Source organism: Pseudomonas sp. TH43, assembly GCF_016650635.1.
Classification (GTDB): domain Bacteria; phylum Pseudomonadota; class Gammaproteobacteria; order Pseudomonadales; family Pseudomonadaceae; genus Aquipseudomonas.
The window spans coordinates 852,872-935,000 of record NZ_JAEKFI010000004.1 but is presented as its reverse complement, the minus strand read 5'-3'; the positions used below and the strand labels follow the sequence as shown (position 1 = coordinate 935,000).

At 57.6% G+C, this 82,129-nt stretch carries 89 protein-coding genes, 4 tRNA genes and 2 rRNA genes (2 of these 95 cut by a window edge); 72 read left to right on the top strand and 23 right to left on the bottom strand.

Annotated elements, in window-relative coordinates; genetic code table 11:
- The 51 genes from JFT81_RS20665 to bfr all read left to right on the top strand — a co-directional run.
- Positions 1 to 511 (top strand): 23S ribosomal RNA (locus tag JFT81_RS20665) (it extends 2,382 nt beyond the left edge of the window).
- 171 nt (positions 512 to 682) lie between these two features.
- Positions 683 to 798: ribosomal RNA gene (gene rrf / locus JFT81_RS20660) — 5S ribosomal RNA — on the top strand.
- A gap of 132 nt (positions 799 to 930) precedes the next feature.
- Positions 931 to 1,884, top strand: a complete 954-nt coding sequence (gene birA / locus JFT81_RS20655; protein ID WP_201230600.1) for a bifunctional biotin--[acetyl-CoA-carboxylase] ligase/biotin operon repressor BirA — start codon at positions 931 to 933, stop codon at positions 1,882 to 1,884.
- A 191-nt stretch (positions 1,885 to 2,075) separates the two neighbouring features.
- Complete coding sequence (locus JFT81_RS20650; RefSeq protein ID WP_201228701.1) at positions 2,076 to 2,513, top strand: hypothetical protein; 438 nt, start codon at positions 2,076 to 2,078, stop codon at positions 2,511 to 2,513.
- A gap of 143 nt (positions 2,514 to 2,656) precedes the next feature.
- A tRNA-Tyr gene (locus JFT81_RS20645) sits at positions 2,657 to 2,741 on the top strand.
- 25 nt (positions 2,742 to 2,766) lie between these two features.
- Positions 2,767 to 2,840 (top strand) — tRNA-Gly (locus JFT81_RS20640).
- 26 nt (positions 2,841 to 2,866) lie between these two features.
- Positions 2,867 to 2,942 (top strand) — tRNA-Thr (locus JFT81_RS20635).
- Positions 2,943 to 3,026: 84 nt separating this feature from the next.
- Positions 3,027 to 4,220, top strand: a complete 1,194-nt coding sequence (gene tuf / locus JFT81_RS20630; protein ID WP_053124324.1) for an elongation factor Tu — start codon at positions 3,027 to 3,029, stop codon at positions 4,218 to 4,220.
- A gap of 53 nt (positions 4,221 to 4,273) precedes the next feature.
- Positions 4,274 to 4,349: transfer RNA gene (locus JFT81_RS20625), tRNA-Trp, on the top strand.
- A gap of 45 nt (positions 4,350 to 4,394) precedes the next feature.
- A complete protein-coding gene (gene secE, locus JFT81_RS20620) occupies positions 4,395 to 4,763 on the top strand; it encodes a preprotein translocase subunit SecE (protein ID WP_007916493.1) in 369 nt (122 codons plus the stop codon).
- A gap of 9 nt (positions 4,764 to 4,772) precedes the next feature.
- Positions 4,773 to 5,306, top strand: a complete 534-nt coding sequence (nusG, locus tag JFT81_RS20615) for a transcription termination/antitermination protein NusG (protein ID WP_007916492.1) — start codon at positions 4,773 to 4,775, stop codon at positions 5,304 to 5,306.
- 117 nt (positions 5,307 to 5,423) lie between these two features.
- Positions 5,424 to 5,855, top strand: coding sequence for a 50S ribosomal protein L11 (rplK, locus tag JFT81_RS20610; protein WP_003228756.1), 432 nt, complete (start codon positions 5,424 to 5,426; stop codon positions 5,853 to 5,855).
- The gene (rplA, locus tag JFT81_RS20605; RefSeq protein WP_201147658.1) at positions 5,855 to 6,550 is read left to right on the top strand and encodes a 50S ribosomal protein L1; all 696 of its coding nucleotides are present in this window, start codon (positions 5,855 to 5,857) and stop codon (positions 6,548 to 6,550) included. Before rplK ends, rplA begins: the two co-directional genes overlap by 1 nt.
- A gap of 198 nt (positions 6,551 to 6,748) precedes the next feature.
- Positions 6,749 to 7,249 (top strand): 50S ribosomal protein L10, encoded by a 501-nt coding sequence (gene rplJ, locus JFT81_RS20600; RefSeq protein ID WP_201147657.1) that lies wholly within the window; start codon positions 6,749 to 6,751, stop codon positions 7,247 to 7,249.
- A gap of 78 nt (positions 7,250 to 7,327) precedes the next feature.
- Positions 7,328 to 7,693, top strand: a complete 366-nt coding sequence (rplL, locus tag JFT81_RS20595; protein ID WP_201147656.1) for a 50S ribosomal protein L7/L12 — start codon at positions 7,328 to 7,330, stop codon at positions 7,691 to 7,693.
- Positions 7,694 to 7,914: 221 nt separating this feature from the next.
- A complete protein-coding gene (gene rpoB, locus JFT81_RS20590) occupies positions 7,915 to 11,988 on the top strand; it encodes a DNA-directed RNA polymerase subunit beta (protein ID WP_008081909.1) in 4,074 nt (1,357 codons plus the stop codon).
- A gap of 64 nt (positions 11,989 to 12,052) precedes the next feature.
- Entirely contained in the window at positions 12,053 to 16,252 is a 4,200-nt protein-coding gene (gene rpoC / locus JFT81_RS20585; protein WP_007916472.1) for a DNA-directed RNA polymerase subunit beta', read from the top strand.
- 216 nt (positions 16,253 to 16,468) lie between these two features.
- The gene (gene rpsL / locus JFT81_RS20580) at positions 16,469 to 16,840 is read left to right on the top strand and encodes a 30S ribosomal protein S12 (protein WP_003186084.1); all 372 of its coding nucleotides are present in this window, start codon (positions 16,469 to 16,471) and stop codon (positions 16,838 to 16,840) included.
- Between the two features lie 107 nt (positions 16,841 to 16,947).
- Positions 16,948 to 17,421, top strand: coding sequence for a 30S ribosomal protein S7 (gene rpsG, locus JFT81_RS20575; RefSeq protein WP_201228700.1), 474 nt, complete (start codon positions 16,948 to 16,950; stop codon positions 17,419 to 17,421).
- Between the two features lie 30 nt (positions 17,422 to 17,451).
- Entirely contained in the window at positions 17,452 to 19,557 is a 2,106-nt protein-coding gene (gene fusA / locus JFT81_RS20570; RefSeq protein WP_201228699.1) for an elongation factor G, read from the top strand.
- Between the two features lie 31 nt (positions 19,558 to 19,588).
- Entirely contained in the window at positions 19,589 to 20,782 is a 1,194-nt protein-coding gene (gene tuf / locus JFT81_RS20565; RefSeq protein ID WP_007918472.1) for an elongation factor Tu, read from the top strand.
- A 158-nt stretch (positions 20,783 to 20,940) separates the two neighbouring features.
- Positions 20,941 to 21,252: a 30S ribosomal protein S10 gene (gene rpsJ, locus JFT81_RS20560; RefSeq protein WP_003186070.1), complete on the top strand. Its 312-nt coding sequence runs from the start codon at positions 20,941 to 20,943 to the stop codon at positions 21,250 to 21,252.
- A gap of 80 nt (positions 21,253 to 21,332) precedes the next feature.
- A complete protein-coding gene (gene rplC / locus JFT81_RS20555) occupies positions 21,333 to 21,968 on the top strand; it encodes a 50S ribosomal protein L3 (protein WP_003228738.1) in 636 nt (211 codons plus the stop codon).
- Positions 21,969 to 21,980: 12 nt separating this feature from the next.
- Complete coding sequence (gene rplD, locus JFT81_RS20550) at positions 21,981 to 22,583, top strand: 50S ribosomal protein L4 (protein ID WP_007918468.1); 603 nt, start codon at positions 21,981 to 21,983, stop codon at positions 22,581 to 22,583.
- Positions 22,580 to 22,879, top strand: coding sequence for a 50S ribosomal protein L23 (gene rplW / locus JFT81_RS20545; RefSeq protein WP_002555488.1), 300 nt, complete (start codon positions 22,580 to 22,582; stop codon positions 22,877 to 22,879). The genes rplD and rplW overlap by 4 nt, the downstream gene beginning before the upstream one ends.
- 14 nt (positions 22,880 to 22,893) lie before the next feature.
- Entirely contained in the window at positions 22,894 to 23,718 is an 825-nt protein-coding gene (rplB, locus tag JFT81_RS20540; protein ID WP_003228734.1) for a 50S ribosomal protein L2, read from the top strand.
- Between the two features lie 16 nt (positions 23,719 to 23,734).
- The gene (rpsS, locus tag JFT81_RS20535; RefSeq protein WP_003228731.1) at positions 23,735 to 24,010 is read left to right on the top strand and encodes a 30S ribosomal protein S19; all 276 of its coding nucleotides are present in this window, start codon (positions 23,735 to 23,737) and stop codon (positions 24,008 to 24,010) included.
- An 11-nt stretch (positions 24,011 to 24,021) separates the two neighbouring features.
- Entirely contained in the window at positions 24,022 to 24,354 is a 333-nt protein-coding gene (gene rplV, locus JFT81_RS20530; protein ID WP_003103908.1) for a 50S ribosomal protein L22, read from the top strand.
- Positions 24,355 to 24,367: 13 nt separating this feature from the next.
- Entirely contained in the window at positions 24,368 to 25,054 is a 687-nt protein-coding gene (rpsC, locus tag JFT81_RS20525; RefSeq protein WP_003176422.1) for a 30S ribosomal protein S3, read from the top strand.
- Positions 25,055 to 25,066: 12 nt separating this feature from the next.
- The gene (gene rplP / locus JFT81_RS20520) at positions 25,067 to 25,480 is read left to right on the top strand and encodes a 50S ribosomal protein L16 (RefSeq protein ID WP_007896757.1); all 414 of its coding nucleotides are present in this window, start codon (positions 25,067 to 25,069) and stop codon (positions 25,478 to 25,480) included.
- Positions 25,480 to 25,671 carry a 50S ribosomal protein L29 gene (gene rpmC / locus JFT81_RS20515; RefSeq protein ID WP_002555481.1) on the top strand — a complete coding sequence of 64 codons (192 nt, stop codon included), beginning with the start codon at positions 25,480 to 25,482 and terminating at the stop codon, positions 25,669 to 25,671. Before rplP ends, rpmC begins: the two co-directional genes overlap by 1 nt.
- Positions 25,672 to 25,673: 2 nt before the next feature.
- Positions 25,674 to 25,940, top strand: coding sequence for a 30S ribosomal protein S17 (rpsQ, locus tag JFT81_RS20510; protein ID WP_003176419.1), 267 nt, complete (start codon positions 25,674 to 25,676; stop codon positions 25,938 to 25,940).
- Positions 25,941 to 25,963: 23 nt separating this feature from the next.
- Positions 25,964 to 26,332 carry a 50S ribosomal protein L14 gene (gene rplN / locus JFT81_RS20505; protein ID WP_002555479.1) on the top strand — a complete coding sequence of 123 codons (369 nt, stop codon included), beginning with the start codon at positions 25,964 to 25,966 and terminating at the stop codon, positions 26,330 to 26,332.
- Positions 26,333 to 26,343: 11 nt separating this feature from the next.
- On the top strand, positions 26,344 to 26,658 hold the full coding sequence (gene rplX / locus JFT81_RS20500; RefSeq protein WP_008081905.1) for a 50S ribosomal protein L24: 315 nt from the start codon (positions 26,344 to 26,346) through the stop codon (positions 26,656 to 26,658).
- 20 nt (positions 26,659 to 26,678) lie between these two features.
- Complete coding sequence (gene rplE / locus JFT81_RS20495; protein ID WP_003176415.1) at positions 26,679 to 27,218, top strand: 50S ribosomal protein L5; 540 nt, start codon at positions 26,679 to 26,681, stop codon at positions 27,216 to 27,218.
- Positions 27,219 to 27,231: 13 nt separating this feature from the next.
- On the top strand, positions 27,232 to 27,537 hold the full coding sequence (gene rpsN / locus JFT81_RS20490) for a 30S ribosomal protein S14 (protein WP_003228726.1): 306 nt from the start codon (positions 27,232 to 27,234) through the stop codon (positions 27,535 to 27,537).
- A 209-nt stretch (positions 27,538 to 27,746) separates the two neighbouring features.
- Complete coding sequence (gene rpsH / locus JFT81_RS20485) at positions 27,747 to 28,139, top strand: 30S ribosomal protein S8 (protein WP_007918458.1); 393 nt, start codon at positions 27,747 to 27,749, stop codon at positions 28,137 to 28,139.
- A gap of 12 nt (positions 28,140 to 28,151) precedes the next feature.
- Positions 28,152 to 28,685 (top strand): 50S ribosomal protein L6, encoded by a 534-nt coding sequence (gene rplF, locus JFT81_RS20480; RefSeq protein ID WP_003176412.1) that lies wholly within the window; start codon positions 28,152 to 28,154, stop codon positions 28,683 to 28,685.
- A gap of 10 nt (positions 28,686 to 28,695) precedes the next feature.
- Positions 28,696 to 29,046, top strand: a complete 351-nt coding sequence (rplR, locus tag JFT81_RS20475; protein WP_003186037.1) for a 50S ribosomal protein L18 — start codon at positions 28,696 to 28,698, stop codon at positions 29,044 to 29,046.
- Between the two features lie 3 nt (positions 29,047 to 29,049).
- Entirely contained in the window at positions 29,050 to 29,550 is a 501-nt protein-coding gene (gene rpsE / locus JFT81_RS20470) for a 30S ribosomal protein S5 (RefSeq protein WP_003186035.1), read from the top strand.
- Between the two features lie 2 nt (positions 29,551 to 29,552).
- Positions 29,553 to 29,729 (top strand): 50S ribosomal protein L30, encoded by a 177-nt coding sequence (gene rpmD / locus JFT81_RS20465; RefSeq protein WP_003176408.1) that lies wholly within the window; start codon positions 29,553 to 29,555, stop codon positions 29,727 to 29,729.
- 3 nt (positions 29,730 to 29,732) lie between these two features.
- Complete coding sequence (rplO, locus tag JFT81_RS20460; protein ID WP_003228720.1) at positions 29,733 to 30,170, top strand: 50S ribosomal protein L15; 438 nt, start codon at positions 29,733 to 29,735, stop codon at positions 30,168 to 30,170.
- Positions 30,171 to 31,499 carry a preprotein translocase subunit SecY gene (gene secY / locus JFT81_RS20455; RefSeq protein ID WP_003228718.1) on the top strand — a complete coding sequence of 443 codons (1,329 nt, stop codon included), beginning with the start codon at positions 30,171 to 30,173 and terminating at the stop codon, positions 31,497 to 31,499.
- Between the two features lie 27 nt (positions 31,500 to 31,526).
- Entirely contained in the window at positions 31,527 to 31,643 is a 117-nt protein-coding gene (gene rpmJ, locus JFT81_RS20450) for a 50S ribosomal protein L36 (protein ID WP_002555468.1), read from the top strand.
- Positions 31,644 to 31,772: 129 nt separating this feature from the next.
- Positions 31,773 to 32,129, top strand: a complete 357-nt coding sequence (gene rpsM / locus JFT81_RS20445; RefSeq protein WP_003186020.1) for a 30S ribosomal protein S13 — start codon at positions 31,773 to 31,775, stop codon at positions 32,127 to 32,129.
- Positions 32,130 to 32,159: 30 nt separating this feature from the next.
- Entirely contained in the window at positions 32,160 to 32,549 is a 390-nt protein-coding gene (gene rpsK / locus JFT81_RS20440) for a 30S ribosomal protein S11 (RefSeq protein WP_002555466.1), read from the top strand.
- Between the two features lie 18 nt (positions 32,550 to 32,567).
- On the top strand, positions 32,568 to 33,188 hold the full coding sequence (gene rpsD / locus JFT81_RS20435; protein WP_003176404.1) for a 30S ribosomal protein S4: 621 nt from the start codon (positions 32,568 to 32,570) through the stop codon (positions 33,186 to 33,188).
- Between the two features lie 22 nt (positions 33,189 to 33,210).
- Entirely contained in the window at positions 33,211 to 34,212 is a 1,002-nt protein-coding gene (rpoA, locus tag JFT81_RS20430; RefSeq protein WP_003186012.1) for a DNA-directed RNA polymerase subunit alpha, read from the top strand.
- 42 nt (positions 34,213 to 34,254) lie between these two features.
- On the top strand, positions 34,255 to 34,641 hold the full coding sequence (rplQ, locus tag JFT81_RS20425) for a 50S ribosomal protein L17 (protein ID WP_003176402.1): 387 nt from the start codon (positions 34,255 to 34,257) through the stop codon (positions 34,639 to 34,641).
- A 240-nt stretch (positions 34,642 to 34,881) separates the two neighbouring features.
- Positions 34,882 to 36,327, top strand: coding sequence for a catalase (locus JFT81_RS20420; protein ID WP_201228698.1), 1,446 nt, complete (start codon positions 34,882 to 34,884; stop codon positions 36,325 to 36,327).
- 155 nt (positions 36,328 to 36,482) lie between these two features.
- Positions 36,483 to 36,950: a bacterioferritin gene (gene bfr / locus JFT81_RS20415; protein WP_007918444.1), complete on the top strand. Its 468-nt coding sequence runs from the start codon at positions 36,483 to 36,485 to the stop codon at positions 36,948 to 36,950.
- Positions 36,951 to 36,995: 45 nt separating this feature from the next.
- Here bfr and JFT81_RS20410 read toward each other — a convergent pair.
- Positions 36,996 to 38,218, bottom strand: a protein-coding gene (locus tag JFT81_RS20410) for an IS3 family transposase (protein ID WP_201226704.1) whose coding sequence is annotated in 2 segments (ribosomal slippage) — positions 36,996 to 37,867 and positions 37,867 to 38,218 — 1,224 coding nt in all. Because the reading frame shifts where the segments join, the coding sequence is not laid out codon by codon here.
- Between the two features lie 113 nt (positions 38,219 to 38,331).
- Positions 38,332 to 41,166 (bottom strand): excinuclease ABC subunit UvrA, encoded by a 2,835-nt coding sequence (gene uvrA, locus JFT81_RS20405; protein WP_201228697.1) that lies wholly within the window; start codon positions 41,164 to 41,166, stop codon positions 38,332 to 38,334.
- 191 nt (positions 41,167 to 41,357) lie between these two features.
- On the opposite strand from uvrA, the gene JFT81_RS20400 reads away from it, so the two are divergent.
- On the top strand, positions 41,358 to 42,755 hold the full coding sequence (locus JFT81_RS20400) for an MFS transporter (RefSeq protein ID WP_201228696.1): 1,398 nt from the start codon (positions 41,358 to 41,360) through the stop codon (positions 42,753 to 42,755).
- Positions 42,756 to 42,764: 9 nt separating this feature from the next.
- Entirely contained in the window at positions 42,765 to 43,289 is a 525-nt protein-coding gene (locus JFT81_RS20395) for a single-stranded DNA-binding protein (RefSeq protein ID WP_008081898.1), read from the top strand.
- Positions 43,290 to 43,464: 175 nt separating this feature from the next.
- Here JFT81_RS20395 and JFT81_RS20390 read toward each other — a convergent pair whose 3' ends face one another.
- From JFT81_RS20390 to JFT81_RS20360, 7 genes are all read right to left on the bottom strand, one after another.
- Entirely contained in the window at positions 43,465 to 44,622 is a 1,158-nt protein-coding gene (locus JFT81_RS20390) for a glutathionylspermidine synthase family protein (RefSeq protein WP_201228695.1), read from the bottom strand.
- 2 nt (positions 44,623 to 44,624) lie between these two features.
- Positions 44,625 to 45,314 carry a DUF1190 domain-containing protein gene (locus JFT81_RS20385; protein ID WP_201228694.1) on the bottom strand — a complete coding sequence of 230 codons (690 nt, stop codon included), beginning with the start codon at positions 45,312 to 45,314 and terminating at the stop codon, positions 44,625 to 44,627.
- Positions 45,315 to 45,331: 17 nt separating this feature from the next.
- Complete coding sequence (locus tag JFT81_RS20380; protein ID WP_201228693.1) at positions 45,332 to 45,757, bottom strand: DUF350 domain-containing protein; 426 nt, start codon at positions 45,755 to 45,757, stop codon at positions 45,332 to 45,334.
- A 14-nt stretch (positions 45,758 to 45,771) separates the two neighbouring features.
- Positions 45,772 to 46,410, bottom strand: a complete 639-nt coding sequence (locus JFT81_RS20375; protein WP_201228692.1) for a DUF2491 family protein — start codon at positions 46,408 to 46,410, stop codon at positions 45,772 to 45,774.
- A gap of 159 nt (positions 46,411 to 46,569) precedes the next feature.
- On the bottom strand, positions 46,570 to 47,268 hold the full coding sequence (locus tag JFT81_RS20370) for a PspA/IM30 family protein (protein WP_201228691.1): 699 nt from the start codon (positions 47,266 to 47,268) through the stop codon (positions 46,570 to 46,572).
- A gap of 17 nt (positions 47,269 to 47,285) precedes the next feature.
- Positions 47,286 to 47,867, bottom strand: a complete 582-nt coding sequence (locus JFT81_RS20365) for a YjfI family protein (protein WP_201228690.1) — start codon at positions 47,865 to 47,867, stop codon at positions 47,286 to 47,288.
- Positions 47,868 to 48,109: 242 nt separating this feature from the next.
- A complete protein-coding gene (locus JFT81_RS20360; protein ID WP_201228689.1) occupies positions 48,110 to 48,664 on the bottom strand; it encodes a cysteine hydrolase family protein in 555 nt (184 codons plus the stop codon).
- Between the two features lie 101 nt (positions 48,665 to 48,765).
- On the opposite strand from JFT81_RS20360, the gene JFT81_RS20355 reads away from it, so the two are divergent.
- The 3 genes from JFT81_RS20355 to JFT81_RS20345 all read left to right on the top strand — a co-directional run bounded on the left by JFT81_RS20355 (position 48,766) and on the right by JFT81_RS20345 (position 51,903).
- Positions 48,766 to 49,767 carry a GlxA family transcriptional regulator gene (locus tag JFT81_RS20355; RefSeq protein ID WP_201228688.1) on the top strand — a complete coding sequence of 334 codons (1,002 nt, stop codon included), beginning with the start codon at positions 48,766 to 48,768 and terminating at the stop codon, positions 49,765 to 49,767.
- Positions 49,768 to 50,048: 281 nt separating this feature from the next.
- The gene (locus tag JFT81_RS20350) at positions 50,049 to 51,158 is read left to right on the top strand and encodes a DUF3182 family protein (RefSeq protein ID WP_201228687.1); all 1,110 of its coding nucleotides are present in this window, start codon (positions 50,049 to 50,051) and stop codon (positions 51,156 to 51,158) included.
- Positions 51,148 to 51,903, top strand: coding sequence for an alpha/beta fold hydrolase (locus JFT81_RS20345; protein ID WP_201228686.1), 756 nt, complete (start codon positions 51,148 to 51,150; stop codon positions 51,901 to 51,903). Before JFT81_RS20350 ends, JFT81_RS20345 begins: the two co-directional genes overlap by 11 nt.
- Positions 51,904 to 51,990: 87 nt before the next feature.
- Here the strand turns inward: JFT81_RS20345 and JFT81_RS20340 are convergent, their stop codons facing one another.
- Genes JFT81_RS20340 through JFT81_RS20325 form a run of 4 tightly spaced genes read right to left on the bottom strand, consistent with a single transcriptional unit; the run spans position 51,991 to position 55,968 of the window.
- Entirely contained in the window at positions 51,991 to 52,980 is a 990-nt protein-coding gene (locus JFT81_RS20340; RefSeq protein ID WP_201228685.1) for a lysylphosphatidylglycerol synthase domain-containing protein, read from the bottom strand.
- The gene (gene clsB, locus JFT81_RS20335; RefSeq protein WP_201228684.1) at positions 52,977 to 54,251 is read right to left on the bottom strand and encodes a cardiolipin synthase ClsB; all 1,275 of its coding nucleotides are present in this window, start codon (positions 54,249 to 54,251) and stop codon (positions 52,977 to 52,979) included. The genes JFT81_RS20340 and clsB overlap by 4 nt, the downstream gene beginning before the upstream one ends.
- Positions 54,248 to 55,045: an endonuclease/exonuclease/phosphatase family protein gene (locus tag JFT81_RS20330; RefSeq protein WP_201228683.1), complete on the bottom strand. Its 798-nt coding sequence runs from the start codon at positions 55,043 to 55,045 to the stop codon at positions 54,248 to 54,250. Before JFT81_RS20330 ends, clsB begins: the two co-directional genes overlap by 4 nt.
- Positions 55,042 to 55,968: a DUF72 domain-containing protein gene (locus JFT81_RS20325; RefSeq protein ID WP_201228682.1), complete on the bottom strand. Its 927-nt coding sequence runs from the start codon at positions 55,966 to 55,968 to the stop codon at positions 55,042 to 55,044. Before JFT81_RS20325 ends, JFT81_RS20330 begins: the two co-directional genes overlap by 4 nt.
- Before the next feature lie 301 nt (positions 55,969 to 56,269).
- Here JFT81_RS20325 and JFT81_RS20320 point away from each other — a divergent pair, with 301 nt between their 5' ends.
- Entirely contained in the window at positions 56,270 to 58,363 is a 2,094-nt protein-coding gene (locus JFT81_RS20320; RefSeq protein WP_201228681.1) for a mechanosensitive ion channel domain-containing protein, read from the top strand.
- Positions 58,364 to 58,479: 116 nt separating this feature from the next.
- Here the strand turns inward: JFT81_RS20320 and JFT81_RS20315 are convergent, their stop codons facing one another.
- Positions 58,480 to 62,766, bottom strand: a complete 4,287-nt coding sequence (locus JFT81_RS20315; protein WP_201228680.1) for a DEAD/DEAH box helicase — start codon at positions 62,764 to 62,766, stop codon at positions 58,480 to 58,482.
- Between the two features lie 307 nt (positions 62,767 to 63,073).
- Here JFT81_RS20315 and JFT81_RS20310 point away from each other — a divergent pair, with 307 nt between their 5' ends.
- Together JFT81_RS20310 and JFT81_RS20305 are read left to right on the top strand one after the other, a co-directional pair.
- Positions 63,074 to 63,958, top strand: coding sequence for a sugar nucleotide-binding protein (locus tag JFT81_RS20310; protein ID WP_201228679.1), 885 nt, complete (start codon positions 63,074 to 63,076; stop codon positions 63,956 to 63,958).
- A complete protein-coding gene (locus JFT81_RS20305) occupies positions 63,951 to 64,883 on the top strand; it encodes an NAD-dependent epimerase/dehydratase family protein (RefSeq protein WP_201228678.1) in 933 nt (310 codons plus the stop codon). Before JFT81_RS20310 ends, JFT81_RS20305 begins: the two co-directional genes overlap by 8 nt.
- Before the next feature lie 194 nt (positions 64,884 to 65,077).
- Here the strand turns inward: JFT81_RS20305 and JFT81_RS20300 are convergent, their stop codons facing one another.
- The 5 genes from JFT81_RS20300 to JFT81_RS20280 form a co-directional block, all read right to left on the bottom strand.
- Entirely contained in the window at positions 65,078 to 65,776 is a 699-nt protein-coding gene (locus tag JFT81_RS20300) for an OmpW family outer membrane protein (protein ID WP_201228677.1), read from the bottom strand.
- Between the two features lie 248 nt (positions 65,777 to 66,024).
- Entirely contained in the window at positions 66,025 to 66,543 is a 519-nt protein-coding gene (locus JFT81_RS20295) for a DUF3299 domain-containing protein (protein WP_201228676.1), read from the bottom strand.
- Positions 66,544 to 66,554: 11 nt separating this feature from the next.
- Positions 66,555 to 67,820 (bottom strand): ABC transporter permease, encoded by a 1,266-nt coding sequence (locus tag JFT81_RS20290; protein ID WP_201228675.1) that lies wholly within the window; start codon positions 67,818 to 67,820, stop codon positions 66,555 to 66,557.
- A 1-nt stretch (position 67,821) separates the two neighbouring features.
- Positions 67,822 to 68,532 (bottom strand): ABC transporter ATP-binding protein, encoded by a 711-nt coding sequence (locus JFT81_RS20285; RefSeq protein WP_201228674.1) that lies wholly within the window; start codon positions 68,530 to 68,532, stop codon positions 67,822 to 67,824.
- A gap of 139 nt (positions 68,533 to 68,671) precedes the next feature.
- On the bottom strand, positions 68,672 to 69,265 hold the full coding sequence (locus JFT81_RS20280) for a DUF2796 domain-containing protein (RefSeq protein WP_201228673.1): 594 nt from the start codon (positions 69,263 to 69,265) through the stop codon (positions 68,672 to 68,674).
- A gap of 135 nt (positions 69,266 to 69,400) precedes the next feature.
- Between JFT81_RS20280 and JFT81_RS20275 the strand changes: the two genes are divergently transcribed.
- Positions 69,401 to 69,760: a hypothetical protein gene (locus JFT81_RS20275; RefSeq protein ID WP_201228672.1), complete on the top strand. Its 360-nt coding sequence runs from the start codon at positions 69,401 to 69,403 to the stop codon at positions 69,758 to 69,760.
- Between the two features lie 15 nt (positions 69,761 to 69,775).
- Here the strand turns inward: JFT81_RS20275 and trxA are convergent, their stop codons facing one another.
- The 3 genes from trxA to JFT81_RS20260 all read right to left on the bottom strand — a co-directional run bounded on the left by trxA (position 69,776) and on the right by JFT81_RS20260 (position 71,935).
- Positions 69,776 to 70,648, bottom strand: a complete 873-nt coding sequence (gene trxA / locus JFT81_RS20270; RefSeq protein ID WP_201228671.1) for a thioredoxin — start codon at positions 70,646 to 70,648, stop codon at positions 69,776 to 69,778.
- A gap of 172 nt (positions 70,649 to 70,820) precedes the next feature.
- Positions 70,821 to 71,474: a 50S ribosomal protein L11 methyltransferase gene (locus JFT81_RS20265; protein ID WP_201228670.1), complete on the bottom strand. Its 654-nt coding sequence runs from the start codon at positions 71,472 to 71,474 to the stop codon at positions 70,821 to 70,823.
- Complete coding sequence (locus JFT81_RS20260) at positions 71,471 to 71,935, bottom strand: YbaY family lipoprotein (RefSeq protein ID WP_201228669.1); 465 nt, start codon at positions 71,933 to 71,935, stop codon at positions 71,471 to 71,473. The genes JFT81_RS20265 and JFT81_RS20260 overlap by 4 nt, the downstream gene beginning before the upstream one ends.
- Positions 71,936 to 72,063: 128 nt before the next feature.
- Between JFT81_RS20260 and nrdR the strand changes: the two genes are divergently transcribed.
- From nrdR to JFT81_RS20200, 12 genes are all read left to right on the top strand, one after another.
- Positions 72,064 to 72,528, top strand: a complete 465-nt coding sequence (nrdR, locus tag JFT81_RS20255; protein ID WP_007910946.1) for a transcriptional regulator NrdR — start codon at positions 72,064 to 72,066, stop codon at positions 72,526 to 72,528.
- A complete protein-coding gene (gene ribD, locus JFT81_RS20250) occupies positions 72,525 to 73,658 on the top strand; it encodes a bifunctional diaminohydroxyphosphoribosylaminopyrimidine deaminase/5-amino-6-(5-phosphoribosylamino)uracil reductase RibD (RefSeq protein ID WP_201228668.1) in 1,134 nt (377 codons plus the stop codon). The genes nrdR and ribD overlap by 4 nt, the downstream gene beginning before the upstream one ends.
- 47 nt (positions 73,659 to 73,705) lie before the next feature.
- Positions 73,706 to 74,371: a riboflavin synthase gene (locus JFT81_RS20245; protein WP_201228667.1), complete on the top strand. Its 666-nt coding sequence runs from the start codon at positions 73,706 to 73,708 to the stop codon at positions 74,369 to 74,371.
- Positions 74,372 to 74,402: 31 nt separating this feature from the next.
- The gene (gene ribBA / locus JFT81_RS20240; protein WP_201228666.1) at positions 74,403 to 75,494 is read left to right on the top strand and encodes a bifunctional 3,4-dihydroxy-2-butanone-4-phosphate synthase/GTP cyclohydrolase II; all 1,092 of its coding nucleotides are present in this window, start codon (positions 74,403 to 74,405) and stop codon (positions 75,492 to 75,494) included.
- A gap of 234 nt (positions 75,495 to 75,728) precedes the next feature.
- Positions 75,729 to 76,205: a 6,7-dimethyl-8-ribityllumazine synthase gene (gene ribE, locus JFT81_RS20235; protein ID WP_003228649.1), complete on the top strand. Its 477-nt coding sequence runs from the start codon at positions 75,729 to 75,731 to the stop codon at positions 76,203 to 76,205.
- A complete protein-coding gene (gene nusB, locus JFT81_RS20230; RefSeq protein ID WP_008081844.1) occupies positions 76,202 to 76,702 on the top strand; it encodes a transcription antitermination factor NusB in 501 nt (166 codons plus the stop codon). The genes ribE and nusB overlap by 4 nt, the downstream gene beginning before the upstream one ends.
- An 18-nt stretch (positions 76,703 to 76,720) precedes the next feature.
- Positions 76,721 to 77,686 (top strand): thiamine-phosphate kinase, encoded by a 966-nt coding sequence (gene thiL, locus JFT81_RS20225; protein ID WP_201228665.1) that lies wholly within the window; start codon positions 76,721 to 76,723, stop codon positions 77,684 to 77,686.
- Positions 77,683 to 78,186 carry a phosphatidylglycerophosphatase A gene (locus tag JFT81_RS20220; protein WP_201228664.1) on the top strand — a complete coding sequence of 168 codons (504 nt, stop codon included), beginning with the start codon at positions 77,683 to 77,685 and terminating at the stop codon, positions 78,184 to 78,186. The genes thiL and JFT81_RS20220 overlap by 4 nt, the downstream gene beginning before the upstream one ends.
- Positions 78,187 to 78,223: 37 nt before the next feature.
- On the top strand, positions 78,224 to 78,961 hold the full coding sequence (locus JFT81_RS20215) for a transporter substrate-binding domain-containing protein (RefSeq protein ID WP_201228663.1): 738 nt from the start codon (positions 78,224 to 78,226) through the stop codon (positions 78,959 to 78,961).
- 245 nt (positions 78,962 to 79,206) lie between these two features.
- The gene (ribA, locus tag JFT81_RS20210) at positions 79,207 to 79,824 is read left to right on the top strand and encodes a GTP cyclohydrolase II (RefSeq protein WP_201228662.1); all 618 of its coding nucleotides are present in this window, start codon (positions 79,207 to 79,209) and stop codon (positions 79,822 to 79,824) included.
- Complete coding sequence (locus JFT81_RS20205; RefSeq protein WP_201228661.1) at positions 79,821 to 80,240, top strand: MFS transporter; 420 nt, start codon at positions 79,821 to 79,823, stop codon at positions 80,238 to 80,240. The genes ribA and JFT81_RS20205 overlap by 4 nt, the downstream gene beginning before the upstream one ends.
- Positions 80,240 to 81,040: a cobalamin-binding protein gene (locus tag JFT81_RS20200; RefSeq protein WP_201228660.1), complete on the top strand. Its 801-nt coding sequence runs from the start codon at positions 80,240 to 80,242 to the stop codon at positions 81,038 to 81,040. Before JFT81_RS20205 ends, JFT81_RS20200 begins: the two co-directional genes overlap by 1 nt.
- Before the next feature lie 151 nt (positions 81,041 to 81,191).
- On the opposite strand, the gene JFT81_RS20195 is transcribed toward JFT81_RS20200, so the two are convergent.
- On the bottom strand, positions 81,192 to 82,129 hold the final stretch of the coding sequence (locus JFT81_RS20195) for a TonB-dependent receptor (protein WP_201228659.1). 946 nt of this gene lie beyond the right edge of the window; 938 of the gene's 1,884 nt are visible here — the last part of the coding sequence; its start codon lies off the right edge, out of view; the stop codon is at positions 81,192 to 81,194.

Genomic DNA, 82,129 nt, shown 5'->3' with positions numbered 1-82,129 from the left:
CCGGTGGTTCTGTATGGAAGGGCCATCGCTCAACGGATAAAAGGTACTCCGGGGATAACAGGCTGATACCGCCCAAGAGTTCATATCGACGGCGGTGTTTGGCACCTCGATGTCGGCTCATCACATCCTGGGGCTGAAGCCGGTCCCAAGGGTATGGCTGTTCGCCATTTAAAGTGGTACGCGAGCTGGGTTTAGAACGTCGTGAGACAGTTCGGTCCCTATCTGCCGTGGACGTTTGAGATTTGAGAGGGGCTGCTCCTAGTACGAGAGGACCGGAGTGGACGAACCTCTGGTGTTCCGGTTGTCACGCCAGTGGCATTGCCGGGTAGCTATGTTCGGAAAAGATAACCGCTGAAAGCATCTAAGCGGGAAACTTGCCTCAAGATGAGATCTCACTGGAACCTTGAGTTCCCTGAAGGGCCGTCGAAGACTACGACGTTGATAGGTTGGGTGTGTAAGCGCTGTGAGGCGTTGAGCTAACCAATACTAATTGCCCGTGAGGCTTGACCATATAACACCCAAGCAATTTGACTACTCGAAAGAGCATCAGATTGCGGTGTGTGAAGACGAAACGAACCGAAAGTTCGACCGCCCCTAAAAAGGCAGCACAAAACACCGAAAACTATCCCATACCCAATTTGCTGAAGCGAGGCCATCTGGCCACGATTCGGTACCCGAATTTCTTGACGACCATAGAGCGTTGGAACCACCTGATCCCATCCCGAACTCAGCAGTGAAACGATGCATCGCCGATGGTAGTGTGGGGTTTCCCCATGTGAGAGTAGGTCATCGTCAAGATTAAATTCCGAAACCCCAATTGCGAAAGCAGTTGGGGTTTTGTTTTGCCCGCAGGAAATGTGCTCGCTTGATTCCTATGCAGCGGGCCGGGGCATGGATATTATTCAGGCCTCATTACGAGGCGAGATCTGCATGCTGACGTTGTTGAATCTTCTGAAGGATGGGCGCTTCCATTCTGGTCAGGCCCTGGGCGTAGCGCTCGGAATTAGTCGAAGCGCGGTATGGAAGCAGCTTCAGCACCTTGAGTCTGAGCTTGGGCTATCCATTCATAAGGTTCGAGGGCGTGGCTACCAGTTAGCGGCGCCATTGGTGTTGCTCGATCCTAGTAAAATGGCGGAAATGCTGTCGGAGTGGCCTGTTGCCGTTTTCGACACTATTGATTCAACAAATGCTGAGGCTCTGCGTGCAATCGGTCGCGGACAGTCGGCGCCATTTTTAGTCGTTGCTGAGCGGCAGACGTCCGGTCGCGGACGCAGGGGGCGAAAGTGGGTCAGTCCATTTGCCGAAAATCTTTATTACAGTCTTGTCCTGCGTATTGATGGTGGGATGCGCCAGCTCGAAGGGTTGAGTCTGGTCGTTGGGTTGGCCGTGATGCGGGCCCTGCGAAAATCTGGCGTTGATGGTGCGGGATTGAAGTGGCCTAACGATGTTCTTGTCGGTGACAAGAAAATTGCCGGCATTTTACTGGAGCTCGTCGGGGATCCTGCAGACGTTTGCCATGTGGTGTTAGGCATTGGCATCAACGTAAACATGCAGGTCGCAGAAGAAGTAGATCAAAAGTGGACGTCAATACGCCTGGAGTCAGGGAGGGCATGCGATCGTAATGTGCTTGTGGCTGACTTGAGTGAGCAATTACAGACTTATATAGAGCGTCACCAGGCTGGTGGTTTTTCGGTTCTGAAAGCGGAGTGGGAAGAGAATCATTTGTGGCATGGCCGATCGGTCTCATTGATCGCTGGCGTCAATCAAATAGATGGCGTGGTGCTGGGTATTGATAATCAAGGTGCCCTGCGGTTGGCAGTCGGTGGTGCTGAAAAGACTTTTAGTGGCGGTGAGCTCAGCCTGAGGCTGCGAGACGACTCCTGAGCTCGACTGCGGTAATAGCTTCATGGAATGGCGAGTGTTACCAATGAAGCGGCGGACTTGATTATCCGGGCGGTCGTTGAGTCGGATCAGATAATGAATGAGAGCCACCGTGCACTTGTTTCGGGCTCGTATCGCTTCTGATCTGGTTTTTGTGCTTTTGGCTATGGCGTGTCCTTTTACTTGAGGTTTGTATGCGTTGGATGTTCCTGCTGCTGTTGGTGCTCAATGTGTTTTATTACGTCTGGCATCAGCAGGAGGCCCCTTTGCGTGCGAAGGACGTCACTCCGCTCAACTTGTATCGAGGTTCGCAGCAGGACATTCGTTTGCTGAGCGAGGGCGGAGTTGCTTCGCGAGAAAGGGCGAGCGGTTCTCCGGCGGAGAATGAGTGCCTTTTCCTCGGAGGTTTCTCTCGCCAGGAACTGGTTGAAGCCCTTGAGCGGCGTTTGGCTGGTATGGGGATCAATGCACAACCTGTGTCGAAAGGTCTTCCCAGTGGGGAATATTGGTTGCGTATAGCCCCTGCGGGCGAGCGTTTGCTGGGGGATGTGCAATTGCAGAACCTTTCCAAGGAATTCAATGAGTTAAAACATAAAATAATGCTGTGCGAGGGGGTTGCACCTGTCGAATAGTTTGCATAGAATGGCGCCCGCTCCACAGCGAAGACCTGAAGAGGTTCTAGCAGTAGGGTGTTGTCAATGCAGCTAACCTCAGGTTTTTAAATGAGAAATTGCTTGACAGGGGTTTGGCATAGTATAGAATGCCGGCCTGATTAGGAGGGGTTCCCGAGCGGCCAAAGGGATCAGACTGTAAATCTGACGTCTACGACTTCGAAGGTTCGAATCCTTCTCCCTCCACCAGATTTAAGCGTGAGCTGCAGGCTCCGCGGGTATAGTTTAGTGGTAGAACCTCAGCCTTCCAAGCTGATGATGCGGGTTCGATTCCCGCTACCCGCTCCAAGTTTGCAGGTTGTGCAAAGTGTTTTGCTCTTGTAGCTCAGTTGGTAGAGCACACCCTTGGTAAGGGTGAGGTCAGCGGTTCAAATCCGCTCAAGAGCTCCATATAACAAGGCAGATATGAAAATATCTGCCTTTGTTTTAATGGCTTGTGTCGTTTGCTCAATTCTTCTGTTAAGGGTGATATCGATGGCTAAGGAAAAATTTGATCGTTCCCTGCCGCACGTCAACGTTGGGACCATTGGTCACGTTGACCACGGTAAAACCACTTTGACTGCTGCTCTGACTCGCGTTTGCTCCGAAGTTTTCGGCTCTGCAATCGTTGACTTCGACAAGATCGACAGCGCCCCGGAAGAAAAAGCACGCGGCATCACCATCAATACCGCTCACGTTGAGTACAACTCGAAGATCCGTCACTACGCTCACGTTGACTGCCCAGGTCACGCTGACTATGTGAAGAACATGATCACCGGTGCTGCTCAAATGGACGGCGCTATTCTGGTTTGCTCGGCCGCTGATGGTCCGATGCCGCAAACCCGTGAGCACATCCTGCTGTCCCGCCAGGTGGGCGTTCCGTACATCGTGGTTTTCCTGAACAAGGCTGACCTGGTAGACGATGCTGAGCTGCTGGAACTGGTTGAGATGGAAGTTCGCGACCTGCTGTCCACCTACGACTTCCCGGGCGATGACACTCCAATCATCATTGGTTCGGCTCGTATGGCGCTGGAAGGCAAAGACGACAACGAGATGGGCACCACTGCCGTCAAGAAACTGGTTGAGACTCTGGACAGCTACATCCCAGAACCAGTACGTGTTACCGACAAGCCGTTCCTGATGCCAATCGAAGACGTATTCTCGATCTCGGGTCGCGGTACTGTTGTGACTGGTCGTATCGAGCGCGGTATCGTTCGCGTTCAGGATCCGCTGGAAATCGTTGGTCTGCGTGACACCACCGTTACTACTTGCACCGGTGTTGAAATGTTCCGCAAGCTGCTCGACGAAGGTCGTGCGGGCGAGAACTGCGGCGTTCTGCTGCGTGGCACCAAGCGTGACGACGTTGAGCGTGGTCAGGTACTGGTTAAGCCGGGTTCGGTCAAGCCGCACACCAAGTTCACAGCAGAAGTTTACGTTCTGAGCAAGGAAGAAGGCGGTCGTCACACTCCGTTCTTCAAAGGTTATCGTCCACAGTTCTACTTCCGTACAACTGATGTGACTGGTAACTGCGAGCTGCCAGAAGGCGTTGAAATGGTAATGCCAGGTGACAACATTCAGATGACTGTTACCCTGATCAAAACCATCGCGATGGAAGATGGTCTGCGTTTCGCTATCCGTGAAGGCGGTCGTACCGTCGGCGCTGGTGTCGTAGCCAAAATCATCGAGTAAGTGGTTGTAATGTATTTTTCGGGCCGGCATAATGGTCGGCCTGATTTTGTTTTAGGTCAGTAGCTCAATTGGCAGAGCGACGGTCTCCAAAACCGTAGGTTGGGGGTTCGATTCCCTCCTGACCTGCCAGATTCACTTGGTGTGTCTGGCTTTCTTTTCACAGGATCTTCATAGATGACTCCTAAGGCTGAAGCTCAAGGCTCTCGCTTCGATCTGCTCAAGTGGCTTGTAGTTGTCGCTTTGGTGGTTGTTGGCGTTGTTGGCAATCAGTATTATTCTGCTTCGCCGATCCTGTACCGTGTACTCGCTTTGCTTGTCATCGCTGCTGTAGCTGCCTTTGTAGGCCTGCAGACTGCGAAGGGCAAGTCTTTCTTTGTACTGGTTAAGGAAGCTCGCACCGAGATTCGTAAAGTCGTGTGGCCAACTCGTCAAGAAACCACGCAGACCACCCTTATTGTGGTGGCTGTTGTCCTGGTTATGGCGTTGCTGTTGTGGGGGCTTGATTCCCTGCTCGGTTGGCTTGTTTCCTTGATTGTCGGCTAAGGGTGTCCCGTGGCTAAGCGTTGGTATGTTGTGCATGCTTACTCGGGTTACGAGAAGCATGTGATGCGCTCGCTGGTCGAGCGCGTAAAGCTGGCTGGCATGGAAGATGGCTTTGGCGAAATTCTGGTTCCCACTGAAGAAGTGGTTGAAATGCGTAATGGCCAGAAGCGCAAAAGCGAGCGTAAGTTCTTTCCAGGCTATGTGCTGGTTCAGATGGATATGAATGAGGGTACTTGGCACTTGGTCAAGGACACTCCTCGGGTGATGGGTTTTATCGGCGGTACTGCTGATAAGCCTGCGCCAATCACCGATAAAGAGGCAGAAGCGATTCTGCGTCGTGTTGCTGATGGTAGTGACAAGCCGAAGCCGAAGACTCTCTTCGAGCCAGGTGAAACGGTGCGAGTCAATGACGGTCCATTCGCTGATTTCAATGGCGTTGTTGAAGAAGTTAACTACGAAAAGAGCCGGATCCAAGTGGCAGTGCTCATTTTCGGTCGCTCTACTCCGGTAGAGTTGGAGTTCAGTCAGGTCGAAAAGGTCTAGCTGAAAAAGCATCCCAACCCCGCAGCCATAGGCTGTGGGGTTTTGTCGTCACTGGGATAAACGCGCAAGTAACCGGGGAGCCTTTCGAGGCGTTTGAACCCGTAATTGGAGTGCCTCATGGCCAAGAAGATTACCGCTTACATCAAGCTGCAAGTGAAGGCCGCTCAGGCTAACCCAAGCCCACCTGTTGGTCCTGCACTGGGTCAGCACGGCGTGAACATCATGGAATTCTGCAAGGCTTTCAACGCCCGTACTCAGGGTCTGGAAGCTGGTCTGCCGACTCCAGTGATCATCACTGTCTACAGCGACCGTAGCTTTACTTTCGAAACAAAATCCACCCCTGCTTCGGTTCTGCTGAAGAAAGCGGCTGGTCTGACCAGCGGTTCCGCTCGTCCGAACACCGTTAAGGTTGGCACTGTTACCCGTGCTCAGCTGGAAGAAATCGCGAAAACCAAAAACGCGGATCTGACTGCAGCTGATATGGATGCAGCCGTGCGTACTATCGCCGGTTCTGCTCGTAGCATGGGCCTTAACGTGGAGGGTGTGTAATGGCTAAGCTGACCAAGCGTCAAAAGGCTATCGCCGGCAAAATCGAAGCAGGCAAGGCCTACAACTTTGTAGATGCCGCCGCTCTGCTGGCTGAGCTGTCGACTGTCAAGTTCAGCGAGTCGTTCGACATTGCTGTGAACCTGGGTGTTGACCCGCGTAAATCTGACCAGGTTGTTCGTAGCGCTACTGTGCTGCCACACGGCACTGGCAAGACCGTTCGCGTTGCTGTGTTCACCCAGGGTCCTGCTGCTGAGGCCGCTCTGGCTGCCGGCGCTGACCGTGTAGGTATGGATGACCTGGCTGCCGAAATGAAAGGCGGCGACCTGAACTATGACGTAGTGATCGCATCCCCGGATGCAATGCGCGTTGTAGGTCAATTGGGTCAGATCCTCGGTCCACGTGGTCTGATGCCTAACCCTAAGGTTGGTACTGTAACTCCAGACGTAGCTACTGCGGTTAAGAACGCTAAAGCTGGTCAGGTTCGTTATCGCACCGACAAAAACGGCATTATTCACACCTCCGTTGGCAAGATGGGCTTCGACGCCGTCAAGCTGAAGGAAAACGTTGAAGCCCTGATCGCTGATCTGAAGCGTATCAAGCCAGCTTCCTCGAAAGGTATCTACGTCAAGCGCGTTACCCTGAGCACCACTATGGGCCCAGGTCTGGTTATCGACCAGAGCTCGCTGGACGCGTAAGACAAAAATTGGCGCGAATATTCGCGCTAATTGAAAGATTGGGGTCCCTGCCTGGCGGGGGCTATCCAAGACCGTAGGCGGCGCAAGTCTTAAACCATCAGCCTACGCAGATGGTGCTCCCGGTTCCTTACCGAATCAGACACCAAAACGACATTCGGTTTCGATCGAATGAAACGGTAACAAGCAGGAGTTAAACCCGTGGCAATTAATCTCGAAGACAAGAAGGCCATCGTCGCTGAAGTCAACGAGGCTGCCAAAGTCGCTCTGTCCGCTGTCGTGGTTGATGCACGTGGCGTAACAGTAGGCGCAATGACCGGACTCCGTAAAGAGGCTCGTGAAGCTGGCGTTTACGTACGTGTTGTACGTAACACCCTGCTCAAGCGCGCTGTTGCTGACACTGAATACAGTGTTCTCAACGACGTGTTCACCGGCCCGACCTTGATCGCATTCTCCAACGAACACCCGGGCGCTGCTGCTCGCCTGTTCAAAGAGTTCGCTAAAGGTCAGGAAAAGTTCGAGATCAAGGCAGCTGCGTTCGAGGGCAAGTTCCTCGCAGCTAATCAGATCGACGTTCTGGCAAGCCTGCCGACCCGTGACGAAGCAATTTCCCAGCTGATGAGCGTGATTCAAGGCGCTACCAGCAAATTGGCTCGTACTCTGGCGGCTCTTCGCGACCAGAAAGAAGCTGCTGCAGCCTGAGGCTGAGCGTTTCCTCTCTCGCGTATTTTTGTTTATTTCGATGGCCTGCAGGCTATCCCCCAATTCAGGAAATAAGTCATGTCTCTGACTAACGAACAAATCATCGACGCAATCGGCGAAAAATCGGTTCTGGAAATCGTTGAGCTGATCAAGGCAATGGAAGAGAAGTTCGGCGTATCCGCTGCCGCTGCTTCTGCTGGTCCAGCTGCTGCTGCCGCTGTTGTTGAAGAGCAAACCGAGTTCAACGTTGTTCTGCTGGAAGCTGGCGAGAAGAAGGTTAACGTGATCAAGGCAGTTCGTGAACTGACTGGTCTGGGCCTGAAAGAAGCCAAAGAGAAAGTAGACACCGCTCCTCAGGTTGTAGCTGAAGGCGTTTCGAAAGAAGCTGCTGAAGACGCCAAGAAGAAGCTGGAAGAAGCAGGCGCTAAAGTCGAGCTGAAGTAAGCATCGACTTTGCTCCTCCAGCCCGAGCGTCAAGCGACAGGCTGATGGCTGGTGGCTCTTGCCACCGGCCTTTTTCCGTTATTGGCAGCCGACTGGGTCGGTGCTGATAAAGGCGCTGTAACCACCCGATGCGGTGGCGCAAACCATGGGGTTTGCACGATTTTCTGGCTGCTCCCGTCGGGAGGGGCCAAACAAGCAGGTGACCAAGCTGGGGAACGCTGATGGCTTACTCATATACTGAGAAAAAACGTATCCGCAAGGACTTTAGCAAGTTGCCGGACGTCATGGATGTGCCTTACCTCCTGGCCATCCAGCTGGATTCGTATCGTGAATTCTTGCAAGCGGGAGCGACTAAAGATCAGTTCCGCGACGTGGGCCTGCATGCGGCCTTCAAATCCGTTTTCCCGATCATCAGCTACTCCGGCAATGCTGCGCTGGAGTACGTCGGTTATCGCCTGGGCGAACCGGCATTTGATGTCAAAGAATGCGTATTGCGCGGTGTAACTTTCGCCGTACCTTTGCGGGTAAAAGTGCGCCTGATCATTTTCGACAAAGAATCGTCGAACAAAGCGATCAAGGACATCAAAGAGCAAGAAGTCTACATGGGTGAAATTCCCCTGATGACTGAGAACGGTACCTTCGTAATCAACGGTACCGAGCGTGTAATCGTTTCCCAGCTGCACCGTTCCCCGGGCGTGTTCTTTGACCACGACCGCGGCAAGACGCATAGCTCCGGCAAACTGCTGTACTCCGCGCGCATCATTCCTTACCGCGGTTCGTGGTTGGACTTCGAGTTCGACCCGAAAGACTGCGTGTTCGTGCGTATCGACCGTCGTCGCAAGCTGCCGGCATCGGTACTGCTGCGTGCGCTCGGCTATACCACTGAAGAAGTGCTCGACGCTTTCTACACCACCAACGTTTTCCATCTGAGCGGCGAAACCCTCAGCCTGGAACTGATTGCTTCGCGTCTGCGTGGTGAAATTGCGGTTCTGGATATTCAGGACGAGAAGGGCAAGGTTATCGTTGAAGCGGGCCGCCGTATTACTGCGCGCCACATCAACCAGATCGAAAAAGCCGGCATCAAGACCCTGGAAGTGCCTCTGGACTACGTCCTCGGTCGCACTACCGCCAAGGTCATCGTGCACCCGGCTACTGGCGAAATCCTGGCAGAGTGCAACACCGAGCTGAACACCGAAGTCCTGGCGAAAATTGCCAAGTCCGGCGTTGTTCGCATCGAAACTCTGTACACCAACGACATCGACTGCGGTCCGTTCGTCTCCGACACATTGAAGATCGACTCCACCAGCAACCAATTGGAAGCGCTGGTCGAGATCTATCGCATGATGCGTCCAGGCGAGCCGCCAACCAAAGACGCTGCCGAAACTCTTTTCAACAACCTGTTCTTCAGCCCTGAGCGCTATGACCTGTCTGCGGTCGGCCGGATGAAGTTCAACCGTCGTATCGGTCGCACCGAGATCGAAGGTTCGGGCGTGTTGTGCAAGGAAGACATCGTCGCGGTACTGAAGACTCTGGTCGACATCCGTAACGGTAAAGGCATCGTCGATGACATCGACCACCTGGGTAACCGTCGTGTTCGCTGCGTAGGCGAAATGGCCGAGAACCAGTTCCGCGTTGGCCTGGTACGTGTTGAGCGTGCGGTCAAAGAGCGTCTGTCGATGGCTGAAAGCGAAGGCCTGATGCCGCAAGACCTGATCAACGCCAAGCCAGTGGCTGCGGCGGTGAAAGAGTTCTTCGGTTCCAGCCAGCTCTCGCAGTTCATGGACCAGAACAACCCGCTGTCCGAGATCACCCACAAGCGTCGTGTCTCTGCACTCGGCCCTGGCGGTCTGACTCGTGAGCGCGCAGGCTTTGAAGTCCGTGACGTACACCCGACTCACTACGGCCGTGTATGCCCGATTGAAACGCCGGAAGGTCCGAACATCGGTCTGATCAACTCCCTGGCTGCGTACGCTCGCACCAACCAGTACGGCTTCCTCGAAAGCCCGTACCGTGTGGTGAAAGAGGGTGTGGTCACCGACGAGATCGTGTTCCTGTCTGCCATTGAAGAAGCTGACCACGTGATCGCGCAGGCTTCGGCGACCATGAACGACCAGAAAGTCCTGATCGACGAACTGGTAGCCGTACGTCACCTGAACGAATTCACCGTCAAGGCGCCTGAAGAAGTCACCTTGATGGACGTTTCGCCGAAGCAGGTAGTTTCGGTTGCAGCGTCGCTGATCCCGTTCCTCGAGCACGACGACGCCAACCGTGCGTTGATGGGTTCGAACATGCAGCGTCAAGCTGTACCAACCCTGCGCGCTGACAAGCCGCTGGTAGGTACCGGCATGGAGCGTAACGTAGCCCGTGACTCCGGCGTTTGCGTCGTGGCTCGTCGTGGCGGCGTGATCGATTCCGTCGACGCCAGCCGTATCGTGGTTCGTGTTGCTGATGACGAAGTTGAAACCGGCGAAGCTGGTGTCGACATCTACAACCTGACCAAATACACCCGCTCGAACCAGAACACCTGCATCAACCAGCGTCCGCTGGTGCGTAAGGGTGATCGCGTTCAGCGTAGCGACATCATGGCCGACGGCCCGTCCACCGACATGGGTGAGCTGGCGCTGGGTCAGAACATGCGCATCGCGTTCATGGCATGGAACGGCTTCAACTTCGAAGACTCCATCTGCCTGTCCGAGCGTGTTGTTCAGGAAGACCGTTTCACCACGATCCACATTCAGGAACTGACCTGTGTGGCTCGTGACACCAAGCTTGGCCCAGAGGAAATCACTGCGGACATCCCTAACGTGGGTGAAGCTGCACTGAACAAGCTGGACGAAGCCGGTATCGTTTACGTAGGTGCTGAAGTAGGCGCAGGCGACATCCTGGTGGGTAAGGTCACTCCGAAAGGCGAGACCCAGCTGACTCCGGAAGAAAAACTGCTGCGTGCAATCTTCGGTGAAAAAGCCAGCGACGTTAAAGACACTTCCCTGCGTGTACCTACCGGTACCAAAGGTACTGTCATCGACGTACAGGTCTTCACCCGCGACGGCGTTGAGCGTGATGCTCGTGCACTGTCGATCGAGAAGACTCAGCTCGACGAGATCCGCAAGGATCTGAACGAAGAGTTCCGTATCGTTGAAGGCGCGACTTTCGAACGTCTGCGTTCCGCTCTGGTAGGCCACAAGGCTGAAGGCGGCGCAGGTCTGAAGAAAGGTCAGGACATCACCGACGAAGTACTCGACGGTCTTGAGCATGGTCAGTGGTTCAAACTGCGCATGGCTGAAGATGCTCTGAACGAGCAGCTCGAGAAGGCTCAGGCCTACATCGTTGATCGCCGCCGTCTGCTGGACGACAAGTTCGAAGACAAGAAGCGCAAACTGCAGCAAGGCGATGACCTGGCTCCAGGTGTGCTGAAAATCGTCAAGGTTTACCTGGCAATCCGTCGTCGCATCCAGCCGGGCGACAAGATGGCCGGTCGTCACGGTAACAAAGGTGTGGTCTCCGTGATCATGCCGGTTGAAGACATGCCGCACGATGCCAATGGCACCCCGGTCGACGTCGTCCTCAACCCGCTGGGCGTACCTTCGCGTATGAACGTTGGTCAGATCCTTGAAACCCACCTGGGCCTCGCGGCCAAAGGTCTGGGCGAGAAGATCAACCGGATGATCGAAGAGCAGCGTAAAGTCGCTGAACTGCGTACCTTCCTGGACGAGATCTACAACCAGATCGGCGGTCGTAACGAAGATCTGGACAGCTTCTCCGATCAGGAAATCCTGGATCTGGCGAAGAACCTGCGTGGCGGTGTTCCAATGGCCACTCCAGTGTTCGACGGCGCCAAGGAAAGCGAAATCAAGGCCATGCTGAAACTGGCTGATCTGCCAGAAAGCGGCCAGATGCAGCTGACCGACGGCCGTACCGGCAACAAGTTCGAGCGTCCAGTTACCGTTGGCTACATGTACATGCTGAAGCTGAACCACTTGGTAGACGACAAGATGCACGCGCGTTCTACCGGTTCGTACAGCCTGGTTACCCAGCAGCCGCTGGGTGGTAAGGCACAGTTCGGTGGTCAGCGTTTCGGGGAGATGGAGGTCTGGGCACTGGAAGCATACGGTGCTGCTTACACTCTGCAAGAAATGCTCACAGTGAAGTCGGACGATGTGAACGGCCGTACCAAGATGTACAAAAACATCGTGGATGGCGATCACCGTATGGAGCCGGGCATGCCCGAGTCCTTCAACGTGTTGATCAAGGAAATTCGTTCCCTCGGCATCGATATCGATCTGGAAACCGAATAACACGTGACGCGAATCGAGAGCGGGGCAGGATTGCCCGCTCTCTGCTCCGCCAGGAGGAAAGGCCTTGAAAGACCTACTGAATTTGCTGAAAAACCAGGGTCAAGTCGAAGAGTTCGACGCCATCCGTATCGGATTGGCCTCGCCTGAGATGATCCGCTCATGGTCGTTCGGTGAAGTTAAAAAGCCGGAAACCATCAACTACCGTACGTTCAAACCTGAGCGCGACGGTCTGTTCTGCGCCAAGATCTTTGGCCCGGTAAAGGATTACGAGTGCCTGTGCGGTAAGTACAAGCGCTTGAAGCATCGTGGTGTGATCTGCGAGAAGTGCGGCGTTGAAGTTGCACTGGCCAAGGTTCGTCGTGAGCGCATGGCGCACATCGAACTGGCTTCGCCGGTTGCCCACATCTGGTTCCTGAAATCGCTGCCGTCCCGTATCGGCCTGCTGATGGACATGACCCTGCGTGATATCGAACGCGTTCTCTACTTCGAGAGCTATGTCGTTATCGATCCAGGCATGACCACCCTTGAAAAAGGTCAGCTGCTGAACGACGAGCAGTACTTCGAAGCGCTGGAAGAGTTCGGTGACGACTTCGACGCCCGCATGGGTGCTGAAGCTGTCCGTGAGCTGCTGCACGCTATCGACCTGGAACACGAGATTGGCCGTCTGCGTGAAGAGATTCCGCAAACCAACTCCGAAACCAAGATCAAGAAGCTGTCCAAGCGTCTGAAGTTGATGGAAGCCTTCCAGGGTTCCGGCAACCTGCCAGAGTGGATGGTGCTGACCGTTCTGCCGGTTCTGCCGCCAGATCTGCGTCCACTGGTCCCGCTGGATGGCGGTCGTTTCGCGACTTCCGACCTCAACGACCTGTATCGTCGAGTGATCAACCGTAACAACCGTTTGAAGCGCCTGCTTGATCTGTCCGCTCCGGACATCATCGTGCGCAACGAAAAGCGTATGTTGCAGGAAGCTGTCGATGCTCTGCTCGACAACGGTCGTCGTGGCCGCGCTATCACCGGTTCGAACAAGCGTCCTCTGAAATCCCTGGCTGACATGATCAAGGGTAAGCAAGGTCGTTTCCGTCAGAACTTGCTCGGTAAGCGTGTTGACTACTCCGGTCGTTCGGTAATTACCGTAGGCCCGACCCTGCGTCTGCATCAGTGCGGTCTGCCGAAGAAGATGGCTCTCGAGCTGTTCAAACCGTTCATTTTCGGCAAGCTCGAAATGCGTGGTCTCGCGACCACCATCAAAGCGGCCAAGAAAATGGTCGAGCGCGAGCTGCCAGAGGTTTGGGACGTTCTCGCTGAAGTGATTCGCGAACACCCGGTTCTTCTCAACCGTGCACCGACCCTTCACCGTCTGGGTATCCAGGCGTTTGAACCGGTACTGATCGAAGGTAAGGCTATCCAGCTGCACCCTCTGGTCTGCGCCGCGTACAACGCCGACTTCGACGGCGACCAAATGGCCGTGCACGTACCGCTGACGCTGGAAGCCCAGCTCGAAGCGCGTGCGTTGATGATGTCGACCAACAACATTCTGTCGCCAGCCAACGGTGAGCCAATCATCGTTCCGTCGCAGGACGTTGTATTGGGTCTGTACTACATGACTCGTGAAGCGATCAACGCCAAAGGCGAAGGTCGTGTGTTCGCGGATCTGCAGGAAGTTGACCGTGTGTTCCGTGCCGGCGAAGCCGCACTGCACGCCAAGGTTAAAGTACGTATCAACGAAACCGTCAATGACCGTGACGGCAACAGCGTGAGCGGTACCCGTATTGTCGACACTACTGTCGGCCGTGCGCTGCTGTTCCAGGTTGTGCCAAAAGGTCTGTCGTACGACGTCGTCAACCTGCCGATGAAGAAAAAGGCGATCTCCAAGCTGATCAACCAGTGCTACCGCGTGGTTGGTTTGAAAGAGACCGTGATCTTCGCTGACCAGTTGATGTACACCGGTTTCGCTTACTCGACCATCTCCGGCGTTTCCATCGGTGTTAACGACTTCGTTATCCCGGATGAAAAAGCCCGCATCATCGGTGCTGCCACCGACGAAGTGAAAGAGATCGAGAGCCAGTACGCCTCCGGCCTGGTAACCCAGGGCGAGAAGTACAACAAAGTGATCGACCTTTGGTCGAAAGCGAACGACGAAGTTTCCAAGGCAATGATGGCCAACCTCTCGAAAGAGAAGGTTATTGACCGTCACGGCGTTGAAGTCGATCAAGAGTCTTTCAACTCGATGTACATGATGGCTGACTCGGGTGCGCGGGGTTCCGCAGCACAGATTCGTCAGCTGGCCGGTATGCGTGGTCTGATGGCCAAGCCAGACGGTTCCATCATTGAAACGCCGATTACTGCGAACTTCCGTGAAGGTTTGAGCGTACTTCAGTACTTCATCTCGACTCACGGTGCTCGTAAAGGTCTGGCGGATACCGCGTTGAAAACTGCGAACTCCGGTTACCTGACTCGTCGTCTGGTAGACGTTGCGCAGGATCTGGTGGTAACCGAGATCGATTGCGGCACCGAACACGGTCTGCTGATGACTCCGCACATTGAAGGCGGTGACGTTGTAGAGCCGTTGGGTGAGCGCGTATTGGGTCGTGTTATCGCTCGTGACGTGTTCAAGCCAGGTACCGAGGACGTTATCGTTCCTGCCGGCACTCTGGTAGACGAGAAGTGGGTCGAATTCATCGAGCTGAACAGCATCGACGAAGTGATCGTGCGTTCGCCGATCAGTTGCGAAACCCGCTACGGCATTTGCGCCAAGTGCTACGGCCGTGATCTGGCTCGTGGTCACCAGGTGAACATCGGTGAAGCTGTCGGCGTTATCGCTGCCCAGTCCATCGGTGAGCCGGGTACACAGCTGACGATGCGTACGTTCCACATCGGTGGTGCGGCTAGCCGTACTTCCGCAGCCGACAGCGTTCAGGTGAAGAATGGCGGTACCGTCCGTCTGCACAACCTGAAACACGTTGAGCGAGTGGATGGCCATCTGGTTGCTGTATCCCGTTCCGGTGAGCTGGCAATCGCTGATGACTTCGGTCGTGAGCGTGAGCGTTACAAGCTGCCGTACGGTGCTGTGATTTCGGTTAAAGAAGGTGACAAGGTCGACGCTGGCGCAATCGTGGCCAAGTGGGATCCGCACACTCACCCAATCGTTACCGAAATGAAAGGTACCGTGACCTACGTGGGCATGGAAGAAGGCATCACGATCAAGCGTCAGACTGACGAATTGACCGGTATGACCAACATTGAAGTACTCGATGCGAAAGATCGTCCAGCTGCGGGCAAAGAAATTCGTCCAGCAGTGAAGATGGTCGACGACAACGGCAAGGATCTGTTGCTGCCAGGCACTGACGTTATCGCTCAGTACTTCCTGCCAGCCAACGCCCTGGTCGGTGTTGCGGATGGTGCGAAGATCGCGATCGGTGATGTTATCGCGCGTATCCCGCAAGAAACTTCGAAAACTCGAGACATCACCGGTGGTCTGCCGCGTGTTGCCGACTTGTTCGAAGCTCGTCGTCCGAAAGAAGCGTCGATTCTGGCTGAAGTCAGCGGCACCATCGCGTTCGGTAAAGAAACCAAAGGCAAGCGCCGTCTGGTCATTACCCCGAACGACGGTACCGATCCGTACGAAGAGCTGATTCCGAAGTGGCGTCACCTGAACGTGTTCGAAGGCGAACAGGTAAACCGCGGCGAAGTTATCTCCGACGGTCCAAGCGATCCACACGACATCCTGCGTCTGTTGGGTGTGAGTGCGCTGGCCAAGTACATCGTGAACGAGATCCAGGACGTTTACCGTCTGCAAGGCGTGAAGATCAACGACAAGCACATCGAGACCATCCTGCGTCAGATGCTGCGTAAAGTTGAAATCGCTGAATCCGGCGATTCGAGTTTCATCAAGGGCGACCAGATGGAACTGACTCACGTACTGGTAGAGAACGAGCGTCTGGGCGGCGAAGACAAGTTTGTCTCCAAGTACACTCGCGTTCTGCTGGGTATCACCAAGGCGTCGTTGTCCACCGAATCGTTCATCTCGGCGGCTTCCTTCCAGGAAACCACCCGCGTACTGACCGAAGCGGCAGTCACCGGCAAGCGCGATTACCTGCGCGGCCTGAAAGAAAACGTGGTCGTGGGTCGTTTGATCCCGGCGGGTACCGGTTTGGCTTATCACAGCGAGCGCAAGCGTCGTCGTGAAGCAGACAAGCCGTTGCGCGTGAGCGCCAGTGAAGTGGAAGCTGCACTGACCGAAGCGTTGAACTCGAGCGGTAACTGAGTTCTGCGAAAAATGAGCGTAAGGCCCTGATCACTCCGTTCGTCGAATCGAGACATTTTGTCGAGGTTCGAGGGGCGGGGAGGTCGGGGCCTTGCCTTGACTGGGGACAAGATCCTCTTTAGACTCTTGATCCCCTAAATTTGGCGGGAATTCGTTCCTGCCATTTTGCTTTTCTTGCAAGACAATAGCGTCGCAAGACAACAGTGGAGCTAGTAGATGGCAACTATCAACCAGCTGGTACGTCAGCCGCGTAAGCGTATCGTCGAGAAATCCGACGTACCTGCGCTGCAGAACTGCCCGCAACGTCGTGGCGTGTGCACCCGTGTGTACACCACCACGCCGAAAAAACCTAACTCGGCACTGCGTAAAGTATGCCGTGTGCGTCTGACCAACGGTTTCGAGGTTTCCTCGTACATCGGCGGTGAAGGCCACAACCTGCAAGAGCACAGCGTGGTACTGATCCGCGGCGGTCGTGTAAAAGACTTGCCAGGTGTTCGTTACCACACCGTTCGCGGCTCCCTGGATACTTCCGGCGTTAAAGGTCGTAACCAAGGTCGTTCGAAGTACGGTACCAAGCGTCCGAAGTAATCGGCCGTTTTGCAGATTTTTATTTTATTGAGTCGATAAGAGTAAGGTCGGGCACGCATCCATTGGATCTGTCCCGAGCTAACCTGAAGACCGCTTGAGGGCTTATCATGCCAAGACGTCGCGTAGCAGCAAAGCGTGAGATTCTGGACGATCCGAAATACGGAAGCCAGATCCTCGCCAAATTCATGAACCACGTTATGGAAAGCGGCAAGAAAGCCGTTGCCGAGCGTATCGTTTATGGTGCCCTGGATACCGTTGCGACCCGTAAGGCTGGCACCGATCCCCTGGAACTCTTCGAAAAAGCACTCGACGCCATCGCTCCGCTGGTCGAAGTGAAGTCGCGCCGCGTTGGTGGTGCTACTTACCAGGTTCCGGTCGAAGTTCGCCCGTCCCGTCGTAACGCTCTGGCAATGCGCTGGTTGGTAGACTTCGCCCGTAAGCGTGGCGAGAAGTCTATGGCTCTGCGTTTGGCTGGCGAGCTGCTGGATGCTGCTGAAGGTAAAGGTGCTGCTGTTAAGAAGCGTGAAGACGTGCACCGTATGGCTGAAGCCAACAAAGCTTTCTCGCACTACCGCTTCTAATTTTAGCTTCACTAATTTTGCGAGGGCTTTATGGCTCGTACTACTCCGATTAGTCGCTACCGTAACATCGGTATCGTCGCTCACGTGGATGCTGGTAAAACCACCACCACCGAGCGCGTCCTTTTTTACACCGGCAAAAGTCACAAAATGGGCGAGGTGCATGATGGCGCCGCGACCACAGACTGGATGGTTCAGGAGCAGGAGCGTGGTATTACCATTACTTCTGCTGCTATTACCGCCTTCTGGAAAGGCTCCGAGAAGCAGTACAAAGACGAGCATCGCTTCAACGTAATCGATACCCCGGGCCACGTAGACTTCACTATCGAAGTTGAGCGTTCCCTGCGCGTACTCGACGGCGCTGTCGTTGTGTTCTGTGGTACCTCGGGTGTTGAGCCTCAGTCGGAAACCGTATGGCGTCAAGCCAACAAATACGGCGTTCCACGTCTTGTTTACGTAAACAAGATGGACCGTGCTGGTGCCAACTTCCTGCGCGTGATCGGTCAGATCAAGCAGCGCCTGGGTCACACTCCAGTGCCAATCCAGTTGGCTATCGGTTCCGAAGATAATTTCCAGGGTCAGATCGATCTGCTGACCATGGAAGCTGTTTACTGGAACGATGCTGACAAAGGTATGGTTCCTGTTCGCAAGCCTATCCCTGCTGAACTGCAGGAACTGGCTGACGAATGGCGCAACAACATGGTTGAGGCTGCTGCCGAAGCCAACGAAGAGCTGATGAACAAGTACCTCGAAGGTGAAGAGCTCACCAACGTGGAAATCAAGGCTGCTCTGCGTCAGCGTACTATCGCTGGTGAGATCGTCTTGGCTGTTTGCGGTTCCTCGTTCAAGAACAAGGGTGTTCCCCTGGTTCTCGATGCTGTGATCGACTACCTGCCGGCACCAGTTGATATTCCTGCCATCAAGGGTACTGACCCGGATGACGAGACTATCGAGCTGGAGCGTCATGCAGACGACGCAGAACCGTTCTCCGCTCTGGCATTTAAAATTGCCACTGACCCATTCGTGGGTACTTTGACCTTCGTCCGCGTTTACTCGGGCGTGTTGAACTCCGGCGACGGCGTGATCAACTCGGTTAAAGGCAAGAAAGAGCGCGTGGGTCGTATGGTGCAAATGCACGCAAACGCCCGTGAAGAGATCAAGGAAGTACGCGCTGGTGACATCGCGGCCCTGATCGGCATGAAGGATGTCACCACTGGTGAAACCCTCTGCAACGCTGACAAGCCAATCATCCTGGTTCGTATGGACTTCCCGGAGCCGGTTATTTCGGTTGCCGTAGAGCCTAAGACCAAGGATGACCAGGAAAAAATGGGTATCGCTCTGGGCAAGCTTGCTCAGGAAGACCCGTCTTTCCGCGTCAAGACTGATGAAGAGACTGGTCAAACGATCATCTCCGGCATGGGCGAGCTGCACCTGGACATCCTGGTTGACCGGATGCGCCGTGAGTTCAACGTCGAAGCCAACATCGGTAAGCCTCAGGTTTCCTATCGTGAGCGCATCACGAAGAACTGCGAAATCGAAGGCAAGTTCGTTCGTCAGTCCGGCGGTCGTGGTCAGTTCGGCCACTGCTGGATCCGTTTTGCTCCTGCTGACGAAGGTCAGGAAGGTCTGCAATTCGTGAACGAAGTTGTAGGTGGTGTGGTTCCTAAGGAATACATCCCGGCTATCCAGAAGGGTATCGAAGAGCAGATGAAGAACGGCGTTGTTGCCGGCTATCCGCTGATCGGCCTGAAGGCTACCGTGTTCGATGGTTCTTACCACGACGTCGACTCCAACGAGATGGCGTTTAAAGTGGCTGCCTCCATGGCGACCAAGCAACTGGCCCAGAAGGGCGGTGGTGAGTTGCTTGAGCCGATCATGGCTGTAGAGGTTGTTACGCCTGAAGACTATATGGGTGATGTGATGGGCGACCTTAACCGTCGTCGCGGCATGATCCAGGGTATGGAAGACACAGTGTCCGGCAAAGTAATTCGTGCCGAAGTTCCACTGGGTGAGATGTTCGGTTATGCGACCGACGTTCGATCCATGTCCCAGGGTCGCGCAAGCTACTCTATGGAATTCAAAAAATACGATACGGCTCCGGCGCACATCGTCGAAACCGTCACCAAAAAACAAGGCTGATTCAGCCCCTTTAGGCTAGGAGTTAATTGTCGTGGCTAAAGAAAAATTTGATCGTTCCCTACCGCACGTCAACGTTGGCACCATCGGTCACGTTGACCACGGTAAAACCACTCTGACTGCTGCTCTGACTCGCGTTTGCTCGGAAGTTTTCGGTTCCGCAATCGTTGACTTCGACAAGATCGACAGCGCACCAGAAGAAAAAGCACGCGGTATCACCATCAACACCGCTCACGTTGAGTACAACTCGAAGATCCGTCACTACGCTCACGTTGACTGCCCAGGTCACGCTGACTATGTGAAGAACATGATCACCGGTGCTGCTCAAATGGACGGCGCTATTCTGGTTTGCTCGGCCGCTGATGGTCCGATGCCACAAACCCGTGAGCACATCCTGCTGTCCCGTCAGGTTGGCGTTCCGTACATCGTGGTTTTCCTGAACAAGGCTGACCTGGTAGACGACGCTGAGCTGCTGGAACTGGTTGAGATGGAAGTTCGCGACCTGCTGTCCACCTACGACTTCCCGGGCGATGACACTCCAATCATCATCGGTTCGGCTCGTATGGCGCTGGAAGGCAAAGACGACAACGAGATGGGCACCACTGCCGTCAAGAAACTGGTTGAGACTCTGGACAGCTACATCCCAGAACCAGTACGTGTTACCGACAAGCCGTTCCTGATGCCAATCGAAGACGTATTCTCGATCTCGGGTCGCGGTACTGTTGTGACTGGTCGTATCGAGCGCGGTATCGTTCGCGTTCAGGACCCGCTGGAAATCGTTGGTCTGCGTGACACCACCGTTACTACTTGCACCGGTGTTGAAATGTTCCGCAAGCTGCTCGACGAAGGTCGTGCTGGCGAGAACTGCGGCGTTCTGCTGCGTGGCACCAAGCGTGACGACGTTGAGCGTGGTCAGGTACTGGTTAAGCCGGGTTCGGTTAAGCCGCACACCACCTTCACTGCAGAAGTTTACGTTCTGAGCAAGGAAGAAGGCGGTCGTCACACTCCGTTCTTCAAAGGCTACCGTCCACAGTTCTACTTCCGTACTACTGACGTGACTGGTAACTGCGAGCTGCCAGAAGGCGTTGAAATGGTAATGCCAGGTGACAACATTCAGATGACTGTTACCCTGATCAAAACCATCGCAATGGAAGACGGTCTGCGTTTCGCTATCCGTGAAGGCGGTCGTACCGTCGGCGCTGGCGTCGTAGCCAAAATCATCGCGTAACTCTCTTTTATAGAGATTGCCTGATGCTTTGAAAAAGCCTCCGCTCAGCGGGGGCTTTTTTATTGGGTTGACACCTATATGGGGCGTCTATAGAATTGCGCCTCCTTTTAACGGGCGTATTGCGCTCGGTGGGAATAGCAGCCGGAGTCTGAAATCCAATGCAAAATCAGCAAATCCGTATCAGGTTGAAGGCTTTCGACCATCGCCTGATCGACCAATCAACCCAGGAAATCGTGGAAACCGCGAAACGTACTGGTGCTCAAGTGCGTGGTCCAATTCCACTGCCTACCCGTAAAGAGCGGTTCACCGTTCTGGTTTCTCCGCACGTCAACAAAGACGCGCGCGACCAGTACGAAATCCGCACTCATAAGCGCGTTCTGGACATCGTCCAGCCAACGGATAAAACCGTTGATGCTCTTATGAAGCTTGATCTTGCGGCCGGTGTGGAAGTGCAGATCAGCCTCGGCTAAGACTCGGTCTTAGTCGTGTAACGCTCTGAAATGGGCGGCCATAGCGGGTGAAAGCCCCGTACACTCATGAGGTTTACAACATGACTATTGGTGTAGTCGGTCGTAAATGCGGTATGACCCGTATTTTCACCGAAGAAGGTGTCTCCATTCCGGTCACGGTCATTGAGATCGAGCCGAATCGCGTCACCCAGTTCAAAACTGAAGAGACCGATGGCTATCGTGCAGTGCAAGTCACTGTCGGCGAGCGTCGTGCTTCGCGTGTAACAGCAGCTCAGGCTGGCCACTTCGCTAAAGCGAACGTTGCCGCTGGTCGCACCACCATGGAATTCCGTCTTGAAGAAGGCGAGTACCAGGCTGGCGATCTGATCAACGCTGAAATCTTCGCCGCTGGTCAACTGGTTGATGTAACCGGTCAGTCCAAGGGTAAAGGCTTTCAGGGTACGATCAAGCGTTGGAATTTCCGCGGGCAAGATAACACCCACGGTAACTCCGTATCCCACCGCGTCCCAGGCTCTATCGGCCAGTGCCAGACTCCTGGTCGTGTATTCAAGGGCAAAAAAATGTCCGGTCATATGGGCGCTGAGCGCGTGACCGTGCAGTCCCTGGAAGTAGTGCGCGTGGACGCTGAACGCAATCTGTTGTTGGTCAAGGGTGCTGTTCCTGGCGCTACTGGCGGCAACCTGGTTGTACGTCCAGCAGCCAAGGCTCGCGGTTAAGGGGAAGCTGACATGCAATTAAATGTAAATGACGCTCAAGCGATCGAAGTTTCCGAACTGACATTTGGCGGCGAATTCAACGAGACGCTGGTTCACCAAGCAGTCGTGGCCTACATGGCCGGCGGCCGTCAAGGTACCAAGCAGCAAAAGACCCGTTCCGACGTTCGTGGTGGCGGTAAGCGCCCATGGCGTCAGAAAGGTACTGGCCGTGCTCGTGCCGGTACTATCCGTAGCCCAATCTGGCGTGGCGGCGGTACCACTTTTGCAGCACGTCCACAGGATCACTCCCAGAAGCTGAACAAGAAGATGTATCGCGCAGCAATGCGTTCCATCCTTGCTGAGCTGGTGCGTACTGATCGTCTGGTCGTGGTTCAGGATTTCGCTGTTGAAACTCCGAAAACCAAAGATCTGCTGGGCAAGCTGAACAACATGAGCCTGACCGACGTTTTGATCGTGTCGGACGCTGTTGATCAGAACCTGTACCTGGCTGCTCGTAACCTGCCGCACGTTGATGTACGTGACGTTCAAGGTTCCGATCCAGTTAGTCTGATCGCATACGACAAGGTGTTGATCACCGTGTCGGCCGTGAAGAAATTCGAGGAGCTGCTGGGATGAACCAGGAACGCGTATTTAAAGTTCTGCTTGGCCCGCACGTTTCCGAGAAGGCTACGGTTCTGGCAGACAAGAAAGGCCAGTTCGTTTTCAAGGTTGCTACTGACGCAACCAAGCTGGAAATCAAGAAGGCCGTCGAAAGCCTGTTCAGCGTGAAAGTAGAGCGCGTCACTACCCTGAATGTTCTGGGTAAGAGCAAGCGCACTGCTCGCGGTCTGGGCAAGCGTAATGACTGGAAGAAGGCAGTTATCTCCCTTCAGCCAGGCCAAGATCTCGATTTCAGCAGCAGTGCTGAGTAAGGAAGGGGTGCATCATGGCAATCGTTAAATGCAAACCGACTTCCCCTGGCCGCCGTTTTGTGGTCAAGGTGGTCAACCAGGAGCTGCATAAAGGCGCTCCTCACGCACCGCTGCTCGAGAAAAAATCGAAGACTGGTGGTCGTAACAACAATGGCCGTATTACCACGCGTCACATCGGTGGTGGTCATAAGCAGCATTATCGTATGGTCGATTTCCGTCGCAACGACAAAGATGGCATCGTCGCCACTGTCGAGCGTATCGAATACGATCCAAACCGTACTGCTCACATCGCACTGCTCTGCTACGCAGACGGCGAGCGCCGCTACATCATCGCCCCTAAAGGCGTGAGTGCTGGCGACCAGCTGATCGCAGGCGCTCTGGCTCCAATCAAGCCAGGCAACGCTCTGCAACTGCGCAACATTCCAGTCGGTTCTACCGTACACGGCATCGAACTGAAGCCAGGTAAAGGCGCTCAGATCGCTCGTTCCGCTGGTGCTTCGGCTCAGCTGATCGCTCGTGAAGGCGTTTACGTTACCCTGCGTCTGCGTTCCGGTGAAATGCGTAAAGTCCTGGCTGAATGCCGTGCGACCCTGGGCGAAGTCTCGAACTCCGAGCACAGCCTGCGTTCGCTGGGTAAAGCTGGTGCCAAACGCTGGCGTGGCGTTCGCCCAACCGTTCGTGGTGTTGCCATGAACCCGGTTGACCACCCACATGGTGGTGGTGAAGGTCGTACCTCTGGTGGTCGTCATCCGGTATCGCCATGGGGCTTCCCGACTAAGGGCGCGAAGACTCGTGGTAATAAGCGTACCGACAAAATGATCGTCCGTCGTCGCAAGTAAATAGAGGGATACGACAGTGCCACGTTCTCTGAAAAAAGGTCCTTTTATTGATCTTCACCTACTGAAGAAGATCGAAGTGGCGGCGGAAAAGAACGATCGCAAACCAATTAAGACTTGGTCGCGTCGTTCGATGATCCTGCCACAGATGGTCGGTCTGACCATCGCCGTACATAACGGTCGTCAGCACGTCCCAGTTCTCGTGAACGAAGACATGGTCGGCCATAAACTGGGCGAGTTCGCCGGTACCCGCACTTATCGTGGGCACGTGGCAGACAAGAAAGCCAAGCGTTAAGGGGTTAGGAAATGGAAGTAGCCGCTAAGTTGTCGGGCGCTCGAATCTCCGCCCAGAAAGCCCGCTTGGTCGCCGACCAGATCCGCGGGAAGAAGGTGGGCGAAGCGCTCAACTTGTTGGCTTTCAGCAGTAAGAAAGCCGCCGAGATCATGAAGAAAGTGCTGGAGTCGGCCGTAGCCAACGCCGAGCATAACGAAGGCGCAGACGTTGATGACCTGAAGGTCAGCACCGTTTTCGTCAACGAAGGGCGTTCGCTGAAGCGCATCATGCCACGTGCCAAAGGCCGTGCTGATCGCATCGTCAAGCGGTCTTGCCATATCACTGTCAAGGTTGCTGACAAGTAACGGAGTCGAAGAGATGGGTCAGAAAGTACATCCCATTGGCATTCGCCTGGGAATCGTCAAGGAGCACACCTCCGTCTGGTACGCAGACGGTCGGACTTATGCGGACTACTTGTTCGCAGATCTGAAAGTGCGTGAGTATCTCCAAGACAAACTAAAAAGCGCGTCCGTAAGCCGTATCGATATCCATCGTCCGGCCCAAACTGCACGTATCACCATCCACACCGCTCGTCCAGGTATCGTTATCGGGAAGAAAGGTGAAGATGTTGAGAAACTGCGTCAGGACCTGACCAAGCAAATGGGTGTGCCTGTGCACATCAATATCGAAGAGATCCGCAAGCCGGAGCTCGACGGTATGCTGGTTGCGCAGAGCGTAGCTCAGCAGCTGGAGCGTCGTGTAATGTTCCGTCGCGCTATGAAGCGCGCAGTACAGAACGCCATGCGCATTGGTGCCAAAGGCATCAAAATCCAAGTGAGCGGTCGTCTCGGCGGTGCTGAAATCGCACGTACTGAATGGTATCGCGAAGGTCGTGTGCCATTGCACACCCTGCGTGCCGACATCGACTATGCCAACTACGAAGCTCACACCACTTACGGTGTGATCGGTGTAAAGGTTTGGATCTTCAAAGGCGAAGTAATTGGTGGTCGCCAAGAAGAGCTGAAACCACAAGCACCAGCGCCTCGTAAAAAAGCTGCTAAGTAAGGGGTACGCCAAATGTTGCAACCTAAGCGTACGAAGTTCCGCAAGCAGATGACAGGCCACAACCGTGGTCTGGCTCAGCGCGGTAGCAAAGTCAGCTTCGGCGAGTTCGCGCTGAAGTCTGTAGCTCGTGGTCGTCTCACCGCTCGTCAGATCGAGTCAGCGCGTCGTGCACTGACCCGTCACGTTAAACGTGGCGGCAAGATCTGGATCCGTGTATTCCCGGACAAGCCGATTTCCAAAAAGCCCCTCGAAGTTCGGATGGGTAAAGGTAAGGGTAGTGTCGAATACTGGGTAGCCCAGATTCAGCCAGGCAAAGTCCTGTATGAAATCGAGGGTGTTTCTGAAGAGCTGGCGCGTGAGGCTTTTGCCCTGGCTGCTGCAAAGCTGCCGCTCGCCACCGCCTTTGTTAAACGGACGGTGATGTGATGAAAGCGAATGAACTTCGTGAAAAATCCGCACAGCAGCTGAACGAGCAACTGCTCGGCTTGCTGCGCGACCAGTTCAATCTGCGTATGCAGAAAGCAACTGGCCAGTTGGGGCAGTCTCATCTGCTCTCGCAAGTTAAGCGTGACATCGCTCGCGTGAAGACTGTGCTCAACCAGCAGGCAGGTAAGTAATCATGGCTGAAGCCGAAAAAACTGTCCGTACGCTGACTGGCCGTGTTGTCAGCGACAAGATGGACAAAACCATCACCGTACTGATCGAGCGTCGCGTTAAGCACCCGATCTACGGTAAATACGTTAAGCGTTCGACTAAGCTGCACGCGCACGACGAAACCAATCAGTGCCACATCGGCGACAAAGTCACTATTCGTGAAACTCGTCCTTTGGCCAAGACCAAGTCTTGGGCGCTGGTTGATGTTCTCGAACGCGCTGTGGAAGTCTAAGGACTAGGGGTCGGAGAAATTATATGATTCAGACTCAATCCATGCTCGATGTGGCCGATAACAGCGGCGCTCGCCGTGTTATGTGCATCAAGGTGCTGGGTGGCTCCCATCGTCGTTACGCTGGTATCGGTGACATCATCAAAGTTACCGTGAAGGAAGCAATTCCTCGCGGTAAAGTGAAAAAAGGCCAAGTGATGACTGCTGTTGTAGTCCGCACTCGTCACGGCGTACGTCGTGCTGATGGCTCTATTATCCGCTTTGATGGCAACGCTGCTGTTCTTCTGAACAACAAGCAAGAGCCGATCGGCACCCGTATCTTTGGGCCAGTGACCCGTGAACTTCGTACTGAGAAGTTCATGAAGATCGTCTCGCTCGCCCCAGAAGTGCTGTAAGGAGATCCGACATGCAAAAGATTCGTCGTGACGACGAGATCATCGTGATCGCCGGCAAAGACAAAGGTAAGCGCGGTAAGGTGCTTAAGGTTCTTGCTAATAACCGTCTGGTTATTAGCGGTCTGAACCTGGTTAAGCGTCATACCAAGCCTAACCCGATGTCGGGCGTGCAAGGCGGTATCGTCGAAAAAGAAGCTCCACTGGACGCTTCTAACGTCGCCATTTTCAACGGCGAAACCAACAAGGCTGACCGCGTTGGTTTCAAAGTAGAAGACGGCAAGAAAATTCGTGTCTTCAAGTCGACCCAAAAAGCGGTTGATGCTTGAACACTGCTAGGTAGAAGACCATGGCACGACTAAAAGAGATTTACTGGAAGGAAATCGCACCGAAGCTTAAGGAAGAACTTAAGCTTTCGAACGTGATGGAAGTTCCACGCGTTACAAAAATCACCCTGAACATGGGTTTGGGCGAAGCGGTCGGTGACAAAAAAGTCATCGAGCACGCTGTTGCTGACCTGGAAAAGATCACCGGCCAGAAAGTCGTTGTGACCTACGCTCGTAAATCCATCGCTGGCTTTAAAGTCCGCGAAGGATGGCCGATCGGCGTCAAAGTGACCCTGCGCCGTGAGCGTATGTACGAGTTCCTGGATCGTCTGCTGTCGATCTCCCTGCCTCGGGTTCGCGACTTCCGCGGCCTGAATGCCAAGTCCTTCGATGGTCGTGGTAACTACAGCATGGGCGTGAAAGAGCAGATCATTTTCCCGGAAATCGACTACGACAAGATCGATGCTCTCCGCGGTCTGGACATTACCCTGACCACCACTGCCAAGAACGATGATGAAGGCCGCGCTCTGCTGCGTGCTTTCAAATTCCCGTTCCGCAACTGATTGGAGTAGGAAAATGGCCAAGAAGAGCATGAAAAATCGTGAGCTGAAGCGTCAGCTCACTGTTGCCAAGTACGCCACCAAGCGTGCAGCGCTCAAAGCTATCATCGTTGATCTGAACGCAAGTCCAGAAGCACGTTGGGAAGCTACAGTAGCTCTGCAGAAGCAACCACGTGACGCAAGCGCTTCGCGCATGCGTAACCGTTGCCGCCTGACTGGTCGTCCGCACGGCGTTTACCGCAAGTTCGGCCTTGGCCGTAACAAGCTGCGTGAAGCTGCAATGCGTGGTGACGTACCAGGTCTGGTTAAAGCCAGCTGGTAATTGCTGTCAAAGTCTCGATGGTCGGGTTTGCAAGAACCTGACCATCGGTGGCCTTGAATCTGAATCAAGCCCCTTTTGGGGCTTGATTCATTTCTGGGGTGTGTCTAGAATGACCGGCTCGCCTGAGCCCGTGTTTTTCATGCCCGGAAGTTCTCGGCGACAAGTAGTAGCCGCAAGGCTAATTTTTCTGTATTAGGAGCGTCTAGCCCATGAGTATGCAGGACCCGTTAGCGGACATGCTAACTCGAATCCGTAATGCCCAGATGGCTGAAAAGTCTGTCGTAAGCATGCCGTCTTCCACGCTGAAGGTGGCTGTAGCAAAAGTCCTGAAGGACGAAGGTTACATCGCGGATTTTCAGATCACCACCGACGCTAAGCCGTCGTTGTCCATCGAGCTGAAGTACTTCGAAGGCCGTCCGGTTATCGAAGAAGTGAAGCGCGTTAGTCGTCCAGGCCTGCGTCAGTACAAGTCCGTTGAAGATCTGCCGAAAGTTCGTGGCGGTCTTGGCGTGTCTATCGTCTCCACCAACAAAGGTGTGATGACGGATCGTGCTGCGCGCGCTGCCGGTGTCGGCGGCGAAGTTCTTTGCACTGTGTTCTAAGGGGGGATAAGCATGTCTCGCGTCGCTAAGAACCCCGTTAAGCTGCCAGCCGGTGTCGAAGTAAAATTCGCAGGCCAACAGCTTTCGGTGAAGGGTGCCAAGGGCACTCTTGAACTGAACATCCATTCGTCCGTTGAGATCGTTGAAGAAGCTGGTGAGCTGCGTTTCGCTGCTCGCAATGGCGATCAACAAACTCGCGCAATGGCCGGTACCACGCGTGCGTTGGTAAACAACATGGTCCAAGGCGTAAGCCAAGGCTTCGAGCGTAAGCTCCAGCTGGTCGGTGTTGGTTACAAAGCGCAAGCAAAAGGCACGGTTCTGAACCTTGCCCTTGGCTTCTCGCACCCAGTGGATTACGAACTGCCGGAAGGCATCACCGCTGAGACTCCTAGCCAGACCGATATCCTGATCAAGGGCATCGATAAGCAGCTGGTAGGTCAAGTGGCCGCTGAGATCCGCGACTTCCGTCCACCAGAGCCGTACAAAGGCAAAGGTGTGCGCTACGCGGACGAAGTCGTCCGTCGTAAAGAAGCCAAGAAGAAGTAGGGCATAGCAAATGACCGACAAAAAAGTTACTCGACTGCGTCGCGCTCGCAAAGCACGCCTGAAAATGCACGAACTCGAAGTCGTGCGTCTCTGCGTGTTCCGCTCGTCGCAGCACATCTACGCCCAGGTCATCTCGGCCGACGGCAACAAAGTCCTGGCAAGCGCCTCGACTTTGGATAAAGAACTGCGTGATGGCGCCACTGGCAACATCGACGCGGCCACAAAGGTTGGCCAGCTGGTCGCTACGCGTGCTAAGGCCGCTGGCGTCTCGCAAGTGGCTTTCGACCGCTCTGGCTTCAAGTACCATGGCCGCGTTAAAGCGCTGGCTGATGCTGCTCGTGAAGCTGGGCTGGAGTTCTAAGTTATGTCAAATAACGACCAAAAGCGCGACGAAGGCTACATTGAGAAACTGGTTCAAGTTAACCGCGTAGCCAAAACCGTTAAAGGCGGCCGTATCTTCACTTTCACCGCGTTGACCGTGGTTGGTGATGGTAAAGGGCGTGTTGGCTTCGGCCGTGGCAAGTCGCGTGAAGTGCCTGCTGCGATCCAGAAGGCAATGGAAGCTGCTCGCCGCAACATGATCCAAGTTGATCTGAACGGCACCACTCTGCAGTACGCAATGAAGTCCGCTCACGGCGCTTCGAAGGTGTACATGCAGCCTGCTTCTGAAGGTACCGGTATCATCGCTGGCGGCGCTATGCGTGCTGTCCTCGAAGTTGCTGGCGTTCAGAACGTTCTGGCCAAGTGCTACGGCTCGACTAACCCGGTAAACGTGGTTCACGCCACTTTCAAAGGTTTGAAAGCTATGCAGTCTCCTGAATCCATTGCCGCCAAGCGTGGCAAAAGCGTCAAGGAGATCTTCTGATCATGGCTACCGTTAAAGTAACGCTGATCAAAAGCATGACCGGCCGCATCCCTAACCACAAACTGTGCGTTAAGGGTCTGGGTCTGCGTCGCATCGGTCACACTGTAGAAGTCCAGGATACTCCCGAGAATCGCGGGATGATCAACAAGGCTTACTACATGCTGCGTGTCGAGGGTTAATCGATGAAACTCAATGATCTGAGTCCAGCGCCGGGTTCCCGTCGCGAAAAGCATCGTCCGGGCCGTGGTATCGGTAGCGGTTTGGGTAAGACTGGTGGCCGTGGCCACAAAGGTCAGACCTCCCGCTCCGGTGGCACCATTGCTCCAGGCTTTGAAGGCGGTCAACAGCCGCTGCATCGTCGTCTGCCGAAGTTCGGTTTCGTTTCCCTGAAAGCCATGGATCGCGCAGAAGTGCGTTTGTCCGAGCTGGCTAAAGTGGAAGGCGACATCGTCACTGTGCAGTCCCTGAAAGATGCCAACGTGATCAACGTCAACGTACAGCGTGTGAAAATCATGCTGTCCGGTGAAGTGACTCGCGCTGTCACTATCGGCAAGGGAATCGGCGCCACCAAAGGTGCGCGTGCGGCTATCGAAGCAGCTGGCGGCAAGTTCGAGGAATAAATGGCTAAGCAAGGTGCTCTCTCTGCGCTCGGCAAAGGCGGTATGTCTGAACTCTGGGCTCGTCTGCGTTTTCTGTTCCTGGCGATTATCGTCTACCGAATAGGCGCACACATCCCGGTTCCAGGTATTAACCCGGACCGACTCGCAGACCTGTTTCGACAGAATGAGGGGACCATTCTTAGCTTGTTCAACATGTTCTCCGGCGGCGCGCTGGAACGGATGAGCATCTTTGCATTGGGGATCATGCCGTACATTTCGGCATCGATCATCATGCAACTGATGACCGCCGTCAGCCCGCAGCTGGAGCAGTTGAAGAAGGAAGGTGAAGCTGGCCGTCGCAAGATCAGCCAGTACACCCGCTACGGCACCGTCGTTCTCGCTCTCGTTCAGGCTATTGGCATGTCCATTGGTCTGGCGGGGCAGGGCGTTGCGTTCACTGGTGACTTTGGCTTCCATTTCGTCGCGGTATCCACGTTTGTGGCTGGTGCGATGTTCATGATGTGGCTGGGTGAGCAGATTACTGAGCGTGGTGTAGGCAACGGTATCTCGATGTTGATTTTTTCGGGTATCGTCGCCGGTCTTCCGAGAGCAATCGGGCAGTCTTTCGAGTCTGCGCGTCAGGGTGATATCAACATCTTCGCCCTGGTTGCCATCGGTTTGCTGGCAGTAGCGATTATCGGTTTTGTGGTGTTCATTGAGCGTGGTCAGCGTCGTATTGCTGTTCACTACGCCAAGCGTCAGCAGGGCCGCAAGGTTTTTGCTGCGCAGACAAGCCACTTGCCGCTGAAGGTGAACATGGCCGGTGTTATTCCGGCTATTTTCGCGAGCAGCATTTTGCTGTTCCCGGCTTCGCTGGGTGCCTGGTTCGGTCAGTCTGAAGGTATGGGCTGGTTGCAGGACATCTCGCAGTCGATCGCTCCTGGTCAGCCGTTGAATATTCTGCTGTTTAGTGCAGGGATTATTTTCTTCTGCTTCTTCTATACGGCGTTGATGTTCAATCCGAAAGACGTAGCGGAAAACCTGAAGAAGTCCGGTGCCTTTATTCCGGGCATCCGTCCAGGTGAGCAGTCTGCGCGCTACATTGATGGCGTTCTGACTCGCTTGACCATGTTCGGTGCTCTTTACATGACGGCCGTGTGCTTGCTTCCCCAGTTCCTGGTGGTTGCAGCAAACGTACCGTTCTACCTTGGCGGGACCTCGTTGCTGATCGTGGTCGTGGTTGTGATGGACTTCATGTCCCAAGTACAATCGCACCTCGTTTCGCACCAGTACGAATCCCTGATGAAGAAAGCCAACCTGAAGGGTTACGGCAGCGGCATGTTGCGCTGAGTACCCATAAGGTTCGAGGAGTTGGTGATGAAAGTTCGTGCATCGGTGAAAAAGCTGTGCCGTAACTGCAAGATTATTCGCCGCGAAGGTGTTGTTCGAGTAATTTGCAGCGCGGAACCGCGTCACAAACAGCGCCAAGGCTGAGTGTGATCCGCTTGAAGCCCGGCAGCTAGTGCGCTGCCGGGTTGATTATTTGTTATTACAGCGATATTATCTCGCGCCCTATTTCTTGGCTTCCGGGGCGTAGGTAGCTGTCAATTGGAGTCCCACTGAATGGCCCGTATTGCAGGCGTTAACATTCCAGATAACAAGCACACTGTTATCTCGCTGACCTACATCTATGGTGTTGGTCGCACTACTGCGCAGAAAATTTGCGCAGTGACTGGGGTAAACCCAGCCGCAAAGATCAAAGATCTGAGCGACGAGCAGATTGAGCAGTTGCGTGGCGAAGTGGCGAAGTTCACCACTGAAGGTGACCTGCGTCGCGAAATCAACATGAAAATCAAGCGTTTGATGGACCTCGGTTGCTACCGTGGTCTGCGTCATCGTCGTGGTCTTCCAGTACGCGGTCAGCGTACCAAGACTAACGCGCGTACCCGTAAAGGTCCGCGTAAGCCGATCCGCAAGTAATCGCCCACGCGAATCGACAGGAAATTAATCATGGCAAAACCTGCTGCTCGTCCTCGTAAAAAAGTTAAAAAGACAGTGGTTGATGGCATCGCCCACATCCATGCTTCTTTTAACAACACCATCGTGACCATCACCGACCGTCAAGGTAACGCGCTTTCTTGGGCTACCTCCGGTGGTTCGGGTTTCCGCGGTTCCCGCAAGTCCACGCCGTTTGCTGCTCAAGTAGCTGCTGAACGTGCTGGTCAAGCTGCGCTGGAATATGGCCTGAAAAACCTCGACGTTAACGTTAAAGGTCCAGGTCCAGGTCGTGAGTCCGCTGTCCGTGCATTGAACGGCTGTGGCTATAAGATCGCCAGCATCACCGACGTGACGCCAATCCCGCACAACGGGTGCCGTCCGCCGAAGAAGCGCCGCGTGTAATCCAGGAGATTGTAAAGAATGGCTCGTTACATTGGTCCAAAATGCAAACTCGCTCGTCGCGAAGGCACCGATCTCTTCCTGAAGAGCGGCGTGCGCGCGATCGAATCGAAGTGCAACATTGAAGCAGCACCTGGTATCCACGGCCAACGCCGCGGTCGCCAGTCCGACTACGGCACCCAACTGCGTGAAAAGCAGAAGGTCCGTCGTATCTACGGCGTTCTCGAGCGTCAATTCAGCGGCTACTACAAAGAAGCTGCTGGCAAGAAAGGTGCAACCGGTGAAAACCTGCTGCAACTGCTCGAATGCCGTCTGGACAACGTTGTATACCGTATGGGCTTTGGTTCGACTCGTGCCGAATCCCGTCAGCTGGTATCGCACAAGTCGATCAGCGTTAACGGTCAGACCGTAAACGTTCCGTCGTATCAGGTTCGTGCTGGTGACGTGGTTGCAGTTCGCGAGAAAGCAAAAAACCAACTTCGCATTGTCCAAGCTCTCGATCTGTGTGCCCAACGTGGCCGCGTAGAATGGGTAGAAGTAGACACTGAGAAGAAGTCGGGCGTTTTCAAGAACGTTCCTGCTCGCAGTGATCTGTCCGCCGACATCAACGAAAGCCTGATTGTCGAGCTCTACTCCAAGTAAGGGCTAGAAAATAGGTGCATCCATGCAGATTTCGGTAAATGAGTTCCTGACACCCCGCCATATTGATGTGCAGGTTGTCAGTCCAACCCGCGCCAAGATCACTCTCGAGCCTCTCGAGCGTGGTTTTGGCCACACCCTGGGCAACGCGCTGCGACGCATCCTGTTGTCCTCAATGCCCGGCTGCGCAGTAGTCGAGGCCGAGATTGACGGTGTGCTCCACGAGTACAGCGCCATCGAAGGTGTACAGGAAGACGTAATTGAAATCCTGTTGAACCTTAAAGGTCTGGCCATCAAGCTGCACGGTCGTGACGAAGTTACGCTGACCTTGTCGAAGAAGGGTTCGGGGGTGGTTACCGCTGCCGATATTCAGCTGGATCATGATGTCGAGATCGTTAATCCCGATCACGTAATCGCTAACCTGGCGTCTAACGGCGCCCTGAACATGAAGCTCACTGTAGCTCGTGGTCGTGGTTATGAACCAGCCGACTCGCGTCAGAGCGATGAAGACGAAAGCCGCAGCATCGGTCGCTTGCAGCTTGACTCTTCGTTCAGCCCGGTTCGCCGTATCGCATACGTGGTGGAAAACGCCCGTGTCGAGCAGCGTACCAACCTGGACAAGCTGGTTATTGATCTGGAAACCAACGGTACTCTGGATCCTGAAGAGGCTATCCGCCGCGCTGCAACCATTCTGCAACAGCAGTTGGCTGCGTTCGTCGACCTCAAAGGTGACAGTGAGCCAGTGGTTGTCGAGCAGGAAGACGAGATCGATCCGATCCTGCTTCGCCCGGTTGACGATCTGGAACTGACTGTACGTTCGGCTAACTGCCTTAAGGCGGAAAACATCTACTACATCGGCGACCTGATTCAGCGTACCGAAGTAGAGCTGTTGAAGACTCCGAACCTGGGCAAGAAATCCTTGACTGAAATCAAGGACGTTCTGGCCTCCCGCGGTCTGTCCCTCGGCATGCGCCTCGACAACTGGCCGCCTGCAAGTCTTAAGAAGGACGACAAGGCGACTGCCTGATCGTCGTAATCACCGAACGTAGTGTTTGGTAAGGAATGAACCATGCGTCATCGTAAAAGTGGTCGTCACCTGAGCCGCACCAGCTCGCACCGCAAGGCCATGTTCCAAAACATGGCGGTGTCGCTGTTCGAGCACGAGCTGATCAAAACTACTCTGCCAAAAGCCAAGGAACTGCGTCGCGTTGCTGAGCCGCTGATCACTCTGGCCAAGACAGACAGCCTGGCTAACCGCCGTCTGGCTTTCGACCGTACTCGTTCGAAAGCTATCGTTGGTAAGCTCTTCAACGACCTGGGCAAGCGTTACGCTACCCGTGAGGGTGGCTACCTGCGCATCCTCAAGTGCGGTTTCCGCGCTGGCGACAACGCGCCTATGGCGTACGTCGAGTTGGTTGATCGTGCTACTGCCGGCGAAGCTGTAAGCGCCGAGTAAGACGACAGTCTGCAACGAAGAACCGGGCCTAGTGCCCGGTTTTTTGTGGGCGCTGGAAAACCGACTATATTTCTTACTTCGCTGCCGGTTCTCTAATAAACCAGCCATTATCTGTCGAGGTTCTGTATTAGTTATTTTCTATCAAAGTCCATGACTTAATGCATTTGATGGTGTCATCTTGATGGTCAATACTCCCTCCAAGCCGATTTGCCGGCAGTTCCTAGCCTGACCTGAGGAAGATTGAGCATGAGTACCATCCTTACCACCGCCAGCGGCGCGCCCGTTGCCGATAACCAGAACTCTCGCACTGCCGGCCCTCGGGGCCCGTTGCTCCTCGATGACTTTCACCTCATCGAAAAGCTTGCGCATTTCAACCGTGAAAACATTCCTGAACGTCGTGTACACGCCAAGGGTTCGGGCGCTCACGGTAAATTCACCGTCACCCGGGATATCACCCAGTACACCAGGGCGAAGCTGTTCGAGTCGGTTGGTAAAGAAACACCCACCTTCCTTCGATTCTCCACCGTTGGCGGTGAGCGTGGCTCGGCGGATACCGCGCGTGACCCGCGTGGCTTTGCTTTGAAGTTCTATACCGAAGAAGGCAACTGGGACATCGTTGGCAATAACACACCAGTGTTCTTCATCCGTGACCCGCTGAAGTTCCCGGACTTTATCCACACCCAGAAACGCCTGCCGCAAACGAATCTGAAAAGTGCACAGATGGTATGGGATTTCTGGTCGCTCTCTCCTGAGGCGTTGCACCAGATCACCATCCTGTTCTCGGACCGTGGCACTCCAGACGGTTACCGCCATATGCACGGCTTCGGGAGTCATACCTATAGCCTGATCAATGCTAAAGGCGAGCGCCATTGGGTCAAGTGGCACTACAAAACGAAGCAAGGTATCAAGAACCTGACGCCTGAAGAGGCGACACGCATTGCCGGTACTGATCCTGATTACGCTCAGCGTGACCTGTTTAGCGCTATCGAGCGTGGTGAATTTCCCAAGTGGAGCGTCAACATCCAGGTCATGACCGAAGCTCAGGCTGACGCTCACTACGAGAACCCGTTTGATGTGACCAAAACCTGGGCTCAGGATAAGTTCCCGTTGATCGAGATTGGCGAGCTGGAGTTGAACCGTAACCCGGTGAATTACTTTGCTGAAGTCGAGCAGGCATGCTTTGGCCCAAGCAACATGGTTCCCGGTGTTGGTCTTTCGCCGGACCGCATGCTTCAAGGCCGCGTTTTCGCTTATGCGGATGCTCACCGCTATCGCGTCGGCACCAACCACCAGCAGTTGCCGGTCAATGCGCCCTTGAGCCCGGTTAATAACAACCAGCGTGACGGTTCGATGTCCTTTGGTTTCGGTGGCGCGTCCCCTAACTATGAACCAAACAGCGTCGCCGGTACCCCGCAACAGGCGCCTCAGTACGCTGAGCCACCGCTGTCACTCAGTGGTGCGGCGAATCGCTACGATCAGCGTGTAGACACTGACTACTACAGTCACGCAGGTGCACTGTTCCGGTTGATGGATACCGGGCAAAAGGCCCTGCTGATCAGCAACATTGCTGGCGCTATGGCCGGGGTCAGCAGCGATGTAGTGCAGCGCCAACTGCAGCACTTCTTCAGAGCCGATCCTGCTTACGGGCAAGGCGTTGCAACGGCGCTGGGCGTAACGCTTAGCTGACTCTAAACGAGAAGCAGAACCGCCCTCATTTGGGCGGTTTTTGCGTTATTTAGGCTGCTTTTCTCAGAATATCTTCACTTTTATTGCGCGAAGTGGGTGACCTTCCAGTCAGCTTGGTTCAAACTACAGCCTTTCAAGCAGGGAGATGTAGGGCGATGCAAGGCCACCCAGACGTAATCGATTACCTCAACACGTTGCTGACCGGCGAACTGGCCGCGCGTGATCAATATTTCGTTCATTCGCGGATGTATGAGGACTGGGGGTTCACCAAGCTCTACGAGCGAATCAACCACGAGATGGAAGAAGAAGCAGGTCACGCAGACGCGTTGATGCGCCGTATTCTGATGCTCGAAGGCACACCGCGCATGCGTCCGGATGATCTGGATGTAGGCACCACGGTGCCGGAGATGCTCGAAGCGGATCTGCGCCTCGAGTACAAAGTCCGCGCCGCGCTGTGCAAAGGCATCGAACTTTGCGAGCAGCACAAGGACTATGTCAGCCGCGAGATCCTGCGCGTTCAGCTGAACGACACTGAAGAAGATCACACCTACTGGCTGGAAAAACAGTTGGGTCTGATCAAGCTGATTGGTCTCGAGAACTACCTGCAATCTCACACTTCCTGATTGCAACCTGTCTAGTCCTGAAATAGGTTTACACCTATTTCGTTCTCAAAACGCTCGATGCACCGCATCGGGCGTTTTGCATTTCAACGATAGATGCGGTCGCTTGCTGTTGTAGATGTTTACTGACTCGTCGACCATTTGAACCGCCTCAGCCAGATCTTTGGGTCGGTGAAGCAGAAACTCTGTCTTCAAGATTCCGTTAACCCGCTCTGCCAAGGCGTTCTGATAACAGTCATACCCATCGGTCATCGAGCACAGGATTCCATGCTTGGCATGCAGCTTCTGGTAGAGGTCAGAGCAATATTGCGAGCCGCGATCCGAGTGATGCACCAGCGCCTGATCGGTTCTTCTGCCCCGTAAAGCCTTGTTCATCGCTTGAATGACTGATTCGGCGTGCAAGGTTTCATGCACGTGATGACCAACGATCTTGCGAGAGTAGGCATCTGTAACCAAGCTCACGTACGCAACGCTTTGCTCGGTGGGTAAATACGTTATGTCCGCGACCCAGACCTGTTCGGGACCAGTGGCGGTCACTTGATCGGGGCCAGGTTTCAACCGGTTGGGATGTCGGCGGAAGCGATGATGACTGTCAGTGGTCTTGTGATAGGCGCGCTTGCGTGGCACCAATTGGCGACTATCTCGCAGGATATCGAACAGCCGGTCGCGACCGACTGTGCGCGATAGCTCCGGCTCGGACTGCATAAGGCCATGCAACTTGCGAGTGCCCAGTCGAGGCATCTGAAGGCGTGTTTCCAAGACAAACCCCAGCACTTTTCGGGCATGGCTGACTTGCGCGTCATAAGCCCGGTTTCGCTTGTAGTACGCCTGCGGGGAAATACCCAGAAACTGGCAAGCCCTGCGAATACTCAGGCCTTGGATTTGCCCTTGGGTGAGGACTTGCCGGATCGCTTTTTTACGACAGAAACACCGTAATCATTCTTCAACACGTCAACGACCGCCTCGAAGAACTGGGCCTTCTGATTGGCAAGGGCGAGCTTTTCTTCAAGCTCCTTGATTCGCTGTTCAGGCGTCAGCGGCAAACTTTGTTCGTCCATCGGTCGGCTCCTCTGGGCGCGAATAGAGGCGCCCTGGCTCCAGTCCTGCCGCCCATGCTTGCGTAGCCACACCAACACAGTCGACCGACCCTGAATTCCATAGCGCCGTTGAGCCTCTTTATAACTCAACTCGCCTTTTTCAACCTGATCAACGACTGCCAATTTAAAGCCCAGCGTGTAATCACGCTGGCTGCGCCTTTTTCCCGTATCCATTGATTCCTCCTGAAGATAAGTCAGAAGGTGTAAACCTTATTCAGGACGAGACAACCGATACAAAAAAGCCCCTATCACTGCTGAAGTGACAGGGGCTTTTTCATGCCTGGCGTTTAGGCCCGATCACGGATCAGCAGCGGCTTGAGATAGTGGCCAGTGTGAGACTGTTTCATCTCGGCCACTTCCTCTGGCGTGCCCGTAGCAATGATCTGCCCGCCTTTGGAGCCGCCCTCTGGGCCAAGATCCACCAACCAGTCGGCTGTCTTGATCACATCGAGGTTATGTTCGATCACCACCACAGTGTTGCCGTGGTCGCGCAGGCGATGCAGCACATCGAGCAATTGCTGGATATCGGCGAAGTGCAGGCCGGTAGTCGGCTCATCGAGGATATACAGCGTTTTGCCGGTATCGCGCTTGGACAGCTCGCGAGACAACTTCACCCGCTGCGCCTCGCCGCCGGACAACGTCGTCGCCGACTGCCCCAGCTTGATGTAAGACAGGCCTACATCCATCAGCGTTTGCAGTTTGCGCGCCAGCGCGGGCACCGCGTCAAAGAACACCCGTGCCTCTTCGATGGTCATCTCAAGGGTTTCGTGGATGTTCTTGCCCTTGTATTTGATTTCTAGGGTTTCACGGTTGTAGCGCTTGCTCTTGCACACGTCGCACGGCACATAGATGTCCGGCAGGAAGTGCATTTCCACCTTGATCAGGCCATCGCCCTGGCAGGCTTCGCAGCGTCCGCCCTTGACGTTGAACGAGAAACGTCCCGGGCCATAACCACGCGAGCGCGACTCGGGCACACCGGCGAACAGTTCGCGAATCGGCGTGAACAGTCCGGTATACGTCGCCGGGTTGGAGCGTGGCGTGCGGCCAATCGGGCTTTGGTCGATATCGACGACTTTGTCGAGATGTTCCAGGCCCTTGATGCTGTCGTGCGCTGCCGCTTCCAGCGTGGTCGCACCGTTGAGTGCCGTGGCGCTCAGTGGGAACAGCGTGTTGTTGATCAGCGTCGATTTGCCTGAGCCGGAAACACCGGTCACGCAGGTCAGCAGGCCAATCGGGATTTCCAGATCGACGTTGCGCAGGTTGTTGCCGCGTGCGCCTTTGAGCGCCAGAACCTGCTTCTTGTTGCGCGGCGTGCGCTTGGCCGGCACCTCGATCTTCACCCGGCCCGACAGGTATTTACCTGTCAGGGAATCCGGGTGCGCCATGACTTCGGCAGGTGTGCCTTCAGCGACGATCTGCCCGCCATGCACCCCGGCACCAGGGCCAATATCCACGACGTAGTCAGCCAGACGAATTGCGTCTTCGTCGTGCTCGACCACAATCACCGTGTTGCCGATATCGCGCAGGTGCTTAAGGGTGCCGAGCAACCGATCGTTATCACGTTGGTGCAAACCGATAGAGGGTTCATCGAGAATATACAGAACGCCTACCAGGCCCGCGCCGATCTGGCTGGCCAGACGAATCCGCTGCGCCTCGCCACCGGACAAGGTGTCAGCGCTGCGATCCAGCGACAGATAGTCCAGACCCACGTTGACCAGAAATTGCAGGCGCTCGCGGATCTCCTTGAGAATCTTGTCAGCGATCTCGCCACGACGCCCCGTCATCTTCAGGGCACCGAAGTATTCGCAGGCATCGCCAATCGGCAGGTTGGTCACCGCCGGCAGCGTCTTCTCGCCGACCCATACGTGGCGCGCTTCGCGACGCAGGCGGGTGCCGCGGCAATCCGGGCAGGACTGCGTGCTGAGGAACTTGGCCAGCTCTTCACGTACGCTTGCCGATTCGGTTTCGCGGTAGCGACGCTCCAGATTCGGCACGATGCCTTCGAATGGGTGCGAACGTTTGACGATATCGCCACGGTCGTTCAAGTACTTGAAGTCGACGTTCTGCGAACCGCTGCCATGCAAGATGAATTTCTGCTGATCGGCCGGCAGTTCGTTGAAGGGCACTTCCAGGCTGAAACCATAGTGCGAGGCCAGTGAGCCAAGCATCTGGAAGTAGTAGACGTTACGCCTGTCCCAGCCGCGAATCGCGCCTTCAGCCAAGGTCAGGTCACCATTGACCAGTCGCTTGATGTCGAAGAACTGCTTCACCCCCAAGCCATCGCACGTCGGGCAGGCGCCGGCCGGGTTGTTAAAGGAGAACAGTTTGGGTTCCAGCTCGCTGATCGCGTGACCGCAGATCGGGCAGGCGAAGCGTGCGGAGAAGATCATCTCTTCGCCCGGCTCGTCGTCCATCGGTGCGACCAGCGCGATGCCGTCGGCCAGTTTCAGAGCGGTCTCGAACGATTCGGCCAGGCGCTGTTGCAGATCGGCGCGCACCTTGAAACGGTCGACGATGACGTCGATCGAATGCTTCTTCTGTTTATCCAGCTTCGGCAGCTCGTCGAGCTCGCAGATCCGGCCATTGACCCGGGCGCGAACGAAACCTTGCGCGCGCAATTCTTCGAAGACCGAAAGGTGTTCACCTTTACGCTCGCGGATCACTGGCGCCAGCAGCATCAGTTTGCTGCCTTCCGGCTGCGCCAACACCAGGTCGACCATCTGGCTGACGGTCTGGGCTTCCAGCGGAATGTCGTGATCGGGGCAGCGCGGGGTACCGACGCGTGCATAGAGCAGGCGCAGGTAGTCATAAATTTCGGTGATGGTGCCGACCGTGGAACGCGGGTTGTGCGAGGTCGACTTCTGTTCGATGGAGATCGCCGGCGACAGGCCTTCGATGGTGTCGACGTCGGGTTTTTCCATCATCGACAGGAACTGCCGGGCGTAGGCCGACAGCGATTCGACATAACGGCGCTGGCCTTCGGCGTAGAGCGTGTCGAAGGCCAGGGAAGACTTGCCGGATCCGGACAGGCCGGTGATAACGATCAGTTTGTCCCGTGGCAGGGTCAGGTCGATGTTCTTCAGGTTGTGGGTACGGGCCCCACGTATCAGGATCTTGTCCAAAGTGGCCTCGCTCGGCGGGCGTCGAAAACGTAGGAGTATACGGGCAAATACTGGATGGATGCACACTATCAAGTGAAGGGTTTTGCGCCCTGCATGAAGAGAGTTTCATCTATACGCGTCATAGCGTCGCGATCTACCCCGTCTTTCGATGGGACTGGTAGAATCGCCGCCGGTTCACACGAGGTTTTTCCATGCACGATCCCCACAGCGAACGCATGAGTGGCAGCGAGACCCGCGCGGCGAGCGGTCTGGCCCTGGTGTTCGCCTTCCGTATGCTTGGCATGTTCATGGTGTTGCCGGTACTGGCGACCTACGGCATGGATCTGGCAGGTGCGACCCCGGCCCTGATAGGCCTGGCAATCGGCGCTTACGGCCTGACGCAGGCAATTTTCCAGATTCCGTTTGGCATCATCTCAGATCGTATTGGCCGCCGGCCGGTGATTTACCTGGGCCTGATCGTCTTCGCCCTCGGCAGCGTCCTGGCGTCTCAAGCCGATTCGATCTGGGGCGTGATCGCCGGCCGAATCCTGCAAGGTGCCGGTGCGATCTCTGCTGCGGTCATGGCGCTGCTCTCCGATCTGACCCGCGAACAGCACCGCACCAAAGCGATGGCCATGATCGGCATGACCATCGGTTTGTCGTTTGCCGTGGCCATGGTCGTCGGGCCCCTGTTGACCCGCGCTTTCGGTCTGTCTGGATTGTTCCTCGCCACTGGCGGCATGGCGCTGGTGGGGATCGTGATCATCATGTTCATGGTGCCGCGGTCCACCGGGCCGTTGCAGCATCGTGAATCCGGTGTCGCGCGTCAGGCCTTGATGCCGACACTCAAACATCCGGACCTGCTGCGCCTCGATCTGGGCATCTTTGTGTTACATGCCATGTTGATGTCGAGCTTCGTTGCTCTGCCTCTGGCGCTGGTGGAAAAAGCCGGTCTGCCCAAGGAGCAGCACTGGTGGGTCTACCTCACGGCGCTGCTGATTTCGTTCTTCGCCATGATCCCGTTCATCATCTATGGCGAGAAGAAACGCAAAATGAAACGAGTTTTGCTCGGCGCCGTGATGACGCTGATGCTGACTGAGCTATTCTTCTGGCAGTTCGGTGACAGCTTGCGGGCTCTGGTGATCGGCACGGTGGTGTTTTTCACCGCGTTCAATCTGCTGGAGGCTTCATTGCCGTCGCTGATCAGCAAGGTTTCACCGGCAGGCGGGAAGGGCACGGCCATGGGCGTGTACTCCACCAGCCAGTTCCTCGGTTCGGCACTCGGCGGGATACTCGGCGGCTGGCTGTTTCAGCATGGCGGTCTGTCGGTTGTGTTCCTCGGATGCGCCGGTCTGGCTGCCATCTGGCTAGCCTTTGCTGTTACCATGCGCGAACCTCCCTACGTGACGAGCCTGCGCTTGCCGTTGTCGCCCGAGGCGATCCGCGAAGCGGGTCTGGTCGAGCGCCTCAAGGCCCTCGTGGGGGTAACAGATGCAGTGATAGTCGCTGATGAGGCGGCTGTTTACATCAAACTGGACAAAGAATTAGTGGATCGCGACACCCTCGAACGCCTGGTGAACAACCCGGCCGAGGCTGCTTGCGGCGCTTAGGAGAACGTTATGGCCCGTGGGGTTAACAAAGTCATATTGGTCGGCACTTGCGGCCAGGATCCCGAAGTTCGCTACCTGCCTAACGGTAACGCCGTGACCAACCTGAGTCTGGCAACCAGCGAACAATGGACTGACAAGCAAACCGGTCAGAAGGTCGAGAAGACCGAATGGCACCGTGTGTCGATGTTCGGCAAGGTGGCCGAGATCGCCGGTGAATACCTGCGTAAAGGTTCGCAGGTCTACATCGAAGGCAAACTGCAGACCCGCGAGTGGGAAAAAGACGGTATCAAGCGTTACACCACCGAAATCGTGGTCGACATGCAAGGCACCATGCAACTGCTCGGCGGCCGTCCACAACAGGGCGACCAACAGGGCGGTGGCAACAACTACCAGCAGTCTGCTCCGGCACCACGCCAGCAGGCTCCGCGTCCGCAGCAGTCGGCTCCGCAACAGCGTTCGGCCCCGGCTCCACAGCAGGCCGCACCGCAACCAGCGCCGGATTTCGATAGCTTCGATGACGATATTCCGTTCTGATTTGCTGTTGTAACCGCTGCAAACAAAAAGGCCCGTCGCTGTAAACGACGGGCCTTTTTTGTGCCTGCAAAACACTACGATCAACTGTAGGAGCTGCGGCACGCTGCGATTTTTTGATCTTGAAAAACAGAATCAAAAGATCGCAGCATGCCGCAGCTCCTACAGGGATGGCGTTTCAGTCGAGGATCAGGTGCGGCAGGAAGCGGCTGGAGTCTTTGGTGATCAGGCTGTTGTCTTCCCGCACACCAATCCCCGCCGCTTGATCGCCAATCACCCAAGAACCGATCAGCGTGTAGCTGTCGCCAAACTTTGGCAATGGCGCAAACTCTTGCAGGATAAAGGGCGCATCGGTGTAGGGCCCGTCCTCTTTGACGATCAGACCTTCAGCCGTCTGCAGTTCAACGTTGGCGCCTTCACGGGAGAAGTACGGCTTGCGTACCCAACCTTTTGGCACTGCACTCGCCGGATTCGGGTCGAGGTGAGCGGCCAGCAGGTTTGGATGGCCCTTGTGCATTTCCCACAGCAACGGCAACGCGCCTTTGTTCGACAGGATCGCCTTCCACGCCGGCTCGAAAAACTGTGTATCGCACTCGGCAATCGCCGCGCCGAACGGTTCGTGGAAGATGAATTCCCAGGCATGCAACTTGAACAGGTGCGGGATCCAGCGATCCTCAAGGTCAACGAAGCGACCTTCAGCCGTCAGGCCAATGTCTTCAATGTCGATGTGCCGCGATTCAATACCGACCTTTTCCGCGATCAACCGCAGGTAATCCGTGGTGCCTTTGTCTTCGACCGAGTCTTTCATCGAGGCAAAGTAGAACGGCCGCTTCAGTTGTAATTCGGCGAAGGCCTGATGCAGTTTGGTGTCGATGCTGTTGAACTGGTCGGCATGGCTCGGCAGCATGCCGCGCTCGATGCACTGCTCCAGCCAGCCCCATTGAAACGCCGCCGCTTCATAGAGGCTGGTCGGCGTGTCGTAGTTGAGTTCGAGCAGCTTCGCCGGGCCGTTGCCGCTGTAGGAAAAGTCCATGCGCCCGTACAGATGCGGATGACCTTCCAGCCAGGACGTTCGGATCATGTCGTAATACGACGCCGGGATGCTCAGGCGATCGAGCAATTCTTCGCTGTGCACGACGCGGTCGACCAGGTCCATGCACATCTCGTGCAGTTCGGTGGTCGGATCCTCCAGATCATTTTCGATCTGCGCGAGCGTGAACTGGTAGTACGCGCTTTCGTCCCAGTAGGGTTCGTCGTCGATGGTGTGGAACAGGAAGCCGAGGCTTTCGGCGGTCTGTTTCCAGTCAGGGCGCTCGGCGCAATGGACCTTTTTCATCGTCAGCTGCTCGAACGACCGGAACTGCTACCCCAGCCACCCCAACCGCTGCGCGCAGTGGATTGACTGCCGAAGCCGCCACGTGATGTCGAAGATGCAACGTTCACCGGTTTGCTTTTGCTGCTCTCGTAGTCGGGCTGGCTGCGCGGTGCCGATTCGATTTTGCGGGACTGCGTAGAGGTGTTGTAGGTCTGACGAGTATCGCGGTCGCGGTAAACCGTGCGGTTCGCGTTGTTGCTCATCGCGTTGCCGATCAGCCATCCGCTCAGCCAGCCATTACCCGCGACACTGGAGGCGTGGGCAGTGGGTTGCACATTCTGCGCCGCCGCGGCATCACCTGCGGGCATTTGCGCATCGGCAATGGCGTCGAGATCCTGCGCTGCTTCAGCGTTCTGCGGCACTTTAAAGCCGCCGAGTTTGGGTGCGAAACGACCGGCGGAATTTTTCTGACACCAATCGGCGGCGAAATCCGCATCGCACTTGTCCTTGTCGTCGTACGCGGGGGCGATGCGTCGGTGCTCGGTCAAGGCGGCGACGTAGGCGTTGGAGCAGACATCGGCCGCGACTTCGGCATCGACGCACTGTTCCACGCTTTGGAAACTGCGTGGTTGATCCACGGCCGCCGCCTCGCCGGAAATGGCCAGGGCCACCGACGCCGCGAGGGATAACTGAACGTATTTGCTTCGTTTCATCGAGGGCTTCCTGCCGGTCAGTTGGACGGTGTCATGCAGGCGGCGTTGAGCATGCCGACGCTGATCGCCACTGCTGCGACGTAGATACCCGAAGCGACTTCACCGTTGGCGATGCGCTGGGACGTACCTTTGAGCACCAGGCCCGTCGCGAGGAAGGCCAGCAACTGCACCACAGCCGCAATCACTGCCCAGAGCACGAAGTCGAGGACGTTGACCGAAAAAGCGATGACGTTACTGGCCGGGATCGCGAACCCGATGATCGCGCCAGACAGCGCAATGGCAGCGGCGGTATTGCCAGAACGGATCAGCTCGAACTCTTTGTGCGGGGTGATGCGGGTATAGACGAACTGGAACAGCATGAACAGCAGCACGGCGCCGATCAGGTAGACGATGAAACCGACCAGAGCGGTCTTGTTCAGGGAAACGGCCAGCACTTCCAGCATGAAAAATTTCCTTTTTAAATGGTGCTCAGGTCAGTGGTGTACAGCGAGATACCCAGCGAGGTGCTCAGGCTGACGGTGCCTTCTTCGTCCTGTTCGACGGAAAACAGCAGCAGTTCGCGGCGATCGGTCAGGCCGGTTTCGCGCGCGTAAAGCATCGAGCGGTGTTCGATGGTGTAGCTCTCGTCCGGATTGGCCACCTGTTCGGTCAGCGGCACCAATTCGGTCTGGCCTTGTTCGGTGCCCCATTCGCGGGTGTATTCGACCCCTTCGTGGGTATAGGTCGGCAGGCCGATCGGACTGTTCGCGCCCGCCAGACGCTGCAATTCGGCATCGCTGTTGACGGTGACGTAGCTGAGGTAGTTGAACAGGATGACCGACTCGATCTGGTCATCGCCAGTGACGTGGATCTGCACCCAGAAATCCTCGTCATTGGTGTAATAGCGGTGCAGTTTGTTGGACTGTCCGAGGTCGATCCAGCCCGCGCTCCAGATCGCCTGGTCAAGGGGCACTCGCACCGTGGTTGAACCGTCGAGCAGCAGTGCCAGGGTCGAATCGAACCTGAGGCCTTTGCCCTGGGCCATCCCGAGCGGGCCGATGGCAACGGCTGGCGTTGGCGCCGCGTGGCTGCCCAGCAAATCTTTAAACCATCCCATGGGTACATTCCTTGAAGCGGGTGGAGGTGTTCGTCGGTAAAAAAAACGCGGCTAGTGTACCGGCCCAAGCCTCATGCAGGAGCTGCCGCAGGCTGCGATCTTTTGATCTTTAAGCAACAGATCAAAAGATCGCAGCCTACGGCAGCTCCTGCATGGGTGTTATTGGGTGGACTTTTGCTTCAAACGCTCAAGAATCGCGTTGGCGCTGCCTTCGTTCGGCGTGATGCCGGCTTCGCGCAGTTTGCGATCCAGATCATTGCCGGTCGAAGCGTCAGCCAACTCATCCGCCGCGCTCAACTCGGCAGCACGTTGCTGCTGTTTGGCTTGCAGACGGTTGAGGGTGCTCACTGCCGTTTCCAGCTTGCCGTTGGCGCCGCCGCTGGCGATGGACGCGCTGACCTGGGCTTTTTGCACGCTTTCACGGGCCTTCGCCATGTCCACTTGCTGGCGCAGGCTCTTGATTCGTGCTTCGGCTTTGTTGATGTCTTTGCGCATGTTTTCGGCATAGGTGCCGAACTCGTCGCTCTGCTTTTTCTCGGTGTCGAGGTCGTTGGTCAGGGTCGAAATCGCTTCAGCCACTTCCAGCGCGAGGTCTTCACGCCCGGCATTCAGCGCCGAGACAGCCTTGGCTTCGAGATCCTTGATCTTGGCGTCGTACTCGCTGACGCGGTCGGCGGCCAGTTTGTGCTTGGCCATGATTGTGACCAACTCTCGACGGGCGTTCGACAGGGCAGTGTCGGCATCGCGAATTTCCTGGTCGAGAATCCGCAGGGCCTGTTGGTCGACGATGGCTTCGCCGACTTCATTGGCACCACCGCGCAGTGCGGTGAACAGCTTGCTCCAGATGGACTGAGTCATTGGATATTCCCTGTGGATTACTTGAAGAAATGTTCGAAGGCTTCGCTCGCGCGCTGCACGTTGTCGACCAGGGTTTTCACCTCGGTCACGACATTGGTCAGGCTCGAGTCGGCGCTGAGGGCGCCAAACATGTTGTAAACGGTCTGCCCGTTCGGCATCGATTCGATACCGATCGACGACAGCGGAAACATTTCCCGGCTGCGCAGCACGGCGTCGTTGAAGGCGTGCACGTCTGAGATCGAATCGATATCCACCAACACGGTATCAACGATGATCTGCTGACCTGCCAGCGCGATATGAATCGGCAAACCGCCGAATTCGTTCATTTCCAGTTTGATACTGGGTTCGGAGCTCTGGATCAGCGACAGCGTGATCTCGTGCGAAGCCACCTCGTCCAGTGCCTTGAAGGCGTTGAAGAGGCTATCGATGTTCCAGTTGTTGCCTGCGCTCATGTAATTCTCCGACATGAATGAGCCAGCCAGAATCGGTTGGCGTAGCTGTTGCTCCATCTGCTTGAGCAAGCTTCGGTTTTCGGGAAGCACCCAAGCTTCGTGTTTCACATAACCGGCTGCAGCCAGGCCCGCGCGCATCTGCTTCATATAAAAGCTCGACGGTTTTTTCGCGGACGCTTTCGCACGTTCTCCCGTCGGGCTTTCTGATTTCGCGGTGGGGGAACGGCTTTTCATGGCAACGACTCGGTTATGGACATCTCACGCGTGAGCCACACTACAACCAATTCAAAGTGCCATCAATGACTCACGCGTGAGTTTTTTATGGCAGACGAAAAAAGGCCCGCAGCGAGGCGGGCCCTTGTTGTTTCAGACAATTTGCAAGTTGTTGCTTAGCGATGGGCGCCCAGAAATTCGTCAGCGGAGATCACACTGGCGTAGGCAAACCCCAACGAAGACATAAAGGCTGCGTGGACCTGAGCGGCAGGCACGATCAGGCCATTGAATTCAAGATCACGGGTCGCGCAGGCGTCGTGAATCACCGTCACCGTGTAGCCCAGATCCGCCGCCGCTCGAGTAACACCATCGACGCACATGTGGCTCATGCTGCCGACCACCACCAGTTCCTTGATGCCTTGTTCGTCGAGGATCGATTGCAGCTCGGTTTCGCGGAACGAATTGACGAAATGCTTGAGCACGACAGGTTCGTCGGCGCGGTTGAGCACTGTCGGGTGCAGCTTGGCACCGTCTGAACCCGGAGTGAAAAACGGCGCCTCTGCTGAAGTGAATTCGTGACGGATGTAGATCACCGAATCGCCTGCTTCGCGAAAGGCTGCAATCAGCCGCGCGGCGTTGTCAGCGGCGGCGTCGGCACCGACCAGCGGCCATTTGCCGTGGGTGAAGTAGTCATTCTGGATATCGACTACGATGAGCGCTTGCTTGGCCATGGGTGTGTCCTCGATTGAATGGCTGGAAGTGGCCTCAGTATGGGTGCTGCCCAGTGAGTCGATAATTGGCCGCACCGACAATAGACAGGGGAAAACTGACAATGGGCGCAGAAAGGGCCGCTGTGGCTGAACTGGGCGTGTTGATTTACCCCGGTGCGCAAATGGCGGCAGTGCATGGCTTGACCGATCTGTTCGGAGTCGCCAACCGGATTGCCGCTGAGCATCAGGCCGCGCAATTGCCGGTGTTGCGGGTCAGTCATTGGCAGGTCGACGGTGAGCAGCCGCCCGCGCGGGTTTACGACAGTCTTCCGGGCACCGAAAGCCATTTGCTCGCGGTGTTGATTCCGCCATCAATTGGCGGCTTCAGTCCGGCGCAAATGCCGGCCTGCCTTGCGCAGTGGTTGCATGATCAACATGCCCGTGGTGCGACGCTCGGCGGCGTCTGCGTCGGTTCACTGATGTTGGCGGAAAGTGGTCTGCTCGATGGCCGCAGTGCCACCACACACTGGACGTCGGCGAAGGCTTTCGCCGAGCAATATCCTCAGATCAGACTGAAAGCCGATACGCCCATCGTCGATGACGGCGACCTGATCACCACTGCCGGATTGATGGCGTGGTCGGAACTCGGTTTGCGCATGGTCGATCGGCTGCTCGGGCCGAGCATCGCCACCGGCACTGCACGGTTTCTGGTGATCGAACACAGCGACAGCGCCAGTGAGTGCGGCAGCAATTTCGCACCGATTCTCAGCCATGGTGATGCAGCGATTCTCAAGGTGCAGCACTGGCTGCAAAGCACCGGCGCGACGGATGTTTCACTGGCCGCGATGGCGGCACGGGCGGGGTTGGAAGAGCGTACATTTTTGCGGCGCTTTCGGGCGGCGAGCGGGTTGAAACCGACCGAGTATTGTCAGCACCTGCGGGTGGGCAAAGCGCGTGAGCTGCTGGAGTTCAGCAACGGCACGATTGATCACATTGCGTGGACGGTGGGGTATCAGGATCCGGGAGCGTTCAGGGCGATTTTCAGAAAAATCACCGGGCTGGCGCCGAGTGACTATCGCGCCCGGTTCGGCGTAACCCCGACCCCGAAAGCAGCGAATGTCTAATGTAGGAGCAGAGTTGGTCGCGAAGCCGGTGATTCAATTGGCTAATGTATCGACTGACTTTACGCCTTCGCGAGCAAGCGCTGCTCCTAAAAGGGCCGTGTGAAGTTTCGGATCGTGCAATTTGCCGGGGTTTTGTCGGCGGTCGTGCAGATTGAAACAGGCGTGATGCCAGCACGATGCCGGCAAGTTTCTGATTAGCCTGGCGTTTTCATGGAACGGCCGTTGGCCTGATCTCTGCACCCTTCACCGCTACAGTCATCGAACCGATGGAAGGGGGACGCATGACCCCGCTCACCCGCAAGAAAACTGTCGTCGCCCACTCGGTGCGCGCCGACGCACCGCAGCATGAAGTCCAGACCAACAAAGCGCTGGCCCGTTGGCTGGCGCAGATCCTCGGGTTCAAGTTCGGCGGCAGTTACGATCCTGAGAAACATCGCGGTCGCGACCTCTATCTATTGCCGACACAGACCCTCGTCGGCGCTGCCCAGGCCCATCAGCTCGGCATCAAAGGCCCGGATGATTTGTGGGGCGGTTTTGTCGAGCACGACTTCATCTGCACCAAAGCCATCAGCCACGGTTTACGCAGTCATCTGGCCCACGCGCCGCAGGGGTGGTCGCCAGTGTTTTCTGAACGGGTGCGCAACGTGGTGCTCGACGGGCTCAGCGTATTTTCGCTGGACGATGCGCGGCCCGCTGCCGAGCATTTGCTGTACAGCGGCCCGATCCGTTTGAAGCCGGTGCATGCCTGCGCCGGTCGCGGCCAGGAAGTGATCAAGAGCCTTGATGCCTTCGACGAAATTCTCGCCCGTCCCGACATCGCCAGACAATTCAGCGAAGGCGTGGTGCTTGAGCAGGACTTGAGCGACGTCGTCACTCACAGCGTTGGCCAGTCATTTATCGGCGATAAAGTGCTGACTTACTGCGGTGAGCAATACTTGACGAAGGATGCCCACGGCGAAGAGGTTTACGGCGGCTCGAATCTGCTGGTGGTGCAGGGCGGTTACGAGGATTTGCTGGCGCTGGAACTGCCTGACGATGTGCGCCTGGCCATCGAACAGGCACAGGTTTTTGACAGTGCGGCGGACGAAGCCTATCCACGTTTCTACGCCTCACGGCGCAACTACGACATCGCCCAGGGCCTGGACAGCAATGGCAAATCCCGCAGCGGTGTGCTCGAACAATCTTGGCGCATGGGCGGCGCCAGCAGCGCCGAAGTGGCAGCGCTGCAAAGTTTCGTCAACGACCCGACGATGCGCGCGATACGCGTGTCTTCGGTGGAAACCTATATCGATCAGCCACTGCCGGCGGATGCCATCGAGGTGTACCGCGGCCCGGCCGAGAACAGCGAATTTCTTCTCAAATACGTAACGGTCAAATCCTATGACGGCTAGAAGCGAAAGCATTCAAATCGACATTGATGATGAGCAGATGAGCGGGACATTTCTCAGTCCCAAATCGAAAGTGCCGGGGGTGCTGTTCGTCCACGGTTGGGGCGGCAGTCAAGAGCGTGATCTTGAACGGGCCAAAGGCATTGCCGGTCTCGGGTGCGTGTGTCTGACCTTCGACTTGCGCGGGCACACTGGCGGCACAGGCATTCCCTTGACCCGGGTGACCCGCGAGGACAATCTGCGCGATCTGCTAGCGGCCTACGATCGCCTGCTCTCGCATCCGGCGCTGGACACCTCGGCGATTGCCGTAGTCGGTACCAGTTACGGCGGATATCTGGCTTCGATCCTCACCTCTTTACGTCCGGTACGCTGGCTGGCGCTGCGGGTGCCGGCGCTGTATCGCGACGAACAATGGCACACGCCCAAACGAGATCTGGACAAGGCGGACTTGCGTGATTACCGAAGCACGCTGGTGCGCGCCGACAGCAATCGCGCGCTGCATGCGTGTACGCAATTCACCGGGGATGTTTTGCTGGTCGAATCGGAAACCGATGACTACGTGCCCCACGCGGCGATCATGAGTTACCGCGCTGCGTGCCAGCAGACGCATTCGCTGACGCACCGGATTATCGACGGCGCCGATCACGCGTTGAGTGAACCGGTTTCGCAGCAGGCCTATACGTCGATTCTGGTGGACTGGATTACCGAGATGGTTGTGGGTGAGCGGTTGAGCATTATTCAGTCTTGAAGATCAAAAGATCGCAGCCTGCGGCAGCTCCTACAGAGAGCATGCATTCCAACTGTAGGAGCTGCCGCAGGCTGCGATCTCTTGATCTTAATGCCCCGGTTTCTTCTCGATCCGCAACGACTTGGCCTTCGCCTCCACCACCAGATACATCACCAACGTAATCAACAACGGCAGCAGGAAATAAATCGCTCGATACGCCAGCAACCCGGCCACCAGACTGCCTCGCGATGCCTCATGTTGCAGCAGCGCGACGAACACGGCTTCGAGCACACCAAGCCCTGCCGGAATGTGCGTGATGACCCCGGCAATCGCACTGATCAACAACACTCCTAGCACCAGCGGATAGTCGAGTTTGCTCGGCAACAACGTGAATATCACCGCCGCCATCAGCGACCAGTTCAATGCGCCCAGCAACAGCTGTAACACCGCCATGCGCAGCGACGGCAAGTTGATTTCCACGCCACGGATCGACCATTCACGGCGCCTGGAGAACTGGCACGCCGCCAGATATCCGGCGCTGATCAGCAGCAACAGCACACCAATACCTTGTAACGCCGTGGTGCTGATCTTCCAGCCCGGCGGCATGCTCACCAGTCCGCTGCTGAACACCACTCCGGCAATGGTCATGTAGCCGAACCAGTTGGTTGCCAGGCTCAACCCAAGGATTTTGGCGATGTTGCCTTTGCTCACGCCGAGCCGTGAATACAGTCGATAACGCATGGCGATGCCGCCGACCCAGGCACTCAGATTCAGGTTGAATGCATAGCTGATGATGCCCACCGGCAAGATCTGTTTCCACGTCAGATCCTGACGAATATAGGTACGGCCGATCAGGTCGAAACTGGCGTACACGAGAAAGCTCAGCAAGGTCAGGCTGGCGGCGATGATCAGCGTGCGCACCTTGAAATCGGCAAGGGTTTGCAGCACTTCCGCCCATTCGATACGCCTGGCAAACATCGTCAGCAAAACGATCAGCGCGAGGAAAAACAGCACGGTCAGCGGGCGTTTCCAGCGGCTCCATTTCGAGTGTGTTGCGGGCGCCGAATGACGGCTCGTTTGCGCTTCGGAATGGCTCATGAGCGATGACCTCGAAAAGGCTTGAGCCGCGGTTTGTGCGCCGGCAGCCAACCGGCCATTGCCGGGAAATGCCGCAGAAAGTGGAACACCAGAAAGCCCACGGTCATGTGCCAGATGCGCCCGCGCGGTGATTGACTGGCGTCCATGGCTTTGCAGTGGTTTTGGCTGAGGTCTTCGAGGCGCTCGAACAACTGCTGATTGAAGGCGCGATCGCGGATCAGCACGTTGGCCTCCAGGTTCAGCGACAGGCTCAACGGGTCGAGATTGCTTGAACCGACGGTGCTCCATTCTTCGTCCACCAGCGCGACTTTGCCGTGCAACGGGCGCTGACAGTATTCGTGGATTTGCACGCCGGCCTTGAGCAGGTAGTCGTAGGTCATGCGCGCCGCGAGTTTGGCCACCAGCATGTCCGGTTGACCCTGCAGAATCAGTCTTACGTCGACACCGCGGCGCGCCGCGTTGCGGATTTCACGCAACAAACGATAACCGGGGAAGAAATAGGCGTTGGCGATCACCACCCGACGTTTGGCGCTACGCAGCACCTGCAAATAGACGTCTTCGATATCGGTAGGGTGCTGATCGTTGTCGCGGAAGACCAGGCGCACCTGGCCGTCGTGGTCTTCAAAAGCCATCTCCGCGCGCCGCTGGCGCCGACGTTGCCACCAGAACCGCGCACGGCCCGGCCGACCACTTTGCAGCAGGGCGAAATGATGAATGTCGGCGACTGCCGGGCCCTGAATTTCCACCGAATAATCCTGCTTCGCCTCCGGGCCGAAATCCGCCAGGTGATCACCGGAGAAATTGATACCGCCAATGAACGCAATCAAGCCATCGACCACGACGATTTTACGATGCAACCGGCGAAACCAGTTGGTGCGGATGCCCAAGCGTTTCGGTGCCGGATCGAAGATCTGCAAATGCACACCGGCCTCGCTCAGCGCGGCGAGATAGCCAGTGCTCAGCTCGCCGCAGCCGAAGCCGTCGAGGCTGACGGTGGTGCGGACACCGCGCTTGGCAGCATCAATAAGAATCTCCTGCAGTTCGGCGCCGACCTTGTCTTCGAAAACGATGAAGGTCTCCAGGAGGATTTCGCTTTTCGCCGCACGCATCGCTTCGAATACGCGGGGAAAATACTCCTCGCCGTTTTCCAGCAGTTGCACATGGTTGTTGCCCTGCCAGCGGTACTCGACATCGACATGACCGGGCTCGCGGACAGGCGGGGTAATGGCTATCGGTTCCACGGCGGATTTCTCCAGCGGCGCGCTGTTCATAGTTCGATCTCCACCGATAACGGTGCGTGGTCGGAAAGGTGCGACCAGGGCCGGTTCGCCAGAACTTTCGGCTGGCTGGCCTTAAGGTTGCGCACGTAGATGCGGTCCAGGCGCAGCGTTGGCAGCCGCGCCGGAAAACTGCGCGCCGGTTTGCCATGGTGCTCGGCGAATACCTCACGCAGACCACACGGTTTGAGCAGCGCATCGGCGCGCTGGCGCCAGTCGTTGAAGTCACCGGCGACGATCACCGGCGCGTCGTCCGGCAATTCGGCGATGCGCTCGCCGAGCAACTTCAACTGCGCGTTGCGATGGCTTTCGCGCAGGCCCAGATGCACGCAGATCGCATGCACTTCGGTGCCGTCGCCGGGCAGGCGCAACACGCAATGCAACAGGCCGCGGTTCTCATGGCCGCTGATCGACACGTCGAGGTTGTCGTGGCGGATGATCTGGAATTTCGACAGCAGCGCATTGCCGTGATCGCCCTCCGGGTACACCGCGTTGCGCCCATAGGCGAACTGCGGCCAGAGGCTGTCGGCAAGAAATTCGTACTGCGGCATCGTCGGCCAATTGCTATAGCGCTTGGGATGATGTTCGTGGGTACCGTGGACTTCCTGCAGGAAGACCACATCGGCAGCCACGCTACGCACTGCCTCGCGCAGTTCCGGCAGGATGAAGCGCCGGTTGAGCGCGGTGAATCCCTTATGGGTGTTGACCGTCAGCACCGTGAAGGTGCGCACCGACGGTGCGACCACCGAGCCTTCATCGGTGAAGCCGACCGGTTCTGGAATGCTCATGCCAGCACTCCTTGCGCAGCGGGTTGACCGGGGGCGGTGGCAAGGTCTTTATCCAGTTCGAAGCGATGCAGCAGATCGCGCGCGTCGTACGGTGCACGGACTTTGATGTCGTTGTCGAAATAGCAAAATACTTCGCGGGATTTGCGTGCGCGCGGTTTCAGCCGTGGAGCGATCAGGTGCGCGTCGTGCGGTTGATCACCGTGATGCCAGACATCGATGCGTTCGGCCCAGCGCTTGAGGGCGGGCGCGGTGTAGCCGCTGGCGTAGAGTTCTTCGGCACCGTGCAGGCGCAAGTAAACGAAGTCGCTGGTGAGGTCTTCGCGGTACGGCCACTTATCGGCAGTGTCGGCGATCACCAATGCAGTGTTGTAGCGCTTCAATAAACGCACGAATTCCGTATCAAGGAAGCTGTCATTTCGGATTTCCACGGCATGGCGCAAGGGCTTTTTGCGCCAGGCTTTCATGCTCGCGTGACCGTGCAAGTGGTCATCATGCTGACGGGCGAGGGTGGCGGCGGCTTCGGTATCGTGGGGTAGCAAGGCGAGGAAATGCTCGAAACGCTCGGGCTCGAATTTGAAGTTCGGCGGAAATTGCCAGAGGATCGGCCCGAGTTTTTCCTTGAGTTCCAGAATCCCGGAAGCGAAGAAATTCGCCAGCGGTTTTTCGATTTCGCGCAGGCGCCGGATGTGGGTAATGAACCGCGGCGCCTTGACGCTGAAGACGAAGTCATCGGGCGTTTCGGCGTACCACTGCGCATAGCGTTCGGGCCGTTGCAGGGCGTAGAACGATCCATTGATTTCGATGCTGTTGACCGCCCGCGAAGCGAACTGCAATTCGCGTTTTTGCGCCAGTCCCTTGGGGTAGAAGTCCCCACGCCACGGGGCGTAGCGCCAGCCGGAAATACCGATGTGAATCGTTGCCATGTCGCCCTCCCGTCGAAAGTCCTCGTCTTGCCGCTGTCTTTTGCTGACTGCGACTGGCTCGGGAAAGTTTCGACGGCATTACCGACGGTCATCAACGAGTGCAACCGGGCTCGTGTAGGAGCAGAGCTTGCTCGCGAACGCGGCGGACCAGCCAACATCAATGTTGAATGGAAGGACGCTTTCGCGAGCAAGCTTTGCTCCTACACAGGATCTCAAGACTCGGTCTTAGGGGAGGGCTCTTGAACTTGCCGCACAAATTTCGATCAGTTCCTTACAGGTTCAGTCACCGGAGGTCGCAGTTTTGCTCAAGTTCAGGATCGCCATTGTGCTGGGAGCACTGCTGTTTCTCGGCGCCAACGAAATCGAAGCTGCCGCGCTGCCAGCCGTTCCGGCCGCTGCCGAAGAAACGGCCAAGCCTGAGCCGATCGTACAAGGCGGTCTGCTCGGTGCGATCAGTTCAAGCATTGACGACGTCCAGGACAAACTCGATCTCAACGAACATCTGGTCGATGCCTGGCGCCTGCGTGCCGACCGCGCGGCTGATGAAGTCGACAAACTGGTCAACCAACCGTCAAACCGTTCGGGCTGGAGCGTCGCAGGGGATTTCCTCACGCTGTCGGGCGTATGGCTTGGCAGTTTCGGGTTATTGACCGTCCTCGGCAGTCTGTTGGCCAGTCGCCTGCGCCAGGGCCGCTGGTTGCGTACGCGGCAGCGCAGTCAGGATTTGCTCGGCTACCTGTTGCCGTACACCGTGCCGGCGCTGATCTGTCTGCCGCTGACCCTTTACGTCAGTCATTTCCTGCAGGGCTCGGTTGGCCGTGCGCTGGCGCTGTGTCTGGCCTACGCGACCAGCAGCGGTATTTTTTCAACCTCGATGCTGCTGTGCGTGGTGGTGATGTTCAACGTCGGCCACAAACGCCCGGCGGCGAAAATCATCCGTGATTACTGCCCAAAACCATTGTTCCTGATCGGCTTCCTCGCCGCGCTCAGCGATGCCTTGACCAGCCCGCAGATTGCCCGGCAACTGGGTGGCAATATCACCAGCAGCATTGCAGTATTTACTGGACTGATCGCTTCGATCATTTTTGGTTTGCTGGTGATTCGCCTGCGTCGTCCGGTGGCTCATCTGATCCGTAACCGCCCGCTGAGCCAGCGGCTGAAGCAACCATCGCTACAGGAGTCGCTGCGGATTTTTTCCGGGCTGTGGTACTGGCCGATTGTGTTGATGGTGCTGGTCTCGGCGGTCAGCTTGATCGGCATCGGCGAAGACAATCAGAAAGCGCTGCGTTGCGCGTTGTTCACCACGGTGTTGTTGATCGGCACGGTGTTCCTCAGCACGATCCTCCAGCACTTGTTCAAATCGCGAAAAGCCGCAGCGATCCAGCGCAGCAGCGCTTACAAGGAACGCTTTCTCAGCCTGTTGCACGCGCTGCTGCGGATCATCATTGCGATTGCCTTCATCGATATTCTCGGGCGGATCTGGGGCCTGTCGCTGCTCGACTTCGCTCAGAGCAGTACGGTCGGGCGGGCGATCAGCGATGCCTTGAGCCGCATTGGGCTGATCTTCCTGGTGACCTGGCTGCTCTGGGTGGTGCTCGACACGGCGATTCAGGAAGCACTGAAACCACCGGTCAGCAAGCGCGCGGCGCGTCAGCCCAGCACGCGGGTGAAGACCATCCTGCCGCTGTTGCGTAACGCGATCAAAATCATCCTCGTGGTGATCTGCGCGATCACGACCATGGCCAATCTGGGGATCAACGTCGCGCCGTTGCTGGCAGGCGCCGGGGTGGTCGGCCTGGCCATCGGTTTCGGCTCGCAGCAACTGGTGCAGGACGTGATCACCGGGCTGTTCATCATCATTGAAGACACCCTGTCGATTGGCGATTGGGTGGTGCTCGATTCCGGGCACGCCGGGACGGTGGAAGGGCTGACCATTCGCACGTTGCGCCTGCGTGACGGCAAGGGCTTTGTGCATTCGGTGCCGTTTGGTCAGATCAAAGCGGTGACCAATCAATCACGGCAATTCGCTTATGCGTTCTTCTCGGTGCAGTTCACCTATGACACGGATGTGGATAAGGCAATCGAACTGATCCGCGAAACCGGCGACTCGATTCGCGAAGACCCGTTCCTCAAGTACAACCTGCAAGGGCCGCTGGATGTGTTCGGCGTGGACAGGATGGATTTGAACGGCGTGGTGCTGACGGCGCAGTTCCGCACGGTGTCAGGTGGGCAGTATGCGGTGAGCCGCGCGTTCAACCAGCGTCTGAAGAAGCTTGTGGATAACACTGAGACGGTGCATTTCGCGCAGACTTATCCACAGCAGGTTTTGCTGCCCAAGCGCCAGCAGGAGACGGCTGTGGTGGCGACCGAGTTGCCGCAGGAGTCGCGGACTTAACGCAAGAGTTTGTGGTGGGAGGGCTGGCGCTTTCGCGAGCAGGCTCGCTCCCACAGGGGCAACGCGATCAAACTGTGGGAGCGAGCCTGCTCGCGAAGACGTCAGCCCCGACAACATCAATGCCGGATCAGCTTGCCGCGCACCTGCTCCATCTCGACCGGTTCCAGCTCAAGCCAGAACTGCTGCTTGCCGGCAATCTCTGCCGCCGCCGGCAAGCCATCGCGATACACCAGCCGATTGCTCACCAACGCCGGCACTTTCGCCCCCGGCAACAACGTCCCGGCCAGATTCAACGGATCCACCCCGCACACCGCAATCAAACTGCCGTCATGTGGTCGCCGCCGCACTTCGCGTAACAGCGGAATCGCCTCGGGCAAGGCAAACTGTTCCCCCGCCAAACCACTGACAAAGCGCCCGCCACGAATCTCGCCGCGCGCCTCCAGACGATGAAACGTGCGCAGCAATTCACGCCAACTCGGCAACCAGTCCGCCTCGCGCTCCAGCAGACGCCAGAACACCACGCCGTAGCGGCGCAGCAAGGTCATCGCGACGTGTTCGAGGGTTTCACTCGCGTCCACGGCTGGCCCGCGGCGCAGCAGCGCCCAACGCCCGGCATCGTCCATCCCGCCAACAAACGCCCCACGTCCGCGCCGACTGCTGCGCTGCTGGCGTTTGCTCGCCGGAGTGATCAGCGCCCGCAGGCCGGCAAAGCTGTCGGCATTCACCAACCCGGCGCCGACCAGTTCCTGCAAGGCGATTTCCAGTTCGCTGCGCAACAGATGCGCCTCATGAATCAACTCATCGAAAAACAGCGCGCCGTGCTGACTCAAGGCCTCAAAGACCTTTTGAGTTTTCGGCGACAGCTCGCTCACCGGCGTCTGTTCGGCCAATGCACTCCACAAGCCAACCTGACTGCGCGGCAGCAACACGATCGGTGTGCTGCGCAACGCCGTGCCGCTGACTTTTTGTCGGGCACTGAGGCGCGTCCAGACCAGTTTGCCATTGCGACACAGATCATCCAGCCAGCTCGGCGAGTAGTCCTTGAGCCGCGCCGGCAGAATGTCGCTGTCCCACGCTGAGGCCGCCGCCGGGTAGCCTTCGAACTGGCCGATAATCGCCGGCAAAACCGCGTTGCCCTGACCGCGCGTGGTGGATGAGAGGTGCTGCCAGTCGAACAGGAAGCGCATGAAATCCTGCAACGCCACCGGTTCGATTTCCCGGCGCAGACGCTTGACCGTATAGCGATGGATGCGCGCGAGCAGGTGCCGTTCGCACCATTCCTCGACGTCGAGTTTCGGCGTGAATTGGCCGCGCAGCACATAACCTTCGCGTTCCAGTCGGGCGAGGGCCTGATTGACTTCAGTGGTCGCCAGCGCGAGCGGTGCGGCGATGGCGGATAACGGCAGTGGGCCGAAGGCTCCGAGGCGCGCGCGGATCACTTCGATCAGGGCTTCATCGGAGGTCCAGGTTTCATCGAATCCCGACAATGCCTCCAGCTTCGGTTGCACCGCAGCCTGTGGATAAAGCGCTTGCAGGCAGGTCAGGCGCTCGCGGGCCAGCCACAACCAATGCTCTGGACCGATCTGCAAGCGGCAGGCGCGACCGCTGCTGGCCAAGGTTTCCAACCACTCACGCCAACCGCTGTTTGCTTGAACTTCAAGGTCACTGATGCATGCCAGGCTCATCAGTGCTTCGTGCATTTCATCCGCACTGTTCGGCGCTGGCCACGCCTCTTCACGCACGGCGGCAATCGCGTCGGCATCCAGTGCACCGAGGTCATCGGTCGATTGCGGATCACTCCAGCGTCGATTGATCACTGCCTGAGTCCGACGCTCCTCGAGCGGCGCATCGTCGAGAAAGGCATACGGCCGCGCACTGAGAATCTCCGCCGCGAGCGGTGAGGGCGCCGGCAGATCACGGCTGAGCAAACGCACGTCGCCACGTTCCATGCGTCGCAGCAAATGCAGCCAGCCTTCACTGTCCATCGCCTCATGCAGGCAATCGTCGAGGGTCTGCTCGATCAATGGATGCTCAGGGATTTCCCGTTCGCCCGCGAGGTTCTCCAGGCAGGCGATCTGATCGGGAAACACACTGGCAATCAGGTCTTCGCTTTTCATCCGCTGCAACTGCGGTGCAACTTTGCGCCCGCCGGTAAAACGCGGCAACGCCAGCGCCACGCCGGCATTCCAGCGCCAGCGCACGCCGAACAGCGGCGCATCGAGCACCGCTTGAATCAAGGTGTGCTCGGCGCTGTTGCTGTGCAGGTAACGCCAGACATCATCGAGTTCGAAACTGTGGCTGGTCGACAGCGACAGTACGATCGCATCCTCGCTGGCCGCTGCCTGTAGTTCGAAGTTGAAGGTGCGACAGAAGCGCTTGCGCAGGGCCAGGCCCCAGGCGCGATTGATACGACTGCCGAACGGTGAGTGAATGATCAATTGCGTGCCGCCGGACTCATCGAAAAAGCGCTCCATCAGCAGCGTGTCCTGCGAGGGCAGGGCGCCGAGAGTCTGGCGTGCGCGGGCGAGGTATTCGACCAGTTGCTCGGCGCTGGCGGCATTCAGCCCGAGGGTGTCGGTCAGCCAGTCGAGGGCCGGTTGCAGATTGCCGGGGCTGGCGCCCAGCAGAGCGTCGAGCTGCGCTTGCAGACGCGCCACGGCGAACGACAACTCATCGCTGCGCCCCGGCGCTTCGCCGAGCCAGAACGGAATGGTCGGCGGCTGGCCATGAGCATCCTCGACGCGCACCTTGCCGGTTTCCACCCGCAGGATCCGGTAGGACGTATTGCCGAGCTGGAACACATCACCGGCAATGCTTTCCACGGCGAAGTCTTCGTTGACGCTGCCGATGTTCAGGCCTTGCGGCTCGAGCATCACGCTGTAATCGGCGTTATCCGGGATGGTGCCGCCGCTGGTCACGGCGGTCAGTTGCGCGCCGCGCCGGCCACGCAAGGTGCGGCTGACGGCGTCGCGGTGCAGATAAGCACTGCGGATGCCCTGGCGGCCGTTGTAGCCTTCGGCGAGCATGCTCAGCAGGGCCTGATAGTGTTTTTCGTCGAGATTGCGGTAGGGCGAGGCTCGACGAAACATCGCCAGCAACGCGTCTTCCGCCCATTCCTGACAACTGACCTCGGCGATGATCTGCTGCGCCAGCACGTCCAGCGGCGCTTCGGGGATGTGCAGCGTGTCGAGTTCGCCACGGCGCACGCAGTCGAGCAGGGCGGCGCATTCGATCAGGTCGTCGCGGGTGGTGGCGAATAAACGGCCTTTGGGCGTGCCGCCGACCTGGTGCCCGGAGCGACCGACCCGTTGCAGAAATCCGGCGATGGAGCGCGGCGAGGCGATCTGGCAGACCAGGTCGACGTCGCCGATGTCGATGCCCAATTCCAGTGATGCGGTGGCGATCAACACTTGCAGTTCGCCGCGTTTGAGGCGTTGTTCGGCGTCGAGGCGAAATTCCTTGGCCAGACTGCCGTGGTGCGCCGCCACGGCGTGTTTGCCGAGGCGTTCGCTCAGATGTCGGCTCAGGCGTTCAGCCAGGCGCCGGGTGTTGACGAAAATCAGTGTGGTGCGGTGTTCGCGGGCCAATTCGGCGAGACGGTCATACACCAATTCCCAGACATCGTTGGCCATCACGGCGGACAGCGGCACGGGTGGTACTTCGATGCCCAGATCCCGTGGGCGCGCGTGGCCGATGTCGATGATCTCGCAAGAACGCTCTGCGCCGACCAGGAATCGCGCGACCGCGTCGATGGGTTTTTGCGTTGCGGACAGGCCGATGCGAGTCAGTGGTTCGGCGCATAGCGCTTGTAGTCGTTCAAGGCTCAGGGCGAGGTGGCTGCCGCGTTTGCCAGCGGCCATGGCATGAATTTCGTCGATGATTACCGTGCGCGCAGTGCCAAGCATTTTGCGTCCCGACGCCGAACCGAGCAGCACGTAGAGGGATTCTGGAGTGGTCACCAGAATGTGCGGCGGGCGCTTGCGCATGAGCGCGCGGTCTTTCTGCGGGGTGTCGCCGGTGCGCACGGCGGTGCTGATTTGCAGTTCCGGCAGGCCCATTTGCCGCAGTTGCTCGGTAATGCCGGCAAGCGGGTTTTGCAGGTTGATCTGGATGTCGTTGGACAGCGCCTTGAGCGGTGAAACGTAAACCACCAGGGTTTCGTCAGGCAGGCCAGCGGGGTTTTCCAGGCCTCGGTGGACGAGGTCGTCGAGCACGGCGAGGAACGCGGTGAGGGTTTTACCGGAGCCGGTAGGTGCGGCGATCAGCGTCGAGCGGCGCTGGCGGATCAACGGCCATGCGCGAGCCTGGGCGGCGGTGACCGACGGGAATGTGCTGTTGAACCAGGCGCTGACGGCGGGATGGAAGCCTGCCAGGGCCGCGTCCGTGGGAAGGGGCAGATTCATGGCTTAAGTTATGCGGTCGCAGGGGGGAAGATGCAAGTACCGCTCAGGATCTTCAGCGTCTGGCTGTTCCCCTTCGCGAGCAGGCTCGCTCCCACAAGGGATTTGCGGCGTACACAAATCCACTGTGGGAGCGAGCCTGCTCGCGAAGGGGCCAGTTGCCACAGCATAAATCCGGGGATGTACACTTTGCGGATGACGGTTGCGCACTAAACCCGCAAAATGCAACGATTCCGGCAATTATCGGCGACGGTTCCACGAGATCCGTCGCTCAAGCCATCGTTCCAATCAGACTGGGCCTGCTGACTCTATGCGAATGCGCCTTATGTTACTGGGCGGCGGAAATGCCCTTGGGCAGGCGCTGATTCGCCTCGGTGCGGAGGAAGACATCGGTTTCCTCGCCCCACGCCCGCCCGAAAATGGCTGGGATGCCGCGAGCCTGACCCAATTGCTCGACGACACCCGTCCCGATGCATTGATCAACCTCGCCTACTATTTCGACTGGTTCCAGGCCGAAACCGTCAGCGAAAGCCGCATGGCCGGGCAGGAACGCGCGATCGAGCGCCTGGCCGAACTGTGCCAGCACCACAATATCGTCCTCGTGCAGCCGTCCAGTTATCGGGTGTTCGACGGCTCGCGGGCCACCGCCTACAGCGAAAAAGACGAACCGGTGCCACTGGGCCTGCGTGGTCAAGCCTTGTGGCGCATCGAACAAAGCGTTCGCGCCACGTGCCCGCAGCATGTGCTGCTGCGTTTCGGCTGGTTGCTCGATGACAGCGCCGACGGCACCCTCGGGCGTTTCCTCGCCCGCGCCAAACAACCTGAAGAACTGCTCCTGGCCGATGACCGACGCGGTAATCCGACGCCGGTCGACGACGCCGCACGGGTGATCATCTCGGTGCTCAAACAACTCGATTGCGCCGCGCCGCTGTGGGGCACGTATCACTACGCCGGTCACGAGGCGACCACCCCGCTGGCGCTGGGTCAGGCAATTCTGACCGAAGCGCGCAGCCTGCATGCGCTGGCGATCGAGGCGCCGACGGCTCAGGCTCACGCCGCGCGCCCGGACGCTGCCGAGGAACCGCAACACGCGGTGCTCGCCTGCAAGAAAATTCTGCACACTTTCGGGATCAAGCCGCGCGCCTGGCGTGCCGCACTCCCGGCTTTACTGGATAGGTTTTATCGTCATGGCTGAAGGCCCTGTTTTAATCACCGGCGGCGCCGGTTTCATCGGCTCGCACTTGACCGACGCGTTGCTTGCCAAGGGGCACTCGGTGCGGATTCTCGATGATCTGTCGACCGGTAAACGCGCCAATCTGCCGCTGGACAATCCGAAGGTCGAGCTGATCGTTGGCGATGTTGCCGATGCTGCGCTGGTCGCTCAGGCCATGCAGGGTTGCAGCGCCGTGGCGCACCTGGCCGCTGTGGCCTCGGTGCAAGCCTCGGTGGATGATCCGGTGAAGACTCATCAGAGTAATTTCATTGGCACGCTGAACGTCTGCGAAGCCATGCGCCAGGCTGGGGTCAAACGTGTTTTGTTCGCCTCCAGTGCGGCGGTGTACGGCAACAACGGTGAAGGTCAGTCGATTGACGAAGACACGCCGAAAGCACCGCTGACGCCGTATGCGTCGGACAAACTGGCGGGTGAGCATTACTTCGATTTCTACCGCCGTCAGCACGGTCTGGAACCGGCGATCTTCCGTTTTTTCAACATTTTCGGCCCGCGCCAGGATCCATCCTCGCCGTACTCCGGGGTAATCAGTATCTTCAGCGAGCGCGCGCAGAAGGGTTTGCCGATTACCGTGTTCGGTGATGGTGAGCAAACGCGGGATTTCCTCTACGTCGAGGATCTGGTCGATGTGCTGGTGCAGGCGCTTGAAAAGCCTGAAGTGGAAATCGGTGCGGTGAACGTTGGCTGGAATCAGTCAATGAACCTCAAGCAAATGCTCGCGGCACTGGAAACAGTGGTCGGCGAGTTGCCACCGATCAGCTATGGCCCGGCGCGTTCTGGCGACATCCGCCATTCGCGGGCGAACAACCAGCGCCTGCTGGCACGCTTCACGCTCCCAGAGCAGACGCCGATGAGCGTGGGTTTGGCGCGGTTGTTGGGTCGGGACTGAAAAGCCCCTTGACCATTCGAGCAGGCATGAAAAAGGCGCCCTTCAACAGGCGCCTTTTTCACGGCCGGAATTTATCGCGATCCCTGTAGCGAGGGGATTTATCCCCGATCAACTGCTCAGCAGTTGCCTCAGTTTCAAGTCTGCCCACCACCAAGCCTCATTCACCACCACGTGAACGTTCGGTAAAAATCAGCTTAGAACTTGTAGCCCAAGCCCACCATGTACACAAACGGATCGACATCAACATTCACTTTGGCACGGGTACCCGGGGCCACAGCGTTGTTCTCGACGGTGGCGCGGGTATCGATATCGATGTAGCGCACTTGGGCGTTGAGCATGATGTTGTCGGTCAGCATGTAGTCCGCACCGACCTGCCAGGCCAGACCCCAAGAGTTTTTCGCCTTGAAGTTGCTGAAGCCGTTGGACTGCGCTTCGCTGCCGACGTGTTCGTCGTAGATCCAGGTGTAGTTGATGCCGCCGCCGATGTACGGCTGGAACGGTGATTTCGAATCCAGCGGGTAGTAAACGACGCTGAGGGTCGGTGGCAGGTGTTTCAGGGTGCCGAGTTTGCCGTTGGCCGCTGGCAGGGCAGTGCCTTTGATCTTCACGTCATGCTCGAACGGCGATGCGGCCAGCAACTCGATACCGATGTTGTTGGTGACCATGTAAGCGAAGTTCAGACCCAGTTGGGTATCGCTGCTCATGGTCGCCTTGCCGCCCAGATTGGTGCCGCTCAGCGGACCCTGATCGACCTTGACGCTGGAGCTGTCGGCCTTTGGGTTGACGGTGATCGCACCAGCGCGAACGATGATGTCACCCGCATCGTGGGCGTGGGCGAGCGGGGCTGCGAGCGCGAGGGCAAACAACGAAGCGCTGAGCAAGGACTTGTTCATGGGGGCTCCAAAAGGACGTTAAAAGTTTCTGATGTCCTATGGTACGAAGCCAACTGATACGGTCTTTTGACTCAGCTCAATGAAACAGTGAAGGGGTCAGGTTTTGTGGAACCTTTGAGGCCCTCATCGCTGGCAAGCCAGCTCCCACAGGTTTTGGTGGTGATCACAACATTTGTGAACGACTCGATCACTGTGGGAGCTGGCTTGCCAGCGAAGGGGCCCTTACAGACAACACGAAACTACCGGATTCACTCCGGCAGCTCATACACATAAATCTTGTCGGCATCCATCTGATACCCGGCGTCCGCCAACTCGCTGCTCGACGCCTTGACCTGCAACGGCCCCTCGACCCAATACGGCTGATACAGCTCATCGAGCTTCACGCCCAATTCGCTTTTCACATGCACGATCTGGTTCGACGGCGGTGGCGGCACATGGATGCAGGCGCCGAAATACGGCACCAGCAGGAAGTCCGTCGTGCGTCCTTCTTCGTTCACTTCCAGCGGCACGATGTAACCCGGCAAACGAATGTTCTGGCCATCGAGTGACTGCACCACCGGCGCGTTCGGCAAATCCTGCTTCGCTGCTGGCGCGGATTCGGCGGACAGCGCATCGCTCATCTTCGACAGGTCGTGCAGCGGCGTCATGTTCGGCACTTCCGGCGCGGCGTCCGGCGGGATCATCTCCGACCACGTCAGGTCTTTCGGCGCCGCCGCCCACACGGGCAGGGCGACCAGCAACAGCAGCGCGAGTACGGCGCGGGGCATGGTGAACATCCTCATAGACGAATCGACAGGCCATCGGCCAAAGATTGGCGATACGCACGCCAGGCCGGCACGCTGCCCATCAGCAGCGCGGCCGCCAGAATGCCACCGAGCAGCGTCCATTCATACTCGCTCGGCCATGCCAGCGGCAGGAACAAACCGTAATTGGCCTGCACGTAACCCTGCGCGGCAGCGATGCCGATGTACAGCAATGCCACGCCGACGATCACCCCGGTCAGCGCCAAAGCAAACGCTTCCAGCACCAGCAGGCTCGCGATGTGCCACGGCCTTGCGCCGACCGAACGCAGAATCGCCATCTCGCGGCGACGTTCGTTGAGGCTGGTGAGAATCGCTGTGAGCATGCCGATCAACCCGGTCAGCACCACGAACAGTGAGACCACGAACAACGCTTTTTCGGCGGTGCTCATCAGGCTCCACAATTCCTGCAGGGCCACGCCCGGCAGAATCGCCAGCATCGGTTCGCCACGGAATTCGTTGATTTCACGCTGCAGTGCAAAGGTGGAAATCTTGCTGTTGAGGCCGAGCATGAACGCGGTGATCGCTTGCGGCGTCAGGTCCATGTTACGCGCCTGATCGGCCGTGATCCGGCCATTGCCTCGCGCCGGCACGCCGTTGTGCCAGTCGATATGAATCGCTTCCATGCCGCCGAGGCTGATGTGCAACGTGCGATCCACCGGGGTGCCGGTGCGTTTGAGAATGCCGACCACGGTGAACGGTTTGTCATCGTGCTTGACCAGACTGATCGCCGCCACACCGTGGGCCAGCACCAGTTGGTCGCCGAGTTTGTAATGCAGCGCGTCGGCCACTTCAGCGCCGAGTACCACTTCAAACGGGTCGGTGGCGAACGCGCGACCGTCGGCCAGTTCCAGGTGTTGCTGGCGGCCGTACTGGTAGTGCTCGAAATAGGCTTCGGTAGTGCCCATCACGCGATAACCGCGATGGGAGTCGCCGAGTGACATCGGAATCGCCCACTTCACTTTCGGATTGCTGGCGAAGTGTTCGAAGCTGTCCCAGCGGATATTGTTAGTGGCATTACCAATGCGAAACACCGAATACAGCAACAGGTTCACCGAACCCGAGCGCGCGCCGACGATCAGGTCGGTGCCGCTGATGGTGCTGGCGAAACTGGCTTTGGCCTCCGTGCGTACGCGTTCGACGGCGAGCAGCAGGCAGACCGACAGGGCGATGGCGAATGCAGTGAGCAAAGCGGTGAAGCGGCGGTTGGCCAGGCTGGCCATGGCCAGACGAAACAGATACATCTCAGACCTCGGCAGACGTGGCGGCGCGATTGAGCTCGGCCAGGGACAAATGACGATCGAACAGCGGCGCCAGACTCTGGTCGTGGCTGACGAATAACAGACTGGAACCGGCCTCGCGGCATTCAGCGAACAACAGGCGAATGAAGTTTTCCCGGGCGTCGTAATCCAGCGCCGAGGTCGGTTCATCGGCAATTACCAACTCTGGCTGACCGATCAGCGCGCGCGCCGCAGCAACGCGCTGTTGCTGGCCGATCGACAGCGAATCGGCGCGACGGCTGAGGATACTTTCATCCTTCAAGCCCAAATGGGCGAGGAGGGTGGCAGCGGCTTGATCGACGCTGCCGTGACGCTGTTTCGCCCGCTGAGCGCGCAGTTTCGAGAAGTGGCAGGGCAGCTCAACGTTCTCGCGCACCGAGAGAAACGGCAGCAAGTTGAACTGCTGGAAAATGTAGCCGGTGTGATCGACGCGAAAGGTGTCGCGGGCGCCGGCGGAGAGTTCGGTCAGTTCCTGGCCGAGCAGGCGAATACTGCCGCGATCGGGTTTCTGTACACCGCCGAGCAGGCCAAGCAGAGTGGTCTTGCCGCTGCCGCTGGGGCCTTTGAGGAACAGGGTTTCGCCGGGTTCGAGACGAAACGCCGGGATGTCCAGCAGCGTCGGGTGACCGGGCCAGCTGAAGCCCAGGTCGGACAGTTCGATGAGTGCTTGGGTCATGGCACCAATTTCATGGTTGGACACTGAATCCCTGTGGGAGCGAGCCTGCTCGCGAATGCAATCTGACAGTCAACATCGATGTCGACTGACACACCGCTTTCGCGAGCAGGCTCGCTCCCACAGGGGATTTTCGATGTATTCAGAATTTCAGCGCGGCAGCCTTGGCCGTCACTTCGGTCCCTTGCTGGCCGTTCGCGCTGATCAGTTGTACCTGAATTTTTTGCGTCGCCGGGAAGGTATTGAACACGTTCGACAGGTCCAGCGTCTTCAACGCGCCCGGTGCCGCGCAGTTGAATTGATAGTGCGCGTGGATTTCGCTGTGGTCGTGGTGATGCTCATGACCGTCCTTGCCTGCTTCATCGTCGTCGTGATCGTCGGCATCCGGTTTGTCGCCGAACAGCGGGCTCTCCAGTTCCTGGCTCACCACTTTGCAACCGGCCGCGGCGGGCAGGCTGAACAGAGCAAGGGGTTTTTCCAACTGCGCACGAGCAGCCGCGACCTTGGCCTTGTCGGCATCGCTGGTGGCAACGTGTTCAAACCCCACCAGGTTCATCGCCGGGCTTTCCAGCTCCAGTTCCAGAGTCTGGCCATCGAGCGCAGCGTTCAGACGACCAACACCGTGTTCGTGAGCGCCGAGGCTGCCGTGTTCATGGTCGTGATCATGCTCATCGGCAGCATGGGCGATGGCCAGCGGCAACAGGGCAAACGGCAAAGCGAGCAGCAGACGACGCATGGCGGAACTCCGGTAAGTAGATGAATAATTTGTTATGTAATCTTATAACGAAAGTGCGCAGAGTTTGCCCGTGCGCTTGGCGTTGCACAAGTCCCGTGGGAGCATGCAGGTCAGAAATGTGCGGGAGTAAACTCAATGCTGCGGATACGCGGAACTGTCGGTGATGTGCCGGTGGATTTGACGGTGGAACTGGATGACAACGACTGGGCGAAGCTCGGTTCGGCACTGAATGGACAGGCGTCGATTGCTCAATCTGAAACGGTCGCGTCAGCCCCGGCGGCGAAACCGTTGAATCAGGACGATGCGTTGTGGCAAGTGGCCAAGGATCTGTTGCGCAAGGCCGGGCAGCTCAGCGGGCCGGATCTGCTTGAACAGCTTGAAGGGCTGACGGGCAGCGCGGCGTCGGGCAAGCGCTTGCTGGTGCGCTTGCGGCACAGTTCGGACGTGAAAGTGGTGAGCGGCGGAGATACGCCGCTCTACAGCTGGATCGAATAAATAATTGTAGGGCGCTTAATAAAGCGCAGCAAACATCTTGCGGCGGTAAACGCTGACCAGCGGATGATCATTGCCCAGCAACTCAAACACCTGCAGCAAAGTCTTGTGTGGCAAGCCTTCGCCATAGTTGCGGTTACGGATAAACAGCTTGAGCATTGCCTCAAGCGCCGCCTCATACTGCTGGCGAGCGAGCTGCTGAATCGCCAGTTGATACACCGCTTCATCATCCTGCGGATCTTTCGCCAAACGCGCTTTCAGGTCGGCGGCATCCGGCAGATCGCGCGCAAGACCGAGGAACTTGATCTGCGCCTTGGCTCCGGCCAACGCAGCCTTATGCTCATCGCTCTTGACCGCATCAAGCACGGTTTGCGCTTCGTCCAGTTCGCCGCGTTCAGTCAGGCAACGCGCATAGAGAATCAGCGCCTTGGCGTTGGCATTGTCTTCATTGAGCATCACCACCAGCGCCGCTTCGGCGTCGGCGTAACGGCCTTCATCGAACAACGCCTGAGCCTGTTCGAACGGATCAGCGGCGGCCGGTGGCGGCATCTGCACATGCGGCTCTAGCAGGGCGCGCACAGCGGATTCCGGTTGTGCACCGGCAAAACCATCGACCGGTTGACCGTCCTTGAACAGCACCACGGTCGGCAGGCTGCGAATGCCGAAGCGGGCGACGATGTCCTGCTCGATGTCGCAGTTGACCTTGGCCAGCAGCAACTCGCCCTGATAGCTCTCGGCAATGCCTTGCAGCATTGGCATCAGCGCCTTGCACGGCGCACACCATTCGGCCCAGAAATCCACCAGCACCGGTTTGTTGAAAGAAGCCTCGATCACCGACTGGTCGAAATCGGCAGTCGTGGCGTCAAAGATGTACGGCGTTTGCTCACTCATGGGGGATCTCGTCAAAGCGTGGATGGGACAACTATACGGCGTGGCGGGGGTGGCCGGAAGCGGGGCGGGTTTTAGAGGTGTGTTGCTTGACAGGACGCTTTCGCGAGCAGGCTCGCTCCCACATTTGGAATGCATTTCCCTGTGGCAGCGAGCCTGCTCGCGAAGCTTCTAATCAGCGTCGCGCATGGTAGAGGCTGACATGTCTGAATTCTTCCGGCTCGGCCAGATCCGGAAACGTCATCGCCTCAAGCATTTCAATACGCTCATACAACGGATGACGAAAATCCCGTACCCGCGAATCAGCCACCAACGCCTCACGGCCACGGCTTAAAAACGCATCGAGCAATGGCAGATTCGCCCGGTCGTACAAAACATCCGCCACCAGGATCAGATCAAACCGATCAGCCTCGGCAAAGAAATCCGTCGAATAACTCATCTCTACATTATTCAACGTGGCATTCGCCCGGCACGCGGCAATCGCCAGTGGATCCAGATCACACGCCACCACCTCCAGCGCTCCGGCCTTGACCGCCGCAATCCCGGCGATCCCCGAGCCGGCACCGAAATCCAGCACACGCTTGCCGCGCACCCATTCGGGAAACTCTGCCAGATAGCGCGCCACTGCCAGACCACTGGCCCAGCAAAAGCTCCAGTACGGTGGCTCATGCAGGATCCGCTGGGTTTCTTCCTGGCTGAATTCACGCGCCATGTTGTCGCCATCGATCAACCACAGCTGCAAATCGGTGTCTGGCAACGTACAGGCCTTGAGCCTGGCGTCGCCGAGCAATTCACCTAATGCCTGTTGCAGGTCGAACGGTGCATTCATGGCGCTTTGACGAATTGCAGTTGGCCCAGCGCCTGAGTCGTCGGCTGAGTGATGGTTTGCGACGGCAGGTGCAGAATCAATTGACCGGACTGACTGGCGCGGCCACGCAACTCGACCCGCGCACCCGCCGGGAACGCGTCCGGGCTGAAGCGCAGGCGGAACGGCAGGATCTGGTTGTTGCCGATCAGGCTGGAACTGGCGAGCAATTGTTGCGGGCGATCTTTTTCATCGATCACCAGCAACGCCAGTTCGACTTCGGCACCGGCCGGCACGCCTTGCAGGGTGCCACTCAGTTCACGTTGATAGGCGGGCAGCGGGCCGAGGTCGGCAGCCTCTTTGGCTTTTTTCTGCGCCTGTTGCGGCGCGGGGCCTGGTGTCGGCGGTTGCGGCTTGGGTGCATCGCTGCCGCAGGCCACCAGCAGGCTGAAAAGACTGAGTAAAACGAGCGGTCGTAACGACATTGGCGGCTCCGGCAAAATGAAATCCATGGATCAAACGATCATGGCAGTCTGTATACCGCAAAGCCTATGGCTTGTCTTGCCACCGGGATGCGCTACCATGGCCCTCCCTTTTTTTGTTGCCAGCCACCATGCACTGTCCCTTCTGCGGTGCCAACGACACCAAGGTCATCGACTCGCGTCTGGTCGCCGAGGGCGAACAGGTGCGCCGCCGGCGTGAATGCCTGGCCTGCGGCGAGCGTTTCACGACGTTCGAGACGGCCGAACTGGTGTTGCCGCGCCTGATCAAAACTGACGGCAGCCGCCAACCGTTCGACGAAGAAAAACTCCGCGCCGGCATGCAACGCGCCCTGGAGAAACGTCCGGTGAGCGTCGAGCGCCTCGAATCCTCTCTGGTTCACATCAAGCACAAGCTGCGCGCCACCGGCGAGCGCGAGGTCAAATCCCTCGTGGTCGGTGAGTTGGTGATGGCCGAATTGCAAAAGCTTGATGAAGTCGCCTACATCCGTTTCGCCTCGGTCTACAAACGCTTTCAGGATCTCAACGAGTTCCGCGAAGAGATCGACCGCCTCGCCCGCGAACCGGTGAAAGAATGACCAGCACCGCCGAGCAGGCCATCCTCGACGCCCACTTCATGGCGCGTGCGCTGGAACTGGCGCGCAAAGGTCACTACACCACGCACCCCAATCCTCGGGTTGGCTGCGTGGTGGTGCGCGACGGGCAGATTGTCGGCGAAGGTTGGCACGAACGCGCCGGTGAACCCCACGCCGAAGTCCACGCCCTGCGCGCCGCCGGTGAACTGGCCCGGGGCGCGACGGCTTACGTCACTCTTGAACCGTGCAGCCACCATGGCCGCACACCGCCGTGCGCCGATGCGCTGGTGAATGCCGGTGTTGGTCGAGTGGTCGCGGCGATGCGTGATCCGAATCCGCAAGTCGCCGGACGTGGTTTGCAGCGACTTGCCGATGCCGGTATCGCCACCGCAAGCGGCGTGCTGGAAGGTGAAGCGCGCCTGCTCAACCAGGGTTTCCTCAAGCGCATGGAGCATGGCCTGCCGTTCGTGCGGGTCAAGTTGGCCATGAGCCTTGACGGTCGCACGGCAATGGAAAGCGGCGAGAGCCAGTGGATCACCGGCCCGGCTGCGCGTTCGGCAGTCCAGCGGTTACGCGCTCAGGCGGCTGTGGTGCTGACCGGCGCCGATACGGTGCTGGCCGACGGCGCACGCCTGACGGTTCGTGCTGACGAGTTGGGTCTGGATGCCGAGCAAACCGCACTGGCCATGAGCCGTCCGCCCCTGCGGGTGCTGATCGATGGCCGCCTGCGCGTGCCGCTGGATGCACCGTTCTTCAAGGCTGGCCCGGCGTTGGTCGCTACGTGTGTCGCGATCGAAGAGCAATACGCCCACGGTCCCGAGTGTCTGATCGTGCCGGGTGATGACGGTCAGGTCGATCTGCACAAATTGCTGGTGGAATTGGCCAACCGTGGCGTCAACGACGTGCTGGTCGAGGCCGGTCCGCGTCTTGCCGGTGCTTTTGCGCAGTTGGGGTTGGTCGACGAATTCGTGATCTTCATCGCCGGCAAGTTCCTCGGCTCCACAGCGCGCCCATTGCTGGACTGGCCGCTGGCCTACATGAAGGATGCACCGGAGCTGAAAATCACTGAAATTCGCGCCGTTGGCGATGACTGGCGAGTCATTGCCATCCCTGTCCTTTCGGCGAGCGTATAATTCCCGGCCATCGTAACTACGCTGGCCTAGTTCTCAAGGAGAACCCCATGTTTACCGGCATCATCGAATCCATCGGCAGTATCCGCGCACTGACCCCAAAGGGCGGTGATGTGCGGGTACACGTCGCAACCGGCAAGCTCGACCTGAGCGACGTCAAACTCGGCGACAGCATCGCTGTCAACGGCGTGTGTCTGACAGCGGTCGAGTTGCCGGGCGACGGCTTTGCCGCCGACGTCAGCCGTGAAACGCTGGACTGCACCGCCATGAATGACCTGAAAAGCGGCAGCCCGGTCAATCTGGAAAAAGCCCTGACCCCGACCACCCGTCTCGGCGGGCACCTGGTCAGCGGTCACGTTGATGGTGTCGGCGAAATCGTCTCCCGTGCCGACAATGCCCGCGCCGTGGAATTTTGCATCCGCGCGCCGAAAGACTTGGCCAAGTACATTGCCCATAAAGGCTCGATCACCGTCGACGGTACCAGCCTGACCGTGAACGCGGTCGATGGCGCCGAGTTCATGCTGACGATCATTCCGCACACCCTGAGCGAAACCATCATGGCGTCGTACAAGCCAGGTCGTCGGGTGAATCTGGAGGTCGACTTGCTGGCGCGCTATCTGGAGCGTCTGTTGCTGGGCGATAAGGCCGCAGAGCCTGCATCCGGTGGCACGATCACTGAAAGCTTTCTGGCCCAAAACGGCTACCTCAAATCCTGAAGCTCTAAATTCGAAAGAAGGGGGGTGCCTTGTGGCGCTCAATAGCATCGAAGAACTGGTTGAAGACATCCGCCAAGGCAAGATGGTCATCCTCATGGATGACGAAGACCGCGAGAACGAAGGCGACCTGATCATGGCCGCCGAATGCTGCAAGGCCGAGCACATCAATTTCATGGCCAAGCACGCCCGTGGCCTGATCTGCATGCCAATGACCCGCGAGCGTTGCGAGACCCTCAAGCTGCCGTTGATGGCGCCGCGCAACGGTTCCGGTTTCGGCACCAAGTTCACCGTCTCGATCGAAGCGGCCGAAGGCGTGACCACCGGCATCTCCGCCGCCGACCGTGCGCGCACCGTGCAGGCCGCCGCTGCCAAAGACGCCAAGGCTGAAGACATCGTCAGCCCGGGCCACATTTTTCCGCTGATGGCGCAGGCCGGCGGCACCCTGGCACGTGCTGGCCACACCGAAGCGGCTTGCGACCTCGCGCGCATGGCCGGTTTCGAGCCGAGCGGCGTGATCTGCGAAGTGATGAACGATGACGGCACCATGTCCCGTCGCACTGAGCTTGAAGCCTTCGCTGCCGAACACAACATCAAGATCGGCACGATTGCTGACCTGATTCACTACCGGATGATCCACGAACGTACCGTTCAGCGGATTGCCGAGCAGCCGCTGGACAGCGAACTGGGCCAATTCAACCTGGTGACCTATCGTGATTCGGTGGAAGGCGACGTGCACATGGCGCTGACCCTGGGCACCGTTTGCGCTGAAGAACCAACGCTGGTTCGCGTGCACAACATGGACCCGCTGCGCGATCTGTTGATGGTCAAGCAACCGGGCCGCTGGAGCCTGCGCGCCGCGATGGCTGCGGTCGCCGAGGCCGGCAGCGGTGTGGTGTTGTTGCTCGGTCACCCGCTCGATGGCGACGTGTTGCTGGCGCACATCCGTGAAACTGGCGATCAGCCAGCGCCGAAAAAACCGACGACCTACAGCATCGTCGGTGCCGGTTCGCAGATCCTCCGTGACCTCGGTGTACGCAAAATGCGCTTGATGTCGGCGCCAATGAAATTTAATGCGATATCCGGTTTCGATCTGGAAGTTGTAGAATACGTGCCCTCCGAATAATGACCCGGAGATTCGTATTGCTGGTGTGTACCCTTGTGGTGAGGGGATTTATCCCCGCTGGACTGCGTAGCAGTCCCAAAAAACAGGGCCGCTGCGCAGCCCGGCGGGGATAGATCCCCTCGCGACAGGGGTGTGATCAGGTAGCAATGCGGATTTTTCCGGCCATGTATTCGTGGCTAATATCACTGAGGGACGCGTACGAGACGCGTCCCGGCTCTTTAAGAGATCTGACGAATGACCCTGAAGACCATCGAAGGTACCTTCATCGCCCCTAAAGGCCGCTACGCTCTAGTAGTGGGCCGTTTCAACAGCTTCGTGGTTGAAAGCCTGGTCAGCGGTGCAGTTGATGCCCTGGTTCGCCACGGCGTGAGCGAAAGCGACATCACCATCATCCGCGCACCTGGCGCCTTCGAAATCCCGCTGGTTGCGCAGAAAGTCGCTCAGAAAGGCGAGTTCGCAGCAATCATCGCCCTTGGCGCGGTCATTCGTGGCGGCACTCCGCACTTCGAATACGTGGCAGGCGAGTGCACCAAGGGTCTGGCCCAGGTGTCCATGGAGTTCGGCGTTCCGGTCGCTTTCGGCGTCCTGACCGTTGATTCCATCGAGCAAGCCATCGAACGTTCCGGCACCAAGGCCGGTAACAAAGGTGCCGAAGCTGCCCTGTCCGCGCTGGAAATGGTCAGCCTGTTGGCACAGTTGGAGGCCAAGTGATTAGCGACGAAAGCGATCGTTTCAACCCGCGCGATCCGCGTCCAACCGACGCCGGCAAGCCTTCGAAAAGTGAAAAGCGCCGCGCTGCCCGTCAGTTGGCGACTCAAGCGTTGTACCAGCGCCACATGGCCAGTACTTCGCTGAACGAAATCGAGGCGCAGTTTCGCGTCGACAACGATTTCACCTTCGCCGATGCCAGCTACTTCCACGACATCCTGCACGGTGTTCCGGCCAGTCTGACCGAGATCGACACCGCGCTGGCGCCGTGCCTGGACCTGACCATCGAAGAGCTCGACCCGGTTGAACTGTGCGTACTGCGCTTGTCGACCTGGGAACTGCTCAAGCGCGTCGACGTGCCGTACCGCGTTGTGATCAACGAAGGAATCGAACTGGCGAAAGTCTACGGTTCCACCGACGGCCACAAGTTCGTCAACGGCGTGCTCGACAAGCTGGCCCCGCGCCTGCGTGAAGCTGAAGTGAAGGCGTTCAAGCGCTGATCCGCGCTTGATATCGCAATGGGCGAGTTTGAGCTGATCCGCAATTTCTTCGCCGCCGCGCCTTGTGCGCAGGGCGGCGAGGGCGTTGCACTGGGGATTGGCGACGACTGCGCCTTGCTGGCGGTTCCCTGCGGGGAACAGCTGGCGATTTCCACCGATACGCTGGTGGCCGGTGTGCATTTTGCCGACCCCTGCGATCCGTTTTTGCTCGGTCAGCGCTCGCTGGCCGTCGCGGTCAGCGATCTGGCCGCCATGGGTGCTACGCCCATTGCCTTTACCCTTGCCCTGACTGTGCCAACGATAACCGCCGATTGGCTGCAGGCTTATGCCCGCGGTTTGAACCGTATGGCGCAGAGTTGCGGTGTGGCGTTGATTGGCGGGGATACTACGCGCGGGCCGTTAAGCCTGACCGTCACCGTGTTCGGTCGCGTTTCCACAGGCCATGCCTTGACCCGCAGCGGCGCGCAGCCGGGCGACCTGCTGTGCGTTGGCGGTGAGCTGGGCAACGCCGCCGGTGCCTTGCCGCTGGTGCTCGGTCAGCGCGAGGCCGACACCGAGATCGCCGAGCCCTTGCTCAACCATTACTGGTCCCCGCAGCCACAACTCGCCCTCGGTCAGGCCTTGCGCGGCAAAGCCACTTCAGCGCTGGATATCTCCGACGGCCTGCTCGCCGATTGCGGGCATATCGCGCTGGCGTCGAAAGTGCGGCTTGAGATTGAACGCGAGCGCGTACCGCTGTCGGATGCCTTAGTCGCGTTTCTCGGCCAGCGCGGCGCCGAGCGTGCAGCGCTGAGCGGTGGCGATGATTATGTGTTGGCCTTCACGCTACCGTCCGTCGAGTTGCCTGCGCTGCTGGCGGACGGCTGGCCGATCCATGTCGTCGGCCGTGTGACAGAGGGGCAGGGCGTGGCGCTGCTCGATCGCGAAGGGCGTGACATCACCCCGCAAATCCGCGGTTACCAACATTTTCAGGAGTCACCGTGACAGATCACCCGAAACAGGTGCCGGGGGAATTCGTGCCGCCGTCGGTCTGGCGCAATCCTTGGCATTTCATTGCGTTCGGCTTCGGTTCGGGCACCTTGCCAAAGGCGCCGGGTACGTGGGGGTCGTTAGTTGCGCTACCCTTTATCCCGTTATGGCAGATGCTGCCCGACTGGGGTTACTGGCTGATGCTCGGGATCACCATGCTGTTCGGCTTCTGGCTGTGCGGCAAAGTCGCCGACGATCTGCGGGTACATGACCACGAAGGCATCGTCTGGGACGAAATGGTCGGGATGTGGATCACTCTGTGGCTGGTACCGGAAGGCTGGTACTGGTTGCTCGCGGGGTTCCTGGTGTTCCGCTTCTTCGACATTCTCAAGCCCTGGCCGATCCGCTGGATCGACCGGCATGTCCACGGCGGCTTTGGCATCATGCTCGACGATGTGCTGGCGGGTGTGTTCGCCTGGCTGACCATGCAGGGACTGGTGTGGATTTTCGCCTGATTGTCAGGGTGATCAGGATCAAGTGAGGGGACTAGGGATGGCGCGAGGCTGGTTGGCGGTGGTGGTTTTTGCTCTGCTGGGCTCTGTGGCCAGTGCGCAAGACGCTGCGCCGACGCCTGCGGTCATCCATTTGGCCAGCGAAGACTGGGAAGACTACACCGCCGCCGATGGCCATGGCCTGGGTTGGGACGTGTTGCGCAAGGTCTTCGAACCCGCCGGCGTAACGCTGGATATCCGCACCGAGCCCTACACCCGTTCCGTCGGTTTGGCGCAGCGCGGTGAAATCGATGCCTGCGTCGGCTCCTATCATGAAGAGGCCAGCGATCTGCTTTATCCGCGCTGGAACTTCGACACCGATCATATCTACGCCCTGGGGCTTGCCAGCAACCCGGCGCCGACCGCGGAAACCCTCGGCAACTATCGTCTGGCCTGGGTGCGCGGCTACGACTATCAGAGTTACTTGCCCAATGTGCACAGCTACAACGAAGTCATCCGGCGCACCGGGATTTTGTCGATGCTGACCCACAATCGGGCCGACTATTACATCGACGCGCAGACCGAAGTCGATTACGTGGTCAGTCGGGCGAAGGATCCAACGCAATTTCGCAAAACCCATATCGCCGAATTGCCGCTGTATCTGTGCTTCGCCAATACGCCGCAGGCGCGCACGTTGATGGGTTTGTTCGACCGGCGCATGGACCAGTTGGTGAAGAGCGGCGAGTTGAAGCCGATCTTCGAGAAGTGGAAGCAGCCCTACCCATTCGTCTCTGACTGAAGCCCTGCGCAAATCCTTTGTAGGAGTGAGCCTGCTCGCGATAGCGGTCTCATTCAAACGTTGATGTAGCTGACACACCGCCATCGCGAGCAGGCTCACTCCTACAAGGGAGACGCAATGTCCGTGGGGGAGATATCAAACTTTTTGATCGTTATGCCCGATAATTCAGCCTAAGCGCCTGCCCAAAGCTGCTGTTACAATGCCGCCCAGCGAATCTTCAGACTTTTTAGATCAGGAGCACACCGGTGCCTGTCGTTTTTGTCGCCGCTTCCAAGCTGCCAACGCCTTTTGCGCAATTCACCATGCACGGTTTTCTCGATGAAGCCACCGGCCGCGAGCACGTCGTGCTCAGCCTGGGTGAGTTTGCCGACGGTGCCCCTGTACTCGGCCGGTTGCACTCCGAATGCCTCACGGGCGATGCCTTGTTCAGTCAGCGTTGCGACTGCGGCTCGCAACTCGAAGGCGCGCTGAAAGCCATCGCCCGTGAGGGCCGTGGTGTGTTGCTGTACCTGCGTCAGGAAGGTCGCGGTATCGGTCTTTTGAACAAGATCCGCGCCTACGAATTGCAGGACGGCGGCGCCGACACCGTTGAAGCCAACGAGCGGCTGGGTTTCGCCGCCGACCAGCGTGACTACGCCATGTGCCTGCCGATGCTTGAGCATCTGGGCGTGAAATCCCTGCGCCTGATGACCAACAACCCACGCAAGGTCAAAGCCCTGACCGACATGGGTATCGTCGTCGCCGAGCGCGTGCCGTTGCACACCGGGCACAATCCGCACAACAAGCTGTACCTGGCGACCAAGGCCAGCAAACTCGATCATATGATGGGCAACGAGCATCAAGGCGAGGTAGACCGGGCGTGACGCGCGGTCAGGTGCGGCGCCGGCTGTCGGTCGCGTGGTGGAAATACCTGGCGCTGGCATTGGTGCCGCTCTTTGTCCTCAACGCTCTGTTCGGCCAGGGCGAGGCGATTCTGCCCGTGTTGGCGATGCCGCTGTTCATTGCCGGTGTGGCGTCGATGTTTGTCAGCCTGAAGTTTTTTGGCCGCTACAAACATGCATTGATCGCCACGCAAAAAGCCCTCGATACCCCTGAAGAGCCTGCAGCCTGGATTGCCCTCGCCGCGACTCGGCGCTCCGCGTTCCTCGCGGCAGCCTTGCCGGCCTGGATCGGAGCATTGGCAGTATTCGTCGGTCTCGAAGCGGTGCCGTTGATGCTGCTGGCGCTGTCCACCGCCGTGTTGTTTTATCTCTACCGTATCCCGCGTCAACTCGGCTGATGCGCCGTCTGTGGCTGGCGGTTGTGCTGTTGGCCGTCACTGCTCCGGCGCTAGCGAGCCTGCGGGTGGTCAGCCTCGCACCGTCCCTGTCTGAAATTGTCGTTGAACTGGATTCGGCTGACCTGTTGGTCGGGGTGCTGGATGCCGGTGAACGTCCTGCGGAAATTTCCAACATTCCGTCGGTGGGTCGTTACGGTCAGTTGGATATGGAACAGTTGCTGAGCCTTAAACCTGATTTGTTGCTGCTCTGGCCCGGCAGCGTCGGCCCGGCACAGCGTGATCAGTTGAAGCGTTTGGGTATTCCGACCTTCGTCGCCGAACCGCATTCTTTAGATCAACTCTCCACGCAGATAGAAGCCATCGCCACACAATTGGGCAGGCCTGAGCGTGGGGTGAAACTGGCTACTGATCTGCGGCAAAAACTCGCCGATCTGCGCCAGCGCTATCACCGGGAAGTACCGTTGCGGGTGTTTTATCAGGTGTGGGACAAGCCGCTGTACACCGTCGGTGGCGGGCAGATCATCAGTGATGCGCTGGAGGTGTGCGGGGCGCGGAATGTGTTCAGCGACCTGACCTTGCCTGCGCCGCAAGTCAGTATTGAAGCGGTATTGCAGCGAGATCCGGAAGTGATTCTGGCGGGTGATCAGGCGCAGTTGAAAGCGTGGAACGCCTGGCCGCAGGTAGCCGCCGTCAAGCAGCAGCAATTACTGTTGGTCACCGACAAAGGTCTCGAACGCCCAAGCGGCCAGATGATCGACGCCACCGCCAAACTCTGCCAGTTGATCGCACCTAGCCAATAACTTGTGGCGAGGGGATTTATCCCCGTTGGGCTGCGAAGCTGCGCCAAAATCTGCCAATGCTTTTTTCAGTTTGATCGCGTCGGCGTTTATTGCGACTGCTGCGCAGCCGAACGGGGATAAATCCCCTCGCCACCAGTGAGGGTGGAAAGTCTTAGCGTTGAGGTGTCCAGGTGACGCCAAACATCCACGTCCGGCCTTCTTCGCGATAACCATACTGGCTGCCGTCGTAGCTGTAATTCGCGCGGCTGTAACCCTTGTCCAACAGGTTGTCGACCTTCAGATCCAGCTTGATCTCGCGGTTCAGCGTCCAGCTGCTGCGCAACCCGAACAGTGCATAACCGCCCAGCGGGTTTTCATTTTTTAGGTCGTCATAACTGCTGCTCACCGCCTGCCAACTCGCACCGACGCCGATCTGGTCAAACTGCCGATCCAGATCCCAGCTCAACGTGCGCCGTGCACGCCGCGCCAAGGTATGCCCGGTATCACGATCGCGAGGATCGATGATCGACACACCGAGGTTACTCTGCCAATCGAACAACTCCTGCTTCAGCGCCGCTTCAAAGCCGTTGACCCGCGCCGAGGCGACGTTCTCCGGGCGTGAATTGCTGCCAAAGATAATCGCGTCTTGCAGATCCGTACGATACAGCGAGGCCTCCAGTCTGCTGCTGTCGCTCAACTGGCTACGCCATTGCAGCTCATAGCTCTTCGAAGTTTCCGGTTTCAGGTTCGGGTTGCTGAAGTCCGGGTAGTACAGGTCGTTGAAGGTCGGCGCGCGGAAGCCTTCGCTGTAGCTGAGCAACAGGTCATTGTCGGGGTTGAGCGGCAGGGTGAACGTGCCGCTCCAGGTGTTCTGGCTGCCGAATTGCTGGTTGTCATCGTGGCGCAACCCCAGCTCGGTGGAGAAGCTGTCGGCCTGATAACGATGCTGAATGAACGCGGCGCGGTTCCAGCGGCTGTCCTCGTCGAATGCAGTGCTGCTGTTGACCCGGTCTTCGTACCAGTCACCGCCGAGGATCAAGCTGTTGCGCGCATCCAGGGTCAGGTCGTTTTGCCAGTTCACCGAGTCGCGGTAGGTGTTGAACACCGTGC

What these genes read in the sequence shown, in the direction of transcription:
- birA (WP_201230600.1), top strand. Translation starts at nt 931, where the DNA reads ATGCTGACGTTGTTGAATCTTCTGAAGGATGGGCGCTTCCATTCTGGT.
- JFT81_RS20650 (WP_201228701.1), top strand. Translation starts at nt 2,076, where the DNA reads ATGCGTTGGATGTTCCTGCTGCTGTTGGTGCTCAATGTGTTTTATTAC.
- tuf (WP_053124324.1), top strand. Translation starts at nt 3,027, where the DNA reads ATGGCTAAGGAAAAATTTGATCGTTCCCTGCCGCACGTCAACGTTGGG.
- secE (WP_007916493.1), top strand. Translation starts at nt 4,395, where the DNA reads ATGACTCCTAAGGCTGAAGCTCAAGGCTCTCGCTTCGATCTGCTCAAG.
- rplK (WP_003228756.1), top strand. Translation starts at nt 5,424, where the DNA reads ATGGCCAAGAAGATTACCGCTTACATCAAGCTGCAAGTGAAGGCCGCT.
- rplA (WP_201147658.1), top strand. Translation starts at nt 5,855, where the DNA reads ATGGCTAAGCTGACCAAGCGTCAAAAGGCTATCGCCGGCAAAATCGAA.
- rplL (WP_201147656.1), top strand. Translation starts at nt 7,328, where the DNA reads ATGTCTCTGACTAACGAACAAATCATCGACGCAATCGGCGAAAAATCG.
- rpoB (WP_008081909.1), top strand. Translation starts at nt 7,915, where the DNA reads ATGGCTTACTCATATACTGAGAAAAAACGTATCCGCAAGGACTTTAGC.
- rpsL (WP_003186084.1), top strand. Translation starts at nt 16,469, where the DNA reads ATGGCAACTATCAACCAGCTGGTACGTCAGCCGCGTAAGCGTATCGTC.
- rpsG (WP_201228700.1), top strand. Translation starts at nt 16,948, where the DNA reads ATGCCAAGACGTCGCGTAGCAGCAAAGCGTGAGATTCTGGACGATCCG.
- fusA (WP_201228699.1), top strand. Translation starts at nt 17,452, where the DNA reads ATGGCTCGTACTACTCCGATTAGTCGCTACCGTAACATCGGTATCGTC.
- rpsJ (WP_003186070.1), top strand. Translation starts at nt 20,941, where the DNA reads ATGCAAAATCAGCAAATCCGTATCAGGTTGAAGGCTTTCGACCATCGC.
- rplC (WP_003228738.1), top strand. Translation starts at nt 21,333, where the DNA reads ATGACTATTGGTGTAGTCGGTCGTAAATGCGGTATGACCCGTATTTTC.
- rplD (WP_007918468.1), top strand. Translation starts at nt 21,981, where the DNA reads ATGCAATTAAATGTAAATGACGCTCAAGCGATCGAAGTTTCCGAACTG.
- rplW (WP_002555488.1), top strand. Translation starts at nt 22,580, where the DNA reads ATGAACCAGGAACGCGTATTTAAAGTTCTGCTTGGCCCGCACGTTTCC.
- rplB (WP_003228734.1), top strand. Translation starts at nt 22,894, where the DNA reads ATGGCAATCGTTAAATGCAAACCGACTTCCCCTGGCCGCCGTTTTGTG.
- rplV (WP_003103908.1), top strand. Translation starts at nt 24,022, where the DNA reads ATGGAAGTAGCCGCTAAGTTGTCGGGCGCTCGAATCTCCGCCCAGAAA.
- rpsC (WP_003176422.1), top strand. Translation starts at nt 24,368, where the DNA reads ATGGGTCAGAAAGTACATCCCATTGGCATTCGCCTGGGAATCGTCAAG.
- rplP (WP_007896757.1), top strand. Translation starts at nt 25,067, where the DNA reads ATGTTGCAACCTAAGCGTACGAAGTTCCGCAAGCAGATGACAGGCCAC.
- rpmC (WP_002555481.1), top strand. Translation starts at nt 25,480, where the DNA reads ATGAAAGCGAATGAACTTCGTGAAAAATCCGCACAGCAGCTGAACGAG.
- rpsQ (WP_003176419.1), top strand. Translation starts at nt 25,674, where the DNA reads ATGGCTGAAGCCGAAAAAACTGTCCGTACGCTGACTGGCCGTGTTGTC.
- rplN (WP_002555479.1), top strand. Translation starts at nt 25,964, where the DNA reads ATGATTCAGACTCAATCCATGCTCGATGTGGCCGATAACAGCGGCGCT.
- rplX (WP_008081905.1), top strand. Translation starts at nt 26,344, where the DNA reads ATGCAAAAGATTCGTCGTGACGACGAGATCATCGTGATCGCCGGCAAA.
- rplE (WP_003176415.1), top strand. Translation starts at nt 26,679, where the DNA reads ATGGCACGACTAAAAGAGATTTACTGGAAGGAAATCGCACCGAAGCTT.
- rpsN (WP_003228726.1), top strand. Translation starts at nt 27,232, where the DNA reads ATGGCCAAGAAGAGCATGAAAAATCGTGAGCTGAAGCGTCAGCTCACT.
- rpsH (WP_007918458.1), top strand. Translation starts at nt 27,747, where the DNA reads ATGAGTATGCAGGACCCGTTAGCGGACATGCTAACTCGAATCCGTAAT.
- rplF (WP_003176412.1), top strand. Translation starts at nt 28,152, where the DNA reads ATGTCTCGCGTCGCTAAGAACCCCGTTAAGCTGCCAGCCGGTGTCGAA.
- rplR (WP_003186037.1), top strand. Translation starts at nt 28,696, where the DNA reads ATGACCGACAAAAAAGTTACTCGACTGCGTCGCGCTCGCAAAGCACGC.
- rpsE (WP_003186035.1), top strand. Translation starts at nt 29,050, where the DNA reads ATGTCAAATAACGACCAAAAGCGCGACGAAGGCTACATTGAGAAACTG.
- rpmD (WP_003176408.1), top strand. Translation starts at nt 29,553, where the DNA reads ATGGCTACCGTTAAAGTAACGCTGATCAAAAGCATGACCGGCCGCATC.
- rplO (WP_003228720.1), top strand. Translation starts at nt 29,733, where the DNA reads ATGAAACTCAATGATCTGAGTCCAGCGCCGGGTTCCCGTCGCGAAAAG.
- secY (WP_003228718.1), top strand. Translation starts at nt 30,171, where the DNA reads ATGGCTAAGCAAGGTGCTCTCTCTGCGCTCGGCAAAGGCGGTATGTCT.
- rpmJ (WP_002555468.1), top strand. Translation starts at nt 31,527, where the DNA reads ATGAAAGTTCGTGCATCGGTGAAAAAGCTGTGCCGTAACTGCAAGATT.
- rpsM (WP_003186020.1), top strand. Translation starts at nt 31,773, where the DNA reads ATGGCCCGTATTGCAGGCGTTAACATTCCAGATAACAAGCACACTGTT.
- rpsK (WP_002555466.1), top strand. Translation starts at nt 32,160, where the DNA reads ATGGCAAAACCTGCTGCTCGTCCTCGTAAAAAAGTTAAAAAGACAGTG.
- rpsD (WP_003176404.1), top strand. Translation starts at nt 32,568, where the DNA reads ATGGCTCGTTACATTGGTCCAAAATGCAAACTCGCTCGTCGCGAAGGC.
- rpoA (WP_003186012.1), top strand. Translation starts at nt 33,211, where the DNA reads ATGCAGATTTCGGTAAATGAGTTCCTGACACCCCGCCATATTGATGTG.
- rplQ (WP_003176402.1), top strand. Translation starts at nt 34,255, where the DNA reads ATGCGTCATCGTAAAAGTGGTCGTCACCTGAGCCGCACCAGCTCGCAC.
- bfr (WP_007918444.1), top strand. Translation starts at nt 36,483, where the DNA reads ATGCAAGGCCACCCAGACGTAATCGATTACCTCAACACGTTGCTGACC.
- JFT81_RS20400 (WP_201228696.1), top strand. Translation starts at nt 41,358, where the DNA reads ATGCACGATCCCCACAGCGAACGCATGAGTGGCAGCGAGACCCGCGCG.
- JFT81_RS20395 (WP_008081898.1), top strand. Translation starts at nt 42,765, where the DNA reads ATGGCCCGTGGGGTTAACAAAGTCATATTGGTCGGCACTTGCGGCCAG.
- JFT81_RS20390 (WP_201228695.1), bottom strand. Translation starts at nt 44,622, where the DNA reads ATGAAAAAGGTCCATTGCGCCGAGCGCCCTGACTGGAAACAGACCGCC.
- JFT81_RS20385 (WP_201228694.1), bottom strand. Translation starts at nt 45,314, where the DNA reads ATGAAACGAAGCAAATACGTTCAGTTATCCCTCGCGGCGTCGGTGGCC.
- JFT81_RS20380 (WP_201228693.1), bottom strand. Translation starts at nt 45,757, where the DNA reads ATGCTGGAAGTGCTGGCCGTTTCCCTGAACAAGACCGCTCTGGTCGGT.
- JFT81_RS20375 (WP_201228692.1), bottom strand. Translation starts at nt 46,410, where the DNA reads ATGGGATGGTTTAAAGATTTGCTGGGCAGCCACGCGGCGCCAACGCCA.
- JFT81_RS20370 (WP_201228691.1), bottom strand. Translation starts at nt 47,268, where the DNA reads ATGACTCAGTCCATCTGGAGCAAGCTGTTCACCGCACTGCGCGGTGGT.
- JFT81_RS20365 (WP_201228690.1), bottom strand. Translation starts at nt 47,867, where the DNA reads ATGAAGCAGATGCGCGCGGGCCTGGCTGCAGCCGGTTATGTGAAACAC.
- JFT81_RS20360 (WP_201228689.1), bottom strand. Translation starts at nt 48,664, where the DNA reads ATGGCCAAGCAAGCGCTCATCGTAGTCGATATCCAGAATGACTACTTC.
- JFT81_RS20355 (WP_201228688.1), top strand. Translation starts at nt 48,766, where the DNA reads ATGGGCGCAGAAAGGGCCGCTGTGGCTGAACTGGGCGTGTTGATTTAC.
- JFT81_RS20350 (WP_201228687.1), top strand. Translation starts at nt 50,049, where the DNA reads ATGACCCCGCTCACCCGCAAGAAAACTGTCGTCGCCCACTCGGTGCGC.
- JFT81_RS20345 (WP_201228686.1), top strand. Translation starts at nt 51,148, where the DNA reads ATGACGGCTAGAAGCGAAAGCATTCAAATCGACATTGATGATGAGCAG.
- JFT81_RS20340 (WP_201228685.1), bottom strand. Translation starts at nt 52,980, where the DNA reads ATGAGCCATTCCGAAGCGCAAACGAGCCGTCATTCGGCGCCCGCAACA.
- clsB (WP_201228684.1), bottom strand. Translation starts at nt 54,251, where the DNA reads ATGAACAGCGCGCCGCTGGAGAAATCCGCCGTGGAACCGATAGCCATT.
- JFT81_RS20330 (WP_201228683.1), bottom strand. Translation starts at nt 55,045, where the DNA reads ATGAGCATTCCAGAACCGGTCGGCTTCACCGATGAAGGCTCGGTGGTC.
- JFT81_RS20325 (WP_201228682.1), bottom strand. Translation starts at nt 55,968, where the DNA reads ATGGCAACGATTCACATCGGTATTTCCGGCTGGCGCTACGCCCCGTGG.
- JFT81_RS20315 (WP_201228680.1), bottom strand. Translation starts at nt 62,766, where the DNA reads ATGAATCTGCCCCTTCCCACGGACGCGGCCCTGGCAGGCTTCCATCCC.
- JFT81_RS20310 (WP_201228679.1), top strand. Translation starts at nt 63,074, where the DNA reads ATGCGAATGCGCCTTATGTTACTGGGCGGCGGAAATGCCCTTGGGCAG.
- JFT81_RS20305 (WP_201228678.1), top strand. Translation starts at nt 63,951, where the DNA reads ATGGCTGAAGGCCCTGTTTTAATCACCGGCGGCGCCGGTTTCATCGGC.
- JFT81_RS20300 (WP_201228677.1), bottom strand. Translation starts at nt 65,776, where the DNA reads ATGAACAAGTCCTTGCTCAGCGCTTCGTTGTTTGCCCTCGCGCTCGCA.
- JFT81_RS20295 (WP_201228676.1), bottom strand. Translation starts at nt 66,543, where the DNA reads ATGCCCCGCGCCGTACTCGCGCTGCTGTTGCTGGTCGCCCTGCCCGTG.
- JFT81_RS20290 (WP_201228675.1), bottom strand. Translation starts at nt 67,820, where the DNA reads ATGTATCTGTTTCGTCTGGCCATGGCCAGCCTGGCCAACCGCCGCTTC.
- JFT81_RS20285 (WP_201228674.1), bottom strand. Translation starts at nt 68,532, where the DNA reads ATGACCCAAGCACTCATCGAACTGTCCGACCTGGGCTTCAGCTGGCCC.
- JFT81_RS20280 (WP_201228673.1), bottom strand. Translation starts at nt 69,265, where the DNA reads ATGCGTCGTCTGCTGCTCGCTTTGCCGTTTGCCCTGTTGCCGCTGGCC.
- JFT81_RS20275 (WP_201228672.1), top strand. Translation starts at nt 69,401, where the DNA reads ATGCTGCGGATACGCGGAACTGTCGGTGATGTGCCGGTGGATTTGACG.
- trxA (WP_201228671.1), bottom strand. Translation starts at nt 70,648, where the DNA reads ATGAGTGAGCAAACGCCGTACATCTTTGACGCCACGACTGCCGATTTC.
- JFT81_RS20265 (WP_201228670.1), bottom strand. Translation starts at nt 71,474, where the DNA reads ATGAATGCACCGTTCGACCTGCAACAGGCATTAGGTGAATTGCTCGGC.
- JFT81_RS20260 (WP_201228669.1), bottom strand. Translation starts at nt 71,935, where the DNA reads ATGTCGTTACGACCGCTCGTTTTACTCAGTCTTTTCAGCCTGCTGGTG.
- nrdR (WP_007910946.1), top strand. Translation starts at nt 72,064, where the DNA reads ATGCACTGTCCCTTCTGCGGTGCCAACGACACCAAGGTCATCGACTCG.
- ribD (WP_201228668.1), top strand. Translation starts at nt 72,525, where the DNA reads ATGACCAGCACCGCCGAGCAGGCCATCCTCGACGCCCACTTCATGGCG.
- JFT81_RS20245 (WP_201228667.1), top strand. Translation starts at nt 73,706, where the DNA reads ATGTTTACCGGCATCATCGAATCCATCGGCAGTATCCGCGCACTGACC.
- ribE (WP_003228649.1), top strand. Translation starts at nt 75,729, where the DNA reads ATGACCCTGAAGACCATCGAAGGTACCTTCATCGCCCCTAAAGGCCGC.
- thiL (WP_201228665.1), top strand. Translation starts at nt 76,721, where the DNA reads ATGGGCGAGTTTGAGCTGATCCGCAATTTCTTCGCCGCCGCGCCTTGT.
- JFT81_RS20215 (WP_201228663.1), top strand. Translation starts at nt 78,224, where the DNA reads ATGGCGCGAGGCTGGTTGGCGGTGGTGGTTTTTGCTCTGCTGGGCTCT.
- JFT81_RS20200 (WP_201228660.1), top strand. Translation starts at nt 80,240, where the DNA reads ATGCGCCGTCTGTGGCTGGCGGTTGTGCTGTTGGCCGTCACTGCTCCG.